We start from the raw sequence: 114967 nt of genomic DNA on the forward strand, positions 1-114967 counted from the left end.
GTTACGCATCAGCGACTGGAAAATCGCGCCGCTGACGCCGAGCGCCGCGCCTACCAGGATCGCCATCGCCACGCGCGGCAGTCGCCATTCCGTGACCACCATGGTGATGTTACGCGGCGCGCTGCCGGTGAGGGCGTGAAAGACCTGCGCGAAATCAAGCGCTACGGCACCGCTTTGCAGGCTCCAGACCGCCAGCAGAGTAATGGCGATAGCCAGCAGGAAGACGCTGATGAGTAAACGGCGGGACGGATCCATCATGCGCCACCCCCGCGTCTTCGACGTACCAGGAAGATCAGCACCGGCGCGCCGATAAACGCGCTCACCACCGAGACGCGCAGCTCGCCGGGCACCAGCAGGCGGCCCAGCACGTCGGCAAACAATAGCAGGGCAGGGGTCGCCAGCAGCGTGACCGGCAGCGACCAGCGGTGGTCCGAGCCCACCAGCCAGCGCGCCATGTGCGGCATCATCAGGCCGATAAAGGCGATCGGGCCGACCACGGCGGTTGCGCTACCGCTCAGCACGGTGATAGCGAGCAGGCCAGTCAACTGCGTGCGCGCCACGCGGTTGCCGAGGGCGGTCGCGGTGTCGCTGCCGAGGCTCAGGCTGTTCAGCGACCGGCTTAAACACAGCGCCACGACGGCGGCGATAATGACCGGGATCGCCACCACGTTTAAGGTTTCAAGGGTCCGGATATCCAGCGAACCGGCCTGCCAGAAGCGCAGCTGGTCATACACGTCCGGGTTGAGCAGGGCGATACCGCTGGACAGACCTTCCAGCACCGCCGCCAGCGCCACGCCTGCCAGGGTTAAGCGTACCGGGCTGAGCTGGCCGCCGCCCTGACTGCCGGTAAACGCCACCACCAGCGAGGCCGCCAGCGCGCCGCAGAAAGCCATCACCAGCTGTTCAGAGGGCGACGTTAACCCGAACAGCGCTGCGCCGAGCACGATGGCAAAGCTTGCGCCTGAGTTCACGCCGAGAATACCGGGGTCCGCCAGCGGGTTACGGGTCAGGGTTTGCATCAGCGCACCCGCAAGACCGAGCGCGCCGCCGGCCAGCAGTCCGGCAAGGGTACGGGGCAGGCGAGCGTCGAGCACGATGGTGCAGTCGGCGCTCTGACAGGTTCCGGAGAGCGCATCGACAATAACGGACGCGGGCAGCGGTTTAGCGCCGACCAGCAGGCTGAGTGCAATCGCAAGGATTAGCAGTAGCAATAATACGGGCACGGCAATGGCGCGCACCGCAGAAGAGGAAAACGACATAGCAACATCCATGATTTGATAATGATAGTGATTATCGTTATCTATCTTATTTGGCTATGTTAGCATGTGCGCCCATGGAATTGGTAGAAATAGACTCAAGGCCTTGTCATGAATCAAAAATCCTGGCTGCTTAACCTCAGCCTGCTTAAGACGCACCCGGCGTTTCGCGCCGTCTTTATCGCCCGTTTTATCTCCATTTTGTCCCTCGGCCTGCTCGGCGTCGCCGTGCCCGTCCAGATCCAGACCATGACGCACTCCAGCTGGCTGGTGGGGTTATCCGTGACCTTAACCGGCGGGGCGATGTTTATCGGCCTGATGGTCGGCGGCGTGCTGGCGGATCGCTACGAGCGTAAGAAGCTGATCCTGCTGGCGCGCGGCACCTGCGGGGTGGGCTTTATCGGGCTGTGTCTGAACGCGATGCTGCCGGAGCCGTCGCTGGTGGCGATTTATGCCCTTGGCCTGTGGGACGGTTTTTTCGCCTCGCTCGGCGTGACGGCGCTGCTGGCGGCGACGCCCGCGCTGGTGGGGCGCGAGAACCTGATGCAGGCGGGGGCGATCACTATGCTCACCGTGCGCCTCGGCTCGGTGATTTCGCCGATGGTCGGCGGCCTGCTGCTGGCCACCGGCAGCGTGGCGTGGAACTATGGCCTTGCAGCGGCGGGAACCTTTATCACCACGCTGACGCTGCTGCGTCTGCCGATCCTGCCACCGCCGCCGCAGCCGCGCGAGCACCCGCTGAAGTCGTTAATGGCCGCGATTCGTTTTCTGTTCAGTAACCCGCTGATTGGCGGCATTGCGCTGCTCGGCGGCCTGCTGACCATGGCGAGCGCCGTGCGCGTGCTTTACCCGGCGCTGGCGGGCGAGTGGCAGATGAGCGCCTCAGAGATTGGTGTGCTGTATGCCGCCATTCCACTCGGCGCGGCCTGCGGAGCGCTGACCAGCGGTAACCTGGCTCAAAGCGCGCGTCCGGGCTTGATTATGCTGGTGGCGACGCTGGCCTCGTTTATCGCCATCGGCTTCTTCAGCCTGATGCCGGTCTGGGCGCTGGGGGTAATGTGTCTGGTGATTTTCGGCTGGCTGAGCGCGGTCAGCTCACTTTTACAGTACACCCTGATCCAGACCCAGACGCCGGAAGGGATGCTGGGGCGTATTAACGGCCTGTGGACGGCGCAGAACGTGACGGGCGATGCGATTGGCGCGGCGATCCTCGGCGGGCTGGGAGCAATAATGACTCCGGTGGCGTCGGCGAGCAGCAGCGGGTTTGTGTTAGCAATGGTTGGCGCGATCTTACTGGTGACGCTGGTGGAATTGCGGCGGTTCAGCCCCTGTAGGTCGGGTAAGGCGTAGCCGCCACCCGACAAAACGCCCGGTGGCGCTGCGCTTACCGGGCCTACGGGGAATGTGCCACTTATTTAAAAATTGAATCTAAACGCTGTAACACCAACATCGCGCTGTAATAATCCAGGCGGAACGTCTCCGTTCCCAGCGCCCAGACGCGCTTGTTTTTCACCGACGGTAAATGCGCCAGCAGCGGGTTGGCGTAAATCGCATTCACGTCTTTCTCGTCGCCGGCAAACACGAACAGCCCTTCGCCGTTCAGCCCCGTCGCCAGGTTTTCTCCACCCAGCTGAATAATGTCGTGACGCTTGCCCTGGCTTTTTGAGGTGTGCAGCCCATCGGGTAACGTCGCCAGCGTAAAGCCCAGCTGGTGTAACAGCTTGCCCTGCGCCGATTCTGTCGTCCACAGGTTCGCCGTGTGCGCAGCGGCGGTGTAGACGATGGCATTCACCGGCTGCGGCGGCAGTTTCATCTGCTGTTTTACCTGCCCGAGCTGTTTGTCGAATGCGGCGATGCGTTCAGCGGCCTGTTTTTCATGCCCGGTCATCGTGCCCAGCTGGGTCAGCAGTTCCTGCCAGCTTTTGTCGTCGTAATTGATGATAAGCGTCGGGGCGATGGCGGAGAGCTGATCGTAGAGCGCCAGCGCGGAATCCCCGCCGGTGGCGCTGATTAGAATCAGGTCCGGCATCTGGGCGGCCACCGCTTCGGCGCTTGGCTCGCCGATATACAGCCGGGCAACTTTGCGCTGTTTCGCGATATCGCCCCACTGGCGCAGGAACCCCTGCGCATCCGCCACGCGGTTGTTGGGCGTGGTCGCTCCGCTGGCAATGACCGGCGCGTCAATGGCCAGCAGGGAGCCGGTTAAGGTCACGCTGGTGGAGACAATGCGCGTCGGCTTGCTCTCAAGCGTGTGCACGCCGCGGCTGTCGGTGACCTGGCGCGGCCAGTCGTCGGCGGCGGCTGAGGTTAGTCCTAAAACAAAAAGTCCTGTCAGAAGAAGGGCATTGCGGCAAACGGCAGCGATTTTCACAGAGCGGCATCCTGTTTTTATTGAAGATAATGCTTCTCATTTTCATGGTTGCCGGGAAGGGATGCAAGCGTTTGTCGCACAAGTTAATGGCCCGACGGTTGACAGCGGCGCGCTGTGGGATTAGGTTAGCCGACGAAAATATAAATGATAATCATTATTGCTTCTTTTATCATTTTAAGGAGGATGATATGGACACGTCCCTGGCTGAGGAAGTTCAGCACACCGCGACCACGCTGCAATCAGACAGCTTTTTCTTTATGTCGCCTTACCGCAGTTTTACCACGTCCGGCTGTTTTGCCCGTTTTTCTGAACCCGCCGTCGGCGGTGACGATCCGGCGGGGGCCTTTCAGCAAAAACTGGCTCAGTCTTTCAGAAATGCGAAAAACAGCGGCATTGCCCATCCGGTAATGGTAGGGGCGATCCCCTTCGATACCCGCAAACCGTCGTCGCTGTTTATTCCGCAGCGTTGGCAGACCTTCTCTCGTCCTGCGCGTCAGCAGACTGCACGCTACGCCTCCGGCGCACAGACGCTGAACGTGCAACAACGCACCGAGATCCCACCGCAGCCGGTTTTCGAGGAGATGGTCGCCCGCGCCGCGTCGCTCACCGCCACGCCGCAGGTGAATAAGGTGGTGCTGTCGCGCCTGATTGATATCGCTACCGACAAAACCATTGATAGCGGTGCGCTGATGGAGCGTTTGATCGCCCAGAACCCGGCGAGCTTTAACTTCCACGTGCCGCTGGAAGATGGCGGCGTGCTGCTGGGCGCCAGCCCGGAGCTGCTGCTGCGCAAAGAGGGCGCGCACTTTAGCTCCCTGCCGCTGGCAGGCTCCGCGCGGCGTCAGCCGGATGATGTGTTGGATCGCGAGGCGGGCAATAAGCTGCTGGCCTCTGAAAAAGATCGTCACGAACACGACCTGGTCACCCAGGCGATGAAAACCATTCTGGAACCGCGCAGCCATCAACTGAGCATGCCGGCTTCCCCGCAGCTCATCACCACCCCGACGCTGTGGCACCTGGCGACGCCAGTAGAAGGCGAGGCGCGTGAAAACGAAAACGCCCTGACGCTCGCCTGCCTGCTGCACCCGACCCCGGCCCTGAGCGGTTTCCCGCATCAGGCGGCAAAAGAACTGATTGCCGAGCTGGAGCCCTTCGACCGCGAACTGTTCGGCGGCATCGTTGGCTGGTGCGACAGCGAAGGCAACGGCGAGTGGGTGGTGACCATCCGCTGCGCGCGGCTGCATCAAAATACCGTTCGCCTGTTTGCCGGCGCGGGCATTGTGCCTGCTTCCTCCCCGGTGGGCGAGTGGCGCGAGACGGGCGTGAAGCTCTCCACCATGCTTAACGTGTTTGGTTTGCACTAAGGAATACCCATGACCATCCCTTTTACCCGCTGGCCTGAGGATTTTGCCCGCCGCTACCGTGAAAAAGGCTACTGGCAGGATCTGCCCCTGACCCACATCCTGACGGACCATGCGCAAAGCGATGCGGTCGCGATTATCGACGGCGATCGCCACATCACCTACCGCGCGTTTAATGAGGCTGTGACGAATCTGGCGTCTGCCCTCCAGTCGCAGGGGCTGCATCGCGGTGAGACCGCACTGGTGCAGCTCGGCAACGTGGCCGAGTTTTACATCACTTTCTTTGCGCTGCTGCAAATTGGCGTCGCGCCGGTCAACGCGCTCTTTAGCCATCAACGCAGCGAACTGAACGCCTACGCGGTGCAGATCAAACCCGCCGTGCTGATTGCCGATCGCGACCACGCCCTGTTCGCGGACGACGAATTTCTCAATACGTTTATCGACGAGCATCGCTCGGTGCGCGGGGTACTGCTGCGTGGCGATCGGGGCGATCGCGCGCTGGAAGCGGCGATTGCCCGTCCGGCGGATAATTTTATCCCTAACCCGACGCCCGCCGACGAAGTGGCGTTCTTCCAGCTCTCCGGCGGCAGCACCGGCACGCCGAAGCTGATCCCGCGTACGCATAACGACTACGACTACAGCATCCGTCGCAGCAACGAAATCTGCGGTATCACTGCGCAGACCCGCTATCTGAACGCGCTTCCCGCAGCGCACAACTACGCCATGAGCTCGCCAGGATCGTTAGGTGTGTTCACGGCGGGCGGTTGCGTGGTGCTGGCGAACGATCCGAGCGCCACGCTCTGCTTCCCGCTGATTGAACAGCATCAGGTTAACGTGACCTCGCTGGTACCGCCGGCGGTCAGCCTGTGGTTGCAGGCGATTGCTGAAGGGGCGGGCAACGCCCAGCTTGCGTCGCTGAAGCTGCTCCAGGTAGGCGGCGCACGGCTCTCCGCCACGCTCGCAGCGCGTATCCCGGCGGAAATCGGCTGCCAGCTGCAACAGGTGTTTGGCATGGCGGAGGGGCTGGTGAACTACACCGCCCTCGACGATGCGCCGGAACGCATCATCAACACTCAGGGCCGCCCAATGTGCCCTGATGACGAGGTGTGGGTGGCGGACGAGGACGGCAATCCGCTCCCGCGCGGGGAAGTCGGACGTTTGATGACGCGCGGCCCGTACACCTTCCGCGGCTACTTCAACAGCCCGGAGCACAACGCCAGCGCCTTTGATGCCAACGGTTTTTACTGCTCCGGCGATCTGATCGCCATCGACGAGCAGGGGTACATCACCGTGCAGGGGCGCGAGAAAGATCAGATCAACCGCGGTGGCGAAAAGATTGCCGCCGAAGAGATTGAAAACCTGCTGCTGCGCCACGAAGCGGTGATCCACGCCGCGCTGGTGAGCATGGAGGACAGCCTGCTGGGCGAAAAAAGCTGTGCGTATCTGGTGGTGAAACAACCCCTGCGCGCGGTTGAGGTGCGCCGCTTCCTGCGCGAGCAGGGCGTTGCCGAATTTAAGCTGCCGGACCGCGTGGAGAGCGTGGATGCGCTTCCGCTCACGCCGGTCGGCAAAGTTGATAAGAAACAGTTGCGCCTGTGGCTTGCTGAACGCGCCCGGGGCTGAGGAACAGAGAATGGCCATTCCAAAATTAACCGCTTACGCGCTGCCAACCGCCGCAGAGCTGCCGACCAACAAGGTGAACTGGGCGTTTGAGCCGGAGCGCGCCGCGCTGCTGATCCACGATATGCAGGAGTATTTCCTGAACTTCTGGGGCGAAAATAGCGACATGATGCAGCAGGTGGTGGCGAACATCGCAAAACTGCGCGCGTACTGCAAAGAACACAATATCCCGGTGTACTACACCGCGCAGCCGAAAGAGCAGAGCGATGAAGACCGTGCCCTGCTGAACGACATGTGGGGGCCGGGGCTGACCCGCTCGCCGGAGCAGCAGCGCATCGTGGCTGAACTGGCGCCGGACGAAGCGGACACCGTGCTGGTGAAGTGGCGCTACAGCGCATTTCACCGCTCGCCGCTGGAGCAGATGCTGAAAGAGACCGGCCGCAACCAGCTGCTGATTACCGGCGTGTATGCCCACATCGGCTGCATGACCACCGCCACCGACGCCTTTATGCGCGATATCAAGCCGTTCTTTATCGCCGATGCGCTGGCGGACTTCACCCGTGACGAGCACCTGATGTCGCTGAAATACGTGGCAGGACGTTCGGGCCGCGTGGTGATGACCGACGAGCTGCTGCCGTCCGTTCCGGCAACGAAAGCCGCGCTGCGTGAGCTGATCCTGCCGCTGCTGGACGAGTCCGACGAGCCGATGGATGACGAAAACCTGATCGACTACGGTCTGGATTCAGTGCGCATGATGGCGCTGGCCGCCCGCTGGCGGAAGGTGCACGGCGACATCGACTTCGTGATGCTGGCGAAAAATCCGACCCTCGACGCCTGGTGGGCGCTGCTCTCCCGTGAGGTGAAGTGATGGCCGGGTTCGATTTTACCGGTAAAACGGTTTGGGTAACGGGCGCGGGTAAAGGTATTGGCTATGCGACCGCGCTGGCCTTTGTGGAGGCGGGTGCGCGGGTGACCGGGTTCGATCTGGCCTTTCCGCAGGACGATTATCCGTTTGCCACCGAAACGCTGGACGTGGCGGATGCGGCGCAGGTGGGCGACGTCTGCGGACGTTTACTCGGCACCCTTGAGCGCCTCGACGTGCTGGTTAACGCGGCGGGGATTCTGCGCATGGGCGCGACGGACGAGCTCTCGCTGGAGGACTGGCAGCAGACCTTCGCGGTTAACGTCGGCGGCGCGTTTAACCTGTTTCAGCAGACGATGGGCCAGTTCCACCGTCAACAGGGCGGGGCGATAGTGACCGTGGCCTCCGACGCGGCGCACACCCCGCGCATCGGCATGAGTGCCTACGGCGCGTCGAAGGCGGCGCTGAAAAGCCTGGCGCTGACCGTCGGGCTGGAGCTGGCGGGCAGCGGCGTGCGCTGTAACCTGGTGTCGCCCGGCTCCACGGATACCGACATGCAGCGCACCCTGTGGAAAAGCGACGACGCGGAGCAGCAACGCATTCGCGGCTTTGGCGAGCAGTTCAAGCTTGGCATTCCGCTGGGCAAAATCGCCCGTCCGCAGGAGATTGCCGCGACCGTGCTGTTCCTTGCGTCCGATGCCGCCAGCCATATTACCTTGCAGGATATCGTGGTGGACGGCGGCTCCACGCTGGGGGCGTGATGATCTGGAAACGTCATTTATCCCTCGACGAGCTGAACGCCACCAGCCAGAACACGATGGTGGCGCACCTGGGCATCGTCTATACCCGTCTCGGGGACGACACGCTGGAAGCGGAGATGCCGGTAGATGCGCGTACCCATCAGCCGTTTGGCCTGCTGCACGGCGGCGCCTCGGCGGCGCTGGCGGAAACGCTGGGCTCAATGGCCGGTTTTCTGATGACCCGCGACGGGCAGAACGTGGTGGGCACGGAGCTGAACGCCACGCACCACCGCGCGGTGTCGCAGGGCAAGGTGCGCGGCGTGTGTCAGCCGCTGCATCTGGGGCGTTCCAGCCAGAGCTGGGAGATCGTGGTATTCGACGAGCAGGGGCGGCGGTGCTGTACCTGTCGGTTGAGCACGATGGTGCTGGGGTAAGTCATTCAGCTGAAAGTGATCGGCTTAACACTGTAGTGTAAATCTCTGGTTTGACCACGCATTATTGCGTTTCAAAGTTGTTAAATTTTATCCGTTGTTCTAGAAACAAAATGTAACATCTCACTGTTTCACAACAACGGATAACAGCTATGAACAACTCAGGGAAATACCTTACGTGGGCGGCGCTCTCCGTTGTGGGAGCCTTTGCCTTGGGCTACATCGCCCTCAATCGGGGGGAGCAGATCAATGCGCTCTGGATCGTCGTCGCCTCCGTCTGCATTTATCTCATCGCGTACCGTTTTTATGGCCGCTATATCGCAAAGACGGTACTGGGCGTAGACGGCACGCGCATGACGCCTGCCGTTCGCCACAACGATGGTCTGGACTACGTGCCGACCGATAAAAAAGTGCTGTTCGGTCACCATTTCGCGGCGATTGCTGGTGCAGGCCCGCTGGTGGGGCCGGTGCTGGCGGCGCAGATGGGCTACCTTCCGGGGATGATCTGGATCCTCGCGGGGGTGGTGCTGGCGGGCGCGGTGCAGGACTTTATGGTGCTGTTCGTCTCCACCCGTCGCGACGGTCGTTCGCTGGGCGAGCTGGTGAAAGAGGAGATGGGCGCGACCGCCGGGGTCATCGCGCTGGTGGCGACCTTTATGATCATGGTGATCATCCTCGCGGTGCTGGCGATGATCGTGGTGAAAGCGCTGACCCACAGCCCGTGGGGAACCTACACCGTCGCCTTTACCATTCCACTGGCGCTGTTCATGGGGATCTACATTCGCTACCTGCGGCCCGGGCGCATTGGTGAAGTCTCTGTCATTGGCCTGGTATTCCTGGTATTTGCGATTATCTCCGGCGGCTGGGTGGCGGAAAGCCCGACCTGGGCACCGTTCTTCGACTTTACCGGCGTGCAGCTGACCTGGATGCTGGTAGGCTACGGCTTTGTGGCGGCGGTGCTGCCGGTGTGGCTGCTGCTGGCCCCGCGCGATTACCTCTCAACCTTCCTGAAAATCGGTACTATCGTCGGGCTGGCCATCGGCATTCTGATTATGCGCCCGACCCTGACCATGCCTGCGCTGACCAAGTTCATCGACGGCACCGGCCCGGTCTGGACCGGCAACCTGTTCCCGTTCCTGTTTATCACCATCGCCTGCGGCGCGGTGTCCGGCTTCCACGCCCTGATTGCCTCCGGGACCACGCCGAAGATGCTGGCCAACGAGAATCAGGCCTGCCTGATTGGCTACGGCGGCATGCTGATGGAGTCCTTCGTGGCGATTATGGCGCTGGTCTCGGCCTGCATTATTGATCCGGGCGTGTACTTTGCGATGAACAGCCCGATGGCGGTGCTGGCCCCGGCCGGCACCGTTGACGTGGTCGCCTCTGCCGCGCAGGTGGTGAGCGGCTGGGGCTTTGCCATTACCCCGGAAACGCTGACGCATATCGCCAATGAGGTGGGCGAGCAGTCAATTATCTCCCGCGCGGGCGGGGCGCCGACGCTGGCGGTGGGCATGGCCTACATCCTGCACGGCGCGCTGGGCGGGCTGATGGACGTCTCGTTCTGGTATCACTTCGCCATTCTGTTCGAGGCGCTGTTTATCCTGACGGCGGTGGATGCGGGTACGCGTGCGGCGCGCTTTATGCTCCAGGATCTGCTGGGGGTGATCTCGCCAAACCTGAAGCGGACCGATTCGCTCCCGGCTAACCTGCTGGCGACGGCGCTGTGCGTGCTGGCGTGGGGCTACTTCCTGCATCAGGGCGTGGTCGATCCGCTGGGCGGGATCAACACCCTGTGGCCGCTGTTCGGTATCGCCAACCAGATGCTGGCGGGTATGGCGCTGATGCTCTGCGCGGTGGTGCTGTTCAAGATGAAGCGCCAGCGTTACGCGTGGGTGGCGCTGGTGCCAACCGCGTGGCTGCTGATCTGTACCCTGACGGCGGGCTGGCAAAAAGCCTTCAGCCCGGACAACAAGGTGGGCTTCCTGGCCATCGCCAACAAGTTCCAGGCGATGATCGACAGCGGTAAGATACCGGCGCAGTACACCGAATCGCAACTGTCGCAGCTGGTGTTCAACAACCGTCTGGATGCCGGGCTGACTATCTTCTTTATGGTGGTGGTTGTGGTGCTGGCGTTGTATTCTCTGAAAACCGCGCTGGCGGCGCTGAAGGTCGACACGCCGACGGCGAAAGAGACGCCGTACGAGCCCATGCCTGAAAACCTGGACGAGATTGTGACCCAGGCGAAAGGGGCGCATTAACCTGTGTGCCGGGTGGCGCTAGCGCTTACCCGGCCTACATTTTCAGTGAGACCAGAATGATGTTCGACACCCTCTCCAAAGCAGGTAAATACCTGGGACAGGCCGCCAAAATGATGATTGGCGTGCCGGATTACGACAACTACGTCGAGCATATGCGCGTCAACCACCCGGACCAGACGCCAATGACGTACGAAGCGTTTTTCCGCGACCGCCAGGACGCCCGCTACGGCGGCAAGGGCGGGGCGAAGTGCTGTTAACCCTCTTTTGGTAAATAGAGGCTGATCTGCTCCTGTTTACAGCCGTAGATTGCCGCCAGCTTTTCGCGGGTGCGCTTTTGCGGGCGGGAGTCCAGCGCTTCAAGCTGTGACACGGCGGACTGGGTGATGCCGAGTTTTTCCGCCACCTCCTGCTGGGACATGCCGCGCAGAATGCGCCACGCGGCCTGTAGGCTGACGTTCTCGTTATGCATGACGTCGCATACTTCTCCGGGTAATTCCACGTCATCATAGCAATCGTGTTCGACTTCGATATCCTCCAGATCCTCATCGGTTTCGTCGTCGATCTCTGCCATCTGTAAGCACATACGAAAGTATTCGTGATAGGGCATGACCACGAACTGTGTTTTTCCGTTATCGTCCTTAATTAGCTGAACAGCCATAGGTGGCTTTCTCCTCGTGCAGGTAAGTTGTTGATGTTCTGCGCTTGACGGCCAAAACATAACAATGGGTATTGGGATTGTCCCGAAGTGTAATCAGGATGCGGTATTCGCCAACGCGTAGCCGGAAATGATTTTCTGTCGCCGATATTTTTTTGATATCGGGCCGGGGAGCTGAACGATCGTCCAGTTCAGCAAGTTTTGCTTTGATTCTTCGCTGATATCGGCCATCAATTTTGGAAAGCTCTTTCTTTGCATTCTTTGACCACACAATCTTCATCCGTACCTCCACTGTACGCCCACACAAAACACAAGGAAATAATAAGACTATTAGATAAATTCCGAATTTCTTATGGGGTACTGTAGAGCGGACAAAAAGCGGGAGAAAGCGGCAAAACGCGAACCGTCGAGGCGGCTCGGAAACGCCTCTGCCGGACGACAGAGGCTTGCAGGAAAATTGCGATCAGGCGTTCAAACCGCCGTCCACGTCCAGACCGGTACCGGATATTTGCCCGGCTGCCGGGCTGGCGAGGAAGGTGACCGCCGCCGCGACGTCTTCCGGCTGGCCGTAATGACCCAAAGCAATAAGCTGACGCTGTGAGTCAGCCTGTTCCCCGTCTTCCGGGTTCATGTCGCTGTTGGTCGGGCCGGGGTGCACCAGGTTCACGGTAATTCCGCGTGGGCCAAGATCGCGGGCCAGACCGCGGGTCAGGGAGTTAAGAGCAGATTTGGTCATTGAGTAGACCGCAATCCCCGGCTGTGCCACGCGGTTCGCCAGACAGCTGCCTATGTTGATGATGCGCCCGCCGTCTGACATGTGCACCAGCGCTTCCTGAATGGCGATCACCACGCCGCGGATATTGACGTTGATGAGGGCGTCGATGTCCGCCAGGGTCATGGATTCCAGCGGGCCGCCGCGCGCAATGCCGGCGTTATTGACCAGAATATCCAGTCCACCAAGGGAGCGCGCCGCCTGCGTGACCGCATCCTGAATCGCCTGCGCGCTGGCGCTGTCCGCCTGAATGGCCTCGCCGTGCCGCCCCAGGGCCTTAATCTCATCGACGACCGCCTGGGCTTTATCGGCGGATTTTTCGTAGGTGATAACCACATCAGCACCGGCGCGCGCCAGCGACAGCGCAATCGCCCGGCCCAGCCCACGACTGGCGCCGGTAACCAGCGCCTTTTTACCTGTTAAATCGATCTGCATGATGACCTCGTTACGAGAGTGGTGAGAATCATCATTAGGTATAGCCCGTCGGCGCGATTAATGGTTGAAGGATTCCACCTTCTCAAACGCGGCGCGCAGAACCTCAGGCGTTAACGTAATGGGTAAATAGTGAATCGACTCCACCGGGCGCAGGGTGTGGGCGATGAACCTATCCAGCTCGTCGCGGTTATTGATGTCGACGTCCAGCTCGCGAAGCCGGGTCGGCAGATTAAAACGCTGGTACGCCGCCACCAGCTGCGCCAGCACGTCGTCCTGGCCGAGCAGGGCGCTCTGCACCAGAATGCCGTAGGCCACCTTAGTGCCGTGCAGGTATTTTTCTGTCTGCGGCAGCACGGTCAAGCCGTTGTGCACCGCGTGCGCCGCCGCCACGCGGGTGTAGCGCTCCCCCAGACCGCCCACCATCCCGCCGCCGGCAATAATGGCATCCACCACGTCCCGGAACGCCTGCGTTAGCTCGCCGCGCTGCTGGTCCGCAAGCGCCTCTTCGCTGTGCTCCAGCAGCACGTCGCGGATCGCCAGCGCACCGTTGAGACCGAGACGCACGGTCAGCGGCAGACTCTCAGGCTGCGGGGCGAGCACCGCAGCCTCGTACCACTTCGCCAGCGTATCGCCGATGCCCGCCAGCAAATATTCCGCCGGGGCGTTCAGGATGATCCGCGGCTCCACCAGCACCAGGAAGTTGGCGTCGTCAAAAATCTCAAACTGTAGCGCCTGACCGGCATCGTTGTACCAGACGGAGAGCGGCGTCCACGCTGCGCAGGTGGCGGCGATGGTGGGAATGCCGACGAACGGCACGCCCAGACGACGCGCCACGGCCTTGACGGTATCCATCACCGCGCCGCCGCCGATGCCAATCACCACGCTGGCTTCGCTTCCCGCTTCGTTCACCAGATGGGTGACGTCACGCTCGCTGCAATGGCCCTTAAACAGCAGCTGTTTTGCCCCCGGCGCGGTAAAACTCTGCGGCAGATAAGGGCGCGCGCCCTCAATCGCCCGCTCGCCGTAGATCCACACCGCTCGGGAAAGCTGTTCCGGGGTAAAGAAATCATCCAGGCGCGCAAGGCTTCCCGGGTAAGAGAAGTAGTTCGCCGGGCCGGGCACGACGCGAATATCGGTGTTGCTCATGAAGTTGTCCTTATTTTAGCAAGCGCTAACCCGATGTTATGTCTGGACATCCGGATGGCTAATAATATTTCGCTTTATCTTATGCCTTTTCCGTCGTTGTCAGTCAACCGGAGCTGTGAAAAATTCGCTAAATCAGAAGAGTAATGAAGGATTTACGCGGATGGTTTCCAGTCGCCTTGAGATGCGCGGTATCAGCCTGGCCTTTTCCGGCTTTCAGGCGCTGTCGCGCGTGGACTTTACCCTGAACGGCGGGTCGGTGCATGCGCTGACCGGGGCCAACGGCGCGGGGAAATCGACGCTGATGGCGGTACTGTGCGGGACGCACGATCGTTATGAAGGCGAAATCTGCATCAACAACCAGCCGGTATGCATCCGCGAGCCGCTGGACGCCAAACGGCTGGGCATTCACCTCGTGCAGCAGGAGGTGGACGTGGCGCTGATCCCCGGGCTGAGCATTGCGGAGAACATTATGCTCGACCAGCTGGCGCAGCCGGGACATCACTACAGCTGGCGCGCCGTTCGCCAGCAGGCGCGGCAGGCGCTGGCGCAGCTGGATGTTTCGCTGGACGTTCGCCGTTCCATCGACAGCTGCACCCTTGCCGAAAAGCAGCAGATTTTGCTGGCGCGGGCGCTGTCACACCATTGCCGATTTTTGATCCTTGATGAGCCCACCGCGCCGCTGGACGCGCACGAAAGCGAGCGTCTGTTTGCGGTGGTAAGACGTCTCCAACAGCAGGGCATCGGCGTGGTGTTTATCTCCCACCGTATTCACGAGCTGAAGGCCATCTGCGACACCCTGACGGTGCTGCGCGACGGCAAGCTGATTGAGTCCGGCCCGATGGCCGATCTCAGCGGTGAAGAGATTGTTGAGAAGATGCTGGGCCACGAGCTGAGCGATATCTACCCGCCGGCACGCCCGCCGCACGGCGAAGAGACGCTGCTGCGCGTCGACGGGCTTCACGACGATGTCCTGTTGAAAGACATCTCCCTGCACCTGCGCAAAGGCGAAATCCTCGGCATTGCCGGGCTGGCGGGGGCGGGGAAAACCGAACTCTGCAAGGCGCTGTTTGGCGCCAGCAAAAGCCGCGTGGCGCGCGGCGAGCTGAACCATCAGGCCTGGAAACCGCGCGATCCGGCAGACTCGGTGCTGCGCGGCCTGGCGCTGGTGCCGGAGGAGCGGCGCAAGGAGGGTATTTTTATCGACGAGACGGTAAGCATGAACCTTGCCGTGAGCGCCGATAACAGCTTCTCGCGCTGGAGTCTGTTTGGTCATCGTCAGGCGTGGCGCTGGGCGGAAGAGGTCATTGCCCGCATCGGTGTGCGCGCTCGGGGACCGGGGCAGGTGCTGCGCCGTCTGTCCGGCGGTAACCAGCAGAAGGTAGCCATCGGCAAGTGGCTGCGTAATGACGCCAGCGTGCTGATCTTCGACGAGCCGACCAAAGGCGTGGACGTGAAGGCCAAAACCGATCTGTTCCAGCTGATTGACGGCCTGGCGCGCGAGGGCAAAGGGGTGATTTACGCCTCCGGCGAGTTCGCCGAGCTGGTGGGGCTGTGCGACCGCATCTGCGTGCTGTGGGACGGGCGCATCGTGGCGGAAATCGCCGGGGCCGAGGCCCGTGAAGAGACACTACTTTATTATTCAACCGGAGGAACGGCGTCGTGAGCAAGGCCCTTTCAGTGACCGCGGCGGCGTCTGGCCGTCAGCAACTTTTTGATTTTCTCTATAAATGGGGCATGTTGCTCACCGTCGTCGCGCTGGTGGCCGTCTTTGGCCTGGCGTCGGACAGCTTTCTCGACCCGAACAACATCATCAATATTCTGCGCTCGATTGCCATCGTGACGGTGATTGCCGTTGGCGTGTCGATTTCCCTGACCGTCGGCGGGTTCGATCTCTCCGTGGGATCGACCGCGTCGCTGGCGAACGCGCTGGTCATTTCGCTTTTCGTCTGGCACGGCTTCGGCACTACCGAGTCGATTGTGATCACTCTCGTGCTCTGCACGCTGGTCGGCCTGTTTAACGCCTTTCTGATCGTCATCCTGCGTATTCCGGACATGCTCGCCACGCTCGCCAGCCTGTTTGTCATTCAGGGCGTGGCGATGACCTACAGCTACGGCGGGTCGATTACCGAGAACATGGTACTGCCGAGCGGCGACATGGCGGAAGGGACCATTCCGGCGGCGTTTGGCCTGCTGGGGCAGGTGCCGACCATTGTCATCATCATGCTGGCGGTGACGCTGCTGGCGCAGCTGGGGCTGTCGCTGACCACCCATGGACGCCGGATGTACGCCATTGGCGGTAACCCGGAAGCGGCGCGCCTCTCGGGCATTCGCACCACGCGCTATAAGGTGGCGGCCTACGTGATTGCCTCGCTGCTGGCGGGGCTGGGCGGCATTCTGCTGGCCTCCCGCATCGGGTCGTCGCAGGTCAATGCGGGCGGCGGCTATCTGATGGATGCGGTGGCCGCGGCGTGGATTGGCTTCTCGCTGGCCGGGTCCGGCAAGCCGAACGCGCTGGGCACGCTGGTGGGGGCGGTGATCCTCGGCGTCCTGTCGAACGGGCTGGTGATGCTCTCCGTGCCGTATTACGCCATGGACATAATAAAAGGGCTGGTGCTCGCGGTAGCGCTGGCGATTACCTACATACAAAAACGCTGACAACACAACGGGATAATAAATGAAAAAGATTGCGCTCTCTTTGGTGGCACTGGGGTTACTCACTTCTCTGCCGGGATTTGCGGCCACGCCCGCGCCGGTTCCGGCCGCCATTGCGAACCACGAAGGACCGATCCGCATCGCTGTGATCCGTAACCTCGGCTCGGACGACAACACCACGCAGTTTGTTGCCGGGGCGATTCAGGAAGGGAAAAAGCTCGGCTTTAAGGTCAGCACCTTTTTGAGCAACGGGGATGACGCCAAATTCCAGGACTTTGTTAACCAGGCCATCAGCCAGAAATATGACGGGATCATCCTGTCGCAGGGCCGCGATCCGTACTCCACCGCGCTGGTGAAGAAGGCGGTTGATGCCGGGATCAAGGTCGCCGTATTTGATACCGCCGTTAACGGCGAGATCCCGGGCGTGACCGTCACCCAGCAGGACGATGCCTCCCTGACGAACCTCTCCTTCGGCCAGCTGGCGAAAGATTTCAACGGCAAGGCCAACATCGTCAAGCTGTGGGTGGCGGGCTTCCCGCCGATGGAGCGCCGTCAGGCAGCCTATAAAGAACTGCAAAAGCAGTACCCGGAGATTAAAGAGCTGGAGTCCATCGGCGCGGTTTCCTCTGACGTGCAGGGCGATACAGCCAACAAGGTGGGGGCGATCCTGGCGAAATACCCGAAAGGCAAAATCGACGCGATCTGGGGCACCTGGGACGCCTTCAGCCAGGGGGCGTATAAGGCGCTGAAGGAGAATGGCCGCACCGAGATCAAGCTCTACAGCATTGATATCTCCAACCAGGACTTACAGCTGATGCGCGAGCCGGGTAGCCCGTGGGCAGTGAGCGTGGCGGTGGATCCGAAGCTGATTGGCGCGACCAACGTGCGCCTGATCGCCAACAAGATTGCCGGAGAAGCCACGCCTGCCACCTACGACTTCAAAGCCGCCGCGATCCCGCAGGCGCTGCTGACCGCGCAGCCGGGGGCGGTGAACGTGGCGTCGCTGGGCAAAATCATTCCGGGCTGGGGCCAGACGGACGATTTTATCGCGCCGTGGTTTGCGACGCTTGCCGCTAAAAACAAGTAAACCAAGCCGGGTGGCGGCTGCGCCTTACCCGGCCTACATTTTGCACCCGTAGGCCCGGTAAGCGCAGCGCCACCGGGCATAAGGAGCTCAGGTGTCTCAATTATCCACCCCCGAATACAGCCGCAATATGCGGCTGATTGGCCATAGCGACCAGGGCGGCCGACCGGACGGCGTTCAGCTGATGGTGCATCGCGGCTTTGCGTATATTGGCCATATGGTGTCGCAGGGCTTTTCGATTGTGGACGTGCGCGATCCAAAAAATCCGAAACCCGCGGGCTATGTGCCTGCGCCGCCGGGCACCTGGAACGTGCACCTCCAGGCGCATGACGACCTGCTGCTGGTGATTAACGCCCGGGATCTGTTTGCCGATGCCCGCTTTGCCGACGAGAAGGTCTACTACACCCGTCAGGTAGGAGAGACCGTCAGCGACGTGCAGGACAGAGGCTGGAGCGCCGGGCTGCGGGTGTTTGATATCTCAACCCCCGACGCGCCGCGCGAAATTGGCTTTCTGTCGCTGAGCGGTATCGGCATACACCGCATCTGGTACGTTGGCGGACGCTGGGCGTACGTGTCAGCGCTGATCGACGGCTTTACCGACTATATTTTCCTGACTATTGACCTGGCGGACCCGCGCAAGCCCGAGGTGGCGGGGCGCTGGTGGCTGTCGGGGATGAACCAGGCCGCAGGGGAACAGCCCAACTGGCCGGAGGGCAAGCGCTACGCGCTGCATCACGCCATTATCGCGGGCGATACGGCGTACGGCAGCTGGCGCGACGGCGGCTTAACGCTGCTGGACGTGAAGGACCGTACCCAGCCTAAGCTAATTAGCCACCGCAACTGGAGCCCGCCGTTTGGCGGCGGGACGCACACCGCGCTGCCGCTGCCGGACCGCGATCTGCTGGTGGTGCTGGACGAAGCGGTGCTGGATAACCAGCAGGACGGCGAGAAGCTGATCTGGCTGTTTGATATCCGCGAACCGTCCAACCCGGTGAGCATCTCCACCTTCCCGCAGCCGAATGAAACCGACTACGTGGCAAAAGGGGCGCATTTCGGCCCGCACAACCTGCATGAGAACCGGCCCGGAAGCTTCGTCAGCTCAACGCTGATTTTCGCGACGTATCAGAACGCGGGGGTACGCGCGTATGACATTTCCAACCCGTATCGGCCAGTGGAAACCGGGGCGCTGGTGCCCGCCGCGCCGGAGAGAATGATGGACACGCGGCCGAATCGTCCGCAGGTGATCCAGTCGTGCGACGTGTTTGTGGACGCGCAGGGGATTATTTACAGCACGGACTATAACGGCGGGCTGTCGGTGATTGAGTATCTGGGGTGAGATTTGCCGGGTGGCGGCTGCGCCTTACCCGGCAAACAAACGGCACTCAACTGTACTGCCGCACCCTTGCTACCAGCGCTTCCGCGCTGTCGATGCGGTCGGCAATCAGAATCAGTGCTTTACCAAGCGTAATGGCGTGGCGCAGGCATTCGTGGCGCATCGCCTCGTCCTGGATGCTGTCGATATCCGCGACGTGAGAAAGCCCGACGCTGCGGCGAATCAGCTCGGTGCCACAAAAGCCGATGACATCGTGCCAGACTTTTTTCAGGAACGCGGAGGCATAGCCCGGCGCGCTGAGTGCGGCGTCGCGGGCTTTCTCGTTTGCCAGCGCCTGGAAACGTTCCGCGAAGCTGTTCCACAGTTCCTGAATATCGGTCAGGCGCTGCTCGCGCGCGGCGGCGGCATCACGAATGCCCAGATGCCCCGGCAGACCGCAGAAGTTGAGCAGCAGGTTGCCGATGGCGGTGCCGACGTCAAAGCCTATCGGGCCAAAGTAGCCGAACTCGGCGTCGATGGCCTTCAGGCTGCCGTCGGCTACAAAAATCGAGCCGCTGTGAATATCCCCGTGCAGCAGCGCTTCGGCATGCGAGAAGAAGCGGTGCTTCAGGGAGGCCACGGCAATTTTTAACGGGGCGTCGTCGCGCAGGGCGGCGACGTCATTTTCCAGCTCGGCAGGGTAGTTATTGCGCTCGTGGATCTGGTACGGATCGTTAAAGAACAGATCTTCAGTGATCTCGCACATCTCCGGGTTGATGAACTTCGCCACCTGCGCTTTTTTCTCGTGCGGGTGCAGGTAGAAATCGCTGGTGTGGAACAGGGTGTGAGCGAGATATTCACCCAGCTGGCGCGCCGCCCGCGGGTAGTAAATGTTGCCGATCAGCTCGCCGCGCCAGATGCGATGGCTGGAGAGATCTTCCATCACCATCACCGCCAGTTCCGGGTCATAGTGGTGGATTTTTACGGTGTGCTGCGGGCTGTGCCTGTAATGCTCGACCAGGGTTTGCGCCTCGAGGCGGGCGCGATCCAGCGTCAGCGGCCAGGATTCCCCGACGCAGCGCACGTAGGGCAGCGCCTGTTTGACGATGATGCGGCTGACGCCCGCGCTGTCGTAAATTTTAAAAACCAGATTGAGGTTGCCGTCGCCCACTTCCTGCGCCTCTACCAGCGATGACGGATCGTCAAGCCCGCCAAACTGCCTGGCATACTCCACGGCGTCCTGAGCGGTAAAGGTACGGTATTGCGACATGGCCTGCTCCTCACGAGTTAACTAATTAAGACATGTAGACGTCTATACATCTGGATTTCATCCTGACACAATGTGCTACAACAACGCAACAGGGAATTAACGACATGCAGACATTACAGACGACCAGCCTGCGGGTGGCGGATAATCAGCTCTTTATTCTCGACCAGCAGGCGCTTCCGCAGGAGAAACGCTGGCTGGATGCCTCAACGGTAGAGGCGCTGGTCGGGCATATTCACGCTCTGCGGGTGCGCGGCGCGCCGCTGATTGGTCTCTCTGCAAGCCTGCTGCTGGCGCTGCTGGCGGAAAACGGCAAAAGCCGCGACGCGCTGGCGGCGGCGCTGGACACGCTTCGCGCCGCACGCCCGACGGCGGTAAACCTGATGAACAACCTCGACCGCATGAAGCTTGCGCTGTGGAAAGAGGATTTCGTTCCGGCGCTGGTGGCTGAGGCGCTGCGCCTGATTGACGAAGACCGGCAGCTCTGCGATGCGATTGCGAAAGCGGGCAGCGCGCTGGTGAAACCCGGTAGCCGTCTGCTGACCCACTGCAATACCGGCGGGCTGGCAACGGCGGGCGTAGGGACGGCGCTGGGGGTGATTGCCCGCGCGCATCAGGAAGGCAACGTCAGCAACGTGTGGGTGGATGAAACCCGTCCGCTGTTGCAGGGGGGCAGGCTGACCGCGTGGGAGCTGGGCGAGCTGGGCGTGCCGTATCAGCTGATTACCGACTCCATGGCCGCCAGCCTGATGGCGAAAGGGCAGGTCGACGCCGTGTGGGTGGGAGCCGATCGCATCGCCGCTAACGGTGACGTGGCGAATAAAATCGGCACTTATTCACTGGCGGTGCTGGCGAAATTCCACGGCATTCCGTTCTACGTCGCTGCCCCGCAAACGACGCTCGACCCGGCCTGCCCGAACGGGGATGCGATCCCCATCGAGCAGCGCGCCGCCAGCGAAGTGACGGGCGTTGCCGGAAGCTTTGGCGCGGTGCAGTGGGCGCCGGAAAACGCGGCGGTGTATAACCCGGCGTTCGACGTCACGCCTGCCTCGCTGATTAGCGGCTGGGTGCTGGACACGGGCGTGGTCACGCCGGATTAGGTGGCGGCAGGGAAATTTGCCTGAGAATAGCTTGCCTGAAGGGGCGCTCGACTGGTGAGGCAGGTGAAGGGGCGGTGTACGCTGATGCCCTCACCCCGGCCCTCTCCCACGGGGAGAGGGAGCAAGGCGAATACCTATGCCAGGCGTGGATACGCATCCGCAATCGCATCCCCGGTAAACTGCGCCACCCATCCCTCCGGATTGTCGAAAATACGGATTGCCGTAAAGTTCGGCTCTGATCCCATATCAAACCAGTGGGGCGTGCCGGCGGGCACGGAGATGAGGTCGTTTTTCTCGCACAGTACCTGGTACACCTCATCGCCAATGTGCAGGCAAAACAGCCCCGCACCTTCCACGAAAAAGCGCACTTCGTCTTCGCCGTGGATGTGCTCGTTGAGAAACTTCGCACGCAGCGCCTCTTTCTGCGGATTGTCGGCGCGCAGGCTGATGACGTCCCAGCTCTGGTAGCCTTTCTCTGCCACCAGCTTGTCGATCGCATGTTGATACGCTTCGATCACGGCTTCGGGCGCAGGATCCTGCCCTAAATCACGGTCTGCCGCCCAGCGCTCAAAGCGCACGCCTTTAGCGTTCAGCTGTTGAGCGATCTCGGCGGCGTCGGTGCTGTGCCACAGGTGTTGACTGGCGTCTTTATCGGAATAAATGGTCAATGCGCTCATGAAGGGATCTGCTCCGGATTAATCTCGTCAAACTGGTGGATCTGATGGTGATGGCTCGCGCCGTCATCTTCACCGCGAATCAGTTGCAGGGTGCGAAAACCCGCCTGTTCAGCCGCGTCCAGCTCCTGATGGATATCGGACAGGAACAGGATCTGCGACGGGGCGATGCCCGTTTGCGCCGCTATGTTCTGGTAAGACTGCACTTCGCGCTTGGCGCCGATGTGCGTATCAAAATAGCCGCTGAACAGATGAGTAATATCACCTTCGTCGCTGTAGCCAAATAACAGTTTCTGCGCAGCAACGGAGCCTGAGGAATAAACATAGAGATCAATTCCTTGCGCCTTCCATTTTTCCAGCGCCGGCAGCACGTCAGGGTAGAGATGGCCGGTAAAGTCACCGTTGATGTAGCCCTCCTGCCAGATGATGCCTTGCAGGGCTTTAAGCGCCGTTGATTTGCGGTCTTCATCCATAAAGCTAAACAGCACGTTGATAAGCTCGCTTACGCCGGCATGCGGATCGCTGATTTCATCGCGCAGGTTGTCCAGAATCGATTTGACCGGCTCGGCGTACTGCTGCGCGGTCACGAAGGCCGCCAGCCGCTCACGCGCGTAGGGGAACAAAACATCATGGACAAAACGGATATCGCTGGTGGTCCCTTCAATATCCGTCACAATCGCGCGAATCATACTCTCTCCAGTTGTCGTAAACGCATTTCGCATTCAAATAAGAATTCTAATCCTTCCAGATGACGGCGGGCTTCGGCCACGTCACGTCCCCAGCAGGTTAAGCCATGACCGCGCAGAAGAAAACCATAATTAAGCGGACGCTCCTGGGCGTAATGGGCGATGCGCGAGGCGAGGGCGTCGATGTCCTGGTCGTTATCAAACACCGGGATGGCGACGGAATCCAGATGGGTAGTCTGCCCGGTAAGCGATTTCTGCATCTCGAAACCGCTGATATTCAGCTCGGCTTCTTTGACCAGACGCGACAGCACCGTGGCATTAACGGTGTGAACGTGCAGGACAGCGTTAGCCTCCGGGAACAGGCGATATATGAGGGTGTGCAGACCGGTCTCTGCCGAGGGTTTTCGGCCAGACGGCGCACGGTTGGTGGCGATCTCAACCTGGAGAAAATCGTCGGTGGTCAGGCTGCCTTTGTCCCTGCCGGACTCGCTGAGCCAGCAGAGGTGCTCGTCCTGACGCACCGACATATTGCCGCCGGTGGCGGGTGCCCAGCCTTTGGCGCCTATCCAGCGGCAGGCGTCGACCAGGTGTGTGAGCAGCAGGTTGTCTGTCATTTCCTTTTACCCCTCGGCCAGGAATATTGATATGGTTTAGACGTCTAAGCGTCTTGATTGCCAAAGATTAACATCGTGTTATAGTGGCAGCAACATAAGTATTACAAGCAGGCACGACAACATGAGCAATAACGCATTGATACCGCAGAGTAAACTTCCTAACCTCGGTACCACCATCTTTACGCAGATGAGCGCCCTGGCGCAGCAGCACAACGCCATTAACCTCTCGCAGGGGTTCCCCGATTTTGACGGTCCGGAATATCTACAGGAACGTCTGGCACACCACGTGGCGCAGGGGGCGAATCAGTATGCGCCGATGACCGGCGTGCAGGCGCTGCGGGAAGCCATTGCCGACAAAACGGCGGCGCTGTATGGCTATCAGCCCGATGCGAACAGCGATATCACGGTGACCGCAGGGGCGACCGAAGCGCTCTATGCGGCCATTACCGCGCTGGTGCGCGTTGGGGATGAAGTGATCTGCTTTGACCCGAGCTACGACAGCTATGCGCCTGCGGTTGAACTCTCCGGTGGCGTGGTGAAGCGCGTGGCGCTCCAGCCGCCGCACTTTCGTCCTGACTGGCAGGCGTTCGCCGCGCTGCTGAGCGATAAAACCCGTCTGGTGATCCTGAATACTCCGCACAATCCGTCGGCGACGGTGTGGCAACAGGCCGATTTTGCCGCGCTGTGGCAGGCCATCGTTGAGCGGGAAATTTACGTCCTGAGCGATGAAGTCTACGAACACATCTGCTTTGCGGCGGAAGGGCATGCCAGCGTGCTGGCCCATCCGCAGCTTCGCGAGCGCGCGGTTGCGGTGTCATCATTCGGGAAGACTTACCATATGACCGGCTGGAAAGTGGGGTACTGCGTGGCCCCGGCGGCCATCAGCGCGGAGCTGCGTAAGGTGCACCAGTACCTGACCTTTGCGGTCAACACGCCCGCCCAGCTGGCGCTGGCGGACATGCTGCGCAGCGAACCGCAGCACTATCGCGAGCTGCCGGATTTTTACCGCGCGCGTCGGGATCTGTTCGTGGCCGCGCTCGGCAAAAGCCGCCTGGAAATCCTGTCCTGCGAAGGGACCTACTTCCTGCTGGCGGACTACAGCGCGATTTCCGATCTGGACGACGTCAGCTTTTGCCGGTGGCTGACGAAAGAGGTGGGCGTGGCGGCCATTCCGCTGTCGGTGTTCTGCGCCGATCCCTTCCCGCACAAGCTGATTCGCCTGTGCTTTGCGAAGCAGGAATCGACGCTGCTGGCGGCGGCGGAGCGTCTGGCGACGCTCTGACTATTTCACCGTCCAGGCTTCGGAATAGCGACGGTCTGCAAACAGCTCCAGCAGGCCGTTGATCTGCTTCAGGCGCAGCACCTCGTCGCCGTCCATCCCCAGCTCCTTACCGATTTTTTCGTCGTTCCAGCCTAGCTGGGCCAGTTCCCGCACAATGTCGGACATGGCGTTAATCTGGTGACGCCCGCGGGCCCGGTTATGGCGAATGGTGGCCGCCATCCGGTCAAGCTTATGCTGGCGATCTTTGCGCAGGCAGGTGACGGGCAGATAGCCCCTGAGCTGGCGCTTCAGCGCGGCCCTGCTTTTGCCGATTTCGTGGCGATGGAATCCGTCGACAATTTCATAGTGCGCCGGCTCGCTTTCGGTCACCACGATGGGCTGGGTAAAGCCGTCCAGTTCCAGCGATTTGCTGAGCAGCCGTTTTTCCGGTGGCGCCACGTTATTGGGGTTGTAATCGTTGGCGCTGATGTCGTCCTGCCTGATCCACAGCACGCAGTCGACGGGCTGATCGCGAAACGGGCTGAGCTGATGCATGGCCTGGCGAAACGCATTGATAGCGTCAATTCTTTTCTCATCGCTTAACGTCTGAAGGTACGCTTCCATCTCGCTGATTATTCGTTGTTGCATAAAATTCCCCACTCCTTGCGTTTTGATTTCATTCGTTCGCTGTAGCGCTGATAGTGCCTGGGTTTGTTTGGGCTAAACGAGAGCGCCCGACACCAGTAATCGTTATTCAGCAGAACCTTGCATATCCGCCGCCATGAGGGGATATCCTTCGCGCCAATATCGCCCTCCTGCGTTTCGGGGATATCCGCCATCCCGCGCTTCTGATACCAGTGCAGGTACACCGCGACCTTATTGCGGTAATGTTCAGCGGTCGTTTGCGGCATGCTGTCGAGCAACAGCATGGCGTATTGGCGCCAGCTCAGGTGGTCGGGCTTGAGGATCTTTCTGTGGCCGTAGAAGTGGTTATCGTGCCCGGCGTAAATTCCGCCGCTGCGCACGCCGCTCACGCGTTCGCACATGGCGGCCCAGCGATCGGGCTCCACAACGTGATAGAGCCATAATCCCTGACGCTGTTCGGGACCAAAGGGCTCACAGATGCGCATATAGCGCGGCGGCACGCCGGCCTGGTACATCAGGTCGTAGAGGGGGTTATAGGGGCAGCCGGATTTGGCGAACCAGGTCCAGATGTCGGCGGTTTTCCAGTCGTAGAGAGGGTAGATATACCAGGCATGCCCGCCCGGCGCGACGGTTGTCCAGGGTTTGTCATCGGAAAAGCGCTGCTTGCGGGCTGAGGCGATAGCCAGGAAGCGGTTGTAGGATTCATCGGCGCGGATGCCCACCATCACTGCGGCGGGGCGCCTTCGCGCATACCATTCGGCAAAGTCCCGGACGAAGGCTTCGAAGGTCATCCCCTGCTGATAAAAAGCGAAGTACTGTGGGTCGGTAATGGCATCTTCAGGCGGCTGGCGAACCCAGCGGGTGCCCGGCTCCCAGCACTGCCATTCGGGCTGAAACTGGGACAGCGCATTTTGCGTGGTGATTGGCAGAGCCACCCACCAGAAGTGATGGATAACGTCCTGATAGAGCACCCGCATGTTTTCGATGTGCTCGATAGTGCTTGAAAACTGTGCTTCCCAATCCAGAAAAAGCACGTCGATTTTTCGCTTTAAGCGCCGCGCCTGCTGCGCGACAAGGTGGAGCATAACCGTTGAATCTTTTCCGCCAGAAAAAGAGACGCAGACCCGCGTCAGGTTCTGAAGCGTCCAGTTTATGCGTTCTGTAGACGCCTCCAGAACATTTTCCTGAAGCGGTAATTTATAGAGAGACATGATGAATCGCGTCCTGCGTATTGAAGACTTTTTACATTATTGAACGCCAATAATGGTATTATCTGTCTGTATTCACAAGTCATCATTGCTATATCGTGCGCCTGCTCACGGGCGGCGGTAGTTCATTATATTGATACGGTTAATGCGCCAGCTTATGCATTTTTTCAATGAATGTTGAAAAAACGGTGCTGTTCAGCGACGAGCGGTTGTAAAGCATATAAATAGGAACTGCCGGTAATTCAAACGGTGGTAAAAGCCGTTTTAACCCGAGCGATGATTTATACGTTTCAAAAATAGAAAGCGGGATATACCCTAACAGGTCCGACATGCTGACCATAGAGACAAACGAGCTCATGGAGTCCGTGCGAAAGGCGATATTTCTGTCAGGATAAATGTCCGATGCACGGCCCTGAAGCTCCTTAATACCCGGATTGTTGCTCTGGTAGAAGGTAAACTTCTCCTGCTTTAGCTGGTCCAGCGTGACCTCGCCGTCAAGGCGCGAATGATCCTGGCGACAAAACAGCACAGACGGAATTGTCACGAAGTGAGAGCACACCACGGCGCGGCTGTTGACCGGCGAAACGGTAAAGATCAGGTCAGCTTTGCGGTAGGCCAGTAAATCCTCCGCAGACTCTGCCGAAACGAGCATATCGCGTTGTTCTACCTCGTAATTTTCCTGAGACATCAGTAGCCGGATGGGTTCATAAAGGTAGCCCGGAGAGACCATCTGCGAGCAATAAATCACAAACTTCTTTTTGATGTCGGCATCGTGCATCAGGTTGATGGTCTGCTCGATCTGGTTGAGGTTTTTCTCAAGATGCTGGTGCAGATTGATGCCAACGGTCGTCGGGGTGATGCCTTTACCGGAACGAATAAACAGCGGATCGTTCAGTTGACCACGCAGGCGCTGAAGCGACTGGCTTACCGCGGAAGGGGTGATATAAAGCATTTCCGCTGCTTTACTGATGCTAAGATGTTGATAAATGCATTCAAAAATAACTAACAGGTTAAGATCGAACTTTTTAAGATCGTAAAGGTTTGCCATGTTTCATCCTGACTGTGCCGTGTGTGCGGGTATGACATATTGTTGATAACTATAGATTAAAGCTAACCATTTACAATCCTTTTGGTTAACGACTTAAAAAGATATTTAAGTCATCTTAATATATCACGCTGTCGCATTAATGAAATAGAACTTCAGATGTGATTAAGATAATTTTATCTTTGAACAGAGCGATAATAAATTAAAGGGTAATTGACATTTATATATTGCCTCTTATTCATCACCCGTTTTGATTTAGTCAGGCGGTTATGACTGTTCGGTTAAACCTATCAGAGCCATAGACAGGAATGCCCCTGTTAAGGATTGCTCAATGCCTGTACGGGTGGTGTAATCAGGGTGCTGTTACCGCCTTGATACAAGGTAAGTAGAGCGCAACGCAACGCCAGCTTCGGCTGGCACTGAATGTACCTGCGGGGAATTCAGGTATCAGGGCCGCCCGTTGAGGCGGCCTTTTTACTTTCAGGCTTTCCTGTAAAGGGTTCACCTTGCTGTCTTGTTGCCGTTGTAAGGTTTGGCTGATTGATTTGATAAAGCATACGCATTAGCCCCGATGAGCAAAGTTGGTTACCTTACATCTCAACGAAAACACGGAGGAAGTACAGATGTCCTTGATTAACACCAAAATTAAACCTTTCAAAAACCAGGCGTTCAAAAACGGTGAGTTCATTGAAGTTACCGAGAAAGATACTGAAGGTCGCTGGAGCGTCTTCTTCTTCTATCCGGCTGACTTCACCTTCGTTTGCCCGACTGAACTGGGTGACGTCGCTGACCATTACGACGAACTGCAAAAGCTGGGCGTAGACGTTTACTCAGTGTCTACCGATACCCACTTCACCCACAAAGCGTGGCACAGCAGCTCTGAAACCATCGCGAAAATCAAATACGCGATGATCGGCGACCCGACTGGCGCCCTGACCCGTAACTTCGACAACATGCGTGAAGATGAAGGCCTGGCAGACCGTGCAACCTTCGTTGTTGACCCGCAGGGTATTATCCAGGCTATCGAAGTTACCGCTGAAGGTATCGGCCGTGATGCATCTGACCTGCTGCGTAAAGTGAAAGCGGCTCAGTACGTGGCTTCTCACCCAGGCGAAGTGTGCCCGGCGAAATGGAAAGAAGGCGAAGCGACTCTGGCGCCGTCTCTGGACCTGGTCGGCAAGATCTAAGTCTGTAAAGCCTGGCGGCGCTGCGCTTGCACAGGCCTACGGTATCGTAGGCCGGGTAAACGAAGTGCCCCCGGCAATCAATGGGCGCACCCGCGCCCATTTCATTCCAGCACCATGATGCAAGTTGCATTCAGGCCGCCCGCAAAGGCAGCTTGCATGATGACGTCTTAAGAGAGGGAAGAACCATGCTCGACACCAATATGAAAACCCAGCTCAAGGCCTACCTTGAGAAACTGACCAAACCCGTTGAGCTGATTGCCACGCTGGACGACAGCGCGAAATCGGCAGAAATCAAAGAGCTGCTGGCAGAGATCGCTGAACTGTCGCCGAAAGTGACCTTCAAAGAAGACAATTCGCTTGCGGTTCGTAAACCTTCTTTCCTGATTACTAACCCGGGCTCGGACAAGGGACCGCGTTTTGCCGGCTCTCCGCTGGGACATGAATTTACCTCACTGGTGCTGGCGCTGCTGTGGACCGGTGGTCATCCGTCGAAAGAAGCGCAGACCCTGCTGGAGCAGATCCGCGATATCGACGGTGATTTTGAGTTTGAAACCTATTATTCGCTCTCCTGCCACAACTGCCCGGACGTGGTGCAGGCGCTCAACCTGATGTCGGTTCTGAACCCGCGCATCAAGCATACGGCGATTGACGGCGGCACGTTCCAGAATGAAATCACCGATCGCAACGTGATGGGCGTTCCGGCGGTGTATCTGAATGGTCAGGAGTTCGGCCAGGGCCGCATGACGCTGACGGAAATCGTCGCGAAAGTGGATACCGGCGCAGAAAAACGCGCGGCGGAAGAGCTGAACAAACGCGATGCGTACGATGTGCTGATTGTCGGTTCCGGCCCTGCGGGCGCGGCGGCAGCGGTTTACTCCGCACGTAAAGGGATCCGCACCGGCCTGATGGGCGAGCGTTTCGGTGGTCAGGTGCTCGATACGGTAGACATCGAAAACTACATTTCCGTGCCGAAAACCGAAGGTCAGAAGCTGGCCGGTGCGTTAAAGGCCCACGTCAGCGATTACGCCGTGGACGTCATCGACAGCCAGAGCGCCAGCAAACTGGTTCCGGCGGCGGTAGAAGGTGGCTTACACCAGATTGAAACCGCCTCTGGCGCGGTGCTGAAAGCGCGTAGCGTGATCATTGCTACCGGCGCGAAATGGCGCAACATGAACGTGCCGGGAGAAGATCAGTATCGCACCAAAGGCGTGACCTACTGCCCGCACTGCGACGGCCCGCTGTTCAAAGGCAAACGCGTAGCGGTGATCGGCGGTGGTAACTCCGGCGTGGAAGCGGCTATCGATCTGGCGGGGATTGTTGAACACGTTACCCTGCTGGAGTTCGCCCCAGAGATGAAAGCGGACCAGGTGTTGCAGGACAAAGTGCGTAGCCTGAATAACGTCGACATTGTGCTGAATGCCCAGACGACGGAAGTGAAAGGCGACGGCAGCAAGGTGACCGGCCTGGAATACCGCGACCGCGTGAGTGGCGATACCCACAGCGTACCGCTGGCGGGGATCTTCGTTCAGATTGGTCTGCTGCCAAACACCACCTGGCTGGAAGGCGCGATTGAGCGCAACCGCATGGGCGAGATCATCATTGATGCGAAATGCGAAACCAGCGTGAAAGGGGTATTTGCGGCAGGCGACTGTACCACCGTGCCGTACAAGCAGATCATCATCGCCACCGGCGAAGGTGCGAAAGCGTCGCTGAGCTCGTTTGATTACCTGATCCGCACCAAAACCGCATAACAAAAGAAAGCAAGACTATACCTGCAATGCAAGAGGCCACCAGAAGGTGGCCTCTTTTTTTATCTGACGACCATCACCGGAATGTGGGTGTGGCGGATCACGCTGGACGCGTTCGATCCCAGCAGGTGCGTGGTGATGGAAGGATTACGCGAACCGATCACCACTACGTCCGCATTCAGCTCCGCGGCCAGCTCGTTGACGGCGTCGCGAACGCTGCCGAAGCGAACGTGAGTTTTAATGCGGGAAGGGTCGATGCTGAAATGCCCGACCATGGTTTGCAGGCGCGTCTCGGCTTCGTGCTGTAAATGCTCTTCAAAACGGCGCACGTCGGCAGCAAAGCGGTGCAGGCTCAGGCTGGCAGAGCCCGGTAAGACATGCAGAAGATGAATAATTCCGTCCTGCTGCGCGAGAAATTCCGCGTGACGTACAGCTTTATCACTCAGTTCCATTTCGAAAACATCAACCGGCATAATGATTGTTTGATACATAACCGTTTCTCCTTGTTTATAAACGCTGAAATCATTCAACCACAAAATATAAATGGTTTCTGTAATCCCGACAGCACTTTTTCATTTCGCCAGGATAAATCTCAAAACAGCCGGATTCCGGGGCAGATCCCGTGGGGTAGCTACCCTTTTATAAGCTAACCCACACCCTTTCGGAGGTTGCATGAAAGCTCTCACCTATCACGGTCCACACCATGTTCGGGTTGATAACGTGCCTGACCCGGGCATTGAACAGCCAGACGATATCATCCTGCGCGTAACGGCCACGGCGATCTGTGGTTCCGATCTGCATCTTTATCGCGGAAAAATTCCCAAGGTCCAGCACGGCGATATCTTTGGTCATGAATTTATGGGCGAAGTGGTGGAGTGCGGAAGCGAGGTGAAAAACGTGCAGAAAGGCGATCGGGTGGTGATCCCGTTTGTGATCGCCTGCGGCGACTGCTTCTTTTGCCAGATGCAGCAGTACGCGGCCTGCGAAAACACGAACCGCGGGCAGGGCGCGGCGCTCAACAAAAAGCAAATTCCCGCTCCTGCGGCGCTGTTTGGCTACAGCCATCTCTACGGCGGCGTGCCGGGCGGACAGGCTGAGTACGTGCGCGTGCCGAAAGGTAACGTGGGGCCGTTTAAAGTGCCGCAGCTGTTGTCTGATGACAAAGCGCTTTTCCTGTCCGATATTCTGCCAACCGCCTGGCAGGCGGCTAAAAACGCCCAGATCCAGAAAGGCTCCAGCGTCGCCGTATTCGGGGCCGGACCGGTGGGGCTACTGACCATTGCCTGCGCGCGTCTGCTTGGCGCAGAGCAGATTTTCGTGGTTGACCATCACCCTTACCGGCTGCGGTTTGCTCAGGAGCGCTATGGCGCCATCCCGATTAACTTTGATGACGATAACGACGCGGCGGAGAAAATCATTGAGCAAACGGCCGGGCAGCGCGGGGTGGATGCGGTCATTGATGCCGTCGGGTTTGAGGCCAAAGGCAGCACGACGGAAACGATCCTCAGTAACCTGAAAATTGAAGGCAGCAGCGGCAAAGCCCTGCGCCAGTGCATTGCGGCGGTGCGACGCGGTGGCGTGGTCAGCGTGCCGGGCGTATATGCCGGGTTTATTCACGGCTTCCTGTTTGGCGATGCCTTCGATAAGGGGCTGAGCTTTAAGATGGGCCAGACGCACGTCCATGCCTGGCTGGGAGAGCTGCTGCCGCTCATCGAAAAGGGGCTGCTCACGCCGGAAGATATTGTGACCCATTACCTTCCGCTGGCCGACGCGGAGCGCGCCTATAAGATTTTCGAAAAACGCGAGGAGGAGTGCCGCAAGGTGATCCTGGTGCCTGGCGCAGATACCCCGGAGGCCGCACAGCAGAAGGTGAAAGGGCTGGTGAATGCTTTCCCCGGCGGCGTCGTGTGAGGCCTCTCACTGACACTCTCGGGTGATTTTGCGGAAAGAGGATGCAGACGCATCCTCTGTGCAAAGCGGGGTCGCTTGTTCAGAAGGGATTAACGCAGGTAATCGCCCGCGGCTTCGGGCTGGTAGAGCAGCTCAAGCACTTCCAGATGGGCCGAGGCGCCGCCCGGGAGTTCCCAGTGGATGGTATCGCCCGTGCGCAGCCCAAGCAGCGCCGCGCCCACGGGGGCCAGCACCGAAAGCTGCGTGCTGCTGTCGGTCATCTGCGCCGGGTAGACCAGCGTGCGGGTCAGTTCTTCCCCGGTCGTCAGGTTGCGGAACTTCACCTGGCTGTTCATGGTGACCACATCATGCGGCATGGTTTCAGGCGTACACATCTGCGCCCGGTCTAGCTCCTCGTTCAGCGCATCCGCTACTGGCAGCGAGGCAAATTCTGGTTTTTCCAACAGGCGGTCAATACGTTCTGCGTCGAGTTCATTGATGATAATCGTAGGTCTGGACATTTTTACTCCATGTCGTTAATGCTGCGTGTAACGCAGAAACCAATCCAAAAGAAAACCCTCGCCGTCTGGCAGCGAGGGTTTAACTTATCTGATGATACTGTCTGAACCCGTAAGTTTGAAGTGATGAACGTCACAATCATGCGCCATATGAATTTTTGGCAATAAACCCGGCCCCCGATTCACGCTGAACGGAAATTTCGTTAGTCTGGGAAGACCGAACCCGGGCAATGCGCGTTGCAGCCCACCGTAGAGAGAGCGATATGTACTTTTACCAACCTTCTCAGGGGCACGGCCTGCCGCACGACCCGCTGAATGCCATTATCGGCCCGCGTCCGATTGGCTGGATCTCATCCAGTGATAAGACCGGACAGCTGAACCTGGCCCCGTACAGCTTCTTTAACTGCTTTAACTATCGCCCCCCAATCATTGGTTTTTCCAGCAACGGCTGGAAGGACAGCGTGCGGAATATTACCGAAACCGGTGAGTTTGTCTGGAACCTCGCGACGCGCGATCTGGCCGAGGCGATGAATGAAACTTCCGTCACGCTGCCTCATGGTGAGGATGAATTTACCTTTGCCGGCCTGACGCCCGTAGCCAGCCAGCTTGTGGGCGCGCCGCGCGTGGCGGAAAGCCCGGTTAATTTCGAGTGTCGATTATCGCAGTGCATTCAGCTTACCGGCGCGGACGGGACGCCGATTGATACCTGGCTGGTGCTCGGCGAAGTGGTGGGCGTCCACATCGCCGAAAGTCTGCTGGAGGAGGGGATTTACCAGACCGCAAAAGCGCAGCCCATTCTGCGTGCGGGTGGACCGACGGCCTACTACGCCATCAGCGACAGCCATCGGTTCGATCTGGTACGCCCGGACGCTCGCAGGAACAATCAGTAACCGGCTTTATCGATCACGAACTGTTTACCGCAGTTGCCCGGATGCGGCTGCGGAGCAAAGGAGCCGGCAGAGAGCGGCTGGTTAATGGTGCTGGATTTCAGCGAGATCTGCATTTCGGTCAAATAGGCCGGATTGCCATGGCAGGTAAGCTTGAAGGCTTTAACGTTCTGCTTCCCCCAGCTTTTGGCCACGGCGGCATCAAAGTCGCTGCGGCGTACGGTTTTGCCGTAGTTTTCCGCCAGAAATTCCCCTACCGCGCTACTCTTCACTTCCTGGTTCATGCGCACCATGGTGCCGAAATAGGCGTCGGGATCAAAACCAAAGCAGACACCGTGTTTCGCGTATTCATAACGTTCAAGGCAGGAGTTGCCGCCCGCGCCGGGCATCACGCTGTTCAGCTTTGCCGCGCCCGAGAGCGATAGTCCGGTTTCTGCGGCGGCACATTTGCGGCTGGCTTTTGCTTCCGGCATGTTCGGCACCGGACGCGTGGCGCAGCCGAAGCGCATCCAGCGGCGTTCATCCACGCCGCGAGCAGCGATCGATTTCGGCAGGCCAGGCCATAAGCCGTGGACGGTCAGAAAATCGGTTTTGTTGTTGCTCTCTTTTTGCAGCCGGCACTCGTCCGGTTCGTCGCGGTTACGTTCGACCATGCTTTGGCAAAATCCGGTTTGCCAGGAAAGCGCCAGAACGTAGCGATCGAAATCGCCGTACTGCGTTGCCTTAAGAGGGTCCGCCTGGAGTGAGAAGACACAGAGTGCAAGCGCTACTGCGCCAGACGGGATAACGATATCCTTCCTGAACATTTGCTTTCCTGATTGGTTGGGCGCGATTAATTTCTGGGGGTTATTAAAGCACAAAAAGCGCCCGCAGGCGCTTTTTGGAAACCAGAAATTTCGCTTAGGCAGCGCCGGGAACCAGCACTTCGGTGGCGATGATGACGATAATCAGACCAACCAGCACCGGCACTGACGTGCGTTTTACCACTTCAAACGGAGAGATTTTTGCCATCCCCGCAACCGCAACCACCACGCCCGATACCGGAGAGATGGTACGACCCAGGTTAGAGGCCTGAAGCATTGGAATGGACAGGTAAGCCGGGTTGATGCCGGAGGTGTGTGCCAGCTTAGGGATCATCTCAACAAAGGCGTAGAAAGGCGCGTTACCGGAGCCGGTGGTCATCGCCGCCAGCATGGTCAGCACCACCAGCACCAGCATCAGGATAATGCTGGCCGAGCCGAACGAGGTGGCGATAGAGATCAGGCTCTGAATAAAGCCGATGGTGCTCAGCCCCTGGGCAAATACCCCTGCGGCAACCAGCAGCATTACCACGCCCGCGAAGGCGTCCGCCATACCGCGGAAGGCGACTTCCAGACCAGTGAACACTTTCTGGGTATTAAAGCCACGGACAAATTCGAGGATGGCCGCCAGCAGCATACAGATCACCAGGATAGTGATGATGTGCAGCTGCGGACCCCATTTGCCGTCAAAAATAAGCACGCCAATAATCGGGGTGAACGGCAGGATGGAATAAAACGCCGGGGCGGTAGTGGTGATTTCGCTGACGTCCATCATTTCATGGCTGACGTTCTCTTTCTTATCGAGATAGCGCTGCCAGAAGAAGTGCGCCACGCCCATACCGAGAATAGCGGTAATAGAGATCGGCAGCGTGGTTTTGAAGGCGAAGTCAATCAGCGACATTTCCGCCGCTTTTGCGGCCAGCACTACGTCACCGGAAGTAGGGGAGAGGATAATCGCCGCCGGAGAGGCGCAAATAGCCGCCGCTGCGCCACGGCTGATCCCGACGTTAACCATCACCGGGAATAACGTCGCCATCAACAGCACGCCGAGGCCTGTCGCTGAGGAAACGGCTAACGACATCAGGCAGGCCAGGAAATAGGCCGCGACCATCAGCAGGTAGGGGGAGTTAATATATTGCAGCGGCTTAGAGGCCAGCTTCACCACCATATCATTCGCGCCGATATGGGTCATGTAGGCGGCAAAACCGCAGAGCATCATGATCATCATGCCCAGATCGCCGCCGCGGCTCATCAGCAGAATTTTTATATATTCCACAATATCGGTGGCGGTATATCCCGTGCTGGTTTCACTGGCGGGTAATACCTGATGACCCATTAGCGCGCTAATGATGAGCAGCGCCAGGCCGCCGACAAATAACACGCCGGTGGCAGAGTATCCTTTAATGATGTAGCGCGCTACACCGACAATGACCACGACTCCAATGAGGAGTTCGAGAAAAGTAAGCATGATTTCCCCTGTATCCTTGCTGCCCGAGAGGACAAATAATCAATAAAAAAGCAGCCTGAAATGTGCCGAATAAATGGCCAGTCCTTGCTGATTAAAATCAAGAAAGCGACGACTAAAGGCAATGATGATGATATTTTTGCTCATCCTGCGTCATTTATCTTATGTCCTTATTGACCAGATGAATAGAGATTATATGTCGTTAAATTGATATTTAAGTGTTAATTTTTTGGGTGTGGCGTGCTGTTGTCCCAGCATCTCGCTTCGAAAAGCGTTGAAGCACGCGAACGTGCCCTGGCCGCGGCCCGGCGTTGTACCGTCGCAGCCATGGCGGCAGGAAGATTACCGCACCACGGCTGAGAATGTCGGATATTCCTGCGCGGCATAAATTGTTACATCAGAGTTAAATATGCCCTTTGCATGCGCTTATTTAGTCAGGCAGGTTTCCGGTACGCAGACTATTCTCAGCACCGGATTGTTAATTAAGAATACCCCCCCATGCCGTTAAGCGTTCATTCAAGTATCCTGTGTTAAGGTTTGCACTGAATACGAAATAGGGTAATGGCACTGTGATTGTACGATTTAAATTCCCCCTTCTTTTATTGTTTATTATTGGGCAGTTATCGTTCGCGTCCGTTGTAAATGCAGAGGGTAATACAGCGGATAAAGGCTGGTTTACGACCTTCACGGATAACGTCGCGCAAACATGGAAGGAACCCGAGCATTACGATCTCTATATTCCGGCCATTACGTGGCACGCCCGTTTTGCCTACGATAAAGAAAAAACAGACCGTTATAACGAGCGTCCCTGGGGGGCTGGCTTCGGTCAGTCTCGCTGGGATGAAAAAGGCAACTGGCATGGCCTGTACCTGATGGCGTTTAAGGACTCCTACAACAAATGGGAGCCCATTGGCGGCTACGGCTGGGAAAAAACCTGGCGTCCGTTATCAGACGACAATTTCCATCTGGGTTTAGGCTATACGGCAGGGGTGACGGCGCGTGATAACTGGAAATACATTCCTGTCCCGGTGCTGTTGCCGCTTGCCTCTATCGGTTATGGCCCGGCGACGTTTCAGATGACCTACATACCGGGTACGTATAACAACGGTAACGTTTACTTTGCCTGGATGCGGTTCCAGTTTTAACTGATTGCGGGTGATGAATCGGTCAAAAAATGCACAGGCATTGAAATGTAAAGGATAAAAATCGGACAGCGAAAATTAACGCGACTTTTGTCACTTTTTATCAAAGATCCGCTGGACAAAACGCCTCACAATTGTTGTACTGATACCCGACACAGCATTTGTGTCGTTTTTTAATGTAAAGGTAATTTTGATGTCTAAGATTAAAGGTAACGTTAAGTGGTTTAATGAGTCCAAAGGATTCGGTTTCATTACTCCTGAAGATGGCAGCAAAGACGTGTTCGTACACTTCTCTGCAATCCAGTCTAATGGTTTCAAAACTCTGGCTGAAGGTCAGCGCGTAGAGTTCGAAATCACTAACGGTGCCAAAGGCCCTTCTGCTGCTAACGTAATCGCTCTGTAATTCAGACGCGTCAGCAAGAATTTCAAAACCCGCTCAATGAGCGGGTTTTTTTCGTTCTGAATCAACCCATAAGATAGATCTTCAGAAAGCTGGCGACGATCGCAACGCTTAGCAGTACCATGCCCGCGCTCAACAGATTCTCTTTCATGCTTTCACCCTCAGTCAGTATTGCGCCAAGAGTGACAGAGAAAAGTTAAGCCAACATTAAGGGTGCCGCGCTTACTGTCCGCTGGCGGAGGAAAATAACCAGAATGCGATCGCGGTCATCGCAAACGAGCCAAGCATGTTAACGGCGATATTCGTCAGCGCCCAGCCCATCCGTCCTTCCTGAAACAGAAATACTACTTCCGCAGAGAAGGTCGAAAACGTCGTTAAGCCGCCGCAGAAACCGGTCGTGATCAGCACCTTCCACATCGGGTCAATATGGGTCATGCGGTTGAACCACGCCAGCCCCATGCCAATAATAAATGCGCCAAGCAGATTTGCTGCCAGTGTGCCCATCGGAATGGCCTGATGCAGAGGGTTAAACCGCATGCTTAAGAGCCACCGCGCAACGCTACCCGTGCCCCCACCAATAAAAACGGCTATAAGTAGTTGTAACACTGTCATTACCTGCTGTTTGCTGTGTGAATGCGTCGAGTGTAACGCTGTTTTTAACCGGGAGACAATTATGTATGTAGCAGTAGGGCAATTCGCGGTGACGCCGGACTGGAATGAAAATGCGCGCAAATGCGTCTCCCTGATGGACCAGGCAACGCAAAAAGGGGCTGCGCTGCTGGTGCTTCCGGAAGCGTTACTGGCGCGCGATGATAGCGATCCGGACCTGTCGGTCAAATCTGCGCAAATGCTGGAGGGGGCGTTTTTGAAACGACTTCTGGCCGAGAGCGCTGGCAACACGCTCACCACCATTTTGACTATTCATGTTCCCTCCACGCCGGGACGTGCGGTGAACACGCTGGTGGCGATTCGTGAAGGTGCGATTGTCGCGAGTTACGCCAAGCTACATCTGTATGATGCGTTCAGCATTCAGGAGTCGCGGCTGGTCGATCCGGGAAGTAAAATTCCGCCGCTGATTGAGGTGGACGGTTTTAAGGTTGGCCTGATGACCTGCTACGACATCCGTTTTCCCGAGCTGGCGCTGAACCTGGCATTGCAGGGGGCAGAGGTGCTGGTGCTGCCTGCCGCGTGGGTCAGAGGCCCGCTTAAGGAGCATCACTGGGCCACGCTGCTGACCGCACGCGCGCTGGATACCACCTGTTATGTGGTTGCCGCAGGGGAATGTGGTAACAGGAATATCGGGCAGAGCAGGGTTGTCGATCCGCTGGGAGTGACCGTTGCTGCGGCGGCGGAGTCGCCTGCGCTACTGCTGACGGAGATAACATCAGACCGAATCGCGCTTGCGCGTCAGCAATTACCTGTTCTGCGTAACCGCAGATTTGCGCCACCGCAATTAATATGATGTTTTTTTCAACAATGCTTGATTCACCTTGTTACAGATTGCTATTGTGTGCGCGCGCCTGATGACCGTTAATACGTTCAGGTTTCTTTGGCGCTGAATGCAGCCTGTTTCATGTAAAGAAGGTATTTATGGGTGAGATTAGTATTACCAAACTGCTGGTGGTTGCCGCACTGGTCGTCCTGCTGTTCGGTACCAAGAAGTTACGCACGCTGGGTGGAGACTTGGGTGCTGCCATTAAGGGCTTTAAGAAAGCAATGAACGATGACGACGCGGCAGCAAAGAAAAGTGCCGAAGATGACATCACCGCACAGAAGCTTTCGCACAAAGAGTAATGGCAATGCTGCAAGGCTTGCATAAAAAAACCGGCTCACGAGGCCGGTTTTTTGTTTTACTGTAAGCAAATTTTACAGGTTTATTTAACTTCTTCGCCTTTCGCCTGCATATCGGCGTGATAAGAGGAGCGAACAAACGGGCCGCAGGCCGCGTGGGTAAAGCCCATCGCCATCGCTTCGGCTTTCATTTCATCGAACTCATCCGGGCTCACGTAACGCTGTACGGGCAGGTGATGACGGCTTGGCTGTAGGTACTGGCCCAGCGTCAGCATCGTCACGCCATGGCGGCGCAGATCGCGCATCACTTCAATGATTTCAGCGTTGGTTTCACCCAGACCCACCATCAGGCCAGACTTGGTAGGAATATGCGGATGGGCTTCTTTAAAGCGCTCCAGCAGCTTCAGAGACCAGTTGTAATCTGCACCAGGACGCACCTGACGGTAGATACGCGGCACGTTCTCCAGGTTGTGGTTGAACACGTCTGGAGGCGTCGCGGTCAGAATATCGAGCGCGCGGTCCATTCGGCCACGGAAGTCCGGCACCAGCGTCTCAATCTTAATGTTCGGGCTTTTTTCGCGGATGGCGGTAATGCAGTCAGCAAAATGCTGGGCACCGCCATCGCGCAGATCGTCACGGTCAACGGAGGTGATAACAACATAACGCAGCGCCATATCGGCAATGGTCTGCGCCAGTTTTTGCGGTTCGTTAGCGTCAGGCGCAACAGGACGGCCATGGGCAACGTCACAGAAAGGGCAGCGGCGGGTGCAGATGGCACCCAGAATCATAAACGTCGCGGTACCGTGATTGAAACATTCAGCAAGGTTAGGGCAGGAGGCCTCTTCACAGACAGAGTGGAGGCCATTTTTGCGCATCGCCGCTTTGATCCCCTGGATACGCGAAGAGTCAGCCGGAAGTTTAATTTTCATCCATTCCGGTTTTCTTAACAGCGCCTCGCGCTCTGTAGCCACGTTTTTAACCGGGATAAGGGCCATTTTATCGGCATCGCGGTATTTAACACCGCGTTCCATCACAATGGGTTTACTCATAGCGTGCGTGTTCCAGTTGCGAATATCGAAGGAAAGCGTTTCAATTCAAGGGAATGTTGTAATTATCAACTATTTTTGAACGAACGACAGGCAGTATATCATTTATAGGGGCGTGAAAGCAGCCTGCCAGGTCGCCAATTTGTAAAATAGTTGTTGTTTTGTGCCTTTTGCCCCGCATGCGGCAGGGGCTTGTGCTGAAAGGCAGGATCAGAAAGCCTGACGGATCACGTTAATGACGTTTTCCAGGACCGGATCGCGCAGGCTTAGCTTGTTGTAATGCAGTGAGATTTCAACAGATTCCGTAGCGAGCTGGCTCAACGGAATGCTCTCCAGTGGCCAGCACTTTTGCAGCAGAGTGAAGAGACGCACGGGCATGATACAGAGCAAATCGCTGCTGCCAAGCAGGGCCGCAAGGGTAAACATATTGTAACTGCTGAAGCTGATCAGACGGTCCGGGAACAATTCGTTAATACGCTGTCGCAGCGGATCCTGCCCCTGTCCTTCGGCCATAAACGTGGCATGTTCGTATTGACGCAGATTTTCTGGCGTCAATGGTGCGCTTAACGCAGGGTGAGCCTGACGGCAAACGAGCGCCAGCGAGTCGGAATAAAGAACGTTATGCCCTAATGCTCTGGCCGCGAAGGTATTGCTGTCGATGATGAGATCCGTCTGGAATTGCGCCAGCTGTGTTTCCGGATCGTTTACGGGCACGTTGCGGATCAGCAGCTGCGGCGCATGCTGTTTCACAGCCTGATAAATAGCCGGCATGACCAGAACGCCCACCGAGGGCGAGGTGCCTATGGTGATGGTTCTTTGCTTATCGTAACTGCCGGTGAGATCCAGCGCGCCCAGAATCGACTCCAGGCCCTGACTGATGTACTCATGCAGATGGGTGGCGTATGCGGTTGGGGTTACGCCCTGGCCTTTACGAATAAATAACGGATCGGGAAATATCGCGCGCAATTTTTGAATGGACTGGCTAATAGCAGAGGGCGTGAGATTAAGAATTTTCGCAGCATTAACGATACCTTTGTGGACATATACCGCCTCAAAAATAGTCAGTAAATTGAGATCAATATTACGTAAAGTCCGAAAAATTTGCGGCTTATCTTCGCCGCCGGTTTCATTCAGGCGTTTGGCTGGTAAATTAGTAGGCTCCACGCTCTTACTCCGTATCCATTCACAATATGAATGATAGTTGAATTTATTTATTATGCTTGCAGAGATCAGTAAAGTCTTTCGTAAGTTTCCATTGTTTATCGAAAACAAGCAGTTGGGTGATTGTCACGCACGTTACACGATACCCGGTAATGGTTCTATTAAGGTTCTAATTAATATGGGTCGCTAATATATGGGCGACTCGAAAATATAGAATATGCGGTTTATTGTAAAGCGTAAATGCGTTTATTAAGACGTGGCTCGTCAAATAATCGAGCCACTGACGGATGGGTGTTAAGCAGTAATATATTCGTAAGCGGGATTGTTAAGCAGCGCTAAAAAGTTCTTCAGAAGCACGGGGCGGATATTGTCAGGCGTGGCGGTATCAACCCACTGGCGCATTTGCGTCATTTCCATACCGGCATACCCACACGGGTTGATGCGCTGGAAGGGGGTTAGATCCATATTGATATTCAACGCCAGCCCATGGAACGAGCAGCCTTTACGAATACGCAGCCCCAGCGAACAGATCTTCATCTCTCCAACATAGACGCCCGGCGCATCGGCGCGAGGATGAGCGTCAATATCATACTCAGCCAGCGTGTTCACCACGGTCTGTTCCAGTAGGGTAACCAACTCCCGCACGCCCAGCTTTCTGCGTTTCAGGTTAAGCAAAACATACATCACCTGCTGGCCAGGGCCGTGGTACGTCACCTGCCCACCGCGATCGCTCTGGATCACCGGGATATCGCCCGTCATTAATAAATGTTCGGCTTTTCCTGCCTGGCCTTGAGTGAACACCGGCAGGTGTTCAACCAGCCAGATTTCGTCAGGCGTGGTGTCATCGCGCGTATCGGTAAAGTCATGCATAGCCTGAGAAACAGGCTCGTAAGGCTGTAGCCCAAGATGGCGGACAAGAATTTTATCCTGGTACAAAAGGATGTCTCCGAAGACAGGGGAGAATAGGTAACGGGGAGTATATCACAGCGGGGAAGGGGGTTACCCGGCAAACCGGGCAACCGCAGAGGGACTACAGTACCATACGAACAATTTCGATATTGCCGAGCTCTTCGTACAGCGTCTCTACCTGCTCAATGTGTGTTGCAGTAATGGTGATTGAGACCGAGTGGTAGTTACCTTTGCTGCTCGGTTTGACTGATGGTGAGTAGTCGCCCGGCGCATGGCGCTGTACCACTTCAACCACCTGATCAACCAGCTCAGGTTTCGCCAGACCCATTACTTTGTAAGTAAAAGGGGTAGGGAATTCAAGCAGTTCGTTAAGTTTGGTTTTCATGTCAGCTCCGGCGTGTGTATAAAAAATAATAACTCCCGCCACGGGGCGGGAGTTTTACTGATACGTAGTATATGGGGATCAAAATCACACTTTCAAGTGTTCAATTTTTAACCAAACCAGTGATGGAACATCAGCTTAATGTAATCAATGATTTTGCCGAAGAAATTGCCTTCAGGAATTTCTTCCAGCACCACCAGCGGGCGCTGATCGATGGTTTTGCCATCCAGCTGGAAGTTGATGGTACCCACAACCTGATTCTTTTGCAGCGGGGCGTGCAGTTCGGTGGTGTTCAGCACGTAGCTGGCTTTCAGATCTTTCATGCGCCCGCGTGGGATTGTCAGATAGAGATCTTTGTCCACGCCCAGGGAAGCACGATCGTTATCGCCAAACCAGACGGGCTCAGAAGCAAATTCTTTACCGGCCTTCAGCGGGTTCACGGTTTCGAAGAAGCGGAAGCCCCAGGTCAGCAGTTTTTTGCTTTCTGTTTCGCGTCCTTTAAACGTGCGGCCTCCCATCACGGCGGAGATCAGACGCATCTGACCTTCAGTAGCGGAGGCCACCAGGTTATAGCCGGCTTTGTCGGTGTGGCCGGTTTTGATGCCGTCGACGTTCAGGCTGTTATCCCACAGCAGGCCGTTACGGTTGGTCTGACGAATGCCGTTGAAGGTGAACTCTTTCTCTTTGTAGATAGAGTATTCGTTTGGCACATCGCGGATCAGCGCCTGACCAATCAGCGCCATGTCACGCGCGGAGCTGTACTGGCCTTCCGCGTCCAGGCCGTGAACGGTCTGGAAGTGAGTGTTTTTCAGGCCCAGCGCGGAGACGTAGCTGTTCATCAGTCCCACAAACGCGTCCTGGCTGCCTGCGGCAAAGTCGGCCATTGCCACGCAGGCGTCGTTACCGGACTGCAAGTTAATGCCGCGAATCAGCTGAGAGACGGGAACCTGCATGCCTGGCTTCAGGAACATCAGCGATGAACCTTTGAACACCGGGTTACCGGTCGCCCACGCGTCGTTACCGATAGTCACCAGGTCGGTTTCTTTGAATTTACCTGCCTTCATCGCCTGGCCGATAACGTAGCTGGTCATCATTTTAGTCAGGCTGGCCGGATCGCGGCGGACATCGGCGTTCTGTTCTGCCAGAACTTTGCCGGAGTTGTAATCAATCAGGATGTAGGATTCCGCGTCGATCTGCGGAACGCCAGGGATCATGGTCTTGATGTTCAGGTCATCAGCGTGAGCGGCGGAGAACGCAGCAGCGCAAAGGGCCGTGGTCAGCGCCATGCGCTGCACAAAACGAGCAGAAAAAGTGGTCTTCATGGTCAGAACTACGACATCCGTGATGGAATTAAAAAAAGTGCCTTACTATAGCAAATGCTATACGGGCAGGCATCCGACTTTCATCATGAGAGTGTTAACGTGATTTACACAAACTGACATTTCGGATACCACCGATTAATTATTTCGCAACAGCGATAAACGACTGGAGTTGCGCCTCGCTCTGCAAACGCTGTTGCAGGGACGCGGCCTGTGCTTTGCTGGCAAACGGGCCCATCTGGATACGCCATACCGCACCGTTTTGCTCAACGCGGCCTGGCACGCCAAACTGCTGGCTTAAGCGCTGCTGATACTGCTCTGCACGCGTCCGATCGCTGACGGCGCCAACCTGAACCACGTAGCTGCCGCTCGCCGCCGCAGGCGCACCAGTCTGCGTCGCAGCCGGCGCAGTTACCGGGGCGGGTTGTGCTGCGGGCGCAGTAACGACAGGCGCAGGCGCTGGAGCAGGTTCATTCGTTTCAATCACGCCCGACGCTAAGGTGGTGGGTGCGCCAAGGAAGCCGCTGCTTTTCACCGGGGCGCCTGTCGCATCTTCACTTTGCAGCGTATCGTTGCTGATGGCGCGCACTTCACCCTGCGGCTGTGCGGGCTCTGCCGGCGTTGACGCGCCCCCCATACCACCGCTCAGATCCGGGCGAGCGGGCAGGGCGTAGGTTTGCTTCGCCACCGTGGTACAGGCTGTGCCTGGTCCAGACAGCGAACCATCCTGCGCCACGATAATCGGGTCGATACGCACTTTCGTATTATTGGAGGTGTTCAGACGATCGGCCGCCGCGCGCGACAGGGAAATCACGCGGTCGTTGCCGTAAGGGCCACGATCGTTGATGCGCACCACGATCATTCGGCCGTTCGCCAGGTTAGTGATGCGCGCATAGCTCGGGATGGGCAGCGTCGGGTGTGCCGCCGTGATCTGCATCGGATCGAAGGTTTCACCTGACGCGGTCAGGTTGCTGCCTGGCTCAGCATCATAGATGGCAGCAAAGCCCGCCTGGCTGAAGCGGGAAGGATCCTGAACGATTTTATAGCTTTTACCGTCGCGCTGATAATCCTGATTCACGCTGGCGTTCAGCGGTTCATAAACGGGATCGGCACCGCTAATTTCAACAATCGGGCCATTACAGACCGCAGGCTGCGGCGGCGCGACGGTTGCCTGTTGCTGACCATCATCACTTGTACAGGCGGCAAGTAAACTTGCTGCGATACAGATACCCAGCCACTGCTTACGCATTGCGATCCCCTTATTTTTATACGCTTTTGGACAACATTTTCCTGTGGGTATGGATCGACATCACGATACCAAACCCGGCCATCAACACGATCAGTGCTGAGCCCCCGTAACTCACCAGCGGCAGCGGTACGCCAACAACCGGCAGAATACCACTCACCATACCAATATTTACGAAGACATAAACGAATAAAATCAACATTAACCCACCCGCCATGACCCGGCCAAAGGTGGTCTGCGCACGCGCGGCAATGTAGAGCCCACGCATGATCAGCAGCACGTAGAGTGCAAGCAGCACCAGGATGCCAACCAGCCCTAACTCCTCAGCCAGAACGGCAAAGATAAAGTCGGTATGGCGTTCCGGTAAAAATTCGAGCTGCGACTGCGTACCGTGCAGCCAGCCTTTCCCGCGCAGGCCGCCGGAGCCAATCGCAATCTTCGACTGAATAATATGATAGCCTGCGCCCAGCGGATCGGTCTCGGGATCGAGCAGCATCATCACGCGCTGGCGCTGGTAATCATGCATCAGGAAGAACCAGAGAATAGGGATGAAGGCTGCCAGCAGGACCACCGCGATGCCGATCAGGCGCCAGCTCAGGCCGGACAGGAACAGAACGAACAGGCCGGAGAGGGCGATAAGAATCGAGGTACCGAGGTCAGGCTGTGCGGCCACGAGCAGCGTCGGCAGGAAAATCAGCACCAGCGCAATGGCGGTATTTTTCAACGACGGCGGACAGACGTCGCGGTTAATGAAGCGCGCCACCATCAGCGGAACGGCGATTTTGGCAATTTCCGACGGCTGGAAGCGGACAATCCCCAGATCCAGCCAGCGTTGCGCCCCCTTCGAGATGGCACCGAACGCGTCTACCGCCACCAGCAAAATGATACAGAAAATATAGAGATAGGGCGCCCAGCCCTCATACACGCGCGGTGGGATTTGCGCCATCACCACCATAATGACCAGGCCCATGGCGATCTGGCCGATTTTACGCTCCATCATGCCGATATCCTGGCCGCTGGCGCTCCAGATAACGAGGGCGCTGTACACCAGCAGAGCCAGCAGGATCAGCAGCATGGCTGGGTCGATGTGGATCTTATCCCACAGCGATTTTTTATTCGGATTATCCGTCATGATTATTGGTCCTCCGCCGCAGCGGCTGCCGGGTTTTCAGCAGGCAGTTCGGTGTTGTTATCACCCAGCATGATGTGGTCGAGGATTTGACGCATGATGGTACCCACCGCCGGGCCTGCGCCGCCGTTTTCCAGAATCATCGCCACCGCAACCTGCGGGTTATCGTAAGGGGCAAACGCCGTCATGAGCTTGTGGTCACGCAGACGTTCGGCAATTTTGTGGGCGTTATAGGTTTCATTCGCTTTCAGACCGAAGACCTGCGCAGTACCCGATTTGGCGGCAACCTTATACGGTGCGCCAGCGAAATATTTGTGCGCCGTGCCGTTAGGGCGGTTGGCTACGCCGTACATACCGTCTTTCGCGATTTCCCAGAATCCGGAATGAATGTCACCCACCGGTGGCTCATGAGGCTGTATCCACGGCACTTTTTTGCCGTCTTCAACGGTGCTTTGCAGCAGGTGCGGCACTTTCACTACGCCATCGTTGATGAGGATCATCATTGCCTTGTTCATTTGCAGCGGCGTTGCCGTCCAGTAACCCTGGCCGATCCCCACCGGAATGGTGTCACCCTGATACCAGGGCTTTTTAAAGCGCTTCTGCTTCCATTCGCGGGTTGGCATGTTGCCGGAACGCTCTTCCGCTAAATCTATACCGGTGTAATGCCCGTAGCCGAATTTGCTCATCCATTCAGACAGACGGTCAATACCCATATCGTAGGCGACCTGATAGAAGAAGGTATCCGCAGACTCCTCCAGTGATTTGGTCACGTTCAGATGGCCATGGCCCCATTTTTTCCAGTCGCGGTAGCGTTTTTCAGAGCCAGGCAACTGCCACCAGCCCGGGTCAAACAGGCTGGTATTGCGGGTAATGACGCCCGCGCTCAGCGCAGACACGGCGACATACGGTTTAACCGTTGAGGCTGGAGGATAAACCCCCTGCGTAGCGCGGTTCACCAGCGGGGTGTTTGGATCGTTGAGCAGGCCGGAGTAATCTTTGCTGGAAATACCGTCCACGAAGAGGTTCGGATCGTAGCTTGGCATGGAAACCATCGCCAGAATGCCGCCGGTACGCGGGTCGGTCACGATCACGGCGGCGCGGCTACCCGCCAGCAGCGTTTCGATATACTGCTGGAGCTTCAGGTCGAGCGTCAGATACACGTCATGTCCCGCCTGCGGGGGGACCTCTTTTAGCTGACGGATCACGCGACCACGGTTGTTGACTTCAACCTCTTCATAACCGGTCTGGCCGTGCAGGACATCTTCGTAGTAACGTTCGATCCCCAGCTTGCCGATATCATGGGTTGCGGCGTAGTTAGCCAGCTTGCCGTCTTTATCAAGGCGTTCGACGTCTTTATCGTTGATTTTGGAGACGTAGCCAATCACGTGCGTCAGCGCGGAGCCGTAAGGATAGTAGCGGCGCTTATAGCCTTTGACTTCCACGCCGGGGAAACGGTACTGGTTAACGGCAAAACGGGCGACCTGCACTTCTGTCAGGTTGGTTTTTACCGGAATGGAGGTGAAGCGGTGAGAACGTGCGCGCTCTTTTTTGAACGCCGCGATGTCATCATCGTTCAGGTCGACAACGCTTCTCAGCGCGTTCAGCGTATCCTGCACGTTATCCACTTTCTCCGGCATCATCTCAATCTGATAGATGGTGCGGTTTAGCGCCAGCGGGGTGCCGTTACGATCGTAGATAATGCCGCGGCTGGGCGCGATGGGCACCAGCTTGATACGGTTTTCGTTTGAGCGGGTCTGGTAATCGGTATACCGGACAATTTGCAGATTATAGAGGTTGGCGATCAGCACGCCGGTAAGCAGCAAAATCCCCGTAAAGGCGACCAGCGCCCGGCGCACAAACAGCGCGGACTCAGCCGTATAGTCGCGAAAAGAATTCTGTAGTTTCATCCGCTGCTTAAGTTACCCTGGTCAGTCATTACTCGCGGTGATAAGGGTGGTTGGTAGTGATGCTCCACGCGCGATACAAACTTTCTGCCACGAGAACCCGCACGAGCGGGTGGGGCAGCGTCAGCGCAGAGAGTGACCAACTTTGTTCTGCTGCCGCTTTGCAGGCGGGAGATAACCCCTCTGGTCCGCCAATCAACAGACTGACGTCACGACCGTCCTGCTTCCAGCGCTCCAGTTCGTGCGCCAGCTGCGGCGTATCCCAGGGCTTGCCCGGGATATCGAGGGTCACGATGCGGTTTTTGCCTGCGGCAGCCAGCATCAGCTCTCCCTCTTTATCGAGAATACGTTTGATATCTGCGTTCTTGCCGCGCTTTCCTGCTGGGATCTCCACCAGTTCGAACGGCATATCTTTTGGGAAACGACGCAGATACTCAGTAAAACCGGTTTGTACCCAGTCAGGCATTTTGGTGCCGACGGCGACCAGCTGCAACTTCACGCATTAACCCCAGAGTTTTTCCAGCTCATACAGGCGACGGCTCTCTTCCTGCATGACGTGGACAATCACATCGCCGAGATCGACAACCACCCAGTCAGCGGTCGCTTCACCTTCAACGCCCAGCGGAAGCAGCCCTGCCGCGCGCGATTCCTGAACAACATGGTCAGCAATCGAAACAACGTGACGAGTTGAGGTACCGGTGCAGATAATCATGCAGTCGGTGATGCTGGATTTACCCTTAACGTCGATAGCGATGATGTCCTGACCTTTCAGGTCATCAATTTTGTCGATAACAAAATCCTGGAGTGCTTTACCCTGCAAGTTTTCCCCCTGGGTGAATGAGATTGTACAACTGTGAATTCGTGGTCAGCCAGTATACCTGAACTGACGCCAGTCGCGGGACAAATGTCACCGCCCGGCTTTTGAAGGCGGGTATCATCCCACCCTCCGCCTGAGATTGCATCGCCATTTTTGTAAAACAATTTCTGTAAAGCAACGATCGGCGGGAAAGTCTGGCAGCGGAGGATATCAGTATGGCTTAGCCTGTCAAGGCAGGATAATCATTAACAGGCAATTTCGCCGGTGATGTTCAGGCATCTGTACTTTTCTGATACAGACCGTGTGCGTGGATATAGGCCAGCACAGGTAAGGGCAGGAGATCGTCACAGTTCAAACCCTGCTGGAGACGCTCGCGGATGAGGGTTGCGGAAATATCAAACCACGGCGTCTCGGCGAGGTAAATTTTACCGGCGGGCAGGCTGTGAAGGTCTTCTATATTGTCCGTAAGATGCGCGTCAAGCCACTGCTGATGCTGCGGTTCACGCATGGTCAGCGGGTAGCCCGGACGGCGGCAGACCAGCAAGTGACTGTTTTCCAGAATGGTTTCGTACTGGTACCAGCTGGGGAAGTTGAGCAAGGAATCCTGGCCGATGATAAACGCCAGCGGTTTCACTGGCCCCTGCTCAGCACGCCACTCCCGCAGGGTTTGCGATGTCCAGGACGGCGTATCCCGGCGCAGTTCGCGCTCATCCAGCGTGAAGAGAGGCTTATCGGCGATAGCCAGCGCGAGCATCGCTTTGCGCTGCTCGCTGGTTGCTTCTGGCTGAGGACGGTGCGGCGGAACATTGTTGGGCATGATGATCACACGCTGCAAGCCAATCAAATTCGCGAGGATTTCTACCGGCTTAAGATGCCCATAGTGTACCGGGTCGAATGTCCCGCCATACATTGCCTGTAAAGAATGCATATCACCCATCGATAAATACGTCTGCCAGCGCCTTATGGCAGAGCAGTAAAGAGAGGCTCTCCAGCTCCGCCCAGACTGACTGGCCGTAATCCTGTTTCAGCGTCAGTTCGGCGCGCATCAGCAGCTGCACGGCCTGACGCAGCTGCTCCTGGCTCAGGCGGTTTATCGCCTCTGTGGTCATCGCCCGACGGTTCTGCCACACGCGATGCTTGTCGAATAAGGCGCGCAGAGGCGTATGCGCCGACTGGCGCTTAAGGTTGTTCAGCAGCAGTAGTTCGCGCTGGAGCGTGCGGAGCAGAATGACCGGCTCACTGCCTTCCAGGCGCAGCTGTTGCAGTATGTGCAGGGCACGCTTACTTTTCGCCGACAGCAGCGCATCAACCCAATGGAAGGGGGTAAAGTGCGCGGCATCGTTCACCGCCTGTTCGACGCGGGGTAGCGTCAGCTTGCCATCCGGCCACAGCAGGGAGAGCCTGTCCAGCGCCTGCGCCAGTGCCAGAAGATTGCCTTCATAGCAGTAGCAAAGGAGCTGGCTGGCGGCATCGTCCAGTTGCAGGTTGTGCTGCTTTGCTCGCGCGGCAACCCATTTTGGCAGATGTGCCTGTTCAGGCGTCTGGCAGGTAACCAGTACTGCACTGGTGGCCAGCCGGGTAAACCAGGCCGCGTTTTCCTGCGCTTTTGTGAGTTTGTTGCCGCGTACTATCAGCAGCAGATCGCTGTGTAACAAGCTGACCAGCATGGCCAGCTGTTCGTTGATGGCGGCGTTAGGGCCATTCTCTGGCAGCAGGATCTGGATTGTCTGACGTGAGGCAAACAGGCTCATGGCCTGACAAAGCGAGAAGATAGCGTTCCAGTCGGTACTGTTATCGATCTGAAACGTATGATGCTCATCAAAGCCCTGCGCGGCTGCCGCATGGCGAACAGCATCAAGGCTTTCCTGAAGTAACAGGGGGTCGTTACCAAGTAGCAGGTAGGCCGCGCGCAGCCCTTCGTTGAGCTGCGCGCGGAGTTGTTCAGGATACAACCTGATCATCAGTTACCCAGCGACGTTGGCATGTCCGGCGTGCTGGCATCCGGTGTTTCGATGATGTCAGCGCCTTTTTTCGACGACGCGGCAATGGCAGGCAGTCTACGGATCAGCTGCTCTGCGGCCTTATCATACATTTCCTTGATGATAATCTGCTGTTCAGCGTCTTTTGCCAGGGCCGTCTGCGGGTTATCGAAGAACGAACGGTAGACTTTGGTGTTGATAGGGTAAATATCTTTACCCGGCATTAAGACGGCCGCATCAACGGTAAGCACCATTTGATATTCCGCGGTTCGACCATCCTGGAAGATCGACGCCGTGTCTTGTGACAGCGTTGATTTCAGGACGCGAAGCGAAGGAACATCCTGACGCAGGGTTCCCTTCTCGATCAGCTTAACATCGTTCAAACGCAGCTGGTTACGAATGGCCCGGCTCAGCGGTCCGTTCGGATCGGATGAGTCGAAGATCATCGTTTTCATCTGCGCAGGCACTGCCGTGGTGTTGCGCAGGTGCCAGCCGCAGCCAGCGGTGACAAGCACCGCCAGAGATAAGAGTATTGTTGCCAGTTGTCGCACGTTTCCTCCCGCGCTTAGCCAACGACCAGATTCAGCAGTTTACCCGGTACGTAGATAACTTTACGTACGGTAACGCCCTCAAGGTATTTCGCGACCAGATGTTCCTGGCCTGCGCGCTCGCGAACCTGTTCTTCGGTTGCGTCGACCGCGACGGTGATTTTACCGCGCACTTTACCGTTAACCTGCACCACAACCAGCGTGGTGTTTTCCACCATAGCGGATTCATCAGCCACTGGCCACGGCGCGTTGTCGATATCGCCTTCGCCTTTCAGCTCTTGCCACAGCGTGAAGCTAACGTGCGGTGTGAACGGGTTCAGCATGCGAACGACCGCCAGCAGCGCTTCACGCATTAACGCGCGATCCTGCTCGCCGTCCTGCGGAGCTTTCGCCAGCTTGTTCATCAGTTCCATAATAGCCGCAATTGCGGTATTGAAGGTCTGACGACGACCAATATCGTCGGTGACTTTCGCAATGGTTTTATGAACATCACGACGCAGCGCCTGCTGATCTTCAGTCAGTGCAGCTACGTTCAGCGCTGGCGCATCGCCCTGAGAGGTGTGCTCGTAAACCAGTTTCCAGACGCGTTTCAGGAAGCGGTTGGCCCCTTCAACACCGGATTCCTGCCACTCCAGGGTCATGTCTGCCGGAGATGCGAACATCATGAACAGACGCACGGTGTCTGCACCGTAACGCTCAACCATCACCTGCGGGTCGATGCCGTTATTTTTAGACTTGGACATCTTGCTCATGCCGGTATAAACCAGTTCATGACCTTCAGCGTCTTTCGCCTTCACGATACGGCCTTTCTCGTCACGTTCGACAATCGCATCAACGGGAGAAACCCAGTTACGCTCGCCGTTCGCGCCAACGTAGTAGAACGCATCTGCCAGCACCATCCCCTGACACAGCAGCTGTTTTGCTGGCTCGTTGGAATTGACCAGGCCTGCGTCACGCATCAGTTTGTGGAAGAAGCGGAAGTAGAGCAGGTGCATGATGGCGTGTTCAATGCCGCCGATGTAGATGTCTACCGGCAGCCAGTAGTTTGCCGCGTCGGAATCCAGCATGCCTTCTTTGTACTGCGGGCAGGTGTAGCGCGCGTAGTACCAGGAGGACTCCATGAAGGTGTCGAAGGTGTCGGTTTCACGCAGCGCTGGCTGACCGTTGACGGTGGTTTTGGCCCACTCAGGATCGGCTTTGATCGGGCTGGTGATACCGTCCATGACCACGTCTTCCGGCAGGATCACCGGCAGCTGATCTTCCGGGGTTGGCATGACGGTGCCGTCTTCCAGGGTCACCATAGGGATTGGCGCACCCCAGTAACGCTGACGGGAAACGCCCCAGTCGCGCAGACGGTAGTTCACTTTACGCTCGCCCACGCCCAGCGAGGCCAGTCTGTCGGCGATGGCGTTGAAGCCCTCTTCGAAGCTCAGGCCGCTAAACTCACCGGAGTTAAACAGGGTGCCTTTTTCGGTCAGCGCCTGCTCGGAGAGGTCAGGTTCAGAACCGTCAGCCGCCAGGATCACAGGCTTGATGTTCAGGCCGTATTTGGTAGCAAATTCGTAGTCACGCTGATCGTGGCCCGGCACGGCCATCACTGCGCCCGTACCGTATTCCATCAGCACGAAGTTCGCTGCCCAGACCGGGATGGCTTCGCCCGTCAGCGGGTGAATTGCTTTGAAGCCGGTATCAACGCCTTTTTTCTCCATCGTCGCCATGTCGGCTTCGGCCACTTTCGTGTTGCGGCATTCGTCGATGAAGGTTGCCAGCTCCGGATTGTTTTCCGCTGCTTTTTGTGCCAGCGGGTGACCCGCAGCCACAGCAAGGTAAGTCGCACCCATGAAGGTGTCCGGACGGGTGGTGTAGACAGTCAGGGTCTGGTCGTAGTTTTCTACGTTGAAGGTGATTTCAACGCCTTCGGAACGGCCAATCCAGTTGCGCTGCATGGTTTTAACGGTGTCAGGCCAGTGATCCAGAGTGTCCAGATCGTTCAGCAGCTCGTCAGCGTAGGCGGTGATTTTGATAAACCACTGCGGGATCTCTTTACGCTCAACTTTGGTGTCGCAGCGCCAGCAGCAGCCGTCGATAACCTGCTCGTTCGCCAGTACGGTCTGGTCATTCGGGCACCAGTTAACGGCGGACGTTTTCTTGTAGACCAGGCCTTTTTTATACAGCTCGGTGAAGAACTTCTGCTCCCAGCGATAATATTCTGGAGTACAGGTAGCCAGCTCGCGGCTCCAGTCGTAGCCAAAGCCCAGCATTTTCAGCTGATTTTTCATGTACGCGATGTTGTCGTACGTCCACGGAGCCGGTGCCGTGTTGTTTTTCACCGCCGCGCCTTCAGCAGGCAGGCCGAACGCATCCCAGCCGATAGGCTGAAGAACGTTTTTGCCCAGCATACGCTGGTAGCGTGCAATCACATCACCGATGGTGTAGTTACGCACATGGCCCATGTGTAGTCGACCAGAAGGATAGGGAAGCATCGACAGGCAGTAATACTTCTCTTTGCTCTCGTCTTCGGTTACTTCAAAGGTGCGCTTCTCGTCCCAGTGTTGCTGGACTTTTGATTCTATCTCTTCCGGGCGGTATTGCTCTTGCATGGCAGCCAGTGGTCCTGTGTTCAATACAGCTACAAATGTAGCCAATGGATGTGGTAATTCAGATCCGCATAGCATAGCCCAAACGCCCGCGTCAAAACAGCCTTTCACGCAAATGCACTTTGCAGGAATTTACCGGGTCTGTGCTTCACCTGACAAAGCGGTGACGAAATAAGGTCTATTATTAGAGACAGTTACTTACCCGGGAGGCAAAATGATGAACAAGGTTGCTCAATTTTACCGTGAACTGATGGCCACACTGACGGAACGGCTGCGTAACGGCGAGCGCGATATCGACGCGCTGGTCGAACAGGCACGCGCACGCGTGACGCAAACGGGTGAGTTAACGCGAACCGAAGTGGAAGAGGTGACGCGCGCTGTGCGCCGTGACCTGGAAGAGTTTGCGCGAAGCTACGAGGAGAGTCAGGACGAGATCGCCGACAGCGTTTTTATGCGGGTCATTAAAGAGAGCCTGTGGCAGGAGCTGGCAGATATTACCGATAAAACCCAGCTGGAGTGGCGCGAGGTGTTCCAGGATTTAAACCACCACGGTGTCTATCACAGCGGCGAAGTGGTGGGGCTGGGGAATCTGGTGTGTGAGAAGTGCCACCACCATATGGCCGTTTATACGCCGGAGGTGCTGTCGCTGTGTCCGAAGTGCGGGCACGACCAGTTCCAGCGTCGCCCGTTTGAGCCATAAGTAAAAGCGCAGGTTTATTCCCTCTCCCCGTGGGAGAGGGCCAGGATGAGGGCATCAGGCCGCAGAATAGTAAGCCAGCCTCTCCGCCAGCAAATACCCAAACGTTTCCGAAAGATTTCCACCCTCTTTAGGCTGTGACCCTTTCATTCCACGAGTCTTTGTACATTATGTTTCCTTCAGTGTACTTCCATTCAATAGACTCGTAGCGAATTTCAACTTCTTCCATATGTTTACTTGCAATACCTACTGGAAATAGAACGGGGGAGATTTGAGTTATCTTTACATTTTCCAGCTTTATATTGAAATATTCCAGCTCTATTCCTGCGTCATTAATTTTATACATTTTTATCAAAGCTTCTTTCAGTATTCTTCCTTCGCATACGGCTCTGAATAGATAGGGTGTGAGCCGGTCAATCTCTTTTTCAAATCTAATCGGTACATGAAGACGTGTTCCAGTCAGTTTCCCTGTGTTATGATCTGTCGGAATCCATACCGAATGATTAAAGGACTTAAGTTCAGTGGAACCCAATCGTGATGGCATTAAACATTCCCCTATCAAAGGCGAGCCATTGTCATCGATGAGCCAAATATGTGCTGGGATAGTCATTTTATTCTTTTCCTTTGTAATAAAATATTAGTGTAAATGTTAGTGTCACTATCAAGGCGATAATTCCAAATGCAATTTTATTGTTATCGACAAAAACAGAAACCAAAATGGAGATTATGGCTATAAGGAAAAGTATTCCACAGCCTATAATATTGTTGATGCAATCATCTTTGATACTATTAAAAAAACGCCTGATACATCTTCTTAATAGATTATTCATCAAATTAAGCATTTTCACATCATTCTCTTAAGTGCTCTGACAATTTCTTCATCAGATGCTGTGCTAATATTTAGATAGCCAGACTTCATGATCATGGGTTCGATCAAGAAATACATCATTTCTAACCCCTCTCTATATAAGGCGTTATAAAATATTGGGCAGAAATTTTTTAGATTATCTGCACTATCAGCAGCACGTTGTACAATCCCATAAATATTCAGTCCTCCTATGACCCACCCAACTCTGCTTCCTATTTTTTTCATTAATGCATTCTGAACAGCAACATTCATTTTGTTTCCGTAGCATATATATGATGTTATAGAATAAATCAAACCATTTTTCGAAATGTATTTAATGGAATAGTTTTTGGCGAATGGTGTTAACTTTTCAAGGATTGTTTTCTTTTCCACTTCGCTTTTATTTTTTAAGAGGGTTTCTATATATATATTCAACATTCGAAATATAACGTTTCTATGTTTGACTAGTTCATATAGAGCACAAATAAATCTGACATCTTCAGAACCAAGTTTTTTACAAACATCTTGATAATTGTCTGTAAGACAGGATGTATAATAAAGTAAGCGTGTTGTGGCATCACCAAGACCATTTACATAATCTTGTACACCTTCTTTAACGCCCATTAACGCTTTGTCTAACCGCACAGCTAGCTCTTTGTCAGTTCCAATTTGCTTAATAATTTCTTCGCTGTAATACATAACGTGCTCCCTTGCTATGTTCATTCGATCATCGAACATATTCTTGCGAAGCAAAGTGATGATTATCTCACTTTTGAAAGTATCCATAAAAGAATTCATTATTTTTATTTGAGGAGTGAATCAGTAGCAAGTAATAATAATTATGAAAAATGAATGGGGCTCATGGTTTAAATATTATCAAATAGAAGCGTTATGTTTTTCCTTGCCTGTTTTATTTAATAAAGTTTTGGTATGAGGGAGACATGATAAGGGCATTAGGCAGCAGAACCGCCTAAAATGCCCAATGGTGTACTGTTTTTCGGACTACATATAGTAAGCCAGCCTCTCCGCCAGCAAATCCACAAACGCTTCCCGATCAATATCCACCATTAACGTCGTATTCGGTTTGTTTCCCGTCAATGAGTAATAGTCCACCACCGTCATTCCCTGGGTATATTTCCCCTGTGTCTCCACGCCAACCCAGCGCTCCACCGTGGTAAACATCTCCGGCTTCAGCAGCCAGGCGATGGTGCACGGGTCGTGCAGCGGCGCGCCGTGGAAGCCCCACTTCTCAGCTTTGTGATACTCCATAAAGAAGTCGAGCAGCTCGGCCACGGTCGTTGCAACCGGGTTGCCCACGGCGCGGAAGCGTTCAATATCGTCTGCCATAATCTGCGCCCGATGCGTCACGTCCAGCCCCGCCATCACAATCGGCAGGCCCGACTGGAAGACGATCTCCGCCGCTTCCGGGTCAACAAAGATGTTGAATTCGGCCGCAGGCGTCCAGTTTCCCAGCCCCATTGACCCGCCCATGATAACGATACGGGCGATGTTGCTGTGCAGTTCAGGATGGCTGTTCAGCAGAAGCGCAACGTTGGTCTGCGGGCCGGTAGCCACCAGCGTCACGGGCTCTGCGCTTTCACGCAGTATCTTCGCCATTAGCTCGACGGCAGTGCAGTCTTGCGGTGCGAAACCTGGCTCCGGCAGTGCCGGGCCATCCAGCCCGCTTTCACCGTGAACGTTGTCCGCAATGATCAGTTCGCGCATCAGCGGCTTAACGGCGCCGCCTGCGACGGGAATATCGGTGCGTTTCAACAGCGTCAGCATGCGCAACACGTTTCGCAAGGTTTTATCCGGCGTCTGGTTCCCGGCGGAGGAGGTGATAGCTTTGACGTCCAGTTCAGGGGAGGCAAGCGCGAGGACGAGCGCGATCGCGTCATCATGACCCGGGTCGCAGTCGAGAATTATAGGGTGTGCCATAGCGTTCTCCATTCTTAGCATTATTTTGTGACAAGGTTAACGCTGCGATGTGACGCCGAATAGAAAAAGAGATCTAAAGCGTGAAGCAGTGCGCAATCCGCAGATTGCGCACTGAAAAGATTAATGCAGGATTTTAGCGAGGAAGTCTTTAGCGCGTTCGGATTTCGGATTCGCGAAGAACTCTTCTTTCGGCGAGTCTTCAACAATTTTCCCTTCATCCATGAAGATCACGCGGTTGGCCACTTTACGGGCGAAGCCCATTTCGTGCGTCACCACCATCATGGTCATCCCTTCGTGCGCCAGCTCCACCATCACGTCCAGCACTTCGTTGATCATCTCCGGATCGAGTGCAGAAGTCGGTTCATCGAACAGCATCGCCACCGGATCCATACACAGCGCCCGCGCGATTGCCACGCGCTGCTGCTGGCCGCCCGAAAGCTGTGCCGGAAACTTATCCGCATGCGCAGAGAGCCCGACGCGTTCCAGTAACTTCAGCCCCTTTTCGCGCGCCGCTTTTTTATCGCGCTTCAGCACTTTCACCTGCGCAAGCGTCAGGTTTTCAATGATCGACAGGTGCGGGAACAGCTCAAAATGCTGGAACACCATGCCCACGTGGGAGCGAAGCTGGGCAAGGTTGGTTTTACGGTCGTTCACTTTGGTGCCGTTAACGACAATCTCGCCCTGCTGGACAGGTTCCAGACCATTAACGGTTTTGATAAGCGTAGACTTACCGGAACCGGACGGGCCGCAGACCACCACCACATCGCCTTTTTTCACTTCTGTTGAGCAGTCGGTCAGCACCTGAAAGTGCCCATACCATTTAGAAACATTTTTCAGGGAAATCATTATACGGTCCTTTTCTTCAGCCAGCTGACCAACAGCGATGCGCTTAAACTAATCACAAAATAGACCCCGCCCGCGAAGAGGATCATCTCAACCTGCGTTCCGTCACGTTCGCCAATGGTGGAGGCGGTACGGAAGAAGTCTGCCAGGCTCAGCACGTAGACCAGGGAGGTATCCTGGAACAGGACGATGCCTTGCGTCAGCAGCAGCGGAACCATGGCGCGAAACGCCTGCGGCAGAATAATCAGCTTCATGGACTGCCAGTGTGTCATACCGAGCGCCAGCGCAGCGCTGGACTGCCCGCGCGAGATACTCTGAATACCGGCGCGGATGATCTCGGAGTAGTAGGCGGCTTCAAACATGGAAAACGCCACCATGGCAGAGATCAGGCGGATATCGGTTTTCGGCGACAGTCCCAGCACGTTCTGTAAGAAGCCGGGAACAATCAGGTAAAACCACAGCAGCACCATGACCAGCGGGATGGAGCGGAACACGTTAACGTATGCCGTGGCGAACCAGGCGAGCGGTTTAAAGCTCGACAGGCGCATCACCGCCAGCAGGGTGCCCCAGACAATACCGACAATAATGGCGATAACGGTGATCTTTAAGGTAATTGCCAGTCCATCCAGCAGATAGGGCATGGAGGGAACAATGGAACTCCAGTCAAATTCGTACATTATTTGCCCCCCAGATTGCCCGGCAGGCGTACTTTGCGTTCAACCAGGTTCATCACCAGCATGATGAAAGCGTTAATCAGAACATACGCGAGCGTGATCGCCGTGAAGGACTCCCACGCGTGAGCGGAGTAATCCAGCAGCTTACCCGCCTGCGCCGCCATATCGACCAGGCCAATGGTTGAGGCGATGGCCGAGTTTTTCACCAGGTTCATCATTTCGGAGGTCATTGGCGGAACGATGACGCGGTAAGCGTTAGGCAACAGGACGTAACGGTAGGCCTGTGGCAGGGTCAGGCCCATCGCCAGTGCCGCATTCTTTTGCCCGCGCGGCAGTGACTGTATGGCGGCACGCACCTGCTCGCAGACGCGCGCAGCGGTGAACAGCCCCAGACACAGCATGGAAGAGACAAAGAACTGGACGTTAGGATCCAGTTCTGCCTTGAACCACATGCCGAGATCTTCCGGCAGCAGTTCCGGGATCACCAGATACCAGGTAAAGAACTGCACGATCAGCGGAACGTTACGGAACAGTTCCACATAGAGCGTGCCAATTGAAGAGAGAAAACGGTTAGGGACGGTACGCAGAATACCGAACAGCGAACCGACAAGAAACGCGATAATCCACGCCGTTATCGATAGCGCAACGGTAACCTGAAAGCCGCTCCACAGCCAGCCGAGATAGGTGGTGTTGCCGAACGGGGCTTGTTGCAGAAAGATGCCCCAGTTCCAGTCAATTGACATAGTAAACTCCAGAAAAAAGAGGGTAGCAGCGCTACCCTCGAAGATTGGTGAGAAGCTCAATTTTTGCGCTGAGTGGGGAACGACCACTCAACGTATAGTCTGTCCATGCTTCCCGACAATCGAGAGGGCAGGAGATCCCGCCCCTGTCGTTCTAATTAGTTAAGAGCTTTGTCGTTTGGTGATTTGAACAGCGCTTTCATGTCGTCAGACAGTTCAAAGTTCATGTTCAGGTTTTTTGGTGGAATAGGGTTTTTGAACCACTTGTCGAACCATTTTGCCGCTTCGCCAGAGGTTTGCGCCTGAGCGATGGTGTCATCGATCAGCTTTTTGAAGTCTTCATCGCCTTTACGCAGCATACAGCCGTAAGCTTCTTTCGACTGCGCGGTTCCGACGATTTCCCAGTTGTCTGGTTTCTTCGCCTTCGCGCGTTCGCCCGCCAGCAGGGCGTCATCCATCATAAAGGCGACAGCACGACCGCTTTCCAGGGTACGGAAGGAGTCGCCGTGGTCTTTCGCGCTGATGATGCGCATGTCCATTTTCTTCTCGTCGTTCAGCTTGTGCAGCAGGACTTCGGATGTGGTACCGGAAGTCACGACAACCGCTTTGCCTTTCAGGTCAGCAAAGTCTTTGATATCGCCGCCTTTTTTCGTCAGCAGGCGAGTGCCCACAACGAAGATGGTATCGGAGAAAGCGGCCTGTTTCTGACGTTCAAGGTTGTTGGTGGTCGAGCCACACTCAAAATCAAACGTGCCGTTTTGCAGCAGAGGGATACGGTTCTGTGAAGTGATGGGGATCAGCTTCACTTGCAGGTCAGGTTTGTTCAGCTTTTTCTTCACGGCTTCAACGATGGCGTTGGAGTAATCCTGTGAATAGCCCACGACTTTTTGCGTGTTGTCGTAGTAAGAGAACGGGACAGAAGATTCACGGTGGCCGACCACGATCACGCCGTTTTTGGCAATCTTGTCGAGAGTGCTTCCTGCTGCCGGAGCGTCTTCAGCGTGGACGATGCCCGCAGACATTCCCATAACCAGCATTGCTGTGGCCAGTTTACGTAATTGCATACCCAACTCCTTTCTTATCAGCGCCAGTGACGCATAGATACCCATTGTGATGTTGTTATATCTCGCGCAATGCGAGTGCAGTGTTATGCAAGCTTGTTAACATTTAGTCTGGCTTAATGTAAAGATTTTGCTGCGTTATTGTTTATTTTTGCGAAGCGCGCCGCACCATTCCGAGGCAATAATCTCCCGTTGCACCGTTTCGGTGCCACCGGCGATCGATGCTGGTGCGACAGGGTTGCACGTTAAGCCAGACAGCGTTTGCGTGAAGAAATAAAGCAACAGGCGTGCCAGAATTGAAGGGTTGGGAGGAAATTGTCGGGTGGCGGCGACGCCTTAACCGACCTGCGGGAGTAAAAATGTAGGCCGGGTAAGCGTCAGCGCCACCCGGCAACAGAAGGTTAGACTAGCGACGACGCTGACGCAGGCTCATCAGCACGGCGCCAAAGCCGAACAGCGCGGTCAGGATCCACAGCGGCCAGTTGCCGGTGCGGGCGTACGGCGTCAGGCCCGAGGCTGGCGTGACTTTGGTTGTCAGCACTTCACGGGTGAACTGCGGGATCATGGCCTGGATTTCGCCCTGCGGGCCAATCACGGCGGTGATGCCGTTATTGGTGCTACGCAGCAGCGGACGCGCCAGCTCCAGAGAACGCATTCGCGCCATCTGGAAGTGCTGCCACGGGCCAATCGATTTACCGAACCAGGCGTCGTTAGAGATGGTCAGCAGATAGTCAGTGTCCGGGCGGAAGTTATCGCGCACCTGCTCGCCGAGGATAATCTCGTAGCAAATGGCGGCCGTCAGGGCAAAACCGTGCGCGTGAAGCTGCGGCTGAACGTACGGGCCGCGGCTGAACGAGGACATCGGCAAATCGAAGAACGGTGCCAGCGGTCGCAGAATCGACTCCAGCGGAACAAACTCGCCAAACGGTACAAGGTGGTTTTTGTTGTAGCGATTGGTGGAGGTATAGCTGTATTCGCTGTCCTTACCGAGCGTAATGATCGCGTTGTAGGTGTCATAGCGGTTCTGCTGGTTCAGACGCGCATCCACAATGCCGGTAATCAGCGTACTGCCGCGGGCGCGCAGCAAATCGTCCATCATCTTCAGGAAGGGTTGCTGATTGATCTCCAGGTCCGGGATCGCAGACTCAGGCCAGATGATGAGCTGTGATTTGCCCATCACCTTTTCGGTGGCGTTGGCGTAGATTTTCAGCGTGTTCAGCAGCTGATTCTCATCCCATTTCAGTGACTGCGGGATATCGCCCTGCACCAGAGAAACCTGCGTGGCGCGCGCGGGCTCCAGCGTGTACCACTGGATATAGCGCAGCGGGAAGGGCAGGGCAAACAGGATCAGCGCGACAGCCAGCGGCTTCCCGTTACGTGTCACCAGGGCCAGCACCAGCAGGCCGCTGACCGCCATTAACAGGAAGTTGATCGCCTCCACGCCCATGACGGGAGCCAGACCTTTCAGCGGGCCGTCTATCTGGCTATAGCCGAACTGCAACCACGGAAAGCCGGTCAGTACCCAGCCGCGCAGAAATTCAGTGATTTGCCAGACAACGGGAGCCGCTATCGCCACGCGCAGCCAGCTGGTTTTAGGCCAAAGACGAGAAAGGACACCCGCGAACAGGCCGGTGTAGAGCGACAGATACGCGGCGAGCAGCACAACCAGGAAGACGTTAACCGGCCCCGGCATTCCGCCAAATTGCGCAATACTGACGTAGACCCAGTTGATGCCAGAGCCGAACAGCCCCAGCCCCCAGAAGTAGCCGATGGCCGCGGCCTGTACCGGGCGACGGTTAAGGGTAAGACCCTGTAGCCCCATCAGGGAGAGAAGAGCGGCTGGCCAGATATCGTAAGGAGAAAAAGCCAGCGTACCGCTGGCTCCGAGTAACAGCGCCAGCAGCAAACGGACGCGCTGGCGTTCAAATAATGGGGCAAATGCCATTTACATTAATCTTCCAGTTTTGGCACCGGTGAGTCGTCCGGCATTCTGACGTGAACCTGAATAATACGTCGGCTGTCAGCCATTGCGACCTTGAACTGGTAACCATCGATGTCAACGGTTTCACCGCGGGCCGGAAGATGGCCGAAGGCCTGCATCACCAGACCGCCAATGGTGTCCACTTCTTCATCGCTGAAGCTGGTGCCGAAGGTGTCGTTGAAGTCTTCAATGGAGGCCAGCGCGCGCACGGTCCAGGTGTGGCGGCTCAGCTGACGGAAGTCGATATCCTCTTCTTCGTCATACTCATCTTCGATTTCGCCCACGATCAGCTCAAGGATGTCCTCGATTGTAACCAGACCGGAAACGCCGCCAAATTCATCAATAACAATCGCCATGTGGTAGCGCTGGGAGCGAAACTCCTTCAGCATCCGATCCACACGTTTACTTTCCGGCACAACGACGGCCGGACGTAACACTTTTTCCATACTGAAGGCTTCGGCATCGCTGCGCATAAATGGCAGCAGATCTTTCGCCATCAAAATCCCTTCGATGTGATCTTTATCTTCGCTGATGACCGGGAAGCGCGAGTGAGCCGATTCGATAATCACATCGAGGCACTCGTCCAGCGTCTGGTTGCGTTTCAGGGTGATCATCTGCGAGCGGGGGATCATGATGTCGCGAACGCGCTGGTCGGCGATGTCCATCACCCCTTCGAGCATTTCGCGCGTATCTTCATCGATAAGATCGTTTTGCCCGGAATCACGAATCAGCTCCAGCAGTTCATCACGGTTTTTTGGTTCGCCGTGGAAAAGCTGGTTCAGAATGAGGGAGAAAAATCCCTTTTTTGTGGTTGTCGTGTCGCTACTGTGTGAATTGTCGTCGCTCATGGCGTTTGTTAAGGGTTCTCTTGTTAGTTCAACGTTAACCGCCGCGCTCTATCCCTGCGCGGCGGCATGGTAGTCAGTGACTGACTATTCTTTCTCGGCAATGTACGGATCCTCATAGCCCAGAGCAAGCATTATCTCTGTCTCGAGGGATTCCATCTCTTCCGCTTCGTCATCTTCAATATGGTCGTAACCCAGAAGATGCAGGCTACCGTGCACCACCATGTGTGCCCAGTGCGCTTCCAGCGGCTTTTGCTGCTCTTTGGCTTCCTGCTCAACCACCTGACGGCAGATGATCAGATCGCCCAGCAGCGGCATCTCAATACCCGGAGGCGCTTCGAACGGGAAAGAGAGCACGTTGGTCGGCTTATCTTTCCCGCGATAGGTCAGGTTGAGCTCATGGCTTTCCGCTTCATCCACCAGGCGAATCGTGACTTCTGATTCTTCCTGAAACTGAGGGATAACGGCATCCAGCCATTTCTGAAACTGTGCCTCTTCTGGCATGCCGGAATTATCTTCACAGGCCAGCTGTAAATCGAGGATCACCTGACTCATTTCTGTTCATGCTCCTGCGCTTCGCGCTTACGTTCTGCGGCCAGCTCGGCCCTGCGCTTCTGATCGGCCTCTTCCCAGGCCTCATAAGCGTTAACGATACGCGCGACGACCGGATGGCGTACCACATCTTCACTGTGGAAGAAGTTAAAGCTGATTTCGTCTACCTCGGCCAGCACTTCGATGGCGTGACGCAGACCCGATTTGGTGTTGCGCGGCAGGTCAATCTGGGTCACGTCACCGGTGATAACCGCTTTCGAGTTAAAGCCGATACGCGTCAGGAACATCTTCATCTGTTCGATGGTGGTGTTCTGGCTCTCATCCAGAATGATGAACGCGTCGTTAAGCGTACGGCCACGCATGTAGGCCAGCGGGGCGACTTCAATCACGTTACGCTCAATAAGCTTTTCAACTTTCTCGAAGCCGAGCATTTCGAACAGCGCGTCGTACAGCGGGCGCAAATAGGGGTCCACTTTCTGACTCAAATCGCCCGGCAGGAAGCCGAGTTTCTCACCGGCTTCTACGGCAGGACGGGTCAGCAGGATACGGCGGATCTCCTGACGCTCGAGCGCATCTACCGCCGCAGCAACGGCCAGATAGGTTTTACCCGTCCCCGCCGGGCCCACGCCGAAGGTGATGTCATGGTCGAGAATATTGGCGATGTACTGCGCCTGGTTCGGGGTACGTGGCTTAATCACGCCGCGCTTGGTCTTGATATTGATGGCCTTACCGTAGTCCGGCACGCTCTCGGCGCTCTGCTCGAGCACGCGCGCCTCTTTGATGGCAAGGTGGATCTGTTCAGGCTCAATATCCTGAATTTCGCCACGCATCGGGGCGGTATCAACATACAGGCTGCGGAGAATATCTGCCGCGGCATTGACGCAGATTGGGCGTCCGGTGAGTTTGAAATGGTTATCGCGACGATTGATTTCGATACCCAGACGTCGCTCCAGTTGTTTGATGTTGTCATCAAACGGCCCGCACAGGCTCAGCAGGCGAGCGTTGTCTGCGGGCTCAAGGCTAATTTCACGCGTATCTATGTTCAAACTGTTCCTCTTTAATTGGTTAACTGACCTGTGGCCACACGCCGTAATAAAACGGTCATTACCGAAATTATTCACGCCATAGAATAAAGGCGCAAGCGTTGCGGTAGATATTGGGGGTGATGAGAGGAAATACAAGGCCTGCCAGGAGGGCAGGCCAGAAGGATTACGGCTGGTAAATACCTACGCCAGAATCGTTGACTTTGCGGGTGCGAGAGATGACGGATTCAGGCGTCTGTGCGATGCGCAGACCCATTTCATCCTCGGTGCGCACCAGCTTCCCGCGCAGGGAATTAGTCAGCACTTCGACAATCTCAACGTCCACAAATTTACCGATCATGTCCGGGGTGCCTTCAAAGTTCACCACGCGGTTATTTTCGGTTCGACCGGACAGTTCCATGATGCTCTTACGGGAAGTGCCTTCCACCAGAATACGCTGGACGGTGCCGAGCATGCGACGGCTCCACGCGTTGGCCTGCTGGTTGATACGCTCCTGCAAAATATACAGACGCTGTTTTTTCTCTTCTTCCGGCACGTCGTCAACCATATCGGCAGCAGGCGTGCCCGGGCGCGCGGAGAAGATGAAGCTGTAGCTGACGTCGAAATTCACGTCGCCGATAAGCTTCATGGTGCGCTCGAAGTCGTCAGCGGTTTCGCCAGGGAAGCCGACGATGAAGTCGGAGCTAATCTGGATATCCGGGCGCGCTTCACGCAGCTTGCGGATGGTGGATTTATACTCCAGCACCGTGTGTGGACGGCCCATCAGGTTCAGCACGCGGTCAGAGCCGCACTGAATCGGCAGGTGCAGGAAGCTCACCAGCTCCGGCGTATCGCGATAGACGTCAATGATGTCGTCGGTAAATTCCATCGGATGGCTGGTGGTAAAGCGAATGCGGTCGATGCCGTCAATCGCCGCCACCAGTCGCAGCAGTTCAGCAAAGCTGCCCGTGGTGCCGTCGTAGTTCTCACCGCGCCAGGCGTTAACGTTCTGGCCCAGCAGATTCACTTCGCGTACGCCCTGGGCGGCAAGCTGAGCGATTTCAAACAGAATATCGTCCGCCGGGCGGCTCACCTCTTCACCGCGGGTATAAGGCACCACGCAGTAAGTACAGTATTTGTTGCAGCCTTCCATGATGGAGACGAAGGCGGTCGGGCCATCCGCGCGCGGCTCTGGCAGACGGTCAAATTTCTCGATCTCCGGGAAGCTCACGTCAACCACCGGGCTGCGATTGCCGCGAACCTGATTGATCATCTCTGGCAGACGGTGCAGGGTCTGAGGACCAAAGACGATATCCACATACGGGGCTCTCTGGCGGATCAGCTTACCTTCCTGCGATGCCACGCAGCCACCCACGCCAATGATCAGGTCCGGATTTTTCCGTTTGAGAAGCTTCCAGCGGCCTAACACATGAAAGACTTTTTCCTGTGCTTTTTCACGAATTGAACAGGTGTTCAGCAGCAGCACATCGGCTTCTTTCGCATTTTCAGTCAGCTGGTATCCGTGGGTGGTATCCAGCAGATCGGCCATCTTGGATGAATCGTATTCGTTCATCTGACAGCCCCAGGTTTTTATATGGAGTTTTTTAGTCATCGACTTGCTCAGCTCAGGATTGCAAGCCGCGTATTGTAATGCTTTGGTGCGGTTGTGACCAGTATGAAGGTTGTCAACCTCAGGACCGCAAAAATCCGGTAAACTTAAGGCATTCTCCAATAAGGAATAGTGACCATGACACTCCTGAACACCGAAGTTGCCGTTGTCGGCGGCGGTATGGTCGGCGGCGCACTGGCGCTGGGGCTGGCGCAGCAGGGATTTGATGTAACCGTTATTGAACAGGCGGCTCCGCCGGGATTCGATCCTGCCAGCAAGCCGGACGTGCGTATTTCCGCCATCAGCGCGGCGTCTGTTGATCTGCTTCGCGGGCTGGGCGTCTGGGAGGCGGTGCTGGCGATGCGCGCGCATCCCTACAGTCGTCTTGAAACCTGGGAGTGGGAAAATGCCCACGTGTCGTTTGACGCCGCCGAGCTGAAACTGCCGCGCCTGGGTTATATGGTGGAAAACAACGTGCTCCAGCAGGCGCTCTGGCAGGCGCTGGAGGCGCATCCAAAGGTGACGCTGCGCGTTCCGGCCTCGCTGAAAGCCCTGCATCGTCATGAAAACGGATATCACCTGACGCTGGACAACGACGACGAGCTGGCCGTGAAGCTGGTGGTGGGGGCGGATGGCGCAAACTCGCAGGTCAGACAGATGGCAGGTATTGGGATCCATGCCTGGCAGTATCAGCAGTCCTGCATGCTGATCACCGTTCAGTCAGAAAACGCACCGGGCGAAAGCACCTGGCAGCATTTTACGCCGAACGGCCCGCATGCATTCTTGCCGCTGTTTGATAACTGGGCTTCGCTGGTGTGGTACGACAAACCGGCGCGTATTCGGCAGTTGCAGGGGCTGACAATGGCGCAGTTGCAGCGTGAAATCCAGCAGCACTTCCCGAGCCGTCTGGGGAACGTAACGCCGGTTGCTGCCGGTGCATTCCCGCTGATGCGACGCCACGCGTTGCAATATGCCCGTGAAGGGCTGGCGTTGGTGGGGGACGCGGCGCACACCATTCATCCGCTGGCGGGGCAGGGGGTTAACCTGGGATACCGTGACGTCGATGCGCTACTGGACGTGCTGGGCAACGCACGCGCTCACGCGGAAGTCTGGGCCAGCCATCAGGTACTCAAGCGCTACCAGACGCGCCGGATGGCAGATAACTTCGTTATGCAGTCGGGGATGGATCTGTTCTATGCCGGGTTCAGCAATGACGTGGGTCCGGTGCGGATATTGCGAAATATCGGACTGATGGCGGCAGAGCGTGCCGGTGGCCTGAAGCGTCAGGCGCTGAAATACGCCCTCGGACTCTAATCTTAATTCCCTCTCCCCGTGGGAGAGGGGTAGGGTGAGGGCATCAGGCCGCACTATTCTGAGCAACAAAAACAAAAAAGCCCGCAGAGCGGGCTTGTTTGTTTTAAGTGGCTGGGGTGCAGGGATTCGAACCCCGGAATGCTGGTATCAGAAACCAGAGCCTTACCGCTTGGCGACACCCCAATTGCGTTAAACAAATGGCTTAACGACTTTAAAGTGGCTGGGGTACGAGGATTCGAACCTCGGAATGCCGGAATCAGAATCCGGTGCCTTACCGCTTGGCGATACCCCAACAATGTTCAGTTTACCGAATGGTATTCGATAACCTAAATATGGTGGCTACGACGGGATTCGAACCTGTGACCCCATCATTATGAGTGATGTGCTCTAACCAACTGAGCTACGTAGCCAGTACTGCAATCTTCGATGGCTGGGGTACCTGGATTCGAACCAGGGAATGCCGGTATCAAAAACCGGTGCCTTACCGCTTGGCGATACCCCAATACCGCGGAGAACCGCATGATCGAAGAAATATGGCTGGGGTACCTGGATTCGAACCAGGGAATGCCGGTATCAAAAACCGGTGCCTTACCGCTTGGCGATACCCCATCCGTGCAACGCTTACCTGGGAATGGTGCGGGAGGCGAGACTTGAACTCGCACACCTTGCGGCGCCAGAACCTAAATCTGGTGCGTCTACCAATTTCGCCACTCCCGCAAAAAAGATGGTGGCTACGACGGGATTCGAACCTGTGACCCCATCATTATGAGTGATGTGCTCTAACCAACTGAGCTACGTAGCCATCTTTTTTTCGCGTTACCTTATCGGCGTTGCGGGGCGCATTATGCGTATAGACCCTTGCAGCGTCAACACCTTTTTCAATGAAAATAGCCGGAATGTGACTGTTTGGTTAGGTTGCGAACAGCGAGGCCGAATATTCGACAATTATTGGTTATTAATCGTTTTTATGCGGGGAAAAGAGAGGCAAAAAAATCAGGCCCCGGAGGGCCTGATTATGGTCTGGACATTATTTATAAGCAGACTGGTGAACGCCTACCGCGCGTCCTGATGGATCGTTCATGGCTTTGAAAGATTCATCCCATTCAATAGCTTTGGCAGACGAGCAGGCGACCGATGGCCCCCCCGGTACGCATTCGGCTGCGCTTGGAACCGGGAACAGTTCTTCGAAGATCTCACGGTACAGATACGCCTCTTTCGAACCCGGCGTGTTGTACGGGAAGCGGAAGCTCGCGGTTTCCAGCTGTTGGTCAGAAACCTGCTTCGCCGCCACCTCTTTCAGGGTGTCGATCCAGCTGTAGCCTACGCCATCCGAGAACTGCTCTTTCTGACGCCACGCCACGCTCGCCGGCAGGTAGGATTCAAAACATTCGCGCAGAATATGTTTTTCCATTTTGCCGTTGCCGCACATTTTATCCTGCGGGTTGATGCGCATTGCCACGTCGAGGAATTTCTTATCGAGGAACGGCACGCGGGCTTCCACGCCCCAGGCGGACATGGCCTTGTTGGCGCGCGCGCAGTCAAACATGTGCAGCGCCTGTAGTTTACGCACCGTCTCTTCATGCAGCTCTTTGGCGTTTGGCGCTTTATGGAAATAGAGATAACCGCCAAACACTTCGTCAGAACCTTCGCCGGAGAGCACCATCTTGATGCCCATCGCCTTGATCTTACGCGACATCAGGTACATCGGCGTGGAGGCGCGAATGGTGGTCACATCGTAGGTTTCAATGTGATAGATCACGTCGCGGATCGCGTCCAGGCCTTCCTGCACGGTGAAGTGAATTTCGTGGTGCACGGTGCCCAGATGGTTCGCCACTTCCTGGGCAGCTTTCAGGTCAGGTGCCCCTTCCAGACCCACGGCAAAGGAGTGCAGCTGCGGCCACCAGGCTTCGGAACGCTCCTGATCTTCCACGCGACGGGCGGCGAATTTTTTGGTGATCGCAGAGATCACGGAGGAGTCCAGGCCGCCGGAGAGCAGAACGCCGTACGGCACGTCAGACATCAGGTGGCTCTTCACGGACTCTTCCAGCGCCTGACGCAGTTCGGCTTTATCCGTCACGTTGTCTTTCACCGCGTCATAGTCAAACCAGTCGCGCTGGTAATAAGGGCGGATCTCGCCGTCTTTACTCCACAGGTAGCTGCCCGCCGGGAACTCTTTAATGGTGCGACAAACCGGTACCAGCGCTTTCATCTCTGAAGCAACGTAGAAGTTGCCGTGTTCATCGTGCCCCATGTACAGCGGGATAATACCGATATGGTCACGGCCAATCAGGTAAGCGTCTTTTTCGCTGTCGTACAGCGCGAAGGCAAACATGCCTTGCAGCTCGTCGAGGAACTCCGGGCCTTTCTCCTGATACAGCGACAGGATCACTTCACAGTCAGAACCGGTCTGAAAGGCGTAGCGGTCGCCGTACTCGGCGCGCAGCGCCTGATGGTTGTAAATTTCACCGTTAACAGCCAGCGCGTGCGTTTTTTTCTCGTTATACAGCGGCTGTGCACCGGCGTTGACGTCAACAATGGAGAGACGTTCGTGAGCCAGGATCGCTTTATCGCTGGCGTAAACGCCTGACCAGTCCGGACCGCGATGGCGCATCAGGCGGGACAATTCGAGTGCTTTTTTACGCAGTTCGCCCGCGTCAGTTTTAATATCCAGTACGCCAAAAATAGAACACATAACCTTCTCCGTTAACCCTGTTGCATTGTGATGTTGCTTGCTTATGAAAATGCCGCAAAAGGGGGAGGGCGCGCAAGCGTTTTACGGGTGAAAACGTAAATAGTGCAACGACGATTGCCGAATCTTAAAAATAGAGCATGCCGAAGGCGATTTTATTGATGATTATTCAGTAAAAGGCGGGTTTCGTTAGATGGCGGTATGTTTTACGAAGCCAGAAATGAAAAACCACGCCCTGGGGCGTGGTTCTGAATCAAATAACGTCGATTTCGTCGACAGAGGGGTAAATCCAGCTTGGCCGGAAGGGCATCGTATCAATGTCATCAAGCTGCGAGACGCCAGAAAGCACCAGAATGGTTTCAAGCCCCGCCTGGAAACCGGCCAGAATATCGGTGCGCAGGTTGTCGCCAACAATGACGGTATCTTCCGAGTGTGCCTGCATCGTATTCAGCGCGGCGCGAATGATCCACGGGCTTGGTTTGCCGACAACAAACGGCTTACGGCCAGAGATTTTTTCGATACCGGCGCACAGCGCACCGCAGGCGGGGTAAAAACCACGACCGTGCGTATCTGGGTTGGTGGCGATAAAACGCGCACCGTTGGCGACAAAGTAGGCTGCTTTATGCATCATCTCCCAGTTAAAGGAGCGCGTTTCACCCACGATAACAAAGTCCGGGTTCACGTCGGTGATGGTAAAGCCCGCTTTATACAGCTCGTGGATCAGCGCGCCTTCGCCGACCACGTAGGCTTTCTTGCCTTCCTGACGCTTCAGGAAATCCGCCGTTGCCATAGCGGAGGTATAAAATACGCTGTCCGGGACATTAACGCCCGCAGTCGCAAAGCGGTTTGCCAGATCCTGACCAGTCTGTGAAGGGTAGTTCGTGAGAAGAACCAGTGGCATTCCTTTGTCGATGATGCGGTGAAGAAACTCCGCAGCACCCGGCACGGCAACGTTGTCGTGCATCAGCACGCCGTCGATATCACAAATTACATTCTTAATGGTCATGGACAATCCGACATCAAAAAAAGAAGGCGTTACTATAAGGTCCGATCAGGATTCCAGCAAATGTTGCAGCAGGATCCCGTTGAGCATGGCACGTTTTACCAGGGCGAATGCGCCAATTGCCGAGCGGTGATCCAGCGTAGAGCGCACTACCGGCAGGTTCTGGCGAAATGCCTTCAGCGCCTGGGTATTGATGCAGCCCTCAATGGCAGGCAGTAACACTTTTTCGGCTTCCACGATCTCGCCGGCAATCACCACTTTTTGCGGATTAAACAGGTTGATGGCAATGGCGATGGTTTTACCCAGGTGCCGTCCTACCTGTTCGATCACTTCGCAGGCCAGCGCATCGCCTTTATTTGCCGCCTTGCAGATGGCGCCGATCTTACAATCGTCCAGCGTGACGCGGCTCTGGTAACCCTGCTCCAGCAGATGGCGAACGCGATGTTCAATGGCGGCATTCGCGGCAACGGTTTCAAGACAGCCAAAGTTACCGCAGTGGCAGCGTTCGCCAAGCGGTTCAACCTGGATATGACCAATCTCGCCCACGTTGCCGTTACGACCAATAAAAATACGGCCATTGGAGATAATGCCTGCGCCCGTACCGCGGTGTACGCGCACCAGAATAGAGTCTTCACAGTCATGGCTCGCACCAAAGTAGTGCTCCGCCAGCGCCAGGGAGCGAATATCGTGCCCGACAAAACAGGTTAGCTTAAAGCGCTTTTCCAGCGCTTCAACCAGCCCCCAGTTCTCCACGTTAATATGCGGCATGTAGCGAATAACGCCGCTCTCCGGGTCGACCAGGCCGGGCAGAATGACCGAAATGGCAATCAGCTCGCGGATCTTGCGCTGACAGCTTTCAATAAAGTGCGCGATGGTATTCAGTAAGGCGTGTTCGAGCGTTTCCTGCGTACGCTCGGGCAGCGGGTAGTGCTCTTCGGCAATGGCTTTGCTGCTCAGATCGTAGAGCGTAAGCGTGGTGTCATGACGGCCTAAGCGGACGCCAATCGCCTGAAAATTGCGGGTTTCAGTGACGATGGAAATCGCGCGACGGCCTCCGGTGGAGGCCTGCTGATCCACTTCTTTGATCAGGCCGCGCTCAATGAGCTGACGCGTGATTTTTGTCACGCTGGCGGGAGCAAGCTGGCTTTGTTCGGCTATCTGAATGCGTGAGATTGGCCCGTGCTGGTCAATCAGGCGATAAACTGCCGCGCTGTTAAGTTGTTTAACGAGATCGACATTACCGATTTGAGCTTGTCCGCCTGGTGTCATACTTTTACTTACTCAGTGACGACCTCGTTACCATTAACGATGGTCTTAATAATTTTATAATCGTGTGTGAACGCCGTCAGGTTTGCAACCATGCCTGGCGCAATACCCCCGAGCTGTTTATCGACGCCAATGGCGCGCGCCGGATACAGCGTGGCCATGCGCAGCACTTCCTCAAGCGCAATGCCGCAATGCTCAACGAGGTTACGTACCCCTTCGATCATCGTCAGAGAAGAACCGCTCAGCGTGCCGTTCTCATCCACACACAGTCCATTCCGGTAGTATATTGTTTTACCAGCAAAAATGAACTGGTCAATATTTGCCCCTGCCGGAGCGGTAGCATCCGTTACCAGGCAGAGCTTGTCGCCCTTGAGACGCTTGGCGTTGCGGATGTTGGTGTAATCCACATGCAAGCCGTCGGCGATAATGCCGCAGTAGACGTCTGGTTCATCCAGAATGGCGCCGACCAGCCCGGGTTCGCGGCCAGTAATATACGGCATCGCGTTATAAAGGTGTGTGGCAAAGGTAATGCCTGCGCGGAAGCCGGCTTTCGCCTCTTTGAGGGTCGCGTTTGAATGGCCCGCAGACACCACAATCCCGGCGGCGGCCAGTTTGCTGATAACGTCCGTGCCGGTCATTTCCGGCGCCAGCGTCACTTTAGCGATCACGTCGGCATTGGCGCACATGTAGTCAACCAGCTCGGCATCCGGCTTGCGCACGTAGTTCGGGTTATGGGTGCCTTTTTTGACCATGTTCAGCCACGGACCTTCCAGGTGCAGACCCAGCGCCTGGTTCGGGTGTTTGGCCAGATACTCGCGCATAACGCGGATACCCTGTTTCATCAGGTCATCGCTGCTGGTGATAAGCGTCGGCAGATAGCTGGTGCAGCCCGATTTCTCGTTGGCTTTCTGCATGATTTCCAGCGTTTCAACCGTCACCGCTTCTGCGGTATCGTTAAACTGGACACCGCCGCAGCCGTTAAGCTGTACGTCGATGAAACCGGGGGAGATTACAGCTCCATTGAGTGAGCGCTGTTCGATCTCCGGCGGCAGTTCCGCCAGCGGGCAAACACGTTCAATCAGGCCATTGGCGATAACAATCGCATGGTCATCCAGAATTTCATGGCCGGTATAAATCCGACCGTGGGTTAAAGCGTACATATCGACCCCCGGTTAAAAAAAGCGACCGCCTCTGACAGAAGAGGCGGTTATTCAATTACAGACCTTTGATGTTCTCAGCTTCTAACTCGTTGAAGTATTTCAGCGTTTTCACTTTCAGTTCCATGGTGGACGGTTCGTCACATACGACAACCGCTTTTGGATGCAGCTGCAAGCAGCTGATAGTCCACATATGGTTCACGTTACCTTCAACGGCAGCCTGAAGCGCTTGCGCTTTCACGGCACCCAGCACCAGAATCATCACTTCTTCAGCGTCCAGCAGCGTACCCACGCCCACGGTCAGCGCGTATTTAGGCACCTGATTGACATCGCCGTCAAAGAAGCGGGAGTTAGCCACACGCGTGTCATGAGTCAGCGTTTTAATACGGGTGCGGGAAGCCAGTGAAGATGCCGGTTCGTTGAACGCGATGTGGCCATCGTTGCCCACGCCGCCCATAAACAGGTGGATTTTACCGTAGGAACGGATTTTTTCTTCATACTGACGGCATTCTGCGTCAATATCAGGCGCGTTTCCATTCAGCAGGTTAATATTTTCAGCCGGAATATCAACGTGATCGAAGAAATTACGGTGCATAAAGCTGTGGTAACTTTCCGGATGTTCCTTTGGCAGGCCGACATATTCGTCCATGTTGAAGGTCACAACGTGCTTGAAGCTAACCTGGCCCGCTTTATGCATTTCAACCAGCGCTTTATACGCGGTCAGTGGCGTGCCGCCGGTTGGAAGACCGAGAACGAAAGGACGATCGGCTGTTGGTTTGAACGCGTTGATGCGATTAACGATATGACGAGCAGCCCATTTTCCGACTTGTTCAGCTGTTGCCAGGGGAATCAGTCTCATTATTCACCTCTAAAGTTTAAGTAAAAGTGGGCGGATGATTAGTGCAACCTGAACTAAGCGTAACCTGGAACCTTTCAGGCCGGATCAATCCGTCTTGATTTTTTGAATGATAAAATAAGTTTTCGTCGTTAGCCAGTGAAAGGGAGGGTTTAATACGATATTTGGTGACAATAATCACAAAAAATAGGTGTTTAATTTGCGATACGAATTAATTTTTCACACACTCACACTGCCAGTGAATCATCAACTGTATCTATCGTTCGTGACACAATAAAAACATAGTTTATGCGCGAGTCTTAACAATGGGTCTCGTAGGGGGAATAGGATGAATATTTTAGGTTTTTTCCAGCGCCTCGGTAGGGCTTTGCAGCTCCCTATCGCCGTGCTACCGGTTGCAGCGTTGCTGCTGCGATTCGGGCAACCCGATCTTCTTAACGTGCCGTTTATTGCCCAGGCAGGCGGCGCCATTTTTGACAACCTTGCGCTGATCTTCGCCATCGGCGTGGCGTCAAGCTGGTCAAAAGACAGCGCCGGTGCTGCGGCACTGGCAGGGGCGGTAGGTTACTTCATCCTCACGAAAGCGATGGTAACCATCAACCCGGAAATCAACATGGGTGTACTGGCGGGTATCATTACCGGTCTGGTCGGTGGCGCCGTGTACAACCGCTGGGCAGGTATCAAACTGCCTGACTTCCTGAGCTTCTTCGGCGGTAAACGTTTTGTGCCGATTGCGACGGGCTTTTTCTGTCTGATCCTGGCAGCCATCTTTGGCTACGTCTGGCCGCCGGTGCAGCACGCTATCCATGCGGGCGGCGAGTGGATCGTCTCTGCGGGCGCAATGGGTGCGGGCATCTTCGGTTTCATTAACCGTCTGCTGATCCCAACCGGTCTGCATCAGGTACTGAACACCATCGCCTGGTTCCAGATTGGTGAGTTCACCAACGCGGCCGGCGCGGTATTCCACGGTGATATCAACCGCTTCTACGCAGGCGACGGCACCGCGGGCATGTTCATGTCCGGTTTCTTCCCAATCATGATGTTTGGTCTGCCTGGCGCTGCGCTGGCAATGTACCTGGCCGCGCCAAAAGCGCGTCGCCCGATGGTAGGCGGTATGCTGCTGTCCGTTGCAGTAACGGCTTTCCTGACCGGCGTGACCGAGCCGCTGGAATTCCTGTTCATGTTCCTGGCGCCGCTGCTGTACCTCATGCACGCCATCCTGACCGGTATCAGCCTGTTCGTTGCTACTCTTCTGGGCATCCATGCTGGCTTCTCCTTCTCCGCAGGCGCCATCGACTACGTGCTGATGTACAACCTGCCGGCGGCAAGCAGCAACGTCTGGATGCTGGTGGTGATGGGCCTGATCTTCTTCGTTATCTACTTCGTTCTGTTCAGCGCGGTTATTCGCATGTTTAACCTGAAAACGCCGGGCCGCGAAGACACGAAAGAAGATGTGGTGACCAGTGAAGCCAACAGCAACACCGAAGAAGGTTTAACCCAGCTGGCAACCAGCTACATTGCCGCTGTAGGCGGTACCGATAACCTGAAAGCGATTGATGCCTGTATTACCCGTCTGCGTCTGACCGTGGGCGACTCTGCGCGCGTGAGCGATGCAATGTGTAAACGCCTGGGCGCATCTGGCGTGGTGAAGCTGAACAAACAAACCATCCAGGTTATCGTGGGTGCGAAAGCCGAATCCATCGGCGATGAAATGAAAAAAGTGGTTGCCCGTGGCCCGGTTGCTGCCGCCTCAGCGGACAGCGTGCCAGTGGCCGAGGCTCCGGCTGCGAAGCCGCAGGCTGTGCCAAACGCGGTGACCATCGCTGCGCTGGTTTCTCCGGTGACGGGTGACGTGGTTGCGCTTGAGCAGGTGCCTGACGAAGCGTTCGCCAGCAAAGCCGTAGGCGACGGCGTGGCCGTGAAGCCAACGGATAAAATCGTGGTCTCTCCGGCAGCCGGCACCATCGTGAAAATCTTCAATACCAACCACGCGTTCTGTCTGGAAACTGAGAAAGGCGCGGAGATCGTTGTCCATATGGGTATCGATACCGTTGCGCTGAACGGTCAGGGCTTTACTCGCCTGGTGGAAGAGGGCGCTGAGGTGGCAGCAGGCCAGCCGATCCTGGAAATGGATCTGGACTTCCTGAACGCCAACGCGCGCTCCATGATAAGCCCTGTGGTGTGCAGCAACATCGACGACTTCAGCGGTCTGGTACTCCAGGCGCAGGGTCAGGTTGTTGCAGGCCAAACGCCATTGTATGAGATTAAAGGCAAGTAATCGCTCCTGAGTAGAGTTATGCCTTTAGCGGCGGGGGGGAAATCCTCCGCCGCTTTTTTTTGCAGCAAATGCCCCCATTATTTTCTTCTGGAACGTTTTAAGGGTTGTCACTACGTCCGGCTTATAAGATCATATGCCGTTATACGTTGTTTACGCTTTGAGGAATCCACGATGAGTGAGGCAGAAGCCCGCCCGAGTAACTTTATTCGTCAGATCATCGATGAAGATCTGGCCAGTGGTAAGCACACCACGGTGCACACGCGTTTCCCGCCGGAGCCAAACGGCTACCTGCACATTGGTCACGCTAAATCGATCTGCCTGAACTTTGGTATCGCGCAAGACTACCAGGGGCAGTGCAACCTGCGTTTCGATGACACCAACCCGGTTAAAGAAGACATCGAATACGTTGAGTCGATTAAAAACGACGTGCAATGGCTGGGCTTCAACTGGTCTGGCGATATCTGCTACTCCTCAGACTATTTCGATCAGCTGTATGCCTATGCGGTTGAACTGATCAACAAAGGTCTGGCTTACGTTGACGAGCTGTCTGCTGACGAAATCCGTGAATACCGCGGTACGCTGACTCAGCCTGGCAAAAACAGCCCGTTCCGCGATCGCAGCGTGGAAGAGAACCTGGCGCTGTTTGAAAAAATGCGTGCCGGCGGCTTCGAAGAAGGCAAAGCGTGCCTGCGTGCCAAAATCGATATGGCGTCTCCGTTCATCGTGATGCGCGACCCGGTGCTGTACCGCATTAAGTTCGCTGAACACCACCAGACCGGTAACAAGTGGTGCATCTACCCGATGTACGACTTCACCCACTGCATCAGCGATGCGCTGGAAGGTATTACGCACTCTCTGTGTACGCTGGAATTCCAGGACAACCGTCGTCTGTACGACTGGGTGCTGGATAACATCACCATTCCTGTGCATCCGCGCCAGTACGAGTTCTCTCGTCTGAACCTGGAATACACCGTGATGTCCAAGCGTAAGCTCAACCTGCTGGTCACCGACAAGCACGTTGAAGGCTGGGACGACCCGCGCATGCCGACCATTTCTGGCCTGCGTCGTCGTGGCTACACCTCCGCGTCCATTCGTGAGTTCTGTAAACGTATCGGCGTCACCAAGCAGGACAACACCATTGAGATGGCCTCACTGGAATCCTGCATCCGTGAAGATCTGAACGAAAATGCGCCGCGCGCGATGGCGGTAATCGACCCGGTTAAGCTGGTTATCGAAAACTATCCGCAGGGCGAAAGCGAGCTGGTCTCTATGCCTAACCATCCGAACAAACCGGAAATGGGCACCCGCGACGTGCCGTTCAGCGGTGAAATCTGGATCGATCGTGCTGACTTCCGTGAAGAAGCGAACAAGCAGTACAAGCGTCTGGTGATGGGTAAAGAAGTGCGTCTGCGTAACGCCTATGTCATCAAAGCCGAGCGCGTAGAGAAAGATGCGGAAGGTAACATCACGACCATCTTCTGTACGTACGACGCAGAGACGCTGAGCAAAGATCCGGCGGATGGCCGTAAAGTGAAAGGCGTAATCCACTGGGTGAGCGCACAGCATGCGCTGCCGGTTGAGATCCGCCTGTACGATCGCCTGTTCAGCGTGCCGAATCCAGGTGCGGCGGAAGACTTCCTCGCAACCATTAACCCGGAATCGCTGGTCATTAAGCAAGGCTATGCTGAGCCGTCCCTGAAGGCCGCTGAGGCCGGCAAGGCGTTCCAGTTTGAGCGTGAAGGTTACTTCTGCCTGGACAGCCGCTACAGCACGGCAGAAAAACCGGTATTTAACCGTACCGTGGGTCTGCGCGATACCTGGACTAAGATCGGCGAATAATAACGCTGCTCTGGTCAATGAGAAACAAACGCCGCGTAATGCGGCGTTTTTTTATTTAGCGATCATATCGTTAAGCGCAGGCGAAATTATTATTAGCCAGCAGAACGGGTCAATGAGGTGCTACTTATTTTTCTAAAAAAAGTTTGTTTATTTACGAAAAACGAAAAGGGATAAAAATAGATAAATAGTAATGGCGTTACTTGCTGAAAATCCACCGGTTCCCAGCCAGCACTCGGCTCCTGCTAATTGTTACAAAGCACTACGAAATATGTGCTCTTCGTCATAATCCTGGCTTTTGCCTGGTTAAAAGCATTGATAATTCGCGTCGCGAAAAATAACCTAAAGACGGTAGTTAATTCGAGGGTATTTCTGACTACCCCTGACCTTTTGGTCTTTTCTGTTTTTCGCCGTTTAAGGCGTTTTAATTCGTCAAAGAGGAATAATCTATGCGTACGTTCAGTGGCAAACGTAGTGCGCTGGCGCTGGCTATCGCCGGTGTGACAGCAATGTCGGGCCTGGTGATTGCGCCAGAGGCAAAAGCAGCAGGCTTCATTGAAGATTCCACCCTCACGGGCGGTATTTATTACTGGCAGCGTGAGCGTGACCGTAATGACGTCACTGAAAATAAATACAAAACCAACCTTTCTCACTCGACCTGGAACGCCAACCTGGATTTCCAGTCGGGATATGCCGCCGATATGTTCGGGATTGATATTGCAGCGTTCACCGCAATTGAAATGGCCGAAAATGGCGACAGCGGCCACCCGAACGAAATTGCGTTCTCCTCCAGCAATAAAGCCTACGACGAAGACTGGTCCGGCGATAAAAGCGGTATCAGCCTCTATAAAGCGGCGGCAAAATTCAAATATGGTCCGGTCTGGGCGCGCGGGGGGTATATCCAGCCAACAGGACAAACGCTGTTAGCGCCGCACTGGAGCTTTATGCCAGGTACCTATCAGGGGGCGGAAGCCGGCGCTAATTTTGACTACGGCGATGCGGGGGCGTTGAGCTTCTCCTATATGTGGACCAACGAGTACAAAGCGCCGTGGCACATTGAGATGGACAAGTTCTACCAGAACGATAAAAAAACCAAAGTCGAGTATCTCCACTCTCTTGGCGCGAAGTATGACTTTAAAAACGATCTGGTGCTGGAAGCGGCGTTCGGTCAGGCTGAAGGCTATATCGATCAGTACTTTGCTAAGGCCAGCTATAAATTTGATATCGCAGGTAGCCCGCTGAGTACCAGCTATCAGTTCTACGGCACGCGCGATAAGGTCAGCGATGGCAGCGTAAATGATATCTATGACGGTACCGCATGGTTGCAGGCGCTGACCTTCGGCTACAAGGTCGGCCAGGTTGATTTGCGCCTGGAAGGGACGTGGGTTAAGGCTGAAGGGCAGCAGGGTTACTTCCTGCAACGTATGACGCCTACCTACGCCTCCTCTAACGGTCGTCTGGATATCTGGTGGGATAACCGCTCTGACTTTAACGCCGACGGCGAAAAGGCGGTCTTCTTCGGCGCAATGTATGACCTGAAAAACTGGAACCTGCCCGGCTGGGCAGTGGGGGCGTCCTACGCGTACGCCTGGGATGCGAAGCCCGGGGATATGGCAACGCCAGACGCGTACTACGATCCAAACTACCGTCTGAAAGAGTCTTCATACAGCCTGGATGCGATCTACACCCTTCAGGAGGGCCGTGCGAAAGGCACGATGTTCAAACTGCACTTCACCCAGTATGACAACCACTCCGATATCCCGAGCTACGCGGGCGGCTACGGCAACATCTTCCAGGATGAACGTGATGTGAAATTCATGGTCATTGCGCCATTTACCATCTTCTGATGAATGCTGCGGCGGGCGGTGTCCCGCCGTTATGGAGACTGAACATGATGAATAAAAGGGTAATCGTTGCGTTGCTGGCCTTCGGGCTGGTGGCATGCGCGCAGGATCAGGCGCCGAAAGAGGACTCCCGTCTGAAAGAGGCCTACAGCGCGTGCATCAATACCGCACAGGGTTCACCTGAGAAGATTGAGGCCTGTCAAAGCGTGCTGAACGTGCTGAAAAAAGACAAAGCCCATGAGCAATTCGCCACGCAGGAAAATGTTCGCGTGATGGATTACCAGGCCTGCATTCAGGCGCGTAAAACCGGTAACGATCAGGAAGTGGCGAAGCGTTGCGATAAGATCTGGAACGAGATACGCAATAACAATAAATAAGTTGCTTTATGCCCGGTGGCGCAGCGTCACCGGGCTTTTTTCAGGCAAAAAAAAAGCCAACCTCACGGCTGGCTCAGAGTATGAACACTCACTTATTTTGCGTCGTGCGCATGTTCATTTTCGCGGCAATCCCCTTCAGCGCAGTGACCATACAGGTACAGGCTGTGGTTAGTCAGGCGGATGCCATGACGGGCGGCGATTTCACGCTGGCGTGATTCAATGGAATCATCGCTAAATTCAATGACCTTGCCACAGTCGAGGCAGATCAGGTGATCGTGGTGGTGCTGCTGAGTCAGTTCGAATACGGACTTGCCGCCTTCGAAATTATGACGAGTAACAATGCCCGCGTCGTCAAACTGGTTCAGCACACGATAGACGGTTGCCAGCCCAATCTCTTCACCCATATCGATAAGACGCTTGTAAAGGTCTTCCGCACTGACATGGTGATTGTCTGGCCCCTGAAGCACTTCAAGGATTTTTAACCGAGGAAGCGTTACTTTCAGGCCAGCTTTCTTTAATGCGGTATTGTTGTCAGTCATGCGGAATCTGTCCTGTTGCTAAACGATTCACTTCAAAAGAAGAAGTGACAGAAAATGCACTTGGGATAATGCGTCTCATTATAGAACTGCCATGCCTAAATGAAAACTGCAAGTCTCAAGCAAAGTATGCTTATAAAAACGTGGTATCACCAACAAACTTGTTCGATGGCACCCACTTTTTACCAGGGGGATATTGTACAGGTCTGAGCGAAAAAGTTAAAAGTTTGTAGCAATTAATTTAATCGGTTTTACCTGGAAAACGGGCGCAACCGGAGCTGCGCCGCAGGGATATCAGGCGTTAAGGATATCGTCCAGGTTCAGCTCTTCGCGAACCTGCTTAACCCATTTCTCTACGCGCTCAGCGGTCAGCTCTGGCTGGCGGTCTTCGTCAATGGCCAGGCCAACGAAGTGATCGTCATCTGCCAGACCTTTAGAAGCCTCGAAGTGGTAACCCGCCGTTGGCCAGTGACCGATGATCGCCGCGCCGCGTGGCTCAATGATGTCGCGAATGGTGCCCAGCGCATCACAGAAATACTCCGCATAATCTTCCTGATCGCCGCAGCCGAACAGGGCAACCAGCTTGCCGTTGAAGTCAACTTCTTCCAGCGTCGGGAAGAAATCGTCCCAGTCACACTGGGCTTCACCGTAGTACCAGGTCGGGATGCCCAGCAGCAGGATGTCATAGCCCTCGAGATCTTCTTTGCTGCTCTTGGCGATGTCATGCACATCAGCAACGTCTTTACCGAGCTGTTTTTGAATGTTTTTTGCGATATTTTCAGTATTGCCGGTATCACTGCCAAAGAAAATGCCGATGATTGCCATGAGTAAAATAACCTCTTGAAACTTAATGGTATGGTGGCGCAAATTGTCCACGGATAAGGGCAATAATAGCAGAACAGACAACCCTGCGGAAACAGCTATCACGCAGGACTGCACTCTGTGCTACATGAAAAAGGTAATATTGAGGATTTTCTGACTCACGCCTTGCCGCGTAACGTCTCAAGCTGGGCGATCAGCATCTCTTCGATCAGTTCGCTGCGGCTGATGTTGCGCGCGTCAGCTAACGCGTTAAGCGCATCGACGGCATCGGCATTCAGCTTCAGTTCGACACGCTTAAGCCCACGATTTTTATCGCGTTTAAGCTGGTTGCGTTTATTGATACGCAGCTGTTCATCGCGCGAAAGCGGATTCGTTTTCGGTCGTCCCGGTCGACGCTCATTCGCGAACAGATCTAGTGTCGTACGGTCCGTTTGTTCTTTGGCCATGATTCTGAGACTTCGGGGGATACACGCCGCCCTGCTAATGCCCGGGCGATAAGCGCGCCATCATACATCACCCAAATCCACACGCCAACGACTGGAAGCGCGTCGTCTTCCGGTCGCTGGCTTTTTAATCAATTCGCGGTATCAGTGAGATAGCGGCGAATGGCGCGCAGGACGGCGTCAGGTTTTTCTGCATGTACCCAGTGCCCGGCACCGGCAATGACGTGAGCGCGTGCCTGCGGGAATTGCGCCAGCAGCGCGTCACGGTACGCATCAGTAACGTAAGGAGAGTTGCCGCCACGAATGAAGAGGGTAGGGTGCGGCCAGGCGGGGACGGTTTCCCAGCCCACAATATGCGAATACTGATCCCACAGGACCGGAACGTTAAAGCGCCATTGTCCGTCGACAAATGATTTCAGCAGAAACTGCACCACGCCTTCTTCATCGAGCTGCTCACGCATAACGGCAGCCGCCTGCTGGCGTGTGGAGACGCCTGACGCCGTCACGGCGTTGATGGCAGCGAAAATCTCATCGTGACGGCGAACGTCGTAATTGACGGGCGCAACGTCAATGACCACCAGCCCGGAAACCCGCTCGGGGGCCAGCGCGGTGAGCGCCATTACCGCTTTACCGCCCATTGAATGCCCGATGAGCGTCGCTTTCTGAATATTATTCGCATCGAGGGTATCCAGCAGATCCTGCGCCATGGCCGCGTAGGTCATCATTTCCGAGCGCCCGGAAAGACCGTGATTTCGCATGTCAACCTGAAGGATCTCATGATCGGTCACTAAATCGCGCGCCAGCACGCCCAGGTTATCCAGGCTACCAAACAGGCCGTGAACCAGTACGATGGGAGAATTATTGTTCGGCGATTGTGCAGTTTGCGCTCGGGTATTCAATTTCATGGCAAAGTTCTTTTTTTAGGTTTGTCAGGTTAGGGTATCATGTTGACCATTCTGCCGCCCGGGGGCAAGGATCCAGTTTAATCTGACTTTTGCCGCCAACCTGGTTTGACGCTATCCGCTGTTGGGATTTGAACCTATAATCTCAACGACTTGTATTCAGATAAGATATCGCACTGGATTAAGATGAAAACAATCGAAGTTGATGACGAACTCTATCAGTATATTGCCAGCCAGACGCGGCATATTGGGGAGAGCGCGTCCGACATTTTACGGCGCATGCTTAAAATTTCCGCCGCCTCACAGCCCACTCCCGTCACTAAAGATGTCGTGTCTCAGCCGAGCGTTGTTGCACAGGTAAAACCTGCCGTCATGCCGGCAAAAGACAAAGTGCGCGCGATGCGTGAACTGCTGCTGTCCGACGAATATGCCGAGCAGAAAAAGGCGGTTAACCGCTTTATGCTGGTGCTGTCTACACTTTACTCACTGGATCACAATGCCTTTGCTGAAGCGACAGAGTCGCTGCACGGCCGCACCCGCGTTTACTTCGCAGGTGACGAGCAGACGCTGCTGCAAAATGGCAATCAAACCAAGCCCAAACATGTTCCCGGTACGCCATACTGGGTGATCACGAATACCAATACGGGCCGCAAGTGCAGCATGATCGAACATATCATGCAATCCATGCAGTTCCCGGCGGAATTGATCGAAAAGGTTTGCGGTACAATTTAACCCTTGCATCAGAAGGACCAGGCAATGGCAAATCACAGCCGTGCAGGACAACCTGCACAACAACGCGATTTGATTAACGTCGCTCAACTGACCGCGCAGTACTACGTGCTGAAGCCGGTTGTGGGCAACGCAGAACACGCAGTGAAGTTTGGTACATCTGGCCACCGCGGCAGCGCGGCGCGCCACAGCTTTAACGAACCGCACATTCTGGCCATTGCTCAGGCCATCGCGGAAGAGCGCGCGAAAAATGGCGTCACCGGTCCGTGCTATGTTGGGAAAGATACCCACGCCCTGTCTGAACCTGCTTTTATCTCCGTGCTGGAAGTGCTGGCGGCAAACGGCGTAGACGTGATTGTTCAGGAGAACAACGGTTTCACCCCAACGCCTGCGGTGTCTAACGCTATTCTGGTACACAACAAAAAAGGGGGCGCGCAGGCTGACGGCATTGTGATCACCCCGTCCCACAACCCACCGGAAGATGGCGGCATCAAGTACAACCCACCTAACGGTGGCCCGGCAGATACCAACGTCACGAAAGTGGTGGAAGATCGCGCCAACGCATTGCTGGCAAATGGCCTGAACGGCGTGAAGCGTATCTCGCTGGATGAAGCCATGGCCTCCGGTCATGTGAAAGAGCAGGATATGGTGCAGCCGTTTGTGGAAGGGCTGGCGGATATCGTCGATATGGCCGCGATCCAGAAAGCTGGCCTGAAGCTGGGCGTGGATCCGCTGGGCGGTTCCGGTATCGAATACTGGAAACGCATTGCCGAGCATTACAAGCTGGATCTGACCATCGTGAACGATCACGTCGATCAGACGTTCCGCTTTATGCACCTGGATAAAGACGGCGCGATCCGTATGGACTGCTCCTCCGAATGCGCAATGGCTGGCCTGCTGGCGCTGCGTGACAAGTTCGACCTGGCCTTTGCCAACGACCCGGACTACGACCGTCACGGTATCGTTACCCCGGCAGGGCTGATGAACCCGAACCACTACCTGGCCGTTGCCATCAACTACCTGTTCCAGCACCGTCCGCAGTGGGGCAAAGAGGTGGCGGTTGGTAAAACGCTGGTCTCTTCCGCCATGATTGACCGCGTGGTCGACGCACTGGGCCGTAAGCTGGTGGAAGTGCCGGTGGGCTTCAAGTGGTTTGTTGACGGCCTGCACGACGGCAGCTTTGGCTTTGGCGGTGAAGAGAGCGCGGGTGCGTCCTTCCTGCGCTTTGACGGTACCCCATGGTCAACCGATAAAGACGGCATCATCATGTGCCTGCTGGCGGCGGAAATCACCGCAGTTACCGGTAAGAACCCGCAGGAACATTACAACGAGCTGGCGGAACGTTTTGGCGCGCCGAGCTATAACCGTATTCAGGCGGGCGCCACGTCTGCGCAAAAAGCAGCCCTGTCAAAACTGTCTCCGGAAATGGTCAGCGCCAGCACGCTGGCAGGTGACCCGATCACCGCGCGTCTGACGGCGGCTCCGGGCAACGGTGCGGCCATCGGCGGCCTGAAGGTGATGACCGAAAACGGCTGGTTCGCGGCGCGTCCATCCGGTACGGAAGATGCGTACAAAATCTATTGCGAAAGCTTCCTCGGCGCTGAACACCGTCAGCAGATTGAGAAAGAAGCGGTAGAGATTGTCAGCGAAGTGCTGAAAAACGCGTAAGTGCGGTTTGTGTGCCGGGCGGCACTGCGTTTGCCCGGCCTACAACAGCGATCGTAGGCCCGGTAAGCGCTAGCGCCACCGGGCTTTTTTTTAACTATGCTTGTTCTTCAGTTCAAACCGGGGTGAGACCAGACCGTACAGCGTCCAGCCCATAAAGGTCACCATCGCGCCATACAGCATTGCTTCCTGGCCGGACGAGTAGAGCGCATAGAAGCTATAAATTGCGCCAATCAGCGCCACGATATTGGCCGCCCGGGCTTTGCGCGGATCCACCTTCGCCACCTTCTGAATAATCACCAGCGCCGCCATCGACAGAATGTACGGAATGATGTTCGTCACCACCGCCAGGTTGACCAGCACGTTAAACTGGCTGTTCAGCGACGGGCTGATGGTCATGAGCGACAAACCGCTCTGGAAAATCACAATCGCCAGCATGCCCTGTACCGGCGCATCCGCTTTGGTGACGCGGGAGAAGATTTTCGGGAAATACCCTTCGTCAGCTGAAGATTTAAACACCTGAGCGATGGTGAACTGCCAGCCCAGCAGCGAGCCGCAGCAGGACATCACCATCAGCCCCATGATGACTTTCCCCACCTCCGGCGTAAACATCTGCGCAAACGCCAGCCCGAACGGTGCCGTGGAGTTAGCCAGATCCATGTTGGGCACAATCCCCGCAATCACGTTGGTCGAGATGATGTAGATCACCGCCGCGCCCAGCGTTCCGCCGAGAACCGCGATGGGCACGTTCTTCTCCGGGTTTTCCACCACTTCAGCATTTGCACAGGCCGATTCCAGACCGAGGAAAGCCCACAGCGTCATGGCGATGGACGAGCCCACGGCGGTGAAGAACGGCACGTGGTGCGGGTTCCAGGAGTTGGCGTACAGCGTCGGGCTAAACCAGAACCAGCCGATGATGCACAGACCGACCACCGGGATGATCACGCCCCAGACGGTAATGCTGCTGAGTTGTCCGGTGATGCGCGCGCCGCCAAAGTTGGCGACGGTACAGATCCACAGCACGCCTATGGTGGCTAAACCAATCTGTACCGGACTGAGCGTCGCGCCAAACAGCTCCGTGCCGTAGCCGACGGCGGAAATGGCTATCGCCACGTTAGCGATCAGCAGCGACACGCCGTAGGTGTAGTTCGCCATAAAGTTACCGGACTTACCGAACGCATATTCGGCATACCCCCCCATCCCGCCTGACTTGCGGCTGAACATTCCGCACTTGGCAAACGCCCACGCCAGCGCCATCGAGCCCACGGCGGTCACGAGCCAGGAGATAATCGAAATGGTCCCCACCTCAGCAAGCTTGGTAGGCAGCATGATGATCCCGGAACCCATCATGTTCACCATGGTGAGAATAGTGAGTTGCACTACGCCCATCTTGTTAGCTTTACTCATAATTTTTCTCCTTTCAGCAGCGCTGGCTGAGCGGCAGGTTGTTTGATGACGTAGCAGCGCACCTCTTTGCGCCCGTCACGCTCCTCGACGTAAACCCCCTGTAACTCCGGCGCAAAGCCCGGCAGCAGGTTGATTCCGTCTTCCAGTGCGGCAAAGTAGCGCAGCACGGAACCGCCCCAGACTTCACCCGGCACCACGCACAGCACCCCCGGTGGGTAAGGCAGCGCACCTTCGGCGGCGATACGGCCTTGTGCATCGCGCAGGGAGACCAGCTCGACCTCGCCGCGCAGGTACGCGTAGTTCGCCTCCTGCGGATTCATGATGACGCGCGGGAAGTGAGCCTTACGGAACATCTCTTTTTGCAGTTGTTTCACATTGTGGCGGGCATAAAGGTCATGCATCTCCTGACAAATCTGGCGAAGGGTGTAATCCGCGTAACGATCCGGATGTTGCTTACAGAGAGAGGGCAGAACCTCTTTCAGCGGCACATCGCTCTGGAGCAGTTTTTCGAAGCGCACCAGCTGGGCGACGAGCTGCTGCAATTTGCCCATGTCCTCCGCCGGGGTGAGCAGGAAGAGAATGGAGTTGAGGTCGCATTTTTCCGGCACGATGCCGTTTTCACGCAGGAAGTTGGCAAGGATGGTGGCGGGCACGCCAAAATCATCGTACTCACCGGTACGGGCGTTGATGCCCGGCGTGGTCAGCAGCAGCTTGCACGGATCGATAAAATACTGATGCTCGGCATATCCTTCGAATGCGTGCCAGCGTTCGCCCGGAACGAAATGGAAGAAGCGCAGATCGGTGGCGATTTCCGCCGTATCCCAGCTTTCCCACGGACGGCCGTCCACCGTCTCCGGCACGAACGGGCGAATAAACTGACAGTTCTGAAGGATCAGTTTCCGCGCGTCGATACCCGTCACGACGCAGTCCATCCACATGTTGCGCCCACTTTGCCCCTCGTGCATGCGGGCGTTGATATCCAGGGCGGCAAACAGCGGATAAAAGGGGCTGGTGGAGGCGTGCATCATGAAGGCGTTGTTGAGCCGCTTATGCGGGACATAGCGCGGCTGGCCTTTGATATGGCTGTCCTTCTTATGGATTTGCGAAGTTTGCGAGAACCCCGCCTGCTGCTTATGCACCGACTGGGTAACCAGAATGCCCGGATCGTTTTCGTTCAGCTCCAGCAGCAGCGGCGAGCAGTCGGCCATCATGGGGATAAACTGCTCGTAACCGACCCAGGCGGAGTCAAACAGAATGTAGTCACAGAGGTGACCAATCTTATCCACCACCTGACGGGCGTTATAAATGGTGCCGTCGTAGGTGCCCAGCTGGATAACCGCCAGGCGGAACGGACGTTCATCCCGCGCGCGGCCAGGCGCGACCTCTGACACCAGCTCCCGCAGGTAGCTCTCTTCAAAACAGTGCGCGTCAATACCGCCGATAAACCCGTACGGGTTGCGCGCCGTTTCGAGATAAACCGGCGTCGCTCCTGCCTGTAACAGCGCTCCGTGGTGATTAGATTTATGGTTATTGCGATCGAACAGCACCAGATCGCCCGGCGTGAGCAGCGCATTGAGCACCACCTTGTTGGATGAGGAGGTGCCGTTCAGCACGAAGTAGGTTTTATCGGCATTAAAGACCTTTGCCGCATGCTGTTGGGCGATGCAGGGCGCGCCCTCGTGGATCAGCAGATCGCCCATTGCCACGTCGGCGTTGCACAGATCGGCGCGGAATAGCGTTTCGCCAAAGAAATCGACAAACTGATTCCCCGCCGGATGGCGACGGAAGAACTGGCCTCCCTGATGCCCCGGGCAGTCAAACGCGCTGTTCCCCTGCTGGACGTAATCGACCAGCGCGCGGAAGAACGGCGGGCGAAGCTGGGTTTCGTACTTCTGCGCCGCCGCTTCAAGCTGGCGTCCGTAGAATTCATTGCTGGTGTCAGAGTACTCAAAAACGCCGTGAATACGGGACAAATATTCAGCCGGAACCCTTTCTTCTTTATGGGTGGCAATAAACACCGGAATACCAAATCCCGTGGCGTCTATTTCTTCTATGGCACCAGTGAAAATATCGCTGACGGCCAGCACCACGGCTGCCACATCAATATAGTCCGATGCGCTGACATCCACAATTTCACGCGACGTGGTAAAGCATTCAGGACAGGCACGGCTGACGGCAATTTTTAACGTTTTCATCTTTTTCTCTTTATTTCAGGCAATATGGGGCCCTCGACTTCTTGCAATAAAGAAATCGATTATTTCCGGAAAAAAAAGCAAAGCGTGGCCGCTGATACGAAATCAGTTAATTGCTTTTTGCTGAGTAGAATTCAGTCCGCCCGGTTGCGGAGAATCTGAATTGCAGAAGGTGAGCGCAGGTGTTTACAGGCAACTGCCTGTAAAATAGCAAGTTTCAGGAAGACCTGTAAGCAGGTGCGCCAGAAGTCGAAGGACTACCGGGCGTTGAAGAGATGAAAGTCAAAACAGTTACGGTGGGCAAACATCATGATATGTGTTGTCCGCCTTATATGGGGCATTAAACGATTATTGTTTTCCATGTTCAGTTTCCTTTCAGTAATTGAAAGCACGGTCATTTTATCCAGAAAAAAGGGATTAACTGTGAATCAGATCACCATTAACCGATCATTTTAGAAATAATTAGTCGTTTTTGATGAATAATGCAGATCAAAATGCTGTTTTGTTGGCTTGATGTTAAATTGGTGTTTGAATTGTGTTTGGGAAGGACGAATATAGCCATGAAAATAACCTCTGCATTATTTTCATGGCATATTCAGGGGGATGGTTTTCTTTATTTAAGGTCGATTTGAATACTTATTCAGATCATAAACCGATAGCCAATACCGGTTTCTGTTAATAAATGACGCGGACGCGCGGGATCAACTTCAAGTTTCTGGCGAAGGTGTCCCATATAAATGCGTAAATAGTGACTATGCTCAACAGCATTCGGCCCCCAGACCTGGCTTAAGAGCTGTCGCTGCGTTAGCACTTTTCCATGGTTGTTGAGCAGCACGGCCAGCAGACGAAATTCGATGGGCGTGAGGTGAACCTCTTCTTCTCCCCGCACAATGCGGCGGGCAGCAAGATCGACGCGGATATCGCCAAAGGCGTACACCGGATCAGAAGGGGTTGTGGCACTGTGTCGGCGCAGCGCCACACGAAGCCGGGCCTGTAGCTCGCCAATGCCAAACGGTTTAATCAGATAATCATCCGCTCCGGCATCCAGCGCGGCGATTTTATCCGCCTCTTCGGTGCGGGCTGAGAGCACCAGAATCGGCATCTGGCTCCACTGACGCACTTCGCGAATAAAATCAATGCCGTCGCCATCCGGGAGCCCCAGATCCAGAATCACCAGGTCCGGCTTGCGGGTCGCGGCTTCGATTAACCCCCGTTGAAGCGTACCGGCTTCATGAACGCGCAAACCGTCGCCTTCCAGCGCGGTACGCAGAAATCGGCTGATAGCGAGCTCATCTTCAACAATCAGAACGTTAATCACATATCCTCTGGTAAATCATCAAGTTCTGGTGGAGTTTCAAGAGGAAGTGTAACACAAAAGCGTGCGCCACCTTCCGGGCGGTTCTCGGCTGAAATGGTGCCGCCATGCACGTCGACAATCGCCTGGCAGATCGCGAGCCCCAGCCCAACGCCCGGAATGGCGGATTCCTTATTGCCGCGCGCAAATTTTTCGAAAATGGCGCGCTCCTGACCCGCCGGAATACCCGGCCCGGTATCCCAGATCTCAAGCCGCAGCGTCTGCGTATCTACCCCGGCGGCGATCCCAATCTGCGCTTTTGCTCCGGCGTATTTAGCCGCGTTTTCCAGAAGATTAATCAGGACGCGCTCAAACAGCGGGCCATCGACGTGAATCAGCGTCAGGGGTTCCGGCATATCCAGCGCAATATGGCGTCCACCCAGACCCGGCTCCAGCATCTTCAGCGCGCTGCCGACCACCTCTTCAAGCGTAAGCCACTCTTTTTTGAGGTTAAAACCGCCGGACTGAATGCGCGCCATGTCCAGCAGGTTATTCACCAGGCGCGTGGTATTCAGCACGTGCTGGCGAATTTCGCTGGCCTGTACCGCGTGCTTCGACCCTTCCGCCGCCAGATCCAGCGTGAGAATTTCGGACTGACCAAACAGCACGGTGAGCGGGGTGCGCAGATCGTGGGAAAGCGCCGCCAGCAGCGAGTTGCGTATGCTTTCGCGTTCGCTTGCCAGCCGCGCCTGCTCTTCGCTGGCGGTAAGCGCCAGCCGCTCAAGGGCGCTGGCGACCAGCAGGGTAAACGTTTCCAGCAGGCGCTGCTGCTCGGGGATCATCAGCTGGCGTTGGTTAGACGGCTCCACGATGACCAGCCCGTGGTTTTTATCCGCGCTGCGCAGCGGCAGGATCTGGTAAGGCACGCCGGGCAGGGTGTCGGTTCCGGCACCGGCGGGTAACCCTTTGTCGAAGCTCCAGCGGGCAATCGCTTCATCCCACGGCGTCATGCCCGAAGGGGAGGTAAGCGGGCGAAGATGTCCGTGCTCGTCGGGGAGTAAAATCAGGTTGCTGGCATGAAACGTTGAGCGGATAAACTGCTCGCTGGTCTGGACGATATCCTGCTGCGTGCGGCCGACCGCCAGCGATTTTGACATTTCGTAAAGATGTCGCGTGCGCTGCTCGCGGTAGCGGGCAATGCGCGCCTGGTAGCGCACGCCCGCCGTCAGGTTCCCGATCACCAGCCCGACGGTAAGCATCACGGCAAAGGTCAGAATGTACTGCACGTCCGAGACGGCAAGCGTCCCGCGTGGCGCAATAAAGAATAGATCGAAGCTGACGACGTTGATCACCGTTGCCAGCACCGACGGCCAGCGGCCGTAAAAGAGGGCGACCACGACGACGCCCAGCAGATAAATCATGACCAGATTGGCGGCGTCGAAGGCGATCAGCCACTGGCTGGCAATCACCGTAATCAGGGCGCAGAGCACCACGGCCACCAGGCAGCCGCGGATCTGCATGCGCCACTTATCGCCAAAAGCGCGGGCGTCCGGCGCGCGGTTGGGCAGGGGAGCGGGTCTGTCATCCAGCGCGACGATGACTAAATCGAGATCCGGCGCGCGGCGGGCCAGCCTGTCGGCGAAAGATTCCCGGCTAAACCAGCGGCGATGCTGGCGACGCCCAATGACAATCTTGCCCAGGTTGTGCTCGCGCGCGTAGCGCAGAATGGCTTTATCTTCCTGCGGATCGGAAAGGGTTGCGGTTTCCGCGCCCAGCTCCTGAGCCAGCCGCAGCGCGCTCAGAATGGCGCGGCGCTGATTCTCCGGCAGGGCGTGAAGCTGCGGCGTTTCGACGTATACCGCGTGCCACACGCTGCCAAACTTTGCCGCAAGCCGGGCGGCAGTGCGGACCAGCTTTTCATTGCCGCTGCCGTGGCCAATGCATAACAGAATGGCGTCCCGCGTGTGCCAGACGCGCTCTCGCCCCTGTAGGTCTCGCCAGGCGCGCATCTGATCATCAACGCGATCGGCAGTGCGGCGCAGGGCCAGCTCGCGCAGGGCAATCAGGTTACCTTTGCGGAAGAAATGTTCGATGGCGCGTTCGGCCTGGCCGGCAATATACACCTTGCCTTCGTGCAGGCGCTGGCGCAGATCGTCCGGCGGCAGGTCAACCAGAACGACCTCATCGGCAGAATCAAAAAACGGATCGGGGACGGTCTCCCGCACCTGAATGCCGGTGACGCCGCTTACCACGTCGTTCAGGCTTTCCAGATGCTGAACATTCACCGTGGTGAAGACGTCGATGCCGGCTTCAAGCAGCTCCTCAACATCCTGCCAGCGCTTCGGATGACGCGAGCCCGGCGCGTTGCTGTGCGCCAGTTCGTCCATCAGAATGAGCGCAGGTCGGCGGGCGAGGGCGGCATCCAGATCGAACTCCGTGACCAGCCGCCCGCGATGGTTAATGCGCTGGGGCGGCTGCGTCGCCAGCCCCGTCAGCAGCGCCGCCGTCTCTTTGCGACCGTGGGTTTCCACCACGCCGATGAAAATATCAAGCCCCTGCGCCCGCAGCCGCTGGGCTTCCGTCAGCATGGCGAAGGTTTTCCCGACGCCCGCACAGGCACCGAAAAAAATTTTCAGCTTGCCGCGATGGGCTTCCGCCGTCTGTTCAAGCAGCCTGTCCGGATCCGGGCGCATGGGCTCGTCGGTCATTTAGTTTTTCCTTAGCGCGTCCAGCGCCAGATTCAGCTCAACAATGTTCACTACCGGCATGCCGATGAAGCTGACCAGCGGCTTTTGCGTGTGCTCTGCGACCAGCTTGCTCACCTGTTCGACGGTCAGCTGGCGGGCGGCGGCCACGCGCGGAATTTGCCACGCCGCCGCGTCCGGCGTCAGGCTGTAGTCCAGCCCGCTGGCCGACGCGGTGACCAGCTCAACCGGCACCTCACGGCTGGCCTGCGGATTGGCGGCGCGCAGGGCGGCAACGCGTTCAGCGATGGCTTTATCCAGTGCGGGATTGCTGCCTGCCAGATTGCTGCCGCCGGACGCCATTGGATTATACGGGCTTTCCGCAGTGGCGGAAGGGCGTCCCTGGAAGTAGCCTGCGTCCGTGAAGTTCTGCCCAATCAGGCGCGAGCCCCGGTTTTCACCGTTCTGGATAATCAGCGAGCCGTTGGCCTGGTCCTTAAACCACCACTGGCCGAGCGCCGTGGTCACCAGCGGGTAGAGCCCGCCGGTAATCAGAGATAGCAGAATAAACAACAGTATAGCGGGACGTAACATCGTCATTTGATTCACCTTTAAACCAGCCCAAACAGCGTTAACAGCACGTCGATAACCTTGATCCCGATAAAGGGCACCACCAGCCCACCCAGGCCGTAAATCCACAGGTTGCGGCGCAGCATGGCGGCGGCCGTCAGCGGCTTATAGCTCACCCCTTTCAGCGCCAGCGGGATGAGGAAGACAATGATCAGGGCGTTGAAAATCACCGCGCTCATGATGGCCGACGCCGGGGAGTGCAGGTGCATCACGTTCAGGGCGTTCAGCTGCGGATAGGTCGCCGCAAACGCTGCCGGGATAATGGCGAAATACTTCGCCACGTCGTTGGCGATGCTGAATGTGGTCAGCGAGCCGCGCGTCATCAGCATCTGTTTGCCGATGTGCACCACTTCAATCAGCTTGGTCGGGTTCGAATCGAGGTCGACCATGTTGCCCGCCTCTTTTGCTGCCTGCGTACCGGAGTTCATCGCCACCGCCACGTCGGCCTGCGCCAGCGCCGGGGCATCGTTAGTGCCGTCGCCCGTCATCGCCACCAGACGGCCTTCCGCCTGATACTGGCGAATGAGTGCCAGCTTGGCTTCCGGCGTCGCTTCGGAAAGGAAATCATCCACGCCCGCTTCGGCGGCAATGGCGGCCGCGGTGAGGCGGTTATCCCCGGTGATCATCACCGTTTTGATGCCCATCTTGCGCATCTGGGCGAAACGCTCCTTGATACCGCCTTTAACGATATCCTTCAGGGCTATCACGCCCAGCACGCTTGCTCCTTCCGCCACCACCAGAGGTGTCGCCCCCTGACGCGCCACGTTTTCAACCAGCTTGTCCACCTCAGGCGGGAAGTGGCCATTGTTTGCCTCAATATGACGACGAATGGCGTCAACGGACCCTTTACGGATCATCCGGTCCTGAATGTTGATCCCACTCATCCGGGTTTGCGCGGTGAACGGCACGAAGGTGGCGTGCAGGCTCTGCACGTCGCGCTGGCGCAGGTTGAAGCGCTGCTTGGCCAGGATCACAATGCTGCGGCCTTCCGGCGTTTCATCGGCCAGAGAGGAGAGTTGCGCCGCGTCGGCCAGCGTTTTTTCATCCACGCCGGGGGCGGGTAAAAATTCAGATGCCTGACGATTCCCCAGGGTGATGGTCCCGGTTTTATCCAGCAGCAGCACGTCTACGTCGCCCGCCGCTTCCACGGCGCGTCCGCTGGTGGCGATAACGTTCGCGCCCAGCATGCGGCTCATCCCCGCCACGCCAATTGCGGAAAGCAGGCCGCCGATCGTCGTGGGGATAAGGCATACCAGCAGGGCCACCAGCACGGTAACGCTGACCGCCGTACCGCCGTAGGCGGAGAACGGCCACAGGGTCGCCGTTGCCAGCAGGAAGACGAGGGTAAGCGCCACCAGCAGAATGGTCAGGGCAATTTCGTTCGGCGTTTTACGACGCTGTGCGCCTTCGACCATAGCGATCATCCGGTCGAGGAAAGTTTCGCCCGGGTTAACGCTGCACTGGATCACCAGCCAGTCGGAAAGAATGCGGGTCCCGCCCGTTACGGAGGCGAAGTCGCCGCCGGACTCGCGGATCACCGGGGCGGATTCCCCGGTGATGGCGCTTTCGTCCACCGATGCGCCGCCTTCAATGACCTCCCCGTCGCAGGGGATGATGTCGCCGGCTTCCACCAGCACCACGTCACCTTTACGCAGTTCATCCGCCGGCACGTGATCCATCTCCGCGCCATATTTCGGTTCACGTAATTTGCGCGCAAAGGCGGTCTTTTTTACCCCTTTCAGGCTGTTAGCCTGTGCTTTACTGCGGCCTTCCGCCAGCGCTTCGGCGAAGTTGGCGAACAGCACGGTAAACCACAGCCACAGGCTGATGGCGCCGGTAAAGGCTGCATTGCCCGCCAGGTGGCCCGTTCCCATGGCAATCGCCAGCGCGGTGGTGAGTAAGCTCCCCATCCAGACGATAAACATCACCGGGTTGTGCCACTGCACGCGAGGGCTCAGTTTTTTTACCGCATCCATGAGGGCCTGACGAACTAAGGACGGTTCGAGCAGGGCCAGTTGTTTACGACTCATGACAAATTCTCCGCAAAATCAGCGTAAAGAGAGAGTTTCCGCAACCGGGCCTAACGCGAGGGCGGGGATAAAGGTCAGGGCGCCCACCAGCAGGACGGTGCCAATCAGCAGGCCGACGAACAGCGCGCCGTGGGTCGGTAACGTACCGGCGGTGGTCGGCTGGATTTTCTTATTCACCAGTGCTCCAGCGATTGCCATGACGGGAATAATCACGCCGAAACGCCCAACGAACATGCAGAACGCCAGCAGACAGTTCCAGAATGGCGAGTTGGCGCTTAGCCCGGCAAAGGCGCTGCCGTTGTTGTTGGCGGCGGACGACACGGCATACAGCACTTCGCTAAAGCCGTGGATGCCCGGGTTAAAGATGCCGCTGCGGCCAGCTTCGGTCATCAGCGCCAGGGCGGTGCCGAGCAGCACAAGGGCGGGGGAGACCAGGATCGCCAGCGCGGTTAACTTCATCTCGCGAACGTCGATTTTTTTACCGAGATACTCCGGCGTGCGGCCAATCATCAGCCCGGCGATAAACACCGCCAGCAGAACGAACAGCAGCATGCCGTACAGCCCCGAGCCGACCCCACCGAAGACCACTTCGCCAATCTGCATCAGCCACATCGGAATCATGCCGCCGAGCGCGGTGAAAGAGTCGTGCATGGCGTTCACCGCCCCGCAGGAGGCCGCCGTGGTGACCACCGCATAATGGCTGCTGGCAAGAACGCCGAAGCGGCTCTCTTTGCCTTCCAGGTTAATATTGCTGTTGGCCCCCAGCTGCATGAAGTGGCTGTTGCCGTTCCATTCGGCCCACATCACCAGGGCTACGCAGACCACGAAGATGAGCGTCATCGCCCACAGCAGCGTGCGGCCCTGGCGGCGATCGTTAACCACATCACCAAAGGCGAAACAGAGCGCGGTGGGGATCAGGAAGATCGCCAGCATCTGCACAAAATTGGTCAGTGCCGTTGGGTTTTCAAACGGATGTGATGAGTTGGCGTTGAAGAAGCCGCCGCCGTTGGTGCCCAGCATCTTGATCGCTTCCTGCGATGCCACCGGCCCCATCGGCAGAAGTCCCCCGGTTCCTTCAAGCGAGGTGTAAGGGGTATAAGGCAGCAGGTTTTGCAGGGTGCCTTGCTGAATAAAGAACAGGGCAATAAGCAGCGCAACAGGAACCAGGATCCAAAGGGTAATGCGCGTGACATCAACCCAGGCGTTGCCGAGCGTGCTGACATTCTGGCGGGCAAACGCGCGGGTCAGGGCGAAGATCACCGCGATACCGCTGGCCGCAGACAGAAAGTTTTGCACGGTTAACCCGGCCATCTGGCTGAAGTAGCTGAGCGTCGTTTCACCGGCGTAAGACTGCCAGTTAGTGTTGGTCACAAAGCTGACCGCCGTGTTCAGCGCCAGGTGCCAGGATAAACCCGGTAGCCGTTGCGGGTTCAACGGCAGGCTCCCCTGGAGCATGAGCATCGCAAAAAGGGCAATAAGCCCCACGATATTCAGCAGCAGTATCGCCATCAGATACTGACGCCAGTTCATTTCCTGAACGTTTATACCTGAAACGCGCCAGAGCACATTTTCAATCGTTCTCGTGCCCGGCAATGGCGCGTTGCCGATCAGCCGCGCCAGCGCGGTTCCCAGCGGCCTGGAGAGCACAAACAGCACCAGTAAAAAGCTGGCAATAAGCAAAAACGCCTGAGCAGCCATCAGAATGCCTCCGCATTAATCAGGGCATAAATCAGATAAGCCATTAACAGGAACACCAGCACGATGCCGGCAATCAGACCTGCACTCACACTCCACCTCCGGGTGACATTTGTAATGGTGCTAACGGTAGGATTTACGGCGCAAAGATTTCGCAAAAATCGGGGGGAGGGGTGTAAAAAAAGTATAAAAATGGAAAGTCCACAATTTAACTATTGATAAGTAAATGGTTAACTTTTTTGTAACTTAATTACGGCGTGAGTGTAAATATTCACTAAATGGATGAAAATAAGTGGTCGGATGAGTAGTAAAATTACACGCAAAGCGATATTATTTTATCCAGCTCACAAATTTCGAATTTTCCGGATGACGTTTCCGGCCAACTATAGGGGAGAAAATATGGATCTTTATAAAGAGTATCCGGCTCATATCGTGTTCATGCGTCGTACTTTCGCCGTAGTGGCTGGCGTGCTGGCCCTGCCGGTGATGCTGTTCTGGAAAGATCGCGCACGTTTTTACAGCTACCTGCACCGCGTCTGGGCGAAAACCAGCGAAAAGCCGGTGTGGATGGATCAGGCCGAGAAAGCAACCTGCGATTTCTACTGATACGACGCGACATCGTAGCCATAAAAAAACCGCCAACGACAATGTGGCGGTTTTTTTTGTCCCTCGGGATTCGCGGTCCGTTGGGGGCTTCAGGCCCTCGTCAGAGGTTACAGGCATCTATTTAGCCCTCCCACTTGCCGGGTGACGCTGCGCTTACCCGGCCTACACAGTGCAAAGATATCAATGCATTGCATGTTTCACTGTAGGCCCGTGCAAGCGTAGCGCCGCCGGGCGAAACGCACAACAAGCACTTTGTTAGCAGTCTGTAAGGCCGCCTCGGGCGGCCTTTTTTATTTCATCCCGTCTACACTTCATGGCAAAGTAGTTCAATGCGTGCCTTTTTCCTTTTACGGCATGCCCTTACGGACATAATGGACAATTGCCAGGAGTTTTATGCCCACCCATCTGGTTTGGTTTCGCGCGGATTTACGCATTCACGACAACATCGCTCTCGCGGCGGCCTGCCGCGCCAAAGACGCGAATGTGCTGGCCCTGTTTATCGCCACGCCAGAGCAGTGGCAGCAGCATGATATGGCGCCCCGGCAAGCGGCTTTGCTCAGCGCGTATCTGAATGACCTGCAACATTCTCTGGCGGAAAAAGGCATCCCGCTTATCTATGAAGAGGTGAACGATTTTGCCGCACAGCTTCAGACGGTGCAGGCAATCTGTAAGCAGCACGCGGTAACGCGTCTTTTTTACAACTACCAGTACGAATTTAACGAGCAGCAGCGCGACCGTCAGCTGGAGAAAACCCTTACGGACGTGGTTTGTGAAGGCTTTGATGACAGCGTGATGCTCGCGCCGGGCAGCGTGATGACCGGCAATCACGAGATGTATAAAGTTTTCACGCCGTTTAAAAATGCGTTTATCAAGCGCCTGAAAGAGGGGCTACCCGAGTGCGTTCCCGCGCCAGCCGTGAGAGGGGATACGATAACGGATCTGCCTGAAATCACAGTGAATTATCCTCAGCAGTCGTTCGATGAAGCGTTATTCCCTGCCAGCGAGAAAGCGGCTATTGCCCAGTTGCGTCAGTTCTGCAAGCAGGGGGCGGCGGAATATGAGGCGCGTCGGGATTTTCCAGCGATTGAAGGCACCAGCCGCCTGTCGGCCTGTTTAGCGCTGGGCGTGCTCTCTCCGCGCCAGTGTTTGCATCGGCTGCTGGCGGAACAGCCTCAGGCGCTTGACGGGGGGGCGGGCGCTGTGTGGCTGAACGAACTGATCTGGCGTGAGTTTTACCGTCACCTGATGACGTATCATCCTGATTTATGTAAACATCGCCCCTTCATTCGTTGGACCGAACAGGTACAGTGGCAGTCGGATGATAAGCTGCTTCAGGCATGGCAGTGTGGACTCACCGGCTTCCCGATTGTTGATGCGGCTATGCGGCAGCTCAACGAAACCGGGTGGATGCATAACCGTCTGCGAATGATTACCGCCAGCTTCCTGGTGAAGGATCTGCTTATCGACTGGCGAACCGGAGAGCGTTATTTTATGTCTCAGCTGATCGATGGCGATCTGGCGGCGAATAACGGCGGCTGGCAGTGGGCGGCCTCCACCGGAACGGATGCGGCTCCCTATTTTCGGATCTTTAATCCGACCACGCAGGGACAACGATTTGATGCTGACGGCGAGTTTATCCGTCGCTGGCTACCTGAGCTTAAGGATGTCCCCGCCAAAGCCATTCATGAACCCTGGACATGGGCGGATAAACAGCGCGTTACCCTTAACTATCCCCGTCCGATTGTCGACCATAAACAGGCGCGCGTCGCCACGCTGGCGGCGTACGAAGCCGCCCGAAAAGCTTGAGAGAGTGATGATGAAAAACAGTGAACTGGAACGCCTGATTAACGAAAAACTTAACACCGCCTCGTTCAGCGACTACGGCCCGAATGGCTTGCAGGTAGAGGGACGCGACACGGTGCAAAAAATTATCACCGGCGTGACGGCAAGCCAGGCGCTGCTGGATGAGGCGGTGCGTCAGGAAGCCGATGCGGTGATTGTCCATCACGGTTACTTCTGGAAAAACGAATCGCCGATTATTCGCGGCATGAAGCGCAACCGCCTCAAAACGCTGCTGGCGAATGACATTAACCTGTACGGGTATCACCTGCCGCTCGACGCGCATCCTGAACTGGGTAATAACGTCCAGCTTGCGCAGCTGTTGGGGATTACCGTGATGGGGGAAATTGAACCCCTGGTGCCGTGGGGCGAGCTGTCGATGCCGGTACCGGGGCTGGAGCTGGCCTCGTGGATCGAAGCGCGCCTGGGGCGTCGTCCGCTGTGGTGCGGCGACACCGGGCCTGACACCGTGAAGCGCGTGGCATGGTGCACCGGCGGCGGTCAGGGCTTTATTGACAGTGCGGCACGCTTCGGTGTCGATGCGTTTATTACCGGCGAAGTCTCCGAGCAGACCATTCATTCCGCGCGTGAACAAGGCCTGCATTTTTACGCGGCAGGCCATCATGCCACCGAGCGCGGCGGCATCCGCGCCCTCAGCGAGTGGCTGACGGAAAATACCGATCTGGATGTGACGTTTATTGATATCCCTAATCCGGCCTGATGAGAGGTAGTTAAGTGCAGCGAGCGCGTTGTTATCTTCTGGGTGAAACCGCGGTAGTTCTGGAGCTTGAGCCTCCGGTGACGCTTGCCACGCAAAAGCGTATCTGGCGCCTGGCTCAGCGACTGCCCGAGCTACCCGGCGTGGTTGAAGCTATTCCGGGTATGAATAATATCACCGTGGTGCTACGCGATCCGCACACCGGGGCGCTGGATGCCATTGAGCGTCTGCAACGCTGGTGGGAGGAGAGCGAGGCGCTGGAGCCGGAATCGCGGGCGATTGAGATCCCGGTTGTCTATGGCGGCAAAGGTGGCCCTGACCTTGGCGTGGTGGCGGAACATTGTGGATTAACGGAAAAGCAGGTCGTCGAGCTGCACAGCTCAGTCGACTATGTTGTCTGGTTTTTAGGTTTCCAGCCGGGCTTCCCCTATCTTGGCGGGTTATCGCCCCAGCTGCACACCCCGCGCCGGGCTGAGCCGCGCCTGAGCGTACCGGCGGGCAGCGTGGCGATTGGTGGCGAACAAACGGGAATTTACCCGCTCGCTTCGCCGGGCGGCTGGCAGCTTATCGGGCACACGTCCACGCCGTTATTCGAACCCGGCCATGACGCGCCCATACTCCTGCGTCCCGGTGACACCCTGCGCTTTATCCCGCAGAAGGAGGGGGTATGTTAACGCTTATTCGTGCAGGGCTTTACACCTCGGTACAGGATGCCGGCCGTTTTGGCCTGCGTCAGTCCGGCGTGAGCTACTGCGGCGCGCTCGATCGTCCTTCGCTGGAGATTGCCAACCTGCTGGTAGGCAACCCAGGCAGCACGGCGGCGTTAGAAATTACGCTGGGTCAGTGCGTTATTGAGTTTGGTGAGGAAACCTGGTTTGCCTTAACCGGCGCGGGCTGTGACGCAACGCTGGACGGCAAAGCGGTGTGGACAGGCTGGCGATTGCGGGCGAAAGCCGGGCAGCGTCTGACGCTTAAACGTCCTCTGCACGGCGTGCGCAGCTATCTTGCCGTGGCGGGGGGCATCGACGTGCCGGAGGTGTTGGGCTCATCCAGCACTGACCAGAAAGCGGCAATGGGCGGCCATGAGGGACGGCTGCTGCGCGACGGCGATCGTCTGGCGATTAAGCCCTCAGCGCGCCATTTCACCACCACGCAGGGCGTGAAGCAGCTGCTGTGGGGGAATGTGATCCGCGCCTTGCCGGGACCGGAATATCAGGAGTTTGATGAAGCCTCAAAAGAGTCTTTCTGGCGCTCGCCGTGGAAGATCAGCCCGCAGAGTAACCGCATGGGTTACCGGCTTCAGGGCCAGCCGCTGACCCGTACGACTGACCGGGAGCTGCTGTCCCACGGGCTGCTGCCGGGGGTGATCCAGGTGCCGGGCAACGGGCAGCCCATCGTACTGATGAACGACGCGCAAGCTACCGGCGGCTATCCGCGTATTGCCTGCATTATCGAAGCGGATCGCTACCATCTGGCGCAAATCCCTCTCGGTCAGCCGATTCATTTTGTGCAATGTACGCTGGAGGAGGCGCTGAAGGCCCGGCAGGATCGGCAGCGCTATCTCGAACAGCTGGCGTGGAGGCTCGATGTTAAAGATTGATTTAAACGCCGATCTGGGGGAGGGCAGCGGCGCCGATGCGGCGCTGATGACGCTGGTCTCCTCGGTCAACATCGCCTGCGGTTTTCATGCCGGCGATGCGCAGACCATGCTGGAAAGCGTACGCAATGCTATGAAAAACGGCGTGGCGATTGGCGCTCATCCCAGCTTTCCCGACCGGGAGAACTTTGGCCGCACGGCGATGGATCTTCCGCCAGAGACGGTCTACGCTCAGGTGCTCTACCAGATCGGCGCGCTGGAGGCGATAGTGCGCGCTGAGCATGGCGTGCTGCGTCACGTCAAGCCGCACGGCATGCTCTATAACCAGGCAGCGAAAGATCCGGCGCTGGCGGAGGCGATAGCCCGCGCGGTGCGGGACTGCAATCCGCAGCTGATTCTGGTTGGCCTGGCGGGTAGCGAGCTTATTCATGCCGGAGAGCGGCTGGGGCTGTCGACGCGGCAGGAAGTCTTTGCCGATCGGGGATACATGCCGGACGGCAGCCTGGTGCCGCGCACGCAGGCCGGTGCGCTGATTACCGACGAAAATAAAGCGCTGGCGCAGACGCTGGAGATGGTGCGCGCCGGGCGGGTGACCGCCGTGGATGGAACATCCGCAAATGTTCAGGCCGATACGGTGTGTTTACACGGCGACGGGGAGCATGCGCTCCAGTTTGCGCGACGCCTGCGGGCGGCGTTCTCTGAAGAGGGCATTCTCGTCAGCGCAGATTGATGATAAAAGGACAATAACATGCCTGAAGGTCCGGAGATCCGCCGCGCGGCGGATAGCCTGGAGGCGGCGATAAAGGGTAAACCTCTGACCGATGTCTGGTTTGCCTTTCCTCAACTAAAACCGTTTGAAACAGCGCTGGTGGGACAGACGGTGACCCACATTGAAACGCGCGGTAAAGCGTTGCTCACGCACTTTTCCCATAACCTGACGTTATATAGCCATAATCAGCTTTACGGCGTCTGGCGCGTGGTGGAGGCGGACGAGCAGCCGCAAACGACGCGCGTGCTGCGCGTCCGGTTACAAACGGCGGATAAGGCGCTCCTGCTCTACAGCGCCTCTGATATCGAAATGTTAACGCCGGAGCAGCTGTTGACGCATCCGTTCTTACAGCGCGTCGGGCCGGACGTGCTGGACATGCGCCTGACGGCGAGCGATGTTAAAGCCCGGCTATTGTCTCCCCAGTTCCGCAACCGCCAGTTTTCCGGGCTGTTGCTCGATCAGGCGTTTCTTGCCGGGCTGGGAAACTACCTGCGGGTGGAGATCCTCTGGGAAGTGGGGCTGGCGCCGCAGCGCAAGGCGTCGCAGCTGAGCGATGAAAAGCTGGAGGCGCTGTCGCACGCGCTGCTGGACATTCCGCGGCTGTCGTACAATACGCGCGGCATCGTAGATGAAAACAAGCATCACGGGGCGCTGTTCCGCTTTAAGGTGTTCCATCGGGCGGGGAAAAAGTGCGAGCGGTGCGGCGGAGTGATTGAGAAGGCTACGATCTCTTCCAGACCGTTTTACTGGTGTCCCCGGTGCCAGATGTAAAAAAGCCGGGTGGCGGCTACGCCTTACCCGGCCTACATCTCGCACTTGTAGGCCCGGCAAGCGAAGCGCCGCCGGGCATGTTTTTTAGCGCTTAATATCAGACTTAAAATCACGCTGCTCGTAGCCGGTGTACAGCTGACGAGGACGGGCGATTTTCATGCCTTCGCTGTGCATTTCGTTCCAGTGCGCAATCCAGCCCACGGTACGCGCCATGGCGAAGATCACGGTGAACATGGAAGACGGAATGCCCATCGCTTTCAGAATAATGCCAGAGTAGAAATCGACGTTCGGGTAGAGTTTCTTCTCGATGAAGTACGGGTCGTTCAGTGCGATGTGTTCCAGCTCCATCGCCACTTCCAGCAGATCGTCTTTGGTGCCCAGCTCTTTCAGCACTTCGTGGCAGGTCTCACGCATAACGGTCGCGCGCGGGTCGTAGTTTTTGTAAACACGGTGACCGAAGCCCATCAGACGGAAGGAGTCATTCTTGTCTTTCGCACGACGTACGAACTCTGGAATGTGCTCCACAGAGCTGATCTCTTCCAGCATCTTCAGCGCCGCTTCGTTCGCGCCGCCGTGCGCCGGTCCCCAGAGGGAGGCGATACCCGCAGCGATACAGGCGAACGGGTTTGCGCCTGAAGAGCCTGCGGTACGAACGGTAGACGTTGACGCGTTTTGCTCGTGGTCAGCGTGCAGGATCAGAATACGGTCCATCGCGCGTTCCAGCACCGGGTTCACTTCATACTCTTCGCACGGCGTGGAGAACATCATGCGCAGGAAGTTGCCGGCGTAGGAGAGGTCGTTACGCGGATACACAAACGGCTGGCCGATGGAGTATTTGTAACACATCGCCGCCATCGTAGGCATTTTGGAGAGCAGACGGAACGCCGCGATATCACGATGACGTGGGTTATTCACGTCCAGAGAATCGTGGTAGAACGCCGCCAGCGCACCGGTGATACCGCACATGACCGCCATCGGGTGAGAGTCACGACGGAACGCATGGAACAGACGGGTAATCTGCTCATGGATCATGGTGTGACGGGTCACGGTGGTTTTGAATTCATCGTACTGCGCCTGCGTCGGTTTTTCGCCGTTCAGCAGGATGTAGCACACTTCCAGATAATTGGATTCGGTGGCTAACTGATCGATGGGGAAGCCGCGATGGAGCAGGATACCTTCGTCACCGTCAATGTAGGTGATTTTGGATTCGCAAGATGCGGTGGAGGTGAATCCAGGGTCAAAGGTGAATACCCCTTTGGAACCCAGCGTACGGATATCAATAACATCCTGACCGAGCGTGCCTTTTAGCACATCCAGTTCAATAGCATCATCACCATTTAGGGTGAGTTTTGCCTTTGTATCAGCCATTTACGGTCTCCTTAGCGCCTTATGCTTAAGACTGCTTTTCACCGGATTTGCCTTCAGCTGTTAATCACCGTTACCAGATTGTTATTTGGCTTACCGCTCAGCTCACGAGGAGAAACCAGGGTACAGAGCTATGGCGCCTTGCAGGTAAACGAATGAAATATCAGTGAAACAACAGCAAATCAGCGTTTTTGCAGTCCGAATTATTCAAACCTGTATATCACTAATAACTGTCCTGATAACTTCGGTCAATACCATCACACTGTTACATAACTATTTGTCAGGTGAAAGATAGACCTCATAACTTTTGCGCATTATATGCCTTTTCTGATGACGTTTGTAACAATATTGTTTAACATTTGTCAAATCAGATGATTAAAATTTAAAAAGATGTTGTTATCGTGACCCCGATCACTGTTCCAGAGAAAACCCAACAAACTGTATGTAGGTTAATTGTAATGATTTTGTGAACGGCCTATACTGCCGCCAGGTCTCCGGAACACCCTGCAATCCCGAGCCACCCAGCGTTGTAACGTGTCGTTTTAGCATTTGGAAGCAATGTTTTGCATGACGCGCAGTTATAGAAAAGGAACGCTGTCTGACCCGCATCGCAGTCCGGAGGAAGGAAACAATAAGAACAGCATGTGGGCGTTATTCATGATAAGAAATGTGAAAAAACAAAGACCTGTCAATCTGGATCTGAAAACGATCCGATTCCCTGTAACAGCAATAGCGTCCATTCTGCACCGCGTTTCTGGTGTGATTACGTTTGTGGCGGTCGGTATTTTGTTGTGGTTACTGGGAACCAGCCTCTCCTCTCCTGAAGGATTCCTCCAGGCCTCGGCCATCATGAACAGCTTCTTCGTGAAATTTATCATGTGGGGCATTCTGACCGCGCTGGCCTATCACGTTGTTGGCGGCGTACGCCACATGCTGATGGACTTTGGCTATCTGGAAGAGACGTTCGAGGCCGGGAAACGTACCGCGAACATTTCATTTGTGATCACTGTCGTGCTTTCACTTCTCGCAGGAGTTCTCGTATGGTAAGCAACGCCTCCGCATTAGGACGCAACGGCGTACATGACTTCATTCTGGTCCGCGCTACCGCCATCGTCCTCACGCTTTACATCATCTATATGATCGGTTTCTTCGCGACCAGCGGGACGCTGACGTGGGAAATCTGGAGTGGTTTCTTCGGATCGGCCTTCACCAAAGTGTTCACCCTGCTGGCCCTGTTCTCCATCCTTATTCATGCCTGGATTGGCATGTGGCAGGTGTTGACCGATTACGTTAAACCGCTGGCGATTCGCCTTCCGCTGCAACTGATTATTGTTGTTGCTCTGCTGGTTTACGTCATTTATGGATTTGTTGTGGTGTGGGGTGTGTAATGAAACTGCCAGTCAGAGAATTTGATGCTGTTGTGATTGGTGCGGGTGGCGCAGGTATGCGCGCCGCACTGCAAATTTCCCAGAGCGGCCAGACCTGTGCGCTGCTCTCTAAAGTATTCCCGACCCGTTCCCACACTGTGTCTGCGCAGGGCGGTATCACCGTAGCGCTGGGTAACTCCCATGAAGATAACTGGGAATGGCACATGTACGACACGGTAAAAGGTTCCGATTACATCGGCGACCAGGATGCCATCGAATATATGTGTAAAACCGGCCCGGAAGCGATTCTGGAGCTGGACCATATGGGGCTGCCGTTCTCCCGTCTGGAAAATGGTACCATCTATCAGCGTCCGTTTGGCGGCCAGTCGAAAAACTTCGGCGGCGAGCAGGCGGCACGCACCGCGGCGGCGGCTGACCGTACCGGTCACGCGCTGCTGCACACGCTGTACCAGCAGAACCTGAAAAACCATACCACCATCTTCTCCGAGTGGTATGCGCTGGATCTGGTGAAAAACGCCGATGGCGCCGTGGTGGGGTGTACCGCACTGTGCATCGAAACCGGTGAAGTGGTTTACTTCAAAGCCCGCGCGACCGTGCTGGCGACCGGCGGCGCAGGCCGTATTTATCAGTCCACCACTAACGCCCACATCAACACCGGTGACGGCGTCGGTATGGCTATTCGCGCCGGCGTGCCGGTGCAGGACATGGAGATGTGGCAGTTCCACCCAACCGGTATTGCCGGCGCGGGCGTGCTGGTCACGGAAGGCTGCCGCGGTGAAGGTGGCTACCTGCTGAACAAACACGGCGAGCGCTTCATGGAGCGTTATGCGCCAAACGCGAAAGACCTGGCGGGTCGCGACGTGGTGGCGCGTTCAATCATGATCGAAATCCGTGAAGGCCGCGGCTGTGACGGCCCATGGGGTCCACACGCGAAGCTGAAGCTCGACCATCTGGGTAAAGAGGTGCTGGAATCCCGTCTGCCGGGCATCCTGGAGCTGTCCCGCACCTTCGCCCACGTCGATCCGGTGAAAGAGCCAATTCCGGTTATCCCAACCTGCCACTACATGATGGGCGGTATCCCGACCAAAGTGACTGGTCAGGCGCTGACCGTGAACGAGCAGGGCGAAGACGTGGTCATTCCTGGCCTGTTCGCGGTAGGCGAAATTGCCTGCGTATCCGTTCACGGCGCAAACCGTCTGGGCGGCAACTCCCTGCTGGACCTGGTGGTATTTGGTCGTGCGGTGGGTCTGCATCTTCAGGAGTCCATCGCCGAGCAGGGCGCACTGCGTGATGCAACCGACGACGAAATCGACGCCTCTCTCGAACGCCTCAACCGCTGGAACGGCAACCGTAACGGCGAAGATCCGGTGGAAATCCGTAAGGCGTTGCAGGAATGTATGCAGCACAACTTCTCGGTATTCCGTGAAGGTGACGCAATGGCCAAAGGGCTTGAGCAGCTGAAAGCGATTCGCGAGCGTCTGAAGAATGCCCGTCTGGACGACACCTCCAGCGAGTTCAACACCCAGCGCGTCGAATGCCTGGAGCTGGATAACCTGATGGAAACCGCCTTCGCGACCGCGATGTCGGCAAACTTCCGTACCGAAAGCCGTGGCGCCCATAGCCGCTTCGACTTCCCGGATCGTGATGACGAAAACTGGCTGTGCCATTCCCTGTATCTGCCAGAGTCGGAAACCATGACGCGCCGTAGCGTTAACATGGAACCGAAACTGCGTCCGGCGTTCCCGCCGAAGATTCGTACTTACTAATGCGGAGACAGGATAATGAAACTCGAATTCTCAGTTTATCGTTATAACCCGGATGTAGACGATGCTCCGCGTATGCAGGATTACACCCTCGAAGCGGAAGAAGGTCGTGACATGATGCTGCTGGATGCCTTGATCCAGCTGAAAGAACAAGATCCTACGCTGTCGTTCCGCCGCTCCTGCCGTGAAGGGGTATGTGGCTCTGACGGTGTGAACATGAACGGCAAAAACGGCCTGGCCTGCATTACGCCAATTTCAGCGCTAAACCGTCCTGGCCAGAAAATTGTTATCCGTCCTCTGCCTGGCCTGCCGGTCGTGCGTGATTTGGTGGTGGACATGGGACAATTCTATGCACAATATGAGAAGATTAAGCCTTACTTATTGAATAATGGGCAAAATCCACCCGCTCGTGAGCATTTACAGTCTCCTGAGCAGCGTGAAAAACTCGATGGATTGTACGAGTGTATTCTCTGTGCATGTTGTTCAACGTCGTGTCCGTCATTCTGGTGGAACCCGGACAAATTTATCGGCCCTGCGGGTCTGCTGGCTGCCTATCGCTTCCTGATCGACAGCCGCGATACCGAAACCGAGAACCGTCTGGAAGGATTAAGTGACGCTTTCAGCGTATTCCGCTGCCATAGCATCATGAACTGCGTCAGTGTGTGTCCTAAGGGCCTGAACCCGACGCGCGCCATCGGCCATATTAAGTCGATGCTGTTGCAACGCAGTGCGTAAGTAACAACGCCGGATGGCGCTGCGCTTATCCGGCCTACGAGACGGTAGGCCCGGTAAGTGCAGCGCCAGCGGACAGATTGCAGAAACCTTTAAAAACTGCCCTGAAGTTTAGACAGTTTCTAAAGGTTCCTTCGCGGGCCAAATGAAAAGAGCTCGCAGGTGAACCCCGGCACGTACACGGTGTGTACGTGGTAGTTTCTACGGCGAAAGTAAGCATAAAAATGCTTAAGGGATCACGATGCAGAACGGCGCAATGAAAGCCTGGCTGGACTCTTCTTACCTCTCTGGTTCAAACCAGAGCTGGATAGAACAGCTCTATGAAGACTTCTTAACCGATCCTGACTCAGTGGACGCAAACTGGCGTTCCATGTTCCAGCAGTTGCCTGGTACAGGGGTCAAACCGGATCAATTCCATTCAAAAACACGTGATTATTTCCGTCGTCTGGCGAAGGATGCCTCACGTTACTCTTCTGCGATTTCCGACCCTGACACCAATGCGAAGCAGGTTAAAGTCCTGCAACTTATCAACGCTTATCGCTTCCGTGGTCACCAGCATGCGAATCTCGATCCGCTGGGACTGTGGCAGCAGGAACGTGTGGCGGATCTCGATCCGGCCTATCACGATCTGACCGAGGCCGATTTCCAGGAAAGCTTTAACGTAGGTTCTTTTGCTATCGGCAAAGACACGATGAAGCTGGGCGATCTGATTGACGCGCTCAAGCAAACCTACTGCGGCTCCATCGGCGCGGAATATATGCACATTACCTCCACCGAAGAGAAACGCTGGATCCAGCAGCGTATCGAATCCGTGGCAGGCCACGCGAATTTCTCAGCAGATGAGAAAAAACGTTTCCTGAACGAACTGACCGCAGCGGAAGGCCTTGAGCGTTATCTGGGCGCGAAATTCCCGGGCGCGAAACGCTTCTCACTGGAAGGCGGCGATGCGTTAGTCCCGATGCTGAAAGAGCTGATTCGTCATGCCGGCAAGAGCGGCACGCGCGAAGTGGTGCTGGGCATGGCGCACCGTGGTCGTCTCAACGTGCTGGTGAACGTGCTGGGTAAAAAACCGCAGGATCTGTTCGACGAGTTCGCGGGTAAACACAAAGAGCACCTCGGCACCGGTGACGTGAAGTACCACATGGGCTTCTCTTCGGATATCGAAACCGAGGGCGGTCAGGTTCACCTGGCGCTGGCGTTTAACCCGTCGCACCTGGAAATCGTCAGCCCGGTGGTTATCGGTTCCGTGCGCGCGCGTCTGGATCGTCTGGACGAGCCGAGCAGCAATAAAGTGCTGCCAATCACCATTCACGGTGATGCGGCGGTCACAGGGCAGGGCGTGGTTCAGGAAACCCTGAACATGTCGAAAGCGCGTGGTTATGAAGTGGGCGGTACCGTTCGCATCGTGATCAACAACCAGGTGGGCTTCACCACCTCTAACCCGCTGGATGCGCGTTCTACCCCGTACTGCACCGACATCGGTAAAATGGTTCAGGCGCCCATCTTCCACGTTAACGCGGATGACCCGGAAGCCGTTGCTTTCGTTACCCGTCTGGCGCTGGACTTCCGTAACACCTTTAAGCGCGATGTGTTCATTGACCTCTTCTGCTACCGCCGTCACGGCCACAACGAAGCGGATGAGCCAAGTGCAACCCAGCCGCTGATGTACCAGAAAATCAAAAAACACCCGACGCCGCGTAAAATCTACGCTGACAAGCTGGAAAGCGAAAAAGTGGCGACGCTGGAAGATGCGACCGAGATGGTCAACCTCTACCGCGACGCGCTGGATGCGGGTGAATGCGTAGTGAAAGAGCTGCGCCCAATGAACATGCACTCCTTCACCTGGTCGCCGTACCTCAACCACGAGTGGGATGAGAGCTACCCGAACAAGGTCGAAATGAAGCGTTTGCAGGAGCTGGCTAAACGCATCAGCACCGTGCCGGAAGCGATCGAGATGCAGTCTCGCGTGGCCAAAATCTACGGCGACCGCCAGGCAATGGCGGCGGGCGAGAAGCTGTTCGACTGGGGCGGCGCGGAAACGCTGGCTTATGCGACGCTGGTAGACGAAGGCATTCCGGTTCGCCTGTCCGGTGAAGATGCGGGCCGCGGCACCTTCTTCCATCGTCACGCGGTGGTGCACAATCAGTCTAACGGTTCAACCTATACCCCGCTTCAGCACGTGCATAACGGTCAGGGCCAGTTCAAGGTCTGGGACTCCGTGCTGTCAGAAGAAGCGGTTCTGGCCTTTGAATACGGCTATGCCACCGCAGAACCTCGCACCCTGACCATCTGGGAAGCGCAGTTCGGTGACTTCGCCAACGGCGCGCAGGTCGTTATCGACCAGTTCATCTCCTCCGGCGAGCAGAAGTGGGGCCGTATGTGCGGCCTGGTAATGCTGCTGCCGCACGGTTACGAAGGACAAGGACCGGAGCACTCCTCCGCGCGTCTGGAGCGTTACCTGCAACTCTGCGCTGAGCAGAACATGCAGGTTTGCGTGCCGTCCACCCCGGCTCAGGTCTACCACATGCTGCGTCGTCAGGCGCTGCGCGGTATGCGCCGTCCGCTGGTGGTCATGTCACCAAAATCACTGCTGCGCCATCCGCTGGCGGTCTCCAGCCTGGAAGAGCTGGCAAACGGCACCTTCCTGCCGGCCATCGGTGAAATTGACGAGCTGGATCCGCAGGCCGTTAAGCGTGTCGTAATGTGTTCTGGTAAGGTTTATTACGACCTGCTGGAACAGCGCCGTAAGAACGATCAGAAAGATGTCGCCATTGTGCGTATCGAACAGCTTTATCCGTTCCCGCATCAGGCGATGCAGGAAGTGCTGAAACAGTACGCTCACGTTCATGATTTTGTCTGGTGCCAGGAAGAGCCGCTTAACCAGGGCGCATGGTATTGCAGCCAGCATCATTTCCGTGAAGTGATTCCATTTGGGTCTGCTCTGCGTTATGCAGGTCGCCCGGCCTCCGCCTCTCCGGCGGTAGGGTATATGTCCGTTCACCAGAAGCAGCAACAAGATCTGGTCAATGACGCGCTGAACGTCGATTAATTAAAGGATACATAATGAGTAGCGTAGATATTCTTGTTCCCGACCTGCCTGAGTCCGTAGCAGATGCAACCGTCGCCACCTGGCACAAAAAACCAGGCGACGCGGTAACCCGCGACGAAGTGCTGGTAGAAATCGAAACTGACAAAGTGGTACTGGAAGTACCGGCTTCAGCGGATGGCATTCTGGATGCAGTCCTGGAAGATGAAGGTACGACCGTCACCTCTCGTCAGATCCTGGGTCGCCTGCGTGAAGGCAATAGCGCAGGTAAAGAGTCCAGCGCTAAATCTGAAGAGAAAGCGTCTACCCCGGCCCAGCGCCAGCAGGCGTCTCTCGAAGAGCAGACCAACGACGCGCTCAGCCCGGCGATCCGTCGTCTGCTGGCTGAACACAGCCTTGACCCGGCAGCCATCAAAGGCACCGGTGTGGGCGGTCGTCTGACGCGTGAAGACATCGACAAGCATCTGGCTAAAGCGCCTTCTGAGGCGAAAGCCGAAGCCAAAGCGCCTGCGGCAGCGCCAGCGGCACAACCTCAGCTTGGCGCACGTAGCGAAAAACGCGTGCCGATGACCCGTCTGCGCAAGCGCGTGGCCGAGCGTCTGCTGGAAGCGAAAAACTCCACCGCGATGCTGACCACCTTCAACGAAGTCAACATGAAACCTATCATGGACCTGCGCAAGCAGTACGGTGACGCGTTTGAAAAACGTCACGGTATCCGTCTGGGCTTCATGTCCTTCTACGTGAAGGCGGTGGTTGAAGCGCTGAAACGCTACCCGGAAGTGAACGCGTCTATCGACGGCGATGACGTGGTTTACCACAACTACTTCGACGTCAGCATGGCGGTTTCTACCCCGCGCGGCCTGGTAACGCCAGTTCTGCGTGATGTGGATACCCTGGGCATGGCTGACATCGAGAAGAAAATCAAAGAGCTGGCCGTGAAAGGCCGCGACGGCAAGCTGACCGTAGAAGACCTGACCGGCGGTAACTTCACCATTACCAACGGCGGCGTATTCGGCTCGCTGATGTCTACCCCGATCATCAACCCGCCGCAGAGCGCGATCCTGGGTATGCACGCCATTAAAGATCGTCCGATGGCGGTAGACGGTAAAGTGGAGATCCTGCCGATGATGTACCTGGCACTCTCTTACGATCACCGCCTGATCGATGGCCGCGAGTCCGTGGGCTTCCTGGTCGCGATTAAAGAGCTGCTGGAAGATCCAACACGTCTGCTGCTGGACGTCTAGTGACTATTTAGCATCACCTGCCCTGTAGGCCGGATAAGCGTAGCGCCAGCCGGCGCACAGACCGCGCCGGTCTACAGGTTTGAAGATAACGATTACCCTGAAGGATGGATAGAACACATGAACTTACATGAATATCAGGCCAAACAGCTGTTTGCCCGGTATGGCTTACCGGCTCCGGTGGGTTATGCCTGTACTACCCCGCGTGAAGCAGAAGAAGCCGCGTCTAAAATCGGTTCCGGCCCGTGGGTAGTTAAATGTCAGGTTCACGCTGGTGGCCGTGGTAAAGCGGGCGGTGTGAAGGTCGTTAAGAGCAAAGAAGAGATCCGTGCGTTTGCTGAACATTGGCTCGGC

Annotated in this window: 108 protein-coding genes and 7 tRNA genes (2 of these 115 only partly in view); 44 read left to right on the forward strand and 71 right to left on the reverse strand. The window is 56.3% G+C overall.

What is annotated here, in order from left to right:
• Both fepG and fepD read right to left on the reverse strand, forming a co-directional pair.
• Nucleotides 1-258, reverse strand: the 5' portion of a protein-coding gene (gene fepG, locus E0L16_RS01340; protein WP_427854515.1) for an iron-enterobactin ABC transporter permease. Its footprint begins 735 nt before the window's first position; the window shows 258 of its 993 coding nt (coding positions 1-258); it begins with the start codon at nt 256-258; its stop codon lies off the left edge, out of view.
• The gene (gene fepD, locus E0L16_RS01345; protein ID WP_063866037.1) at nt 255-1259 is read right to left on the reverse strand and encodes a Fe(3+)-siderophore ABC transporter permease; all 1005 of its coding nucleotides are present in this window, start codon (nt 1257-1259) and stop codon (nt 255-257) included. The genes fepG and fepD overlap by 4 nt, the downstream gene beginning before the upstream one ends.
• Nucleotides 1260-1367: 108 nt before the next feature.
• Between fepD and entS the strand changes: the two genes are divergently transcribed.
• Entirely contained in the window at nt 1368-2606 is a 1239-nt protein-coding gene (gene entS, locus E0L16_RS01350) for an enterobactin transporter EntS (RefSeq protein ID WP_131636143.1), read from the forward strand.
• A gap of 61 nt (nt 2607-2667) precedes the next feature.
• Here the strand turns inward: entS and fepB are convergent, their stop codons facing one another.
• A complete protein-coding gene (gene fepB / locus E0L16_RS01355; RefSeq protein ID WP_131636144.1) occupies nt 2668-3627 on the reverse strand; it encodes a Fe2+-enterobactin ABC transporter substrate-binding protein in 960 nt (319 codons plus the stop codon).
• A gap of 188 nt (nt 3628-3815) precedes the next feature.
• Between fepB and entC the strand changes: the two genes are divergently transcribed.
• The 7 genes from entC (at nt 3816) to E0L16_RS01390 (ending at nt 11156) form a co-directional block, all read left to right on the forward strand.
• Nucleotides 3816-4991 (forward strand): isochorismate synthase EntC, encoded by a 1176-nt coding sequence (gene entC / locus E0L16_RS01360; RefSeq protein ID WP_131636145.1) that lies wholly within the window; start codon nt 3816-3818, stop codon nt 4989-4991.
• Between the two features lie 9 nt (nt 4992-5000).
• Entirely contained in the window at nt 5001-6611 is a 1611-nt protein-coding gene (entE, locus tag E0L16_RS01365) for a (2,3-dihydroxybenzoyl)adenylate synthase EntE (protein WP_131636146.1), read from the forward strand.
• Between the two features lie 10 nt (nt 6612-6621).
• Nucleotides 6622-7476 (forward strand): isochorismatase, encoded by an 855-nt coding sequence (locus E0L16_RS01370; RefSeq protein ID WP_112792637.1) that lies wholly within the window; start codon nt 6622-6624, stop codon nt 7474-7476.
• On the forward strand, nt 7476-8231 hold the full coding sequence (gene entA, locus E0L16_RS01375) for a 2,3-dihydro-2,3-dihydroxybenzoate dehydrogenase EntA (RefSeq protein ID WP_131636147.1): 756 nt from the start codon (nt 7476-7478) through the stop codon (nt 8229-8231). The genes E0L16_RS01370 and entA overlap by 1 nt, the downstream gene beginning before the upstream one ends.
• A complete protein-coding gene (entH, locus tag E0L16_RS01380; protein WP_063866045.1) occupies nt 8231-8644 on the forward strand; it encodes a proofreading thioesterase EntH in 414 nt (137 codons plus the stop codon). Before entA ends, entH begins: the two co-directional genes overlap by 1 nt.
• 149 nt (nt 8645-8793) lie before the next feature.
• Nucleotides 8794-10899 (forward strand): pyruvate/proton symporter CstA, encoded by a 2106-nt coding sequence (gene cstA, locus E0L16_RS01385; RefSeq protein ID WP_063449408.1) that lies wholly within the window; start codon nt 8794-8796, stop codon nt 10897-10899.
• A 59-nt stretch (nt 10900-10958) separates the two neighbouring features.
• Nucleotides 10959-11156: a YbdD/YjiX family protein gene (locus tag E0L16_RS01390; RefSeq protein ID WP_014169079.1), complete on the forward strand. Its 198-nt coding sequence runs from the start codon at nt 10959-10961 to the stop codon at nt 11154-11156.
• On the opposite strand, the gene E0L16_RS01395 is transcribed toward E0L16_RS01390, so the two are convergent.
• From E0L16_RS01395 to E0L16_RS01410, 4 genes are all read right to left on the reverse strand, one after another.
• Nucleotides 11153-11557: a helix-turn-helix domain-containing protein gene (locus E0L16_RS01395; protein WP_063866046.1), complete on the reverse strand. Its 405-nt coding sequence runs from the start codon at nt 11555-11557 to the stop codon at nt 11153-11155. The two genes, E0L16_RS01390 and E0L16_RS01395, sit on opposite strands and share 4 nt — an antisense overlap.
• On the reverse strand, nt 11538-11834 hold the full coding sequence (locus tag E0L16_RS01400) for a type II toxin-antitoxin system RelE family toxin (protein WP_063866047.1): 297 nt from the start codon (nt 11832-11834) through the stop codon (nt 11538-11540). Before E0L16_RS01400 ends, E0L16_RS01395 begins: the two co-directional genes overlap by 20 nt.
• Before the next feature lie 183 nt (nt 11835-12017).
• Entirely contained in the window at nt 12018-12761 is a 744-nt protein-coding gene (locus tag E0L16_RS01405) for an SDR family NAD(P)-dependent oxidoreductase (RefSeq protein ID WP_112792634.1), read from the reverse strand.
• Between the two features lie 57 nt (nt 12762-12818).
• On the reverse strand, nt 12819-13907 hold the full coding sequence (locus E0L16_RS01410; protein ID WP_131636148.1) for an oxidoreductase: 1089 nt from the start codon (nt 13905-13907) through the stop codon (nt 12819-12821).
• Between the two features lie 160 nt (nt 13908-14067).
• On the opposite strand from E0L16_RS01410, the gene E0L16_RS01415 reads away from it, so the two are divergent.
• The 4 genes from E0L16_RS01415 (at nt 14068) to E0L16_RS01430 (ending at nt 18979) form a co-directional block, all read left to right on the forward strand.
• Nucleotides 14068-15570, forward strand: coding sequence for a sugar ABC transporter ATP-binding protein (locus E0L16_RS01415; RefSeq protein ID WP_131636149.1), 1503 nt, complete (start codon nt 14068-14070; stop codon nt 15568-15570).
• Complete coding sequence (locus E0L16_RS01420) at nt 15567-16562, forward strand: ABC transporter permease (RefSeq protein ID WP_131636150.1); 996 nt, start codon at nt 15567-15569, stop codon at nt 16560-16562. Before E0L16_RS01415 ends, E0L16_RS01420 begins: the two co-directional genes overlap by 4 nt.
• Before the next feature lie 19 nt (nt 16563-16581).
• Nucleotides 16582-17646: a sugar ABC transporter substrate-binding protein gene (locus tag E0L16_RS01425; RefSeq protein WP_131636151.1), complete on the forward strand. Its 1065-nt coding sequence runs from the start codon at nt 16582-16584 to the stop codon at nt 17644-17646.
• A 91-nt stretch (nt 17647-17737) separates the two neighbouring features.
• A complete protein-coding gene (locus tag E0L16_RS01430) occupies nt 17738-18979 on the forward strand; it encodes an LVIVD repeat-containing protein (RefSeq protein ID WP_207388497.1) in 1242 nt (413 codons plus the stop codon).
• Between the two features lie 46 nt (nt 18980-19025).
• Here E0L16_RS01430 and mtnK read toward each other — a convergent pair whose 3' ends face one another.
• The gene (mtnK, locus tag E0L16_RS01435; RefSeq protein WP_131636152.1) at nt 19026-20225 is read right to left on the reverse strand and encodes an S-methyl-5-thioribose kinase; all 1200 of its coding nucleotides are present in this window, start codon (nt 20223-20225) and stop codon (nt 19026-19028) included.
• A 104-nt stretch (nt 20226-20329) separates the two neighbouring features.
• Here mtnK and mtnA point away from each other — a divergent pair, with 104 nt between their 5' ends.
• The gene (mtnA, locus tag E0L16_RS01440) at nt 20330-21322 is read left to right on the forward strand and encodes an S-methyl-5-thioribose-1-phosphate isomerase (RefSeq protein WP_131636153.1); all 993 of its coding nucleotides are present in this window, start codon (nt 20330-20332) and stop codon (nt 21320-21322) included.
• A gap of 134 nt (nt 21323-21456) precedes the next feature.
• Here mtnA and E0L16_RS01445 read toward each other — a convergent pair whose 3' ends face one another.
• The 3 genes from E0L16_RS01445 to E0L16_RS01455 are packed head-to-tail and all read right to left on the reverse strand — an operon-like array spanning nt 21457 to nt 23296.
• Nucleotides 21457-21999 carry a 1,2-dihydroxy-3-keto-5-methylthiopentene dioxygenase gene (locus E0L16_RS01445; RefSeq protein WP_131636154.1) on the reverse strand — a complete coding sequence of 181 codons (543 nt, stop codon included), beginning with the start codon at nt 21997-21999 and terminating at the stop codon, nt 21457-21459.
• On the reverse strand, nt 21996-22685 hold the full coding sequence (mtnC, locus tag E0L16_RS01450) for an acireductone synthase (RefSeq protein ID WP_063866063.1): 690 nt from the start codon (nt 22683-22685) through the stop codon (nt 21996-21998). The genes E0L16_RS01445 and mtnC overlap by 4 nt, the downstream gene beginning before the upstream one ends.
• The gene (locus E0L16_RS01455; protein WP_131636155.1) at nt 22682-23296 is read right to left on the reverse strand and encodes a methylthioribulose 1-phosphate dehydratase; all 615 of its coding nucleotides are present in this window, start codon (nt 23294-23296) and stop codon (nt 22682-22684) included. The genes mtnC and E0L16_RS01455 overlap by 4 nt, the downstream gene beginning before the upstream one ends.
• A gap of 121 nt (nt 23297-23417) precedes the next feature.
• Here E0L16_RS01455 and E0L16_RS01460 point away from each other — a divergent pair, with 121 nt between their 5' ends.
• On the forward strand, nt 23418-24578 hold the full coding sequence (locus tag E0L16_RS01460; RefSeq protein ID WP_131636156.1) for a pyridoxal phosphate-dependent aminotransferase: 1161 nt from the start codon (nt 23418-23420) through the stop codon (nt 24576-24578).
• On the opposite strand, the gene E0L16_RS01465 is transcribed toward E0L16_RS01460, so the two are convergent.
• The 3 genes from E0L16_RS01465 to citR form a co-directional block, all read right to left on the reverse strand.
• Entirely contained in the window at nt 24579-25205 is a 627-nt protein-coding gene (locus E0L16_RS01465; RefSeq protein WP_131636157.1) for an IbrB-like domain-containing protein, read from the reverse strand. It lies immediately after the preceding gene.
• Nucleotides 25190-26413 (reverse strand): phosphoadenosine phosphosulfate reductase, encoded by a 1224-nt coding sequence (locus tag E0L16_RS01470; protein WP_131636158.1) that lies wholly within the window; start codon nt 26411-26413, stop codon nt 25190-25192. The genes E0L16_RS01465 and E0L16_RS01470 overlap by 16 nt, the downstream gene beginning before the upstream one ends.
• Before the next feature lie 139 nt (nt 26414-26552).
• Nucleotides 26553-27458: a DNA-binding transcriptional repressor CitR gene (gene citR, locus E0L16_RS01475; protein WP_131636159.1), complete on the reverse strand. Its 906-nt coding sequence runs from the start codon at nt 27456-27458 to the stop codon at nt 26553-26555.
• 620 nt (nt 27459-28078) lie between these two features.
• Here citR and ahpC point away from each other — a divergent pair.
• Both ahpC and ahpF read left to right on the forward strand, forming a co-directional pair.
• A complete protein-coding gene (gene ahpC, locus E0L16_RS01480; RefSeq protein ID WP_008501015.1) occupies nt 28079-28642 on the forward strand; it encodes an alkyl hydroperoxide reductase subunit C in 564 nt (187 codons plus the stop codon).
• Between the two features lie 185 nt (nt 28643-28827).
• Nucleotides 28828-30393, forward strand: coding sequence for an alkyl hydroperoxide reductase subunit F (ahpF, locus tag E0L16_RS01485; protein ID WP_063866069.1), 1566 nt, complete (start codon nt 28828-28830; stop codon nt 30391-30393).
• A 59-nt stretch (nt 30394-30452) separates the two neighbouring features.
• Here ahpF and uspG read toward each other — a convergent pair whose 3' ends face one another.
• Entirely contained in the window at nt 30453-30881 is a 429-nt protein-coding gene (gene uspG / locus E0L16_RS01490; RefSeq protein ID WP_063449390.1) for a universal stress protein UspG, read from the reverse strand.
• A gap of 181 nt (nt 30882-31062) precedes the next feature.
• On the opposite strand from uspG, the gene E0L16_RS01495 reads away from it, so the two are divergent.
• Entirely contained in the window at nt 31063-32301 is a 1239-nt protein-coding gene (locus E0L16_RS01495) for a zinc-dependent alcohol dehydrogenase (RefSeq protein WP_015571156.1), read from the forward strand.
• An 89-nt stretch (nt 32302-32390) separates the two neighbouring features.
• Here the strand turns inward: E0L16_RS01495 and rnk are convergent, their stop codons facing one another.
• Entirely contained in the window at nt 32391-32801 is a 411-nt protein-coding gene (rnk, locus tag E0L16_RS01500; RefSeq protein WP_006809650.1) for a nucleoside diphosphate kinase regulator, read from the reverse strand.
• A 260-nt stretch (nt 32802-33061) separates the two neighbouring features.
• Here rnk and E0L16_RS01505 point away from each other — a divergent pair, with 260 nt between their 5' ends.
• Nucleotides 33062-33688: a flavin reductase family protein gene (locus E0L16_RS01505; protein ID WP_131636160.1), complete on the forward strand. Its 627-nt coding sequence runs from the start codon at nt 33062-33064 to the stop codon at nt 33686-33688.
• Here the strand turns inward: E0L16_RS01505 and rna are convergent.
• Both rna and dcuC read right to left on the reverse strand, forming a co-directional pair.
• On the reverse strand, nt 33682-34491 hold the full coding sequence (gene rna / locus E0L16_RS01510) for a ribonuclease I (protein WP_131636161.1): 810 nt from the start codon (nt 34489-34491) through the stop codon (nt 33682-33684). The genes E0L16_RS01505 and rna overlap by 7 nt on opposite strands.
• Nucleotides 34492-34585: 94 nt before the next feature.
• The gene (gene dcuC, locus E0L16_RS01515; protein ID WP_131636162.1) at nt 34586-35953 is read right to left on the reverse strand and encodes an anaerobic C4-dicarboxylate transporter DcuC; all 1368 of its coding nucleotides are present in this window, start codon (nt 35951-35953) and stop codon (nt 34586-34588) included.
• Nucleotides 35954-36552: 599 nt separating this feature from the next.
• On the opposite strand from dcuC, the gene pagP reads away from it, so the two are divergent.
• Together pagP and cspE are read left to right on the forward strand one after the other, a co-directional pair.
• Nucleotides 36553-37095, forward strand: a complete 543-nt coding sequence (gene pagP, locus E0L16_RS01520; protein WP_226848011.1) for a lipid IV(A) palmitoyltransferase PagP — start codon at nt 36553-36555, stop codon at nt 37093-37095.
• A 190-nt stretch (nt 37096-37285) separates the two neighbouring features.
• Nucleotides 37286-37495, forward strand: coding sequence for a transcription antiterminator/RNA stability regulator CspE (gene cspE, locus E0L16_RS01525; protein ID WP_002439184.1), 210 nt, complete (start codon nt 37286-37288; stop codon nt 37493-37495).
• 219 nt (nt 37496-37714) lie between these two features.
• Here the strand turns inward: cspE and crcB are convergent, their stop codons facing one another.
• A complete protein-coding gene (crcB, locus tag E0L16_RS01530) occupies nt 37715-38098 on the reverse strand; it encodes a fluoride efflux transporter CrcB (RefSeq protein WP_063449384.1) in 384 nt (127 codons plus the stop codon).
• Between the two features lie 67 nt (nt 38099-38165).
• On the opposite strand from crcB, the gene E0L16_RS01535 reads away from it, so the two are divergent.
• Entirely contained in the window at nt 38166-38954 is a 789-nt protein-coding gene (locus E0L16_RS01535) for a deaminated glutathione amidase (protein WP_131636163.1), read from the forward strand.
• A 128-nt stretch (nt 38955-39082) separates the two neighbouring features.
• On the forward strand, nt 39083-39286 hold the full coding sequence (gene tatE, locus E0L16_RS01540) for a twin-arginine translocase subunit TatE (protein WP_003858723.1): 204 nt from the start codon (nt 39083-39085) through the stop codon (nt 39284-39286).
• Between the two features lie 80 nt (nt 39287-39366).
• Here tatE and lipA read toward each other — a convergent pair whose 3' ends face one another.
• The 14 genes from lipA to leuS form a co-directional block, all read right to left on the reverse strand.
• Nucleotides 39367-40332 carry a lipoyl synthase gene (gene lipA / locus E0L16_RS01545; protein WP_006809637.1) on the reverse strand — a complete coding sequence of 322 codons (966 nt, stop codon included), beginning with the start codon at nt 40330-40332 and terminating at the stop codon, nt 39367-39369.
• A 207-nt stretch (nt 40333-40539) separates the two neighbouring features.
• Entirely contained in the window at nt 40540-41493 is a 954-nt protein-coding gene (locus E0L16_RS01550; protein WP_107534918.1) for a YbeF family transcriptional regulator, read from the reverse strand.
• Between the two features lie 291 nt (nt 41494-41784).
• A complete protein-coding gene (gene lipB, locus E0L16_RS01555) occupies nt 41785-42426 on the reverse strand; it encodes a lipoyl(octanoyl) transferase LipB (protein ID WP_063866077.1) in 642 nt (213 codons plus the stop codon).
• A gap of 94 nt (nt 42427-42520) precedes the next feature.
• Nucleotides 42521-42784 carry a DUF493 family protein YbeD gene (gene ybeD, locus E0L16_RS01560; RefSeq protein ID WP_003858718.1) on the reverse strand — a complete coding sequence of 88 codons (264 nt, stop codon included), beginning with the start codon at nt 42782-42784 and terminating at the stop codon, nt 42521-42523.
• A gap of 107 nt (nt 42785-42891) precedes the next feature.
• Nucleotides 42892-44103, reverse strand: a complete 1212-nt coding sequence (dacA, locus tag E0L16_RS01565) for a D-alanyl-D-alanine carboxypeptidase DacA (protein ID WP_063866078.1) — start codon at nt 44101-44103, stop codon at nt 42892-42894.
• Between the two features lie 139 nt (nt 44104-44242).
• A complete protein-coding gene (gene rlpA, locus E0L16_RS01570; RefSeq protein WP_131636164.1) occupies nt 44243-45349 on the reverse strand; it encodes an endolytic peptidoglycan transglycosylase RlpA in 1107 nt (368 codons plus the stop codon).
• Nucleotides 45350-45365: 16 nt separating this feature from the next.
• Nucleotides 45366-46478, reverse strand: coding sequence for a peptidoglycan glycosyltransferase MrdB (gene mrdB / locus E0L16_RS01575; protein WP_048966702.1), 1113 nt, complete (start codon nt 46476-46478; stop codon nt 45366-45368).
• A 2-nt stretch (nt 46479-46480) separates the two neighbouring features.
• Complete coding sequence (gene mrdA, locus E0L16_RS01580; protein ID WP_063449377.1) at nt 46481-48382, reverse strand: peptidoglycan DD-transpeptidase MrdA; 1902 nt, start codon at nt 48380-48382, stop codon at nt 46481-46483.
• A 28-nt stretch (nt 48383-48410) separates the two neighbouring features.
• Nucleotides 48411-48878, reverse strand: coding sequence for a 23S rRNA (pseudouridine(1915)-N(3))-methyltransferase RlmH (gene rlmH / locus E0L16_RS01585; protein ID WP_003858701.1), 468 nt, complete (start codon nt 48876-48878; stop codon nt 48411-48413).
• Between the two features lie 3 nt (nt 48879-48881).
• A complete protein-coding gene (gene rsfS / locus E0L16_RS01590) occupies nt 48882-49199 on the reverse strand; it encodes a ribosome silencing factor (protein WP_003858696.1) in 318 nt (105 codons plus the stop codon).
• A gap of 268 nt (nt 49200-49467) precedes the next feature.
• A complete protein-coding gene (gene nadD, locus E0L16_RS01595; RefSeq protein WP_063866080.1) occupies nt 49468-50133 on the reverse strand; it encodes a nicotinate-nucleotide adenylyltransferase in 666 nt (221 codons plus the stop codon).
• On the reverse strand, nt 50126-51157 hold the full coding sequence (holA, locus tag E0L16_RS01600) for a DNA polymerase III subunit delta (RefSeq protein WP_112792617.1): 1032 nt from the start codon (nt 51155-51157) through the stop codon (nt 50126-50128). Before holA ends, nadD begins: the two co-directional genes overlap by 8 nt.
• Nucleotides 51157-51726 (reverse strand): LPS assembly lipoprotein LptE, encoded by a 570-nt coding sequence (lptE, locus tag E0L16_RS01605; RefSeq protein WP_112792616.1) that lies wholly within the window; start codon nt 51724-51726, stop codon nt 51157-51159. Before lptE ends, holA begins: the two co-directional genes overlap by 1 nt.
• A gap of 14 nt (nt 51727-51740) precedes the next feature.
• Entirely contained in the window at nt 51741-54323 is a 2583-nt protein-coding gene (leuS, locus tag E0L16_RS01610) for a leucine--tRNA ligase (RefSeq protein WP_063449373.1), read from the reverse strand.
• 214 nt (nt 54324-54537) lie between these two features.
• Between leuS and E0L16_RS01615 the strand changes: the two genes are divergently transcribed.
• On the forward strand, nt 54538-55020 hold the full coding sequence (locus tag E0L16_RS01615) for a zinc ribbon-containing protein (protein ID WP_107535661.1): 483 nt from the start codon (nt 54538-54540) through the stop codon (nt 55018-55020).
• A gap of 127 nt (nt 55021-55147) precedes the next feature.
• Here E0L16_RS01615 and E0L16_RS01620 read toward each other — a convergent pair whose 3' ends face one another.
• The 12 genes from E0L16_RS01620 to miaB all read right to left on the reverse strand — a co-directional run bounded on the left by E0L16_RS01620 (nt 55148) and on the right by miaB (nt 67132).
• The gene (locus E0L16_RS01620; RefSeq protein WP_131636165.1) at nt 55148-55627 is read right to left on the reverse strand and encodes an Hcp family type VI secretion system effector; all 480 of its coding nucleotides are present in this window, start codon (nt 55625-55627) and stop codon (nt 55148-55150) included.
• 234 nt (nt 55628-55861) lie between these two features.
• Nucleotides 55862-56650 carry a hypothetical protein gene (locus E0L16_RS01625; protein ID WP_242672208.1) on the reverse strand — a complete coding sequence of 263 codons (789 nt, stop codon included), beginning with the start codon at nt 56648-56650 and terminating at the stop codon, nt 55862-55864.
• Between the two features lie 216 nt (nt 56651-56866).
• Nucleotides 56867-57802, reverse strand: a complete 936-nt coding sequence (gene rihA, locus E0L16_RS01630) for a pyrimidine-specific ribonucleoside hydrolase RihA (protein ID WP_131636167.1) — start codon at nt 57800-57802, stop codon at nt 56867-56869.
• A 120-nt stretch (nt 57803-57922) separates the two neighbouring features.
• Nucleotides 57923-58648 (reverse strand): amino acid ABC transporter ATP-binding protein, encoded by a 726-nt coding sequence (locus E0L16_RS01635; RefSeq protein WP_006809622.1) that lies wholly within the window; start codon nt 58646-58648, stop codon nt 57923-57925.
• Nucleotides 58648-59322 carry a glutamate/aspartate ABC transporter permease GltK gene (gltK, locus tag E0L16_RS01640; RefSeq protein WP_022647437.1) on the reverse strand — a complete coding sequence of 225 codons (675 nt, stop codon included), beginning with the start codon at nt 59320-59322 and terminating at the stop codon, nt 58648-58650. The genes E0L16_RS01635 and gltK overlap by 1 nt, the downstream gene beginning before the upstream one ends.
• Nucleotides 59322-60062, reverse strand: coding sequence for a glutamate/aspartate ABC transporter permease GltJ (gene gltJ / locus E0L16_RS01645; RefSeq protein ID WP_015571133.1), 741 nt, complete (start codon nt 60060-60062; stop codon nt 59322-59324). The genes gltK and gltJ overlap by 1 nt, the downstream gene beginning before the upstream one ends.
• Nucleotides 60063-60217: 155 nt before the next feature.
• Nucleotides 60218-61123 (reverse strand): amino acid ABC transporter substrate-binding protein, encoded by a 906-nt coding sequence (locus E0L16_RS01650; RefSeq protein ID WP_063866084.1) that lies wholly within the window; start codon nt 61121-61123, stop codon nt 60218-60220.
• 403 nt (nt 61124-61526) lie between these two features.
• The gene (gene lnt / locus E0L16_RS01660) at nt 61527-63065 is read right to left on the reverse strand and encodes an apolipoprotein N-acyltransferase (protein ID WP_131636169.1); all 1539 of its coding nucleotides are present in this window, start codon (nt 63063-63065) and stop codon (nt 61527-61529) included.
• A gap of 5 nt (nt 63066-63070) precedes the next feature.
• Complete coding sequence (gene corC, locus E0L16_RS01665; RefSeq protein WP_003858679.1) at nt 63071-63949, reverse strand: CNNM family magnesium/cobalt transport protein CorC; 879 nt, start codon at nt 63947-63949, stop codon at nt 63071-63073.
• Between the two features lie 84 nt (nt 63950-64033).
• A complete protein-coding gene (gene ybeY, locus E0L16_RS01670; RefSeq protein WP_003858677.1) occupies nt 64034-64501 on the reverse strand; it encodes an rRNA maturation RNase YbeY in 468 nt (155 codons plus the stop codon).
• Nucleotides 64498-65544, reverse strand: a complete 1047-nt coding sequence (locus E0L16_RS01675) for a PhoH family protein (RefSeq protein ID WP_022647440.1) — start codon at nt 65542-65544, stop codon at nt 64498-64500. Before E0L16_RS01675 ends, ybeY begins: the two co-directional genes overlap by 4 nt.
• Before the next feature lie 163 nt (nt 65545-65707).
• A complete protein-coding gene (gene miaB / locus E0L16_RS01680; protein WP_063449370.1) occupies nt 65708-67132 on the reverse strand; it encodes a tRNA (N6-isopentenyl adenosine(37)-C2)-methylthiotransferase MiaB in 1425 nt (474 codons plus the stop codon).
• Between the two features lie 135 nt (nt 67133-67267).
• On the opposite strand from miaB, the gene ubiF reads away from it, so the two are divergent.
• Nucleotides 67268-68443: a 3-demethoxyubiquinol 3-hydroxylase gene (ubiF, locus tag E0L16_RS01685; protein ID WP_131636170.1), complete on the forward strand. Its 1176-nt coding sequence runs from the start codon at nt 67268-67270 to the stop codon at nt 68441-68443.
• Nucleotides 68444-68551: 108 nt separating this feature from the next.
• Here ubiF and E0L16_RS01690 read toward each other — a convergent pair.
• The 12 genes from E0L16_RS01690 to nagB all read right to left on the reverse strand — a co-directional run bounded on the left by E0L16_RS01690 (nt 68552) and on the right by nagB (nt 75417).
• Nucleotides 68552-68626: transfer RNA gene (locus tag E0L16_RS01690), tRNA-Gln, on the reverse strand.
• Between the two features lie 34 nt (nt 68627-68660).
• A tRNA-Gln gene (locus E0L16_RS01695) sits at nt 68661-68735 on the reverse strand.
• 41 nt (nt 68736-68776) lie between these two features.
• A tRNA-Met gene (locus tag E0L16_RS01700) sits at nt 68777-68853 on the reverse strand.
• 17 nt (nt 68854-68870) lie between these two features.
• Nucleotides 68871-68945: transfer RNA gene (locus E0L16_RS01705), tRNA-Gln, on the reverse strand.
• 32 nt (nt 68946-68977) lie between these two features.
• Nucleotides 68978-69052 (reverse strand) — tRNA-Gln (locus tag E0L16_RS01710).
• A gap of 23 nt (nt 69053-69075) precedes the next feature.
• Nucleotides 69076-69160 (reverse strand) — tRNA-Leu (locus E0L16_RS01715).
• Nucleotides 69161-69168: 8 nt separating this feature from the next.
• Nucleotides 69169-69245, reverse strand: a tRNA-Met gene (locus tag E0L16_RS01720).
• A gap of 225 nt (nt 69246-69470) precedes the next feature.
• Nucleotides 69471-71135, reverse strand: a complete 1665-nt coding sequence (asnB, locus tag E0L16_RS01730; RefSeq protein WP_131636172.1) for an asparagine synthase B — start codon at nt 71133-71135, stop codon at nt 69471-69473.
• 250 nt (nt 71136-71385) lie between these two features.
• Nucleotides 71386-72138 carry a ribonucleotide monophosphatase NagD gene (nagD, locus tag E0L16_RS01735; RefSeq protein ID WP_063449367.1) on the reverse strand — a complete coding sequence of 251 codons (753 nt, stop codon included), beginning with the start codon at nt 72136-72138 and terminating at the stop codon, nt 71386-71388.
• 45 nt (nt 72139-72183) lie between these two features.
• A complete protein-coding gene (nagC, locus tag E0L16_RS01740; protein ID WP_131636173.1) occupies nt 72184-73404 on the reverse strand; it encodes a DNA-binding transcriptional regulator NagC in 1221 nt (406 codons plus the stop codon).
• 8 nt (nt 73405-73412) lie between these two features.
• Nucleotides 73413-74561, reverse strand: coding sequence for an N-acetylglucosamine-6-phosphate deacetylase (gene nagA, locus E0L16_RS01745; RefSeq protein ID WP_063449365.1), 1149 nt, complete (start codon nt 74559-74561; stop codon nt 73413-73415).
• Between the two features lie 55 nt (nt 74562-74616).
• The gene (gene nagB, locus E0L16_RS01750; RefSeq protein WP_003858663.1) at nt 74617-75417 is read right to left on the reverse strand and encodes a glucosamine-6-phosphate deaminase; all 801 of its coding nucleotides are present in this window, start codon (nt 75415-75417) and stop codon (nt 74617-74619) included.
• Between the two features lie 325 nt (nt 75418-75742).
• Here nagB and nagE point away from each other — a divergent pair, with 325 nt between their 5' ends.
• The 4 genes from nagE (at nt 75743) to chiQ (ending at nt 81749) form a co-directional block, all read left to right on the forward strand.
• Nucleotides 75743-77692 carry a PTS N-acetyl glucosamine transporter subunit IIABC gene (gene nagE / locus E0L16_RS01755; protein ID WP_131636174.1) on the forward strand — a complete coding sequence of 650 codons (1950 nt, stop codon included), beginning with the start codon at nt 75743-75745 and terminating at the stop codon, nt 77690-77692.
• Nucleotides 77693-77863: 171 nt separating this feature from the next.
• Nucleotides 77864-79531: a glutamine--tRNA ligase gene (gene glnS / locus E0L16_RS01760; RefSeq protein WP_063866092.1), complete on the forward strand. Its 1668-nt coding sequence runs from the start codon at nt 77864-77866 to the stop codon at nt 79529-79531.
• Between the two features lie 446 nt (nt 79532-79977).
• Nucleotides 79978-81375 carry a chitoporin ChiP gene (gene chiP, locus E0L16_RS01770; protein WP_131636175.1) on the forward strand — a complete coding sequence of 466 codons (1398 nt, stop codon included), beginning with the start codon at nt 79978-79980 and terminating at the stop codon, nt 81373-81375.
• Nucleotides 81376-81422: 47 nt separating this feature from the next.
• Nucleotides 81423-81749: a ChiQ/YbfN family lipoprotein gene (gene chiQ, locus E0L16_RS01775; RefSeq protein WP_131636258.1), complete on the forward strand. Its 327-nt coding sequence runs from the start codon at nt 81423-81425 to the stop codon at nt 81747-81749.
• Nucleotides 81750-81841: 92 nt separating this feature from the next.
• Here the strand turns inward: chiQ and fur are convergent, their stop codons facing one another.
• From fur to ybfF, 4 genes are all read right to left on the reverse strand, one after another.
• Nucleotides 81842-82288: a ferric iron uptake transcriptional regulator gene (gene fur, locus E0L16_RS01780; RefSeq protein ID WP_003858655.1), complete on the reverse strand. Its 447-nt coding sequence runs from the start codon at nt 82286-82288 to the stop codon at nt 81842-81844.
• Nucleotides 82289-82579: 291 nt separating this feature from the next.
• Nucleotides 82580-83110 (reverse strand): flavodoxin FldA, encoded by a 531-nt coding sequence (gene fldA / locus E0L16_RS01790; RefSeq protein ID WP_131636176.1) that lies wholly within the window; start codon nt 83108-83110, stop codon nt 82580-82582.
• 155 nt (nt 83111-83265) lie between these two features.
• Entirely contained in the window at nt 83266-83553 is a 288-nt protein-coding gene (ybfE, locus tag E0L16_RS01795; RefSeq protein ID WP_063866095.1) for a LexA regulated protein, read from the reverse strand.
• A 128-nt stretch (nt 83554-83681) separates the two neighbouring features.
• Nucleotides 83682-84455, reverse strand: a complete 774-nt coding sequence (gene ybfF / locus E0L16_RS01800) for an esterase (RefSeq protein ID WP_131636177.1) — start codon at nt 84453-84455, stop codon at nt 83682-83684.
• A gap of 183 nt (nt 84456-84638) precedes the next feature.
• On the opposite strand from ybfF, the gene seqA reads away from it, so the two are divergent.
• Entirely contained in the window at nt 84639-85184 is a 546-nt protein-coding gene (seqA, locus tag E0L16_RS01805) for a replication initiation negative regulator SeqA (RefSeq protein ID WP_063449359.1), read from the forward strand.
• A 24-nt stretch (nt 85185-85208) separates the two neighbouring features.
• Entirely contained in the window at nt 85209-86849 is a 1641-nt protein-coding gene (gene pgm / locus E0L16_RS01810; RefSeq protein WP_131636178.1) for a phosphoglucomutase (alpha-D-glucose-1,6-bisphosphate-dependent), read from the forward strand.
• Between the two features lie 90 nt (nt 86850-86939).
• Here the strand turns inward: pgm and potE are convergent, their stop codons facing one another.
• From potE to kdpF, 9 genes are all read right to left on the reverse strand, one after another.
• On the reverse strand, nt 86940-88253 hold the full coding sequence (potE, locus tag E0L16_RS01815) for a putrescine-ornithine antiporter (RefSeq protein ID WP_131636179.1): 1314 nt from the start codon (nt 88251-88253) through the stop codon (nt 86940-86942).
• Nucleotides 88250-90448, reverse strand: a complete 2199-nt coding sequence (speF, locus tag E0L16_RS01820) for an ornithine decarboxylase SpeF (protein WP_131636180.1) — start codon at nt 90446-90448, stop codon at nt 88250-88252. The genes potE and speF overlap by 4 nt, the downstream gene beginning before the upstream one ends.
• 254 nt (nt 90449-90702) lie before the next feature.
• Nucleotides 90703-90807, reverse strand: a complete 105-nt coding sequence (gene speFL / locus E0L16_RS01825; RefSeq protein WP_003858645.1) for a leader peptide SpeFL — start codon at nt 90805-90807, stop codon at nt 90703-90705.
• A 278-nt stretch (nt 90808-91085) separates the two neighbouring features.
• Nucleotides 91086-91763 (reverse strand): two-component system response regulator KdpE, encoded by a 678-nt coding sequence (kdpE, locus tag E0L16_RS01830; RefSeq protein WP_131636181.1) that lies wholly within the window; start codon nt 91761-91763, stop codon nt 91086-91088.
• On the reverse strand, nt 91760-94447 hold the full coding sequence (gene kdpD / locus E0L16_RS01835) for a two-component system sensor histidine kinase KdpD (protein ID WP_131636182.1): 2688 nt from the start codon (nt 94445-94447) through the stop codon (nt 91760-91762). Before kdpD ends, kdpE begins: the two co-directional genes overlap by 4 nt.
• Complete coding sequence (gene kdpC / locus E0L16_RS01840; protein WP_131636183.1) at nt 94448-95023, reverse strand: potassium-transporting ATPase subunit KdpC; 576 nt, start codon at nt 95021-95023, stop codon at nt 94448-94450. It lies immediately after the preceding gene.
• Nucleotides 95024-95034: 11 nt separating this feature from the next.
• Complete coding sequence (gene kdpB, locus E0L16_RS01845) at nt 95035-97083, reverse strand: potassium-transporting ATPase subunit KdpB (protein WP_131636184.1); 2049 nt, start codon at nt 97081-97083, stop codon at nt 95035-95037.
• 18 nt (nt 97084-97101) lie between these two features.
• A complete protein-coding gene (gene kdpA, locus E0L16_RS01850; RefSeq protein ID WP_131636185.1) occupies nt 97102-98781 on the reverse strand; it encodes a potassium-transporting ATPase subunit KdpA in 1680 nt (559 codons plus the stop codon).
• A complete protein-coding gene (gene kdpF / locus E0L16_RS01855) occupies nt 98781-98870 on the reverse strand; it encodes a K(+)-transporting ATPase subunit F (protein WP_080473261.1) in 90 nt (29 codons plus the stop codon). Before kdpF ends, kdpA begins: the two co-directional genes overlap by 1 nt.
• Nucleotides 98871-99177: 307 nt before the next feature.
• Here kdpF and E0L16_RS01860 point away from each other — a divergent pair, with 307 nt between their 5' ends.
• From E0L16_RS01860 to nei, 7 genes are all read left to right on the forward strand, one after another.
• The gene (locus E0L16_RS01860; RefSeq protein ID WP_014069366.1) at nt 99178-99384 is read left to right on the forward strand and encodes a YbfA family protein; all 207 of its coding nucleotides are present in this window, start codon (nt 99178-99180) and stop codon (nt 99382-99384) included.
• A gap of 393 nt (nt 99385-99777) precedes the next feature.
• Nucleotides 99778-101190 (forward strand): deoxyribodipyrimidine photo-lyase, encoded by a 1413-nt coding sequence (gene phrB, locus E0L16_RS01865; RefSeq protein ID WP_131636186.1) that lies wholly within the window; start codon nt 99778-99780, stop codon nt 101188-101190.
• 10 nt (nt 101191-101200) lie between these two features.
• Nucleotides 101201-101944, forward strand: a complete 744-nt coding sequence (locus E0L16_RS01870; RefSeq protein WP_064910841.1) for a type 2 GTP cyclohydrolase I — start codon at nt 101201-101203, stop codon at nt 101942-101944.
• Nucleotides 101945-101958: 14 nt separating this feature from the next.
• Nucleotides 101959-102615, forward strand: a complete 657-nt coding sequence (gene pxpB, locus E0L16_RS01875; protein WP_102750583.1) for a 5-oxoprolinase subunit PxpB — start codon at nt 101959-101961, stop codon at nt 102613-102615.
• Nucleotides 102609-103541: a 5-oxoprolinase subunit PxpC gene (pxpC, locus tag E0L16_RS01880; protein WP_131636187.1), complete on the forward strand. Its 933-nt coding sequence runs from the start codon at nt 102609-102611 to the stop codon at nt 103539-103541. Before pxpB ends, pxpC begins: the two co-directional genes overlap by 7 nt.
• The gene (pxpA, locus tag E0L16_RS01885; protein WP_131636188.1) at nt 103528-104268 is read left to right on the forward strand and encodes a 5-oxoprolinase subunit PxpA; all 741 of its coding nucleotides are present in this window, start codon (nt 103528-103530) and stop codon (nt 104266-104268) included. Before pxpC ends, pxpA begins: the two co-directional genes overlap by 14 nt.
• Before the next feature lie 18 nt (nt 104269-104286).
• Nucleotides 104287-105078 carry an endonuclease VIII gene (gene nei / locus E0L16_RS01890; RefSeq protein ID WP_131636189.1) on the forward strand — a complete coding sequence of 264 codons (792 nt, stop codon included), beginning with the start codon at nt 104287-104289 and terminating at the stop codon, nt 105076-105078.
• Between the two features lie 84 nt (nt 105079-105162).
• Here the strand turns inward: nei and E0L16_RS01895 are convergent, their stop codons facing one another.
• Nucleotides 105163-106446 (reverse strand): citrate synthase, encoded by a 1284-nt coding sequence (locus E0L16_RS01895; RefSeq protein WP_006809584.1) that lies wholly within the window; start codon nt 106444-106446, stop codon nt 105163-105165.
• Nucleotides 106447-107085: 639 nt separating this feature from the next.
• On the opposite strand from E0L16_RS01895, the gene sdhC reads away from it, so the two are divergent.
• From sdhC to sucC, 7 genes are all read left to right on the forward strand, one after another.
• Entirely contained in the window at nt 107086-107490 is a 405-nt protein-coding gene (gene sdhC, locus E0L16_RS01900; RefSeq protein ID WP_026080740.1) for a succinate dehydrogenase cytochrome b556 subunit, read from the forward strand.
• Nucleotides 107484-107831, forward strand: a complete 348-nt coding sequence (gene sdhD, locus E0L16_RS01905; protein WP_003858621.1) for a succinate dehydrogenase membrane anchor subunit — start codon at nt 107484-107486, stop codon at nt 107829-107831. The genes sdhC and sdhD overlap by 7 nt, the downstream gene beginning before the upstream one ends.
• Nucleotides 107831-109597 (forward strand): succinate dehydrogenase flavoprotein subunit, encoded by a 1767-nt coding sequence (gene sdhA, locus E0L16_RS01910; RefSeq protein WP_003858619.1) that lies wholly within the window; start codon nt 107831-107833, stop codon nt 109595-109597. The genes sdhD and sdhA overlap by 1 nt, the downstream gene beginning before the upstream one ends.
• Before the next feature lie 15 nt (nt 109598-109612).
• Nucleotides 109613-110329, forward strand: a complete 717-nt coding sequence (sdhB, locus tag E0L16_RS01915; RefSeq protein ID WP_063866112.1) for a succinate dehydrogenase iron-sulfur subunit SdhB — start codon at nt 109613-109615, stop codon at nt 110327-110329.
• 238 nt (nt 110330-110567) lie between these two features.
• The gene (gene sucA, locus E0L16_RS01920; protein ID WP_063449342.1) at nt 110568-113375 is read left to right on the forward strand and encodes a 2-oxoglutarate dehydrogenase E1 component; all 2808 of its coding nucleotides are present in this window, start codon (nt 110568-110570) and stop codon (nt 113373-113375) included.
• Between the two features lie 14 nt (nt 113376-113389).
• Nucleotides 113390-114616 carry a 2-oxoglutarate dehydrogenase complex dihydrolipoyllysine-residue succinyltransferase gene (odhB, locus tag E0L16_RS01925; RefSeq protein ID WP_112792596.1) on the forward strand — a complete coding sequence of 409 codons (1227 nt, stop codon included), beginning with the start codon at nt 113390-113392 and terminating at the stop codon, nt 114614-114616.
• Between the two features lie 117 nt (nt 114617-114733).
• Nucleotides 114734-114967 carry the 5' portion of an ADP-forming succinate--CoA ligase subunit beta gene (gene sucC / locus E0L16_RS01930; protein WP_017384968.1) on the forward strand. Its footprint extends 933 nt past the window's final position, so the window shows 234 of its 1167 coding nt (coding positions 1-234); its start codon is at nt 114734-114736; the stop codon falls past the right edge of the window.

The sequence above is a fragment of the Enterobacter quasihormaechei genome (assembly GCF_004331385.1).
GTDB lineage: Bacteria > Pseudomonadota > Gammaproteobacteria > Enterobacterales > Enterobacteriaceae > Enterobacter > Enterobacter quasihormaechei.

Excerpts from the sequence above, each read along its gene's own strand:
- E0L16_RS01650 (WP_063866084.1), bottom strand. The coding sequence starts at position 61,123 with ATGCAATTACGTAAACTGGCCACAGCAATGCTGGTTATGGGAATGTCT.
- pxpA (WP_131636188.1), top strand. The coding sequence starts at position 103,528 with ATGTTAAAGATTGATTTAAACGCCGATCTGGGGGAGGGCAGCGGCGCC.
- ahpF (WP_063866069.1), top strand. The coding sequence starts at position 28,828 with ATGCTCGACACCAATATGAAAACCCAGCTCAAGGCCTACCTTGAGAAA.
- cspE (WP_002439184.1), top strand. The coding sequence starts at position 37,286 with ATGTCTAAGATTAAAGGTAACGTTAAGTGGTTTAATGAGTCCAAAGGA.
- fepD (WP_063866037.1), bottom strand. The coding sequence starts at position 1,259 with ATGTCGTTTTCCTCTTCTGCGGTGCGCGCCATTGCCGTGCCCGTATTA.
- entH (WP_063866045.1), top strand. The coding sequence starts at position 8,231 with ATGATCTGGAAACGTCATTTATCCCTCGACGAGCTGAACGCCACCAGC.
- E0L16_RS01625 (WP_242672208.1), bottom strand. The coding sequence starts at position 56,650 with ATGGATACTTTCAAAAGTGAGATAATCATCACTTTGCTTCGCAAGAAT.
- entE (WP_131636146.1), top strand. The coding sequence starts at position 5,001 with ATGACCATCCCTTTTACCCGCTGGCCTGAGGATTTTGCCCGCCGCTAC.
- E0L16_RS01615 (WP_107535661.1), top strand. The coding sequence starts at position 54,538 with ATGAACAAGGTTGCTCAATTTTACCGTGAACTGATGGCCACACTGACG.
- E0L16_RS01400 (WP_063866047.1), bottom strand. The coding sequence starts at position 11,834 with ATGAAGATTGTGTGGTCAAAGAATGCAAAGAAAGAGCTTTCCAAAATT.
- fldA (WP_131636176.1), bottom strand. The coding sequence starts at position 83,110 with ATGGCAATCATCGGCATTTTCTTTGGCAGTGATACCGGCAATACTGAA.
- E0L16_RS01535 (WP_131636163.1), top strand. The coding sequence starts at position 38,166 with ATGTATGTAGCAGTAGGGCAATTCGCGGTGACGCCGGACTGGAATGAA.
- rnk (WP_006809650.1), bottom strand. The coding sequence starts at position 32,801 with ATGTCCAGACCTACGATTATCATCAATGAACTCGACGCAGAACGTATT.
- E0L16_RS01470 (WP_131636158.1), bottom strand. The coding sequence starts at position 26,413 with ATGTCTCTCTATAAATTACCGCTTCAGGAAAATGTTCTGGAGGCGTCT.
- entA (WP_131636147.1), top strand. The coding sequence starts at position 7,476 with ATGGCCGGGTTCGATTTTACCGGTAAAACGGTTTGGGTAACGGGCGCG.
- mrdB (WP_048966702.1), bottom strand. The coding sequence starts at position 46,478 with ATGACGGATAATCCGAATAAAAAATCGCTGTGGGATAAGATCCACATC.
- E0L16_RS01390 (WP_014169079.1), top strand. The coding sequence starts at position 10,959 with ATGTTCGACACCCTCTCCAAAGCAGGTAAATACCTGGGACAGGCCGCC.
- E0L16_RS01410 (WP_131636148.1), bottom strand. The coding sequence starts at position 13,907 with ATGAGCAACACCGATATTCGCGTCGTGCCCGGCCCGGCGAACTACTTC.
- sucA (WP_063449342.1), top strand. The coding sequence starts at position 110,568 with ATGCAGAACGGCGCAATGAAAGCCTGGCTGGACTCTTCTTACCTCTCT.
- E0L16_RS01635 (WP_006809622.1), bottom strand. The coding sequence starts at position 58,648 with ATGATTTCCCTGAAAAATGTTTCTAAATGGTATGGGCACTTTCAGGTG.
- leuS (WP_063449373.1), bottom strand. The coding sequence starts at position 54,323 with ATGCAAGAGCAATACCGCCCGGAAGAGATAGAATCAAAAGTCCAGCAA.
- odhB (WP_112792596.1), top strand. The coding sequence starts at position 113,390 with ATGAGTAGCGTAGATATTCTTGTTCCCGACCTGCCTGAGTCCGTAGCA.
- kdpC (WP_131636183.1), bottom strand. The coding sequence starts at position 95,023 with ATGACGATGTTACGTCCCGCTATACTGTTGTTTATTCTGCTATCTCTG.
- ybeY (WP_003858677.1), bottom strand. The coding sequence starts at position 64,501 with ATGAGTCAGGTGATCCTCGATTTACAGCTGGCCTGTGAAGATAATTCC.
- miaB (WP_063449370.1), bottom strand. The coding sequence starts at position 67,132 with ATGACTAAAAAACTCCATATAAAAACCTGGGGCTGTCAGATGAACGAA.
- sdhC (WP_026080740.1), top strand. The coding sequence starts at position 107,086 with ATGTGGGCGTTATTCATGATAAGAAATGTGAAAAAACAAAGACCTGTC.
- chiP (WP_131636175.1), top strand. The coding sequence starts at position 79,978 with ATGCGTACGTTCAGTGGCAAACGTAGTGCGCTGGCGCTGGCTATCGCC.
- mtnC (WP_063866063.1), bottom strand. The coding sequence starts at position 22,685 with ATGATTCGCGCGATTGTGACGGATATTGAAGGGACCACCAGCGATATC.
- nagD (WP_063449367.1), bottom strand. The coding sequence starts at position 72,138 with ATGACCATTAAGAATGTAATTTGTGATATCGACGGCGTGCTGATGCAC.
- E0L16_RS01405 (WP_112792634.1), bottom strand. The coding sequence starts at position 12,761 with ATGCAGATCGATTTAACAGGTAAAAAGGCGCTGGTTACCGGCGCCAGT.
- entS (WP_131636143.1), top strand. The coding sequence starts at position 1,368 with ATGAATCAAAAATCCTGGCTGCTTAACCTCAGCCTGCTTAAGACGCAC.
- gltJ (WP_015571133.1), bottom strand. The coding sequence starts at position 60,062 with ATGTCAATTGACTGGAACTGGGGCATCTTTCTGCAACAAGCCCCGTTC.
- rna (WP_131636161.1), bottom strand. The coding sequence starts at position 34,491 with ATGTTCAGGAAGGATATCGTTATCCCGTCTGGCGCAGTAGCGCTTGCA.
- gltK (WP_022647437.1), bottom strand. The coding sequence starts at position 59,322 with ATGTACGAATTTGACTGGAGTTCCATTGTTCCCTCCATGCCCTATCTG.
- citR (WP_131636159.1), bottom strand. The coding sequence starts at position 27,458 with ATGGCAAACCTTTACGATCTTAAAAAGTTCGATCTTAACCTGTTAGTT.
- cstA (WP_063449408.1), top strand. The coding sequence starts at position 8,794 with ATGAACAACTCAGGGAAATACCTTACGTGGGCGGCGCTCTCCGTTGTG.
- E0L16_RS01395 (WP_063866046.1), bottom strand. The coding sequence starts at position 11,557 with ATGGCTGTTCAGCTAATTAAGGACGATAACGGAAAAACACAGTTCGTG.
- nagE (WP_131636174.1), top strand. The coding sequence starts at position 75,743 with ATGAATATTTTAGGTTTTTTCCAGCGCCTCGGTAGGGCTTTGCAGCTC.
- glnS (WP_063866092.1), top strand. The coding sequence starts at position 77,864 with ATGAGTGAGGCAGAAGCCCGCCCGAGTAACTTTATTCGTCAGATCATC.
- mtnA (WP_131636153.1), top strand. The coding sequence starts at position 20,330 with ATGCAGACATTACAGACGACCAGCCTGCGGGTGGCGGATAATCAGCTC.
- ybfF (WP_131636177.1), bottom strand. The coding sequence starts at position 84,455 with ATGAAATTGAATACCCGAGCGCAAACTGCACAATCGCCGAACAATAAT.
- chiQ (WP_131636258.1), top strand. The coding sequence starts at position 81,423 with ATGAATAAAAGGGTAATCGTTGCGTTGCTGGCCTTCGGGCTGGTGGCA.
- E0L16_RS01495 (WP_015571156.1), top strand. The coding sequence starts at position 31,063 with ATGAAAGCTCTCACCTATCACGGTCCACACCATGTTCGGGTTGATAAC.
- entC (WP_131636145.1), top strand. The coding sequence starts at position 3,816 with ATGGACACGTCCCTGGCTGAGGAAGTTCAGCACACCGCGACCACGCTG.
- E0L16_RS01415 (WP_131636149.1), top strand. The coding sequence starts at position 14,068 with ATGGTTTCCAGTCGCCTTGAGATGCGCGGTATCAGCCTGGCCTTTTCC.
- nagA (WP_063449365.1), bottom strand. The coding sequence starts at position 74,561 with ATGTACGCTTTAACCCACGGTCGGATTTATACCGGCCATGAAATTCTG.
- kdpD (WP_131636182.1), bottom strand. The coding sequence starts at position 94,447 with ATGACCGACGAGCCCATGCGCCCGGATCCGGACAGGCTGCTTGAACAG.
- mrdA (WP_063449377.1), bottom strand. The coding sequence starts at position 48,382 with ATGAAACTACAGAATTCTTTTCGCGACTATACGGCTGAGTCCGCGCTG.
- E0L16_RS01870 (WP_064910841.1), top strand. The coding sequence starts at position 101,201 with ATGAAAAACAGTGAACTGGAACGCCTGATTAACGAAAAACTTAACACC.
- asnB (WP_131636172.1), bottom strand. The coding sequence starts at position 71,135 with ATGTGTTCTATTTTTGGCGTACTGGATATTAAAACTGACGCGGGCGAA.
- potE (WP_131636179.1), bottom strand. The coding sequence starts at position 88,253 with ATGAGTAAAGCTAACAAGATGGGCGTAGTGCAACTCACTATTCTCACC.
- pxpC (WP_131636187.1), top strand. The coding sequence starts at position 102,609 with ATGTTAACGCTTATTCGTGCAGGGCTTTACACCTCGGTACAGGATGCC.
- E0L16_RS01445 (WP_131636154.1), bottom strand. The coding sequence starts at position 21,999 with ATGAGCGCATTGACCATTTATTCCGATAAAGACGCCAGTCAACACCTG.
- rlpA (WP_131636164.1), bottom strand. The coding sequence starts at position 45,349 with ATGCGTAAGCAGTGGCTGGGTATCTGTATCGCAGCAAGTTTACTTGCC.
- ubiF (WP_131636170.1), top strand. The coding sequence starts at position 67,268 with ATGACACTCCTGAACACCGAAGTTGCCGTTGTCGGCGGCGGTATGGTC.
- nagC (WP_131636173.1), bottom strand. The coding sequence starts at position 73,404 with ATGACACCAGGCGGACAAGCTCAAATCGGTAATGTCGATCTCGTTAAA.
- uspG (WP_063449390.1), bottom strand. The coding sequence starts at position 30,881 with ATGTATCAAACAATCATTATGCCGGTTGATGTTTTCGAAATGGAACTG.
- E0L16_RS01505 (WP_131636160.1), top strand. The coding sequence starts at position 33,062 with ATGTACTTTTACCAACCTTCTCAGGGGCACGGCCTGCCGCACGACCCG.
- E0L16_RS01455 (WP_131636155.1), bottom strand. The coding sequence starts at position 23,296 with ATGACAGACAACCTGCTGCTCACACACCTGGTCGACGCCTGCCGCTGG.
- lnt (WP_131636169.1), bottom strand. The coding sequence starts at position 63,065 with ATGGCATTTGCCCCATTATTTGAACGCCAGCGCGTCCGTTTGCTGCTG.
- tatE (WP_003858723.1), top strand. The coding sequence starts at position 39,083 with ATGGGTGAGATTAGTATTACCAAACTGCTGGTGGTTGCCGCACTGGTC.
- nagB (WP_003858663.1), bottom strand. The coding sequence starts at position 75,417 with ATGAGACTGATTCCCCTGGCAACAGCTGAACAAGTCGGAAAATGGGCT.
- dacA (WP_063866078.1), bottom strand. The coding sequence starts at position 44,103 with ATGAAGACCACTTTTTCTGCTCGTTTTGTGCAGCGCATGGCGCTGACC.
- E0L16_RS01860 (WP_014069366.1), top strand. The coding sequence starts at position 99,178 with ATGGATCTTTATAAAGAGTATCCGGCTCATATCGTGTTCATGCGTCGT.
- nei (WP_131636189.1), top strand. The coding sequence starts at position 104,287 with ATGCCTGAAGGTCCGGAGATCCGCCGCGCGGCGGATAGCCTGGAGGCG.
- corC (WP_003858679.1), bottom strand. The coding sequence starts at position 63,949 with ATGAGCGACGACAATTCACACAGTAGCGACACGACAACCACAAAAAAG.
- ybeD (WP_003858718.1), bottom strand. The coding sequence starts at position 42,784 with ATGAAAACCAAACTTAACGAACTGCTTGAATTCCCTACCCCTTTTACT.
- pgm (WP_131636178.1), top strand. The coding sequence starts at position 85,209 with ATGGCAAATCACAGCCGTGCAGGACAACCTGCACAACAACGCGATTTG.
- lipA (WP_006809637.1), bottom strand. The coding sequence starts at position 40,332 with ATGAGTAAACCCATTGTGATGGAACGCGGTGTTAAATACCGCGATGCC.
- nadD (WP_063866080.1), bottom strand. The coding sequence starts at position 50,133 with ATGGGTGATATGCATTCTTTACAGGCAATGTATGGCGGGACATTCGAC.
- E0L16_RS01620 (WP_131636165.1), bottom strand. The coding sequence starts at position 55,627 with ATGACTATCCCAGCACATATTTGGCTCATCGATGACAATGGCTCGCCT.
- speFL (WP_003858645.1), bottom strand. The coding sequence starts at position 90,807 with ATGGAAAACAATAATCGTTTAATGCCCCATATAAGGCGGACAACACAT.
- E0L16_RS01425 (WP_131636151.1), top strand. The coding sequence starts at position 16,582 with ATGAAAAAGATTGCGCTCTCTTTGGTGGCACTGGGGTTACTCACTTCT.
- phrB (WP_131636186.1), top strand. The coding sequence starts at position 99,778 with ATGCCCACCCATCTGGTTTGGTTTCGCGCGGATTTACGCATTCACGAC.
- fur (WP_003858655.1), bottom strand. The coding sequence starts at position 82,288 with ATGACTGACAACAATACCGCATTAAAGAAAGCTGGCCTGAAAGTAACG.
- E0L16_RS01370 (WP_112792637.1), top strand. The coding sequence starts at position 6,622 with ATGGCCATTCCAAAATTAACCGCTTACGCGCTGCCAACCGCCGCAGAG.
- kdpA (WP_131636185.1), bottom strand. The coding sequence starts at position 98,781 with ATGGCTGCTCAGGCGTTTTTGCTTATTGCCAGCTTTTTACTGGTGCTG.
- seqA (WP_063449359.1), top strand. The coding sequence starts at position 84,639 with ATGAAAACAATCGAAGTTGATGACGAACTCTATCAGTATATTGCCAGC.
- E0L16_RS01465 (WP_131636157.1), bottom strand. The coding sequence starts at position 25,205 with ATGCAACAACGAATAATCAGCGAGATGGAAGCGTACCTTCAGACGTTA.
- sdhA (WP_003858619.1), top strand. The coding sequence starts at position 107,831 with ATGAAACTGCCAGTCAGAGAATTTGATGCTGTTGTGATTGGTGCGGGT.
- rihA (WP_131636167.1), bottom strand. The coding sequence starts at position 57,802 with ATGGCACACCCTATAATTCTCGACTGCGACCCGGGTCATGATGACGCG.
- holA (WP_112792617.1), bottom strand. The coding sequence starts at position 51,157 with ATGATCAGGTTGTATCCTGAACAACTCCGCGCGCAGCTCAACGAAGGG.
- dcuC (WP_131636162.1), bottom strand. The coding sequence starts at position 35,953 with ATGCTTACTTTTCTCGAACTCCTCATTGGAGTCGTGGTCATTGTCGGT.
- kdpB (WP_131636184.1), bottom strand. The coding sequence starts at position 97,083 with ATGAGTCGTAAACAACTGGCCCTGCTCGAACCGTCCTTAGTTCGTCAG.
- mtnK (WP_131636152.1), bottom strand. The coding sequence starts at position 20,225 with ATGTCGCAATACCGTACCTTTACCGCTCAGGACGCCGTGGAGTATGCC.
- sdhD (WP_003858621.1), top strand. The coding sequence starts at position 107,484 with ATGGTAAGCAACGCCTCCGCATTAGGACGCAACGGCGTACATGACTTC.
- speF (WP_131636180.1), bottom strand. The coding sequence starts at position 90,448 with ATGAAAACGTTAAAAATTGCCGTCAGCCGTGCCTGTCCTGAATGCTTT.
- sdhB (WP_063866112.1), top strand. The coding sequence starts at position 109,613 with ATGAAACTCGAATTCTCAGTTTATCGTTATAACCCGGATGTAGACGAT.
- ybfE (WP_063866095.1), bottom strand. The coding sequence starts at position 83,553 with ATGGCCAAAGAACAAACGGACCGTACGACACTAGATCTGTTCGCGAAT.
- ahpC (WP_008501015.1), top strand. The coding sequence starts at position 28,079 with ATGTCCTTGATTAACACCAAAATTAAACCTTTCAAAAACCAGGCGTTC.
- E0L16_RS01460 (WP_131636156.1), top strand. The coding sequence starts at position 23,418 with ATGAGCAATAACGCATTGATACCGCAGAGTAAACTTCCTAACCTCGGT.
- E0L16_RS01895 (WP_006809584.1), bottom strand. The coding sequence starts at position 106,446 with ATGGCTGATACAAAGGCAAAACTCACCCTAAATGGTGATGATGCTATT.